Annotated in this window: 134 protein-coding genes and 2 tRNA genes (1 of these 136 cut by a window edge); 71 read left to right on the forward strand and 65 right to left on the reverse strand. The window is 67.3% G+C overall.

Annotation, left to right across the window (positions count from 1 at the left end; all coding sequences use genetic code 11):
* Positions 1–119, reverse strand: partial view of a hypothetical protein gene (locus PIB44_RS03455; protein WP_167309529.1) — the 5' portion only. The gene continues 49 nt to the left of window position 1, outside the view; only the first 119 of its 168 coding nucleotides appear in the window; the start codon lies at positions 117–119; its stop codon lies beyond the left edge, outside the window.
* 261 nt (positions 120–380) lie between these two features.
* Here PIB44_RS03455 and folP point away from each other — a divergent pair, with 261 nt between their 5' ends.
* Positions 381–1211 carry a dihydropteroate synthase gene (gene folP, locus PIB44_RS03460; protein ID WP_278070420.1) on the forward strand — a complete coding sequence of 277 codons (831 nt, stop codon included), beginning with the start codon at positions 381–383 and terminating at the stop codon, positions 1209–1211.
* 3 nt (positions 1212–1214) lie between these two features.
* Here the strand turns inward: folP and PIB44_RS03465 are convergent, their stop codons facing one another.
* Entirely contained in the window at positions 1215–1661 is a 447-nt protein-coding gene (locus PIB44_RS03465) for an SRPBCC domain-containing protein (RefSeq protein ID WP_051582139.1), read from the reverse strand.
* Between the two features lie 283 nt (positions 1662–1944).
* Between PIB44_RS03465 and PIB44_RS03470 the strand changes: the two genes are divergently transcribed.
* From PIB44_RS03470 to PIB44_RS03480, 3 genes are read left to right on the forward strand one after another with little or no spacing between them, the layout of a single operon-like run.
* Positions 1945–2286: a DMT family transporter gene (locus PIB44_RS03470; protein WP_278070421.1), complete on the forward strand. Its 342-nt coding sequence runs from the start codon at positions 1945–1947 to the stop codon at positions 2284–2286.
* Positions 2286–3104, forward strand: a complete 819-nt coding sequence (thiD, locus tag PIB44_RS03475) for a bifunctional hydroxymethylpyrimidine kinase/phosphomethylpyrimidine kinase (protein ID WP_029972727.1) — start codon at positions 2286–2288, stop codon at positions 3102–3104. Before PIB44_RS03470 ends, thiD begins: the two co-directional genes overlap by 1 nt.
* A complete protein-coding gene (locus tag PIB44_RS03480; protein WP_278070422.1) occupies positions 3101–3700 on the forward strand; it encodes a nucleotidyltransferase family protein in 600 nt (199 codons plus the stop codon). Before thiD ends, PIB44_RS03480 begins: the two co-directional genes overlap by 4 nt.
* An 80-nt stretch (positions 3701–3780) precedes the next feature.
* Here the strand turns inward: PIB44_RS03480 and PIB44_RS03485 are convergent, their stop codons facing one another.
* A complete protein-coding gene (locus tag PIB44_RS03485; protein ID WP_134582369.1) occupies positions 3781–4155 on the reverse strand; it encodes a hypothetical protein in 375 nt (124 codons plus the stop codon).
* 266 nt (positions 4156–4421) lie between these two features.
* Between PIB44_RS03485 and PIB44_RS03490 the strand changes: the two genes are divergently transcribed.
* Genes PIB44_RS03490 through PIB44_RS03500 form a run of 3 tightly spaced genes read left to right on the forward strand, consistent with a single transcriptional unit; the run spans position 4422 to position 6936 of the window.
* A complete protein-coding gene (locus tag PIB44_RS03490; RefSeq protein ID WP_025978533.1) occupies positions 4422–4772 on the forward strand; it encodes a hypothetical protein in 351 nt (116 codons plus the stop codon).
* A complete protein-coding gene (locus tag PIB44_RS03495) occupies positions 4773–5453 on the forward strand; it encodes a response regulator transcription factor (protein ID WP_278070423.1) in 681 nt (226 codons plus the stop codon).
* A 10-nt stretch (positions 5454–5463) separates the two neighbouring features.
* Complete coding sequence (locus PIB44_RS03500) at positions 5464–6936, forward strand: sensor histidine kinase (RefSeq protein WP_278070424.1); 1473 nt, start codon at positions 5464–5466, stop codon at positions 6934–6936.
* A gap of 113 nt (positions 6937–7049) precedes the next feature.
* Here PIB44_RS03500 and PIB44_RS03505 read toward each other — a convergent pair whose 3' ends face one another.
* Positions 7050–7502 (reverse strand): GNAT family N-acetyltransferase, encoded by a 453-nt coding sequence (locus PIB44_RS03505; RefSeq protein ID WP_278070425.1) that lies wholly within the window; start codon positions 7500–7502, stop codon positions 7050–7052.
* 318 nt (positions 7503–7820) lie between these two features.
* Here PIB44_RS03505 and PIB44_RS03510 point away from each other — a divergent pair, with 318 nt between their 5' ends.
* The 14 genes from PIB44_RS03510 to PIB44_RS03575 all read left to right on the forward strand — a co-directional run bounded on the left by PIB44_RS03510 (position 7821) and on the right by PIB44_RS03575 (position 22609).
* Positions 7821–9164: a hypothetical protein gene (locus PIB44_RS03510; RefSeq protein WP_278070426.1), complete on the forward strand. Its 1344-nt coding sequence runs from the start codon at positions 7821–7823 to the stop codon at positions 9162–9164.
* Between the two features lie 18 nt (positions 9165–9182).
* Positions 9183–10001 carry a c-type cytochrome biogenesis protein CcmI gene (gene ccmI, locus PIB44_RS03515; protein ID WP_278070427.1) on the forward strand — a complete coding sequence of 273 codons (819 nt, stop codon included), beginning with the start codon at positions 9183–9185 and terminating at the stop codon, positions 9999–10001.
* Between the two features lie 67 nt (positions 10002–10068).
* Positions 10069–10560, forward strand: coding sequence for a cytochrome c maturation protein CcmE (gene ccmE / locus PIB44_RS03520; RefSeq protein WP_278070428.1), 492 nt, complete (start codon positions 10069–10071; stop codon positions 10558–10560).
* Between the two features lie 3 nt (positions 10561–10563).
* The gene (locus PIB44_RS03525) at positions 10564–12573 is read left to right on the forward strand and encodes a heme lyase CcmF/NrfE family subunit (protein ID WP_278070429.1); all 2010 of its coding nucleotides are present in this window, start codon (positions 10564–10566) and stop codon (positions 12571–12573) included.
* Complete coding sequence (locus PIB44_RS03530; RefSeq protein ID WP_278070430.1) at positions 12570–13046, forward strand: cytochrome c-type biogenesis protein; 477 nt, start codon at positions 12570–12572, stop codon at positions 13044–13046. The genes PIB44_RS03525 and PIB44_RS03530 overlap by 4 nt, the downstream gene beginning before the upstream one ends.
* Before the next feature lie 172 nt (positions 13047–13218).
* On the forward strand, positions 13219–14769 hold the full coding sequence (locus tag PIB44_RS03535) for a Do family serine endopeptidase (RefSeq protein WP_278070431.1): 1551 nt from the start codon (positions 13219–13221) through the stop codon (positions 14767–14769).
* Positions 14770–14834: 65 nt separating this feature from the next.
* Positions 14835–15506: a response regulator transcription factor gene (locus PIB44_RS03540; protein WP_025978525.1), complete on the forward strand. Its 672-nt coding sequence runs from the start codon at positions 14835–14837 to the stop codon at positions 15504–15506.
* 77 nt (positions 15507–15583) lie between these two features.
* A complete protein-coding gene (locus PIB44_RS03545; RefSeq protein WP_278070432.1) occupies positions 15584–15982 on the forward strand; it encodes an endonuclease domain-containing protein in 399 nt (132 codons plus the stop codon).
* A complete protein-coding gene (locus PIB44_RS03550) occupies positions 15979–17394 on the forward strand; it encodes a sensor histidine kinase (protein ID WP_278070433.1) in 1416 nt (471 codons plus the stop codon). The genes PIB44_RS03545 and PIB44_RS03550 overlap by 4 nt, the downstream gene beginning before the upstream one ends.
* Complete coding sequence (locus PIB44_RS03555; protein WP_278070434.1) at positions 17391–20276, forward strand: bifunctional [glutamine synthetase] adenylyltransferase/[glutamine synthetase]-adenylyl-L-tyrosine phosphorylase; 2886 nt, start codon at positions 17391–17393, stop codon at positions 20274–20276. Before PIB44_RS03550 ends, PIB44_RS03555 begins: the two co-directional genes overlap by 4 nt.
* 67 nt (positions 20277–20343) lie before the next feature.
* Positions 20344–20985: an EF-hand domain-containing protein gene (locus PIB44_RS03560; RefSeq protein WP_278070435.1), complete on the forward strand. Its 642-nt coding sequence runs from the start codon at positions 20344–20346 to the stop codon at positions 20983–20985.
* 62 nt (positions 20986–21047) lie between these two features.
* Entirely contained in the window at positions 21048–21623 is a 576-nt protein-coding gene (locus PIB44_RS03565; RefSeq protein ID WP_278070436.1) for an RNA polymerase sigma factor, read from the forward strand.
* Positions 21624–21632: 9 nt separating this feature from the next.
* Positions 21633–22073, forward strand: coding sequence for a hypothetical protein (locus PIB44_RS03570; protein WP_278070437.1), 441 nt, complete (start codon positions 21633–21635; stop codon positions 22071–22073).
* Between the two features lie 2 nt (positions 22074–22075).
* The gene (locus tag PIB44_RS03575; RefSeq protein WP_278070438.1) at positions 22076–22609 is read left to right on the forward strand and encodes a periplasmic heavy metal sensor; all 534 of its coding nucleotides are present in this window, start codon (positions 22076–22078) and stop codon (positions 22607–22609) included.
* Here PIB44_RS03575 and PIB44_RS03580 read toward each other — a convergent pair.
* The 3 genes from PIB44_RS03580 to PIB44_RS03590 all read right to left on the reverse strand — a co-directional run bounded on the left by PIB44_RS03580 (position 22594) and on the right by PIB44_RS03590 (position 26177).
* Entirely contained in the window at positions 22594–24981 is a 2388-nt protein-coding gene (locus PIB44_RS03580; RefSeq protein ID WP_278070439.1) for an ATP-binding protein, read from the reverse strand. The two genes, PIB44_RS03575 and PIB44_RS03580, sit on opposite strands and share 16 nt — an antisense overlap.
* A 102-nt stretch (positions 24982–25083) precedes the next feature.
* The gene (locus PIB44_RS03585) at positions 25084–25674 is read right to left on the reverse strand and encodes a hypothetical protein (protein ID WP_278070440.1); all 591 of its coding nucleotides are present in this window, start codon (positions 25672–25674) and stop codon (positions 25084–25086) included.
* 89 nt (positions 25675–25763) lie between these two features.
* The gene (locus PIB44_RS03590) at positions 25764–26177 is read right to left on the reverse strand and encodes a CBS domain-containing protein (protein WP_134582385.1); all 414 of its coding nucleotides are present in this window, start codon (positions 26175–26177) and stop codon (positions 25764–25766) included.
* Positions 26178–26419: 242 nt separating this feature from the next.
* On the opposite strand from PIB44_RS03590, the gene PIB44_RS03595 reads away from it, so the two are divergent.
* Together PIB44_RS03595 and PIB44_RS03600 are read left to right on the forward strand one after the other, a co-directional pair.
* Entirely contained in the window at positions 26420–27730 is a 1311-nt protein-coding gene (locus PIB44_RS03595) for a nicotinate phosphoribosyltransferase (protein ID WP_253119812.1), read from the forward strand.
* A gap of 77 nt (positions 27731–27807) precedes the next feature.
* Positions 27808–28380 carry an NADPH-dependent FMN reductase gene (locus tag PIB44_RS03600; RefSeq protein ID WP_025978513.1) on the forward strand — a complete coding sequence of 191 codons (573 nt, stop codon included), beginning with the start codon at positions 27808–27810 and terminating at the stop codon, positions 28378–28380.
* Between the two features lie 7 nt (positions 28381–28387).
* Here the strand turns inward: PIB44_RS03600 and PIB44_RS03605 are convergent, their stop codons facing one another.
* On the reverse strand, positions 28388–29053 hold the full coding sequence (locus tag PIB44_RS03605; RefSeq protein WP_278070441.1) for a class I SAM-dependent methyltransferase: 666 nt from the start codon (positions 29051–29053) through the stop codon (positions 28388–28390).
* The gene (locus tag PIB44_RS03610; RefSeq protein WP_134582389.1) at positions 29040–29612 is read right to left on the reverse strand and encodes a hypothetical protein; all 573 of its coding nucleotides are present in this window, start codon (positions 29610–29612) and stop codon (positions 29040–29042) included. Before PIB44_RS03610 ends, PIB44_RS03605 begins: the two co-directional genes overlap by 14 nt.
* 124 nt (positions 29613–29736) lie before the next feature.
* Here PIB44_RS03610 and PIB44_RS03615 point away from each other — a divergent pair, with 124 nt between their 5' ends.
* Both PIB44_RS03615 and PIB44_RS03620 read left to right on the forward strand, forming a co-directional pair.
* Entirely contained in the window at positions 29737–30144 is a 408-nt protein-coding gene (locus PIB44_RS03615) for a hypothetical protein (RefSeq protein ID WP_278070442.1), read from the forward strand.
* Entirely contained in the window at positions 30144–30341 is a 198-nt protein-coding gene (locus tag PIB44_RS03620; RefSeq protein ID WP_025978509.1) for a helix-turn-helix transcriptional regulator, read from the forward strand. The genes PIB44_RS03615 and PIB44_RS03620 overlap by 1 nt, the downstream gene beginning before the upstream one ends.
* A 159-nt stretch (positions 30342–30500) precedes the next feature.
* Here PIB44_RS03620 and PIB44_RS03625 read toward each other — a convergent pair whose 3' ends face one another.
* Together PIB44_RS03625 and PIB44_RS03630 are read right to left on the reverse strand one after the other, a co-directional pair.
* Entirely contained in the window at positions 30501–31343 is an 843-nt protein-coding gene (locus PIB44_RS03625; protein WP_278070443.1) for a DUF3298 domain-containing protein, read from the reverse strand.
* A 25-nt stretch (positions 31344–31368) separates the two neighbouring features.
* Positions 31369–32388, reverse strand: a complete 1020-nt coding sequence (locus PIB44_RS03630; RefSeq protein ID WP_278070444.1) for a UbiA family prenyltransferase — start codon at positions 32386–32388, stop codon at positions 31369–31371.
* Positions 32389–32562: 174 nt separating this feature from the next.
* Between PIB44_RS03630 and PIB44_RS03635 the strand changes: the two genes are divergently transcribed.
* Positions 32563–33201 carry a DUF2238 domain-containing protein gene (locus tag PIB44_RS03635; RefSeq protein ID WP_051582138.1) on the forward strand — a complete coding sequence of 213 codons (639 nt, stop codon included), beginning with the start codon at positions 32563–32565 and terminating at the stop codon, positions 33199–33201.
* A gap of 6 nt (positions 33202–33207) precedes the next feature.
* On the opposite strand, the gene ppk2 is transcribed toward PIB44_RS03635, so the two are convergent.
* Positions 33208–33951, reverse strand: coding sequence for a polyphosphate kinase 2 (ppk2, locus tag PIB44_RS03640; protein ID WP_278070445.1), 744 nt, complete (start codon positions 33949–33951; stop codon positions 33208–33210).
* A gap of 92 nt (positions 33952–34043) precedes the next feature.
* Between ppk2 and PIB44_RS03645 the strand changes: the two genes are divergently transcribed.
* Positions 34044–34841: an extensin family protein gene (locus PIB44_RS03645; protein ID WP_064108288.1), complete on the forward strand. Its 798-nt coding sequence runs from the start codon at positions 34044–34046 to the stop codon at positions 34839–34841.
* 198 nt (positions 34842–35039) lie between these two features.
* Positions 35040–35243, forward strand: coding sequence for a cold-shock protein (locus PIB44_RS03650; protein ID WP_003170380.1), 204 nt, complete (start codon positions 35040–35042; stop codon positions 35241–35243).
* 80 nt (positions 35244–35323) lie between these two features.
* Here PIB44_RS03650 and gluQRS read toward each other — a convergent pair whose 3' ends face one another.
* Complete coding sequence (gene gluQRS / locus PIB44_RS03655) at positions 35324–36172, reverse strand: tRNA glutamyl-Q(34) synthetase GluQRS (RefSeq protein ID WP_278070446.1); 849 nt, start codon at positions 36170–36172, stop codon at positions 35324–35326.
* 17 nt (positions 36173–36189) lie between these two features.
* Positions 36190–37323 (reverse strand): JmjC domain-containing protein, encoded by a 1134-nt coding sequence (locus PIB44_RS03660; RefSeq protein ID WP_278070447.1) that lies wholly within the window; start codon positions 37321–37323, stop codon positions 36190–36192.
* A 44-nt stretch (positions 37324–37367) separates the two neighbouring features.
* Here PIB44_RS03660 and PIB44_RS03665 point away from each other — a divergent pair, with 44 nt between their 5' ends.
* From PIB44_RS03665 to PIB44_RS03680, 4 genes are all read left to right on the forward strand, one after another.
* Complete coding sequence (locus tag PIB44_RS03665) at positions 37368–38021, forward strand: DNA-3-methyladenine glycosylase family protein (protein WP_025978501.1); 654 nt, start codon at positions 37368–37370, stop codon at positions 38019–38021.
* Positions 38022–38081: 60 nt separating this feature from the next.
* The gene (locus PIB44_RS03670; protein WP_278070448.1) at positions 38082–38744 is read left to right on the forward strand and encodes a trimeric intracellular cation channel family protein; all 663 of its coding nucleotides are present in this window, start codon (positions 38082–38084) and stop codon (positions 38742–38744) included.
* A 21-nt stretch (positions 38745–38765) separates the two neighbouring features.
* Entirely contained in the window at positions 38766–39164 is a 399-nt protein-coding gene (locus PIB44_RS03675) for an ASCH domain-containing protein (RefSeq protein ID WP_278070449.1), read from the forward strand.
* 137 nt (positions 39165–39301) lie between these two features.
* Positions 39302–39874 (forward strand): HNH endonuclease, encoded by a 573-nt coding sequence (locus tag PIB44_RS03680; RefSeq protein ID WP_201105680.1) that lies wholly within the window; start codon positions 39302–39304, stop codon positions 39872–39874.
* A gap of 107 nt (positions 39875–39981) precedes the next feature.
* Here PIB44_RS03680 and PIB44_RS03685 read toward each other — a convergent pair whose 3' ends face one another.
* The 3 genes from PIB44_RS03685 to rpmB form a co-directional block, all read right to left on the reverse strand.
* On the reverse strand, positions 39982–42861 hold the full coding sequence (locus PIB44_RS03685; RefSeq protein WP_278070450.1) for a TonB-dependent receptor domain-containing protein: 2880 nt from the start codon (positions 42859–42861) through the stop codon (positions 39982–39984).
* Positions 42862–43368: 507 nt separating this feature from the next.
* Positions 43369–45066: a M1 family metallopeptidase gene (locus tag PIB44_RS03690; RefSeq protein WP_278070451.1), complete on the reverse strand. Its 1698-nt coding sequence runs from the start codon at positions 45064–45066 to the stop codon at positions 43369–43371.
* 105 nt (positions 45067–45171) lie between these two features.
* Positions 45172–45468, reverse strand: a complete 297-nt coding sequence (gene rpmB / locus PIB44_RS03695) for a 50S ribosomal protein L28 (protein WP_003170390.1) — start codon at positions 45466–45468, stop codon at positions 45172–45174.
* Between the two features lie 229 nt (positions 45469–45697).
* On the opposite strand from rpmB, the gene PIB44_RS03700 reads away from it, so the two are divergent.
* Positions 45698–46183, forward strand: coding sequence for a DUF3617 domain-containing protein (locus PIB44_RS03700; protein WP_235599143.1), 486 nt, complete (start codon positions 45698–45700; stop codon positions 46181–46183).
* Positions 46184–46258: 75 nt separating this feature from the next.
* On the opposite strand, the gene PIB44_RS03705 is transcribed toward PIB44_RS03700, so the two are convergent.
* The gene (locus PIB44_RS03705) at positions 46259–46801 is read right to left on the reverse strand and encodes a CarD family transcriptional regulator (RefSeq protein ID WP_025978494.1); all 543 of its coding nucleotides are present in this window, start codon (positions 46799–46801) and stop codon (positions 46259–46261) included.
* Positions 46802–47109: 308 nt separating this feature from the next.
* Entirely contained in the window at positions 47110–47451 is a 342-nt protein-coding gene (fdxA, locus tag PIB44_RS03710; protein WP_003166185.1) for a ferredoxin FdxA, read from the reverse strand.
* Positions 47452–47619: 168 nt separating this feature from the next.
* Here fdxA and PIB44_RS03715 point away from each other — a divergent pair, with 168 nt between their 5' ends.
* Positions 47620–48270: a YceI family protein gene (locus PIB44_RS03715; protein ID WP_278070452.1), complete on the forward strand. Its 651-nt coding sequence runs from the start codon at positions 47620–47622 to the stop codon at positions 48268–48270.
* Between the two features lie 131 nt (positions 48271–48401).
* Here PIB44_RS03715 and PIB44_RS03720 read toward each other — a convergent pair whose 3' ends face one another.
* Both PIB44_RS03720 and PIB44_RS03725 read right to left on the reverse strand, forming a co-directional pair.
* Positions 48402–48677, reverse strand: a complete 276-nt coding sequence (locus tag PIB44_RS03720) for an RNA-binding S4 domain-containing protein (RefSeq protein ID WP_025978492.1) — start codon at positions 48675–48677, stop codon at positions 48402–48404.
* Entirely contained in the window at positions 48674–51199 is a 2526-nt protein-coding gene (locus PIB44_RS03725; RefSeq protein WP_278070453.1) for a helicase-related protein, read from the reverse strand. Before PIB44_RS03725 ends, PIB44_RS03720 begins: the two co-directional genes overlap by 4 nt.
* Positions 51200–51483: 284 nt before the next feature.
* Here PIB44_RS03725 and PIB44_RS03730 point away from each other — a divergent pair.
* A tRNA-Arg gene (locus tag PIB44_RS03730) sits at positions 51484–51560 on the forward strand.
* A 430-nt stretch (positions 51561–51990) separates the two neighbouring features.
* Here PIB44_RS03730 and PIB44_RS03735 read toward each other — a convergent pair.
* A complete protein-coding gene (locus PIB44_RS03735) occupies positions 51991–52374 on the reverse strand; it encodes a hypothetical protein (protein ID WP_278070454.1) in 384 nt (127 codons plus the stop codon).
* Entirely contained in the window at positions 52362–52967 is a 606-nt protein-coding gene (locus PIB44_RS03740) for a peptidoglycan-binding domain-containing protein (RefSeq protein ID WP_278070455.1), read from the reverse strand. The genes PIB44_RS03735 and PIB44_RS03740 overlap by 13 nt, the downstream gene beginning before the upstream one ends.
* A gap of 119 nt (positions 52968–53086) precedes the next feature.
* On the opposite strand from PIB44_RS03740, the gene PIB44_RS03745 reads away from it, so the two are divergent.
* Positions 53087–53290: a hypothetical protein gene (locus PIB44_RS03745; RefSeq protein ID WP_278070456.1), complete on the forward strand. Its 204-nt coding sequence runs from the start codon at positions 53087–53089 to the stop codon at positions 53288–53290.
* Here the strand turns inward: PIB44_RS03745 and PIB44_RS03750 are convergent.
* The 8 genes from PIB44_RS03750 to PIB44_RS03785 are packed head-to-tail and all read right to left on the reverse strand — an operon-like array spanning position 53287 to position 62924.
* Positions 53287–53574, reverse strand: coding sequence for a hypothetical protein (locus tag PIB44_RS03750; RefSeq protein ID WP_278070457.1), 288 nt, complete (start codon positions 53572–53574; stop codon positions 53287–53289). The genes PIB44_RS03745 and PIB44_RS03750 overlap by 4 nt on opposite strands.
* Entirely contained in the window at positions 53571–53948 is a 378-nt protein-coding gene (locus PIB44_RS03755) for a hypothetical protein (RefSeq protein WP_003170423.1), read from the reverse strand. The genes PIB44_RS03750 and PIB44_RS03755 overlap by 4 nt, the downstream gene beginning before the upstream one ends.
* A 46-nt stretch (positions 53949–53994) precedes the next feature.
* Positions 53995–54330: a hypothetical protein gene (locus PIB44_RS03760; RefSeq protein WP_278070458.1), complete on the reverse strand. Its 336-nt coding sequence runs from the start codon at positions 54328–54330 to the stop codon at positions 53995–53997.
* Between the two features lie 15 nt (positions 54331–54345).
* A complete protein-coding gene (locus tag PIB44_RS03765) occupies positions 54346–58470 on the reverse strand; it encodes a coiled-coil domain-containing protein (RefSeq protein ID WP_278070459.1) in 4125 nt (1374 codons plus the stop codon).
* On the reverse strand, positions 58470–58865 hold the full coding sequence (locus PIB44_RS03770; RefSeq protein WP_278070460.1) for a DUF6950 family protein: 396 nt from the start codon (positions 58863–58865) through the stop codon (positions 58470–58472). Before PIB44_RS03770 ends, PIB44_RS03765 begins: the two co-directional genes overlap by 1 nt.
* Positions 58866–58882: 17 nt before the next feature.
* On the reverse strand, positions 58883–59545 hold the full coding sequence (locus PIB44_RS03775) for a hypothetical protein (RefSeq protein ID WP_278070461.1): 663 nt from the start codon (positions 59543–59545) through the stop codon (positions 58883–58885).
* Positions 59545–60138, reverse strand: coding sequence for a hypothetical protein (locus PIB44_RS03780; RefSeq protein ID WP_278070462.1), 594 nt, complete (start codon positions 60136–60138; stop codon positions 59545–59547). Before PIB44_RS03780 ends, PIB44_RS03775 begins: the two co-directional genes overlap by 1 nt.
* Positions 60135–62924, reverse strand: a complete 2790-nt coding sequence (locus PIB44_RS03785) for a tape measure protein (protein WP_278070463.1) — start codon at positions 62922–62924, stop codon at positions 60135–60137. Before PIB44_RS03785 ends, PIB44_RS03780 begins: the two co-directional genes overlap by 4 nt.
* Before the next feature lie 54 nt (positions 62925–62978).
* Between PIB44_RS03785 and PIB44_RS03790 the strand changes: the two genes are divergently transcribed.
* Positions 62979–63278, forward strand: a complete 300-nt coding sequence (locus PIB44_RS03790) for a hypothetical protein (RefSeq protein WP_278070464.1) — start codon at positions 62979–62981, stop codon at positions 63276–63278.
* Between the two features lie 110 nt (positions 63279–63388).
* Here PIB44_RS03790 and PIB44_RS03795 read toward each other — a convergent pair whose 3' ends face one another.
* The 24 genes from PIB44_RS03795 to PIB44_RS03910 form a co-directional block, all read right to left on the reverse strand.
* A complete protein-coding gene (locus tag PIB44_RS03795; protein WP_278070465.1) occupies positions 63389–63841 on the reverse strand; it encodes a gene transfer agent family protein in 453 nt (150 codons plus the stop codon).
* Positions 63841–64278, reverse strand: coding sequence for a phage tail tube protein (locus tag PIB44_RS03800; RefSeq protein WP_278070466.1), 438 nt, complete (start codon positions 64276–64278; stop codon positions 63841–63843). Before PIB44_RS03800 ends, PIB44_RS03795 begins: the two co-directional genes overlap by 1 nt.
* A 62-nt stretch (positions 64279–64340) precedes the next feature.
* Positions 64341–64745 carry a DUF3168 domain-containing protein gene (locus PIB44_RS03805; RefSeq protein ID WP_278070467.1) on the reverse strand — a complete coding sequence of 135 codons (405 nt, stop codon included), beginning with the start codon at positions 64743–64745 and terminating at the stop codon, positions 64341–64343.
* Complete coding sequence (locus PIB44_RS03810) at positions 64742–65161, reverse strand: HK97 gp10 family phage protein (protein ID WP_128719377.1); 420 nt, start codon at positions 65159–65161, stop codon at positions 64742–64744. Before PIB44_RS03810 ends, PIB44_RS03805 begins: the two co-directional genes overlap by 4 nt.
* Positions 65154–65513, reverse strand: a complete 360-nt coding sequence (locus tag PIB44_RS03815; protein WP_278070468.1) for a head-tail adaptor protein — start codon at positions 65511–65513, stop codon at positions 65154–65156. Before PIB44_RS03815 ends, PIB44_RS03810 begins: the two co-directional genes overlap by 8 nt.
* Positions 65500–65745, reverse strand: a complete 246-nt coding sequence (locus tag PIB44_RS03820) for a hypothetical protein (protein WP_227157672.1) — start codon at positions 65743–65745, stop codon at positions 65500–65502. The genes PIB44_RS03815 and PIB44_RS03820 overlap by 14 nt, the downstream gene beginning before the upstream one ends.
* A gap of 11 nt (positions 65746–65756) precedes the next feature.
* A complete protein-coding gene (locus PIB44_RS03825) occupies positions 65757–66068 on the reverse strand; it encodes a head-tail connector protein (protein WP_278070469.1) in 312 nt (103 codons plus the stop codon).
* Complete coding sequence (locus PIB44_RS03830) at positions 66068–66304, reverse strand: hypothetical protein (protein ID WP_278070470.1); 237 nt, start codon at positions 66302–66304, stop codon at positions 66068–66070. The genes PIB44_RS03825 and PIB44_RS03830 overlap by 1 nt, the downstream gene beginning before the upstream one ends.
* A gap of 78 nt (positions 66305–66382) precedes the next feature.
* Positions 66383–67603 carry a phage major capsid protein gene (locus PIB44_RS03835; RefSeq protein ID WP_278070471.1) on the reverse strand — a complete coding sequence of 407 codons (1221 nt, stop codon included), beginning with the start codon at positions 67601–67603 and terminating at the stop codon, positions 66383–66385.
* A gap of 11 nt (positions 67604–67614) precedes the next feature.
* On the reverse strand, positions 67615–68304 hold the full coding sequence (locus PIB44_RS03840) for an HK97 family phage prohead protease (protein WP_278070472.1): 690 nt from the start codon (positions 68302–68304) through the stop codon (positions 67615–67617).
* Between the two features lie 13 nt (positions 68305–68317).
* Positions 68318–69550, reverse strand: a complete 1233-nt coding sequence (locus PIB44_RS03845; protein WP_278070473.1) for a phage portal protein — start codon at positions 69548–69550, stop codon at positions 68318–68320.
* On the reverse strand, positions 69550–71370 hold the full coding sequence (locus PIB44_RS03850) for a terminase large subunit (RefSeq protein WP_278070474.1): 1821 nt from the start codon (positions 71368–71370) through the stop codon (positions 69550–69552). The genes PIB44_RS03845 and PIB44_RS03850 overlap by 1 nt, the downstream gene beginning before the upstream one ends.
* Positions 71336–71767 carry a P27 family phage terminase small subunit gene (locus tag PIB44_RS03855; protein WP_278070475.1) on the reverse strand — a complete coding sequence of 144 codons (432 nt, stop codon included), beginning with the start codon at positions 71765–71767 and terminating at the stop codon, positions 71336–71338. The genes PIB44_RS03850 and PIB44_RS03855 overlap by 35 nt, the downstream gene beginning before the upstream one ends.
* A gap of 138 nt (positions 71768–71905) precedes the next feature.
* On the reverse strand, positions 71906–72238 hold the full coding sequence (locus PIB44_RS03860; RefSeq protein WP_278070476.1) for an HNH endonuclease signature motif containing protein: 333 nt from the start codon (positions 72236–72238) through the stop codon (positions 71906–71908).
* Positions 72239–72462: 224 nt separating this feature from the next.
* A tRNA-Met gene (locus tag PIB44_RS03865) sits at positions 72463–72539 on the reverse strand.
* Between the two features lie 616 nt (positions 72540–73155).
* Positions 73156–73737 carry a hypothetical protein gene (locus PIB44_RS03870; protein ID WP_278070477.1) on the reverse strand — a complete coding sequence of 194 codons (582 nt, stop codon included), beginning with the start codon at positions 73735–73737 and terminating at the stop codon, positions 73156–73158.
* A complete protein-coding gene (locus PIB44_RS03875) occupies positions 73730–73936 on the reverse strand; it encodes a hypothetical protein (RefSeq protein WP_278070478.1) in 207 nt (68 codons plus the stop codon). The genes PIB44_RS03870 and PIB44_RS03875 overlap by 8 nt, the downstream gene beginning before the upstream one ends.
* Positions 73933–74385 (reverse strand): hypothetical protein, encoded by a 453-nt coding sequence (locus PIB44_RS03880; RefSeq protein ID WP_278070479.1) that lies wholly within the window; start codon positions 74383–74385, stop codon positions 73933–73935. Before PIB44_RS03880 ends, PIB44_RS03875 begins: the two co-directional genes overlap by 4 nt.
* Before the next feature lie 31 nt (positions 74386–74416).
* Positions 74417–75199, reverse strand: a complete 783-nt coding sequence (locus tag PIB44_RS03885; RefSeq protein WP_278070480.1) for a helix-turn-helix domain-containing protein — start codon at positions 75197–75199, stop codon at positions 74417–74419.
* Between the two features lies 1 nt (position 75200).
* Positions 75201–76232: a GcrA family cell cycle regulator gene (locus PIB44_RS03890; protein WP_278070481.1), complete on the reverse strand. Its 1032-nt coding sequence runs from the start codon at positions 76230–76232 to the stop codon at positions 75201–75203.
* A 16-nt stretch (positions 76233–76248) separates the two neighbouring features.
* A complete protein-coding gene (locus PIB44_RS03895; RefSeq protein WP_278070482.1) occupies positions 76249–76626 on the reverse strand; it encodes a winged helix-turn-helix domain-containing protein in 378 nt (125 codons plus the stop codon).
* Entirely contained in the window at positions 76623–76829 is a 207-nt protein-coding gene (locus PIB44_RS03900; RefSeq protein WP_278070483.1) for a hypothetical protein, read from the reverse strand. The genes PIB44_RS03895 and PIB44_RS03900 overlap by 4 nt, the downstream gene beginning before the upstream one ends.
* A gap of 61 nt (positions 76830–76890) precedes the next feature.
* Positions 76891–77046, reverse strand: coding sequence for a hypothetical protein (locus tag PIB44_RS03905; RefSeq protein ID WP_278070484.1), 156 nt, complete (start codon positions 77044–77046; stop codon positions 76891–76893).
* Positions 77046–77462: a hypothetical protein gene (locus PIB44_RS03910; protein ID WP_278070485.1), complete on the reverse strand. Its 417-nt coding sequence runs from the start codon at positions 77460–77462 to the stop codon at positions 77046–77048. The genes PIB44_RS03905 and PIB44_RS03910 overlap by 1 nt, the downstream gene beginning before the upstream one ends.
* A gap of 71 nt (positions 77463–77533) precedes the next feature.
* On the opposite strand from PIB44_RS03910, the gene PIB44_RS03915 reads away from it, so the two are divergent.
* Entirely contained in the window at positions 77534–77755 is a 222-nt protein-coding gene (locus tag PIB44_RS03915; RefSeq protein ID WP_278070486.1) for a hypothetical protein, read from the forward strand.
* Positions 77756–78282: 527 nt separating this feature from the next.
* On the opposite strand, the gene PIB44_RS03920 is transcribed toward PIB44_RS03915, so the two are convergent.
* Both PIB44_RS03920 and PIB44_RS03925 read right to left on the reverse strand, forming a co-directional pair.
* On the reverse strand, positions 78283–78603 hold the full coding sequence (locus tag PIB44_RS03920; protein WP_278070487.1) for a hypothetical protein: 321 nt from the start codon (positions 78601–78603) through the stop codon (positions 78283–78285).
* A gap of 4 nt (positions 78604–78607) precedes the next feature.
* Positions 78608–78823: a helix-turn-helix domain-containing protein gene (locus tag PIB44_RS03925; RefSeq protein WP_128719361.1), complete on the reverse strand. Its 216-nt coding sequence runs from the start codon at positions 78821–78823 to the stop codon at positions 78608–78610.
* Positions 78824–78916: 93 nt separating this feature from the next.
* Here PIB44_RS03925 and PIB44_RS03930 point away from each other — a divergent pair, with 93 nt between their 5' ends.
* A complete protein-coding gene (locus tag PIB44_RS03930; protein WP_278070488.1) occupies positions 78917–79306 on the forward strand; it encodes a helix-turn-helix domain-containing protein in 390 nt (129 codons plus the stop codon).
* 98 nt (positions 79307–79404) lie between these two features.
* On the opposite strand, the gene PIB44_RS03935 is transcribed toward PIB44_RS03930, so the two are convergent.
* Together PIB44_RS03935 and PIB44_RS03940 are read right to left on the reverse strand one after the other, a co-directional pair.
* On the reverse strand, positions 79405–79794 hold the full coding sequence (locus PIB44_RS03935; protein ID WP_278070489.1) for a hypothetical protein: 390 nt from the start codon (positions 79792–79794) through the stop codon (positions 79405–79407).
* A 95-nt stretch (positions 79795–79889) separates the two neighbouring features.
* The gene (locus PIB44_RS03940) at positions 79890–80039 is read right to left on the reverse strand and encodes a hypothetical protein (RefSeq protein WP_278070490.1); all 150 of its coding nucleotides are present in this window, start codon (positions 80037–80039) and stop codon (positions 79890–79892) included.
* A 233-nt stretch (positions 80040–80272) separates the two neighbouring features.
* Between PIB44_RS03940 and PIB44_RS03945 the strand changes: the two genes are divergently transcribed.
* The 24 genes from PIB44_RS03945 to PIB44_RS04060 all read left to right on the forward strand — a co-directional run bounded on the left by PIB44_RS03945 (position 80273) and on the right by PIB44_RS04060 (position 90086).
* The gene (locus tag PIB44_RS03945; protein WP_278070491.1) at positions 80273–80527 is read left to right on the forward strand and encodes a hypothetical protein; all 255 of its coding nucleotides are present in this window, start codon (positions 80273–80275) and stop codon (positions 80525–80527) included.
* Complete coding sequence (locus PIB44_RS03950; protein WP_278070492.1) at positions 80527–80754, forward strand: hypothetical protein; 228 nt, start codon at positions 80527–80529, stop codon at positions 80752–80754. Before PIB44_RS03945 ends, PIB44_RS03950 begins: the two co-directional genes overlap by 1 nt.
* The gene (locus PIB44_RS03955) at positions 80754–80972 is read left to right on the forward strand and encodes a hypothetical protein (RefSeq protein ID WP_278070493.1); all 219 of its coding nucleotides are present in this window, start codon (positions 80754–80756) and stop codon (positions 80970–80972) included. Before PIB44_RS03950 ends, PIB44_RS03955 begins: the two co-directional genes overlap by 1 nt.
* Positions 80969–81166 (forward strand): hypothetical protein, encoded by a 198-nt coding sequence (locus tag PIB44_RS03960; protein WP_278070494.1) that lies wholly within the window; start codon positions 80969–80971, stop codon positions 81164–81166. Before PIB44_RS03955 ends, PIB44_RS03960 begins: the two co-directional genes overlap by 4 nt.
* Positions 81163–81420, forward strand: coding sequence for a hypothetical protein (locus tag PIB44_RS03965; protein WP_278070495.1), 258 nt, complete (start codon positions 81163–81165; stop codon positions 81418–81420). Before PIB44_RS03960 ends, PIB44_RS03965 begins: the two co-directional genes overlap by 4 nt.
* Positions 81417–82070 carry a Rad52/Rad22 family DNA repair protein gene (locus PIB44_RS03970; protein ID WP_278070496.1) on the forward strand — a complete coding sequence of 218 codons (654 nt, stop codon included), beginning with the start codon at positions 81417–81419 and terminating at the stop codon, positions 82068–82070. Before PIB44_RS03965 ends, PIB44_RS03970 begins: the two co-directional genes overlap by 4 nt.
* Positions 82071–82084: 14 nt before the next feature.
* Positions 82085–82492, forward strand: a complete 408-nt coding sequence (locus PIB44_RS03975) for a single-stranded DNA-binding protein (protein ID WP_278070497.1) — start codon at positions 82085–82087, stop codon at positions 82490–82492.
* 3 nt (positions 82493–82495) lie between these two features.
* On the forward strand, positions 82496–83011 hold the full coding sequence (locus PIB44_RS03980; RefSeq protein ID WP_278070498.1) for a siphovirus Gp157 family protein: 516 nt from the start codon (positions 82496–82498) through the stop codon (positions 83009–83011).
* Complete coding sequence (locus PIB44_RS03985; RefSeq protein WP_278070499.1) at positions 83008–83517, forward strand: hypothetical protein; 510 nt, start codon at positions 83008–83010, stop codon at positions 83515–83517. Before PIB44_RS03980 ends, PIB44_RS03985 begins: the two co-directional genes overlap by 4 nt.
* The gene (locus tag PIB44_RS03990) at positions 83514–83921 is read left to right on the forward strand and encodes a hypothetical protein (RefSeq protein WP_278070500.1); all 408 of its coding nucleotides are present in this window, start codon (positions 83514–83516) and stop codon (positions 83919–83921) included. The genes PIB44_RS03985 and PIB44_RS03990 overlap by 4 nt, the downstream gene beginning before the upstream one ends.
* Positions 83914–84252: a DUF6197 family protein gene (locus PIB44_RS03995; RefSeq protein WP_278070501.1), complete on the forward strand. Its 339-nt coding sequence runs from the start codon at positions 83914–83916 to the stop codon at positions 84250–84252. The genes PIB44_RS03990 and PIB44_RS03995 overlap by 8 nt, the downstream gene beginning before the upstream one ends.
* Positions 84249–84482: a Lar family restriction alleviation protein gene (locus tag PIB44_RS04000; RefSeq protein WP_278070502.1), complete on the forward strand. Its 234-nt coding sequence runs from the start codon at positions 84249–84251 to the stop codon at positions 84480–84482. Before PIB44_RS03995 ends, PIB44_RS04000 begins: the two co-directional genes overlap by 4 nt.
* A gap of 22 nt (positions 84483–84504) precedes the next feature.
* Positions 84505–84816, forward strand: coding sequence for a hypothetical protein (locus tag PIB44_RS04005; protein WP_278070503.1), 312 nt, complete (start codon positions 84505–84507; stop codon positions 84814–84816).
* Positions 84813–84992, forward strand: coding sequence for a hypothetical protein (locus PIB44_RS04010; protein ID WP_278070504.1), 180 nt, complete (start codon positions 84813–84815; stop codon positions 84990–84992). Before PIB44_RS04005 ends, PIB44_RS04010 begins: the two co-directional genes overlap by 4 nt.
* Complete coding sequence (locus tag PIB44_RS04015) at positions 84989–85171, forward strand: hypothetical protein (RefSeq protein ID WP_278070505.1); 183 nt, start codon at positions 84989–84991, stop codon at positions 85169–85171. The genes PIB44_RS04010 and PIB44_RS04015 overlap by 4 nt, the downstream gene beginning before the upstream one ends.
* The gene (locus PIB44_RS04020; protein ID WP_278070506.1) at positions 85158–85841 is read left to right on the forward strand and encodes a DNA cytosine methyltransferase; all 684 of its coding nucleotides are present in this window, start codon (positions 85158–85160) and stop codon (positions 85839–85841) included. The genes PIB44_RS04015 and PIB44_RS04020 overlap by 14 nt, the downstream gene beginning before the upstream one ends.
* Positions 85838–86908 carry a hypothetical protein gene (locus PIB44_RS04025; protein ID WP_278070507.1) on the forward strand — a complete coding sequence of 357 codons (1071 nt, stop codon included), beginning with the start codon at positions 85838–85840 and terminating at the stop codon, positions 86906–86908. The genes PIB44_RS04020 and PIB44_RS04025 overlap by 4 nt, the downstream gene beginning before the upstream one ends.
* Entirely contained in the window at positions 86908–87090 is a 183-nt protein-coding gene (locus PIB44_RS04030) for a hypothetical protein (protein ID WP_278070508.1), read from the forward strand. Before PIB44_RS04025 ends, PIB44_RS04030 begins: the two co-directional genes overlap by 1 nt.
* 381 nt (positions 87091–87471) lie before the next feature.
* A complete protein-coding gene (locus tag PIB44_RS04035) occupies positions 87472–88071 on the forward strand; it encodes a hypothetical protein (RefSeq protein ID WP_278070509.1) in 600 nt (199 codons plus the stop codon).
* A gap of 554 nt (positions 88072–88625) precedes the next feature.
* Positions 88626–88847 carry a hypothetical protein gene (locus tag PIB44_RS04040; RefSeq protein ID WP_278070510.1) on the forward strand — a complete coding sequence of 74 codons (222 nt, stop codon included), beginning with the start codon at positions 88626–88628 and terminating at the stop codon, positions 88845–88847.
* Positions 88844–89239, forward strand: a complete 396-nt coding sequence (locus tag PIB44_RS04045; protein WP_278070511.1) for a hypothetical protein — start codon at positions 88844–88846, stop codon at positions 89237–89239. Before PIB44_RS04040 ends, PIB44_RS04045 begins: the two co-directional genes overlap by 4 nt.
* Positions 89236–89535 carry a hypothetical protein gene (locus PIB44_RS04050; RefSeq protein WP_278070512.1) on the forward strand — a complete coding sequence of 100 codons (300 nt, stop codon included), beginning with the start codon at positions 89236–89238 and terminating at the stop codon, positions 89533–89535. Before PIB44_RS04045 ends, PIB44_RS04050 begins: the two co-directional genes overlap by 4 nt.
* Complete coding sequence (locus PIB44_RS04055; RefSeq protein WP_278070513.1) at positions 89513–89827, forward strand: Y16D family protein; 315 nt, start codon at positions 89513–89515, stop codon at positions 89825–89827. Before PIB44_RS04050 ends, PIB44_RS04055 begins: the two co-directional genes overlap by 23 nt.
* Before the next feature lie 64 nt (positions 89828–89891).
* The gene (locus PIB44_RS04060) at positions 89892–90086 is read left to right on the forward strand and encodes a helix-turn-helix domain-containing protein (RefSeq protein WP_278070514.1); all 195 of its coding nucleotides are present in this window, start codon (positions 89892–89894) and stop codon (positions 90084–90086) included.
* On the opposite strand, the gene PIB44_RS04065 is transcribed toward PIB44_RS04060, so the two are convergent.
* On the reverse strand, positions 90037–91227 hold the full coding sequence (locus PIB44_RS04065; protein WP_278070515.1) for a tyrosine-type recombinase/integrase: 1191 nt from the start codon (positions 91225–91227) through the stop codon (positions 90037–90039). The genes PIB44_RS04060 and PIB44_RS04065 overlap by 50 nt on opposite strands.
* 360 nt (positions 91228–91587) lie before the next feature.
* On the opposite strand from PIB44_RS04065, the gene PIB44_RS04070 reads away from it, so the two are divergent.
* A complete protein-coding gene (locus PIB44_RS04070) occupies positions 91588–94080 on the forward strand; it encodes a heavy metal translocating P-type ATPase (RefSeq protein ID WP_278070516.1) in 2493 nt (830 codons plus the stop codon).
* Positions 94077–94493, forward strand: a complete 417-nt coding sequence (gene cueR, locus PIB44_RS04075; protein WP_278070517.1) for a Cu(I)-responsive transcriptional regulator — start codon at positions 94077–94079, stop codon at positions 94491–94493. Before PIB44_RS04070 ends, cueR begins: the two co-directional genes overlap by 4 nt.
* Positions 94494–94703: 210 nt before the next feature.
* On the opposite strand, the gene PIB44_RS04080 is transcribed toward cueR, so the two are convergent.
* Complete coding sequence (locus tag PIB44_RS04080; protein ID WP_278070955.1) at positions 94704–95264, reverse strand: OmpA family protein; 561 nt, start codon at positions 95262–95264, stop codon at positions 94704–94706.
* A 293-nt stretch (positions 95265–95557) separates the two neighbouring features.
* Here PIB44_RS04080 and PIB44_RS04085 point away from each other — a divergent pair, with 293 nt between their 5' ends.
* Positions 95558–96439 (forward strand): hypothetical protein, encoded by an 882-nt coding sequence (locus tag PIB44_RS04085; protein ID WP_278070518.1) that lies wholly within the window; start codon positions 95558–95560, stop codon positions 96437–96439.
* Here the strand turns inward: PIB44_RS04085 and PIB44_RS04090 are convergent.
* Positions 96436–97218: a prepilin peptidase gene (locus PIB44_RS04090; RefSeq protein WP_278070519.1), complete on the reverse strand. Its 783-nt coding sequence runs from the start codon at positions 97216–97218 to the stop codon at positions 96436–96438. The genes PIB44_RS04085 and PIB44_RS04090 overlap by 4 nt on opposite strands.
* A gap of 180 nt (positions 97219–97398) precedes the next feature.
* On the opposite strand from PIB44_RS04090, the gene PIB44_RS04095 reads away from it, so the two are divergent.
* The 4 genes from PIB44_RS04095 to PIB44_RS04110 all read left to right on the forward strand — a co-directional run bounded on the left by PIB44_RS04095 (position 97399) and on the right by PIB44_RS04110 (position 101206).
* A complete protein-coding gene (locus PIB44_RS04095) occupies positions 97399–97875 on the forward strand; it encodes a helix-turn-helix domain-containing protein (protein ID WP_227157804.1) in 477 nt (158 codons plus the stop codon).
* A gap of 78 nt (positions 97876–97953) precedes the next feature.
* Entirely contained in the window at positions 97954–98442 is a 489-nt protein-coding gene (locus PIB44_RS04100) for a hypothetical protein (RefSeq protein WP_253119775.1), read from the forward strand.
* A gap of 37 nt (positions 98443–98479) precedes the next feature.
* Positions 98480–98713, forward strand: a complete 234-nt coding sequence (locus tag PIB44_RS04105; protein ID WP_025978483.1) for a hypothetical protein — start codon at positions 98480–98482, stop codon at positions 98711–98713.
* A 117-nt stretch (positions 98714–98830) separates the two neighbouring features.
* Positions 98831–101206: a TonB-dependent receptor gene (locus PIB44_RS04110; protein ID WP_376787727.1), complete on the forward strand. Its 2376-nt coding sequence runs from the start codon at positions 98831–98833 to the stop codon at positions 101204–101206.
* A gap of 56 nt (positions 101207–101262) precedes the next feature.
* On the opposite strand, the gene PIB44_RS04115 is transcribed toward PIB44_RS04110, so the two are convergent.
* A complete protein-coding gene (locus PIB44_RS04115; protein ID WP_025978481.1) occupies positions 101263–101715 on the reverse strand; it encodes a DUF983 domain-containing protein in 453 nt (150 codons plus the stop codon).
* 147 nt (positions 101716–101862) lie between these two features.
* Here PIB44_RS04115 and PIB44_RS04120 point away from each other — a divergent pair, with 147 nt between their 5' ends.
* Positions 101863–104691: a tetratricopeptide repeat protein gene (locus PIB44_RS04120; RefSeq protein ID WP_278070521.1), complete on the forward strand. Its 2829-nt coding sequence runs from the start codon at positions 101863–101865 to the stop codon at positions 104689–104691.
* Between the two features lie 74 nt (positions 104692–104765).
* Here the strand turns inward: PIB44_RS04120 and PIB44_RS04125 are convergent, their stop codons facing one another.
* Both PIB44_RS04125 and fliP read right to left on the reverse strand, forming a co-directional pair.
* The gene (locus tag PIB44_RS04125; protein WP_003170475.1) at positions 104766–105044 is read right to left on the reverse strand and encodes an HU family DNA-binding protein; all 279 of its coding nucleotides are present in this window, start codon (positions 105042–105044) and stop codon (positions 104766–104768) included.
* Between the two features lie 122 nt (positions 105045–105166).
* Positions 105167–105967 carry a flagellar type III secretion system pore protein FliP gene (fliP, locus tag PIB44_RS04130; RefSeq protein WP_278070956.1) on the reverse strand — a complete coding sequence of 267 codons (801 nt, stop codon included), beginning with the start codon at positions 105965–105967 and terminating at the stop codon, positions 105167–105169.
* Positions 105968–106011: the final 44 nt, after the last annotated feature.

Raw genomic sequence — 106011 nt, forward strand, 5'->3', positions numbered from 1 at the left:
GGCGCGAGCGGCGGCCCGCTGTCGGGCGCGCTAGGGCGCCGGAAAGGAATAATCTCGGCCCCGCCGGCGTCGGGCTGAGGTGCAGCCGGCAGGCTGTGGTTATGAATTTCGGTGGTCATGGCGCAAAGTCTCTTGGTCCGGTCGCCGACCGGCCTGTTTCTGCGATGATAAAAAAAGGGAACCGAAAGCGTGCAACGGGGTCCCGTAGCGGGCGCCCGGCGCGGGCGCGCGCGTGGCAGACCGCTACGGGTTAAGAGCCTTCGACGCGGCGTCCCGCGTGGGTGAGGCGTCGAGCCTGGCTGACGAAGCGTTTCATTGCCGTTAGAGGCTGAACCCCAGCGCAGCGAAAGTCAAACCGGCGCTCGCGGAGTCATCGTCGCATGAGCCTTCAATCCCCCGTGAAACGGCCCCTGGTCATGGGCATCGTCAACGTCACGCCCGACAGTTTTTCCGACGGGGGGCGGCTGACGACGCTGGAGGCCGCGCTTGAGCACGCCCTGCGATTGATCGCGCAGGGCGCTGACGTGCTCGACATCGGCGGCGAAAGCACTCGGCCGGGCTCTGATCCGGTCGGCGAGGACGAAGAGGCGGCCCGCACCCTGCCTTTGATCGCCGCCCTGCGCGCGCGCTGGGACGGGCCGATCAGCATCGACACCATGAAGCCGGCCGTGGCCCGCGCCGCCGTCGCCGCCGGGGCGACGATGTGGAACGACGTCTCGGCGCTCGGCCATGCGCCCGACAGTCTGTCCGTCGCCGCCGAACTGGGCTGCCAGGTGGTGCTGATGCATATGAAGGGCGCGCCCAAGACCATGCAGGACGACCCTCGCTATGACGATGTGGTCGCCGAGGTCACGGCCCATCTGGCCGCTCGCGCCGCAGCGGCGGTGGCGGCGGGCGTGGCGCGCGACAGGATCTGGCTGGACCCCGGCCTCGGCTTCGCCAAGACGACGGCGCACAATCTGACGCTGACGGCGCGATTGGAGGCTTTGGTCGCGCTGGGCTTTCCGATCCTTTACGCGGCCAGCCGCAAACGGATGATCCAGGGAGTGGACGCGACGGCGCTGGATGCGGCGGATCGGCTGGGCGGTTCGCTGGCGCTGGCGTTGGAGGCGGCGCGGCGCGGCGCACGTATGGTGCGCGTCCACGACGTGGGCGAGACGGTTCAGGCCTTGCAGCTTCAGGCGGCGGTCGAGGGCGCGGCTGGAAACTAGGGCTTAGAGTTTAGGCTTCCAGCTCGGCAGGACCTGATCAGGGAACCGGTCCAGGATAAAGGTCGGCTCGATGGCGCGCTCCAGCCAGATCTTGGCGCCCGCCAGCGCCAGGGTGAAGCCTTCCATCGCTTCCAGCGCCGCCTTTACCCCTGCGTCGGAGGCGGGAAAGCCGCGGTTTGAAACCTCGACCCAGGTCGCCGGGCCGCGCTCTTCGAACGTCCATTCCACTTCGGTCGGATCGTCGTCCAGATTCCAGTCGATCAGGATGCGGCGATTGGGCTCCAGCGCCTTCACCAGAACGCGCGTGGCGACGCCGTACATGCCCCAGGTCCAGGTCAACTGGGCGCCGGGCGACATCCGTCGATCTGCGTGGGTGAACCAGAACCACGAAGTCACGCCCGGCTCGGTAAAGGCCTGGTAGACTTCGTCGGCAGGCCGACGGATCAACATCCCAGTCTTCACCACAGGAGCTTCCATAAAGCCCTCTCTATCATAATTCCGGCATGGCAACGCTTATACGGCTGCAGTTGTTGCGGAAATTTTACCAGATTTTGCCAAAAACCCCACAGAACGTTGCAATAACTTTGTGCGCTCACTTGCTTTCTCGGTAGCATCGTTCATTTGGGCGTTGTTTTAGCACAACCTTTCCATCCTGGCCGCCTGAGCTGAAAGTGCGGCGCCTTTCGATGCGTGATCCCTTGTCTGACGCTTCGCCATCAGCCATGCAGCCGTCATGTCCTGGTTGCTGTCCTTGAATCCCTGGTTGGTCCTCGTCGTGGCGGGGCTTTTCGAGGTGGGATGGGCGTCCGGCGTCAAATACGTCGGCCTTCAGCGACCGTTGGTTTCGCTGGGCGTGGCGCTTGCCCTGGCGGCGAGCATGATCGGCCTGTGGGCGGCGACCCAGAAGCTGCCGGTAGGCACGGCCTATGCGGTCTGGACCGGCATCGGCGCGGTCGGGGCGGCGGCGCTGGGGATCGCCGTCTATGGCGAGCCGGCGACGGCTTTGCGGGCCGTCTGCATCCTGCTGATCGTGGCGGGCATTGTCGGGTTGAAGCTGTTTTCGGGGGCCCACTGATGACCTCTCTCGTCGAAGCGGCGACGAAGCCGCTGGGCCGGGTGCTGATCCTGGCGGGATCGGACTCCGGCGGCGGCGCGGGCATACAGGCGGATATCAAGGCCGTGACCATGCTGGGCGGGTTCGCCGCCACGGCGATCACCGCCATCACCGTTCAGAACACCCTGGGCGTTCACGGCGTGCATCCTGTGCCGCTGGACGTGATCGAGGCGCAGGCCAGGGCGGTCCTGGACGATATCGGCGCGGACGCCCTGAAGACCGGCATGCTGGGCTCGGTTGAGGTGGTCGAAACGGTCGCCGGTCTGATCGACTATGCGGGCGGCGTGCCAGCCGTGGTCGATCCGGTGATGATCGCCAAGGGCGGCTCGCCTCTGCTGGCCGAGGCGGCGGTCGAGGCGGTGCGGCGCCTGATGGTGCCGCGCGCGGCCCTGCTGACCCCCAATGCGCCCGAGGCCGAGGCCCTGACCGGGATCGCGGTCCTCGATCTGGACGGTCAGCGCCGCGCCGGCGAAGCCTTGCTGGCGATGGGCGCTCGCGCGGTGTTGATGAAGGGCGGCCATGTGCCCGGCGAGACGGTGACCGACCTGCTGCTGACCGCCGACGGCGAGACGGTGTTGGAAAGCGAGCGGGTGCAGACCCGCCATACCCACGGCACCGGCTGCACCCTGGCCAGCGCCTGCGCGGCGGGCATCGCCAAGGGCCTGCCCCTGACGACGGCGGTGGCTGAAGCCTGGGCCTATGTCGCCGAAGCCATCCGCCGCGCGCCGGGACTGGGGCAGGGTCATGGCCCGCTGGATCACGGATGGCCCCTGCGATGAGCGTAGAGGGGGTGACGACGGCTGCGGAGCTAGAGACCCGCCTGACCGAGATCGTCCGAGCCAATGCGGGCTTGATGCATGTGCTGGGCGTGATGCGCGACCTGGACCTGCCGGACTGGCGGCTGTTTTCGGGGGCGGTCTACCAGTCGGTGTGGAATGAGCGGACCGGCCGGGCGCCGGGCTATGGCGTCAAGGATTACGACATCGGCTATTTCGACCGCGACACCTCCTGGGACGCCGAGGACGTGATCATCAAGCGGGTCGCAGCGGCGTTCGCGCCGGAGTTTCGCGACATCGTCGAGGTCCGCAACCAGGCGCGAGTCCATCTGTGGTTCGAGGGCAAGTTCGGCGAAACCTATGAGCCGCTGACCTGCACCGACGAGGCCCCGGCCCGCTTTGTCGCCCCGGCCTTCGCCCTGGGGGTGCGGCTGGAGAAGGACGATGCGATCAGCGTCGTCGCCCCCTTCGGCCTGCAGGACGTGTTCGACATGGCGATCCGGCCCAATCCCACGCGAGGCCTGGCCAAGGGCTGGGACCGGGTGATCGCCAATGCGCGCGGGCGCTGGCCCGAAATCACGGTGATCGAACCGGTATAGAATAAGGGCGCGACCCTTTCGGATCGCGCCCTCGGCAGAGCCCCTGACAGGGAGGGATGAGGCCCTGATGCTGAACCGTCTCAGTAGCGACGGTTGTTGTGGTCGCGGCGCTCCAGCCGGATCTTGGCCGACAGGCGGTCATAGCGACGATCCAGGTCCTGGCGCTCCCAGCGGGTCAGGCCGCCACGGGTATAGTTGCGCTCAAGACGGACCAGGCCGTCCAACTCATCCTTGAGGCGCGAGGCTTCGCGTGAGCTCAGCTGGCGGGTGCGGACGCCCTGGTCGATGCGGCGGTCCAGGTTGTATTTGCGCTGGCTGACCGACTGCCAGCCGCCATAGTTCTGCTCATAGGCGGGACCGCGCGAGGGGCCGTGACGATCATAGGATTGCGCCGCGGCGGGCAGGGCGGTCGCGGCGACCGTGGCGGCCAGGACGGGGATCAGCAGGGTCTTCATGATCGAACTCCTTCGGGTCTTCGCAACCGATCGGGCTGCGTTGACCTCACAAGACCACGCTGAGCCTGATCCCCGCCTGAACGGCGCGTTTCAGCCGGCGTTCATCAGCATGAGAACTTTGTCATCTCCTCGGGCGGGAGGCGGTTCCGATCAGGCGCGAGGGCGACAGCGACGGAGATTCCTCGGGCGCGCGTTCCTTGTTCAGAGGAACAGCGATAGACTGCACGTTCAGCCGCCGTTCAGAGGCCCCTGTCTAGAAGACGAGCATGATGCGTATTCGAGCCCTCCTTCTGGCCGGTCTGATCGCCATCGTCCCCCTGACGGACGCGGCGGCCCAGTCGCGCGGCCGTGATCGGGACCGCGACGAAAGCCGTTCTCAGGATCGTCGCGAGGCGCCCCGCAACTATCCGGGTCAGGGGCTGCGTGATGAGCCCCGGTCGAGCCCGCGCGCCAACCCGGGCGACGTCGCCCGTCGCGTCCAGTCGGGCCGCCCCGGCCGCATGCTGGGCGTGCAGGAGCGCGGCGGCGACTATGTGGTGCGCTGGGAGTATCCCGGCGGACGCGTGTCGGACATACAGGTTGACGGCCGATCCGGCCGGGTTCGCGGAGACGACTGAATGCGGGTGCTGCTTGTCGAAGACGACGTCGATCTGTCGCGCCAGTTGAAGACCGCCCTGACCGACGCCGGCTACGCCGTCGACCACGCGCCGGACGGCGAGGAAGCCTGGTTTCTGGGCGACACCGAACCCTATGACGTGGTGGTGCTGGACCTAGGCCTGCCCAAGATCGACGGCGTTTCGGTGCTGGAGCGCTGGCGCCGCGAAGGCAAGGCGACGCCGGTGCTGATCCTGACCGCGCGCGGCGCCTGGTCGGACAAGGTGGCGGGCTTCGACGCCGGGGCTGACGATTATCTGACCAAGCCCTTCCACACCGAGGAGCTTCTGGCCCGCCTGCGCGCCCTGCTGCGCCGCTCGGCCGGTCATGCGGCGGCGACCCTGACCTGCGGGGGGCTGAGGCTGGACCCGCGCGCAGCGCGCGCCACGGTCAACGGGGAACCGCTGCGGTTGACCTCGCTGGAATACCGGCTGCTGCACTATGTGATGATGCATCAGGGCCGGGTCATCAGCCGCACCGAACTGGTCGAACACCTGTACGATCAGGACTTCGACCGCGACTCCAACACCATTGAGGTCTTCGTCGGCCGCCTGAGAAAGAAGATCGGCGCGGACCGCATCGAGACCGTGCGCGGGCTGGGCTATCGCCTGTCGCCGCTGGCGGGCGAGAGCGACGCGGCCTGATCGCTCGCTGATGACCGAGCCGATCACCGAGGCCGAGATCAAGTCTGGGGCCGATGGCGCCGAGCGTTCGTCGGCCCGGCGCGAATGGGGTCGGTGGTTCGGGCGGCCCGGCCGTTCGCTGACGCGGCGTCTGATCTGGCTGGCCGCCGCATGGATCCTGGTCGGCTTGGCGGCGGCGGCGGTGGTGCTGACGGCCGTGTTCCAGGAATCGGCCCTGCGCCGCCTCGGCAACACCCTGAGCGACACCATCGACGAGACCGTCGTCGCCTCCGTCATCACGCCCGAGCGCGAGGTGTTCGTGGGCGAAATACGGGACGCCCGCACCCAGCGCCTGCTGTCGGGAAAATACTGGATGGTCGCCGAGCCGGGGCCTCAAGGCGCGCTGCATGTGCTGGCGCGCTCTGCGTCGCTGGCCAATGCCGACTTGGAGTACGCCCCCGATCTGTCTGACCGCCTGCGCAGCGCTTTCGGTCAGACTATCAGCTACAACGCTGAAGACGGCCCCAAGGGCGAGCCGCTGCGCATCGCCGCCAGCATGAAACAACTGCCCGGCCGCCAGCAGCCGGTCGTCTTCTTCGCCGGGATCGACCGGTCCGACGTCGACGCCGACACGCGCCAGTTCGCCACCGTGACCTGGATCGCCATGTTGCTCTTGGGCGCCGGCCTCGTCGCGGCGGTGTTCATTCAGGTGCGGGTGGGCCTGCGCCCGCTGTTCGATCTGGGCGACGAGATTTCCAATGTGCGCCAGGGCCGCTCGCACCGGGTCGAGGGCGACTATCCGCTCGAGATCCAGCCCCTGGCTGAACAGGTCAACCGCCTGCTGGCGCACAACCAGGAGACGGTCGAGCGCCAGCGCACCCACGTCGGCAACCTGGCCCATGCGCTGAAGACGCCGCTGGCCGTCATGCTGGCCGAGGCGGGGACGCAGGAGGGGGTGCTGCCCGACATGGTGCGCAAGCAGACCAAGGTGATGCAGGATCAGGTCGACCACCACCTGCGCCGCGCCCGCGCCGCCGCCCGCGCCGCCCACGGCCTGGGCGAACGCACCGACGTCAGCGAGGTGCTGGACGAGATGGCGGTCATGCTGGAGCGGGTGTTCGAACAGAAGGGCGTCGAGATCGACTGGCGCGCTCCCGACGACCTGGCCTTCCTGGGCGAGCGTCAGGACCTGCAGGAAATCTTCGGCAACCTGCTGGAGAACGCCGCCAAATGGTGCCGCCGCCGGGTGCGGGTCTCGGCCGGTCCCTCCATGCCAGGCCAGCTGATCGCCGTGGTCGAGGACGACGGCCCCGGCCTGCCCGCCGACCAGCGCGACACCGCCCTGAAACGCGGCACCCGCATGGACGAGGACACGCCCGGCACGGGCCTGGGCCTGTCGATCGTCGACGAACTGACCCGCGCCTACGGCGGCCGCGTCACCTTGGGCGACAGCAGCCTGGGGGGGCTGAAGGTGGTGCTGGAGCTGCCCGCCGCCGAGGGGTGAGGGACAAGCGGCTGTTGCGCAGGTCTGGGACGGGTGGTTTCCAGACAGGCCGCTTGGGTATTCTAAAGTCCAGAATGATCGTCGGGCGACAGTGCTTGCCGCCCGACTCACTCTTATCCGATTAGGCGCAGACGAGCATTTTCAAAAGCATGGCCATCATCATCACAAGCACGGCGTGACAACTCCTGAAAGCCGATGCTGGCGTAGAAATTCATGGCCTGCTGATTGTCGGTGTAAACCTCAAGCTCGAGCTCACCAGCAAGGTTCAGAGCATGTGTTATGAGATGACGGCCTATACCACGCCCTTGCTGGGCGGGCGAAACGAATATTCCCCCGATGAAAGTATCGAGCAGGCTTATAAAGCCGCTAGGCTCATCGTCAACGCACGCTACCCACGTCTCGGCATTAGGCAGATACTCGTTTTCGATCAGAGTTTGTTGATCACGCAAGCGCTGTTCGCCGATAAAAGGATGAGCCAATAGGGAAGCATCAAGCCAAATGCGCGAAAGCTTTTTAAGATCGTCTTCTGGCACATATGGCCGGATCACGACGTCATCGTTCTTCATGAGAACTCCGAAGAATAGATATGCAAAGAGGCACGGCGACCATCCTTTGGCGCCGACGCGAGACCGCTATTTGCGGTCAGGATTGTAAGCCCCTGCGCATAAATCTCCTTCTGATATATATTGGGTTCTAAGGTTGCTGCGCGCACTTGGTCAATGGCGGCAATGGGTCGATTACAGTCCCCGACCTAGGCTCCGAGGGCCGATTTCGGCTCGCAGATCGGACGCGTTCGCCATTCATCCTCAAAAGCCCTTGTTAACCCGCGTCGGGCCACCCTTGGGGTCTTGGCCGGTATTTGAGTGGGGCCGGAGGATGCGTGGATGGCGGACCTGTCGGTCGCCCAGCGGGCCGCTCTGGCTCATTTGATCGAACGGTGTCCGGACCGGGCCCTGCCTCAGTTGCTGGGGCTGGCGGGCACGATGGCGGGGGATCGGGCGGCCGCCCTGCGCGAACTGGTCGAGGTCGAGCAGCTGGATCGCCGCCGCCGCGAGGTCGCCTTCGGTCCGCTGGCGCCGCTGTTCCGGGCGCGCGCCGATGCGCTGGAGGGGCTGAGCTTTCCTGCCGGCCTGCCCGCACGGCTGTGGCGCGTGGCGACGCGAGGCGAGCCGGAGCTGTTGCCGCAACTGGACCGTGACGACGACCTGTCGCGCATGGTCGCCGACCGCCTGTGCCACAGCGCCGCCGTGGTGCTGCGCGATGCGCCCGAGGCCGTGTGGCCCGGCGCCGCGCCCGACCGCATCGAGGCGTTGGCGGCGTGTCTGGACCTGGCGCCGGTGGCGCGGCGGGCGTTGCCGCATCTGTCGGCCTGGAACGGGCGGCCCAGCGGCGCCGAACTGGCGGAGCTGAAGCTGGCCCTGCGGCAGGCCTCCTCGGCCGGGCCGGGCGGGGTCGAGCGGCTGCTGGAGATCCTTTTCGCCCATATGGCCGAAGCGCGGATGATGCTGCGGGTGCTGGCCCTGATCGGAGCGTCGGGGCGCGAGGCGACGCCGGGCCGCGACGAGGCTGATCTGCTGATCGACCGCATCATATCGGCGCTGGCCCATCGCGCGGCCGACATCGCCGCCCAGAGCCTTGAGGACGACGTACAGGGCAGGCGGCTGACGGCGGCCCTGACCTGGTGCGCCGAAATCCTGACGGAAATCGACGCCGTCCTGCCGCTGCGGCCCGACAGCGCTTGGGCCAAGGCCGTGCGTCAGGCGCGCCTGAGGATTGCGCTTCGTCTATCTGAGCATTTCGATGCGGCCGAGAAGGCGCTGGATGCGGTCCTGCCGGTCCAGCGCACGCCTCTGGTTGGACGGATGACGCGGCCGACGCCTTTGTTGGCCGAGGCGCCCGATCCTCAAGCGGCGGCGCGCGCGCGGGTTCTTCTGACGCTGACGGGTCAGGTGCGGCCCATGGCGGCCGTCTTCGGCTGCGAGGCCGAGCGCCGTCAGACCGCCGAGGCCCTGACGGGACGGCTGGCGACCTGGGCTGATGAGGCGATCGAGCAGTTGAACGACGGTCAGGCGCCGGATGAAGGCGTGGCCCGCAAACGGATCGGCCTGACCGCCGAAATGCTGGGCCTGCTGGGCGCTAAAGACGCGTCGCGCACCGTGCGGAGGCGGCTGGCTATCGCCAGATCAAACACGGGTGCGTCGTCGCGCGCCTCGCCTCCGGCCGCCTGATCCGCTACAGCGGCGGCCATGACGATCTTCTGGATCATGACGGCGCTTGTGACCGCCCTGGCGGGGCTGGCCGTGCTGTCCGCCGCCCGGCGCGGGGCGCAGGCTGAGAGCGTGGCCGACCGCGATGCGGGCGCGCTGGAGCTGGCCGAGCTGGACCGGCTGAAGGCGCGCGGCCTGCTGGACGAGGCGGGCTGGACCGCTGCGCGGGCCGAGGCGGGGCGCCGCCTGCTGGCCGCCCGTCGCGCGGATCGCCGCCCGGTCGCCGGGCCGCGCGACCGTTATTGGGTGCTGGGCGGCATCGCGGCGACGGCCGCGGCGACGCTGGGCCTCTACGCCGTCTTCGGCGCGCCGGGCATGAAGGATCAGGCCTACGAAACGCGGGTGCGCGCGTGGGCCTCGGCGCCTGAGGCGCTGGAGCCCGCTCAGGTCGCGGCGGTGCTGGGGCAGGTGGTCAAGGACCGGCCCGACGACCGTCTGGCCCTGACCATGCTGGGCGCCGCCCGTTTCGAGGCCGGCGACCCCATCGGCGCGGCCTCCGCCTTCCGCCGCGCCCTCGCCATCCAACCGGAGGACGCCCAGAGCTGGGCGCGGCTGGGCGAGAGCTTGGTGCGCGCCAACGGCGGCGCGGCCGACGGCGACGCCGAGGCGGCCTTCCGTCAGGCGGTCAAGCTGGACCCGGATCAGTTGGGCGCGCGCTTCTATCTGGGCGACGCGGCCCTGGCGCGCGGCGACCGGGCCGAGGCCGAGGCCATGTGGAGCCCGCTGATCGCCGTGCTGGCTCCGTCCGACCCGCGCCGGAGCGAGCTGCAGACCCGTCTGGCCGAGGCCGCGCGATGACGCTTTGGCCCATCCTGAACCTAGGCCCTATATGCGACGGCGTTTTCGCCGTCCCCGGATCGTTGACATGAGCTGGTTGCCCAAATCCCCCAAGGCGCGCCGTCGCCTGTGGGTCGTCATCGCCGCGGCGCCCGTGCTGGCGCTGGCCGTCGGCCTGTCGCTGTGGGCGATGAAGGACAATGTGACCTTCTTCTACTCTCCTTCGGAAGTGACGCCGCAGAAGGTGCCCGCCGGGCAGATGATCCGTCTGGGCGGTCTGGTCGAGGCGGGCAGCGTGACCAAGGCCGCAGACGGCTCGGTCGTCTTCGTCGTCACCGACAAGGGGGCGACGGCGCAGGTGATCTATCACGGCGACCTGCCCGACCTGTTCCGCGAGGGGCAGGGCATCGTGGCGCAAGGGTCGTTCCGCCCCGACCGCGTGTTCGAGGCCAGCCAGGTGCTGGCCAAACACGACGAGACCTACATGCCGCGCGAAGTCGCCGACCGGCTGAAGGAAAAGGGCGAGTGGCGGCCTGACGAGGCGGGGGCGCCCGCCGTCGCCGCGCAGCAGGGGACTTAAGCCTTGATCGTCGAACTGGGCGCCTTCGCCCTGATCCTGGCGCTGGCGCTGTCGGTCCTCAGCCTGGCGCTGACCACGGCGGGGCGGCTGCGGCTCAGCCCCGTGCTGGCGGGCGCCGGCGGCGGCGCCATGCTGGCCTCGGCCGGGGCGATACTGTTGGCCTTCGGCGCCCTGATCTACGCCTTTGTCGTCTCGGATTTCTCGGTGTCGAACGTGGCCATGAACAGCCACACCGACAAGCCGGTCTTCTACAAGGTCGCCGCCGCATGGGGCAGCCATGAGGGCTCGCTGCTGCTGTGGTGTCTGGTGATGACGGTCTTCGGCGGGGCGCTGGCCCTGGCGCGCGGCCTGCCGTTCGGGCTGAAGACCTCGGCCGTGGCCGTGCAGGCGGCCCTGTCGAGCCTGTTCCTGGCCTTCGCCGCCTTCACCTCCAACCCCTTCTTCCGGCTGGACCCGGCCCCGGTGCAGGGCGCGTCGCTGAACCCCCTGCTGCAGGACCCAGCCTTGGCCGTGCATCCGCCGCTGCTGTACGGCGGCTATGTCGGCTTTTCCGTCTGCTTCTCGCTGGCGGTCGCCGCCCTGATCGAGAAGCGGGTCGATCCGGCCTGGGGGCGCTGGGTGCGGCCGTGGGCGCTGGCGTCGTGGGCGCTGCTGACGGTCGGCATCGCGCTCGGCTCCTTCTGGGCCTATTACGAGCTGGGCTGGGGCGGCTGGTGGTTCTGGGATCCGGTCGAGAACGCCAGCTTCATGCCGTGGCTGGCGGGCGCGGCCCTGTTGCACTCGGCCATCGTGACCGAGCGGCGAGGCGCGCTGGCGGGTTGGACGGTGTTCCTGGCGATCCTGGCCTTCACCTTCTCCATGCTGGGCGCGTTTCTGGTGCGCTCGGGCGTGCTGACCTCCGTCCACGCCTTCGCCGTCGATCCCCAGCGGGGGATGGTGCTGCTGGCCATTCTGGGCGTGGCGGCGGGCGCGGCCTTCATCCTGTTCGCCCTTCGCGCCCCGGCCATCCGCTCGGGCGCGGCCTTTGCGCCGATCAGCCGCGAAGGCGCGCTGGTGCTGAACAACCTGTTCCTGACGGCGGCGGCGGCGACGGTGCTCTTGGGCACCCTTTATCCCCTGATCCTAGAGGCTGCGACCGGCGCGACCATTTCGGTCGGCCCGCCCTATTTCAACGCCGTCTTCAACCCGCTGATGATCGTCGCCTGTCTGATCCTGCCTGCCGGGCCGCTGCTGGCGTGGAAGCGAGGCGATCTGAAGGGCGCCCTGCAGCGCCTTTGGCTGGCCGCTGGCTTGGCCTTGGCCGCCGCCGTCGCCGCCTTCTTCCTGTTCGAGCCCAAGAAGGCGCTGGCCGCCGCAGGGCTGGGCGTCGGGGCGTGGCTGATCCTCGGCGCGCTGGCCGAACTGGGCGTGCGGACCAAGGCCCTGGGCGCGCCCTTGAGCGAGACTCTGCGCCGCGCCAAGGGCCTGCCGCTGGGCGCCTGGGGCATGGCGTTGGCCCACGCGGGTCTGGGCGTTTTCATCCTGGGCGCCGTCGTCGAGACCAGCTTCAAGGCCGAGGCCGCCGCCGCCCTGCCGCTGGGCGGGGAAGTCGCCGCCGGGCCGTGGAAGGCGCGGCTGGACGCGGTGCAGGTCATAGAGGGGCCGAACTATCTGGCTGAGCAAGGCCGCCTGACCATCATGTCCGTCGACGGCCGCGCGCCTGAGCGCGTCATCACCGCCGAGCGTCGCTTCTTCCCGGCGGGCGGCCAGACGACGACCGAGGTCGGCCTCGACTTCCGCGGTCTGGACGACGTCTACGCGGTCATGGGCGACCGGGCGGCGACCGACGACGGCGAGCGCGCCTGGATCGTGCGCATCTATTACAACCCGTGGGCGCGGTTGATCTTCCTGGGGCCGGCGCTGATGGCGCTGGGCGGTCTGATCTCGCTGCTGGACCGTCGCCTGCGCGTCGGGGCGGGTTCGCGCGCGAAGAAGGCCGCCAAGCCGGTCGAGCCCGTCGAGGCTCAGGCATGAGGCGCGCCGTCGCCCTGTTCGCCGCCGCCCTGCTGGCGAGCGCCGCGCCCGCTCTGGCCGAGCCGCCGCCCGCGCCCGACCGGCCGCTGACGGACCCGGCGCAGGAGGCCCGCGCCCGGGTCCTGTTCGGCGACATCCGCTGCGTCGTCTGTCAGCATGAATCGATCGCCGACAGCCCGGCAGGCATCGCCGCCGACCTGCGCGGATTGGTGCGCGAACAGATCGCGGCGGGAAAGACCGACGCCCAGATCAAGGACGACCTGATCCGTCGCTATGGCGACTATGTGCTGTTCCAGCCGCCGGTGCGGATCGGCACCTGGTTGTTGTGGTTCGGCCCGTTCGCCCTGGCGGCGGGGGCGGGGATTGTGCTGGTCCTGCGCGCACGCCGTCGCGGGCCGGGCGACGCCGCCCCTCTCACGGCGGAAGAAGAACGCGCCCTGGCCGAGTTTACGGCTGACGACGAAAACGCCTGAAGCTTTCCATTCGGCAAGCCTTTCGCCGCCTTCCTGACGCAGACGCGCCATACGCCGAACGATGATCGGGAACAATCATCGCGACGGCGTGCATTGGCTTGAGCCGTAACGCCCTATATCCATGTGCGAACGGAGCTTTCCGTATCCGCCAGTAAAGACTGCAAGGACGACGATGCTGAAACGCAAGGAGTTCATTCTGGGGGCCGCTGTCGGCCTGACCTTCGCCGCCGCTGCGACGGCGGGCGGGGTCATCACCTGGCCGGGCGCCGAAGCCGCGCCTGCCGCCAAGGTCGGGCAGCTGGTTCCCTCCGCGGGGGCCGGAGCCTTGGCGTTCGCCCCCCCGCAGGGCGCGCCGCTCAGCTTCGCCGACATCTTCCAGCAGGTCGCCCCCGCCGTGGTGCAGATCGATGTGAAGACCCGCGTCCAGCGCCCACGCGGCGGCGTGTTCCAGATTCCGGGCTTTGGCTCCATTCCCATCCCCGGCGCGCCAGGCGGCTCGGCGGAAGGCGAGGAAGACAACACCCAACTAGCCGCCGGCGCCGGTTCGGGCTTTTTCATCTCGGCCGACGGCTTCATCGTCACCAACAACCACGTCGTCGAGAACGCCGAGGAGATCTCGGTCAAGCTCAGCGACGGCCGCGAACTCAAGGCCAAGCTGATCGGCCGCGACGAAGGCACCGATCTGGCCGTCATCAAGGTCGAAGGTTCGGCCTTCCCCTTCGTCAGCTTTGAAGAAGCCGCCGAGCCGCGCGTCGGCGACTGGGTCATCGCCGTGGGTAACCCCTTCGGCCTGGGCGGCACGGCGACGGCGGGCATCGTCTCAGCCAAGTCGCGCGACATCGATCCAATCGGCTACAACGAATATCTGCAGATCGACGCGGCCATCAACCGCGGCAACTCCGGCGGTCCGACCTTCGACATCTACGGCCGCGTCATCGGCGTGAACACGGCGATCTTTTCGCCGTCGGGCGGCTCGGTCGGCATCGGCTTCGCCATTCCCGCGACCACGGCCAAGGCCGTCACCGACAAGCTGATGCGCGGCGAGACGGTCCAGCGCGGCTATCTGGGCGTGCAGATCCAGACCCTGTCCAAGGAGGCGGCCGCCGCCCTGGGCCTGAACGAAGACGTCAAGGGCGCCTATGTCGCCGAGGTCACGGCCGGCGCGCCGGGCGAGCGCGGCGGGATGCAGATCGGCGACGTGGTCGTCAGCGTCAACGGCGAGGCGGTCGATAGCTCGACCGAGCTGACTCGTCGCGTCGCCCGCGCCAAGCCTGGCGATACGCTGCGGCTTGAAGTCCTGCGCGATGGTCGACGCCAGACCCTCAACATCCGCGCGGGCACCCGTCCGTCGGAAGCCGAGCTGAACGGCGATCAGGGTTCAAGCGCCCAGCAACCCGGCGAAGACGGCGCGGCTGTCGGCCAGTCGATCGAAGGCATGACCGTAACGCCGATCACCTCGGCTCTGCGTCAGCGCTACTCCATCCCCGACGACATGCAGGGCGTGGTGGTCACCGCCGTCGCTCCGCGTTCGGAAGCGGGCAAGATGCGGATGCCGGTCGGCACGGTCATCCAGCGCGCCAACAACCGCGTCGTCCGTTCAGAGGCGGACCTGAAGGCGGCGGTGGATGAGGCGCGCTCGGCGGGACGGCCGGGAGTCTTCCTGCTCATCCGGGTGCAGGGAACCAACTCCTCGGTGGTACTGCCCTTCGCCAAGTCTGAATAAGGCGTAACTCACGGGATCGGCGGCGATGCGCTAACATCGCCGCCGAATCTTTTTTGGGAGGCTGCATGCGTATTCTGGTGGTTGAGGACGATGCTGAAGCCGCGACCGCCATGGTGCGCGGCCTGAGCGAGGCCGGGCACGAGGTCACCCACGCCGTGGACGGCGCCTTCGGCCTGCTGGAATCGCAGAAGGGCGGCTACGACGTCTATGTCGTGGACCGCATGATGCCGCGCCTGGACGGCGTCGGCATGGTCGAAACCATCCGCAAGGGCGGCGACCAGACGCCGGTGCTGTTCCTGTCCGCCCTGGGCGAGGTCGAGGACCGCGTGACGGGCCTGAAGGCCGGCGGCGACGACTATCTGGTCAAACCCTACGCCCTGGCCGAACTGGTCGCCCGGGTCGAGGCCCTGTCGCGCCGACGCGAGACCGGCGGGGTCCAGACCGTGCTCAAGGTCGGCGACCTGGAGATGAACCTGATCGCCCGCACCGTCCACCGCGACGGCCAGGAGATCGACCTGCAGCCGCGCGAGTTCCAGCTGCTGGAGTTCCTGATGCGCCACGCGGGCCAGTCGGTGACGCGCACCATGCTGCTGGAGAAGGTCTGGGAATACCACTTCGACCCTCAGACCAACGTCATCGACGTGCACATCAGCCGCCTGCGCTCCAAGATCGACAAGGGTTTCGACAGGGCCATGCTGCAGACCGTGCGCGGCGCGGGGTACCGGCTGGAGGCGTAAGGCTCACAGTGCTTCTCCCTCCCCTTCATGGGGAGGGTGGCCGGCGCAGCCGGTCGGGTGGGGAGGGCTTGCAGATCATGGCGATCATCGCCCGAGCTCGCGCCATGCGAAAGGCGCTGACGCCCCCAGAGGCGCGCTTGTGGGTGCAGTTGAAGTTGTTGCGCGCTCAAGGGTTTCATTTTCGGCGGCAGGCGCCGTTTCGCGGCTATTATCTCGACTTCGTCTGTTTCGACCGGCGCTTGGTCATAGAGGTCGACGGCGTCACCCATACGGTCGAGGCGCGGGCGAACAGGGACAAGATGAGGGACGCCGTGCTGGCAGGCGAAGGGTTCACGACGCTGAGGTTCGACAACGCCGCCGTTCGCGATGATCTGGACGGCGTGATGGGGGGCATAATGGGCGCGCTTGAAGCCCTCCCCACCCGGTCGCTGCGCGACCACCCTCCCCATGAAGGGGAGGGAGATAAGCCAAAGTGAAACTGCCCTCCCTTTTCCGCCGCACGCCCTTTCGGCTGACGCTGCTGTTTCTGGCGCTGTTCGTGGCGACGGCCAGCGCGGTGCTGGCCTATGTCTATTTCGCCTCGGCGTCAGAGGCGCGGATGCGGGCGGAGGCCAGCGTTCAGGGCGAGATCGACAGCCTGACCGCCATCTATCGCACACGCGGCCGAGACGCCCTCAATCAGGCGCTGGTCGAACGGGCGATCCGCAACGGGCCGTATCTCTACGTCTTCAAGGACGCCGAGGGCCGCATCATCACCGCCAACATCACCGACGTGCCCGACGGGGTGAAGCCGGGGCAGTGGGACAGTTTCCGCCTGACCGACACGGATGAAGACGGTCGCGTTCGGCGCCGCCAATCGATCGGCATCGACACCCCGCTGTCGGGCGGCGAACACCTGTTCGTGGGCGAGGACATCGGCGACATCGAAGCCTATCTGGCGCGGCTGACCCAAGCCCTGTGGGGGGCGATGGTCATGGTGCTGTTGCTGGGCGTGGGCGGCGGACTGTGGATCAGCCGCAGGGTCGAGCGGGTCATGGCCGGGCTGAACCGCGTGGTCACGGCGGTGCAGGAGGGCGACCTGAAGGCGCGCGTGCCCATCCGGCATTCCGGCGACGAACTGGACGAACTGGCCGAGGGGCTGAACGGGATGCTGGACCGGCTGGAAGGCTCGATGGCCTCGATCCGACATGCCGGCGACGCCATCGCCCACGACCTGCGCACGCCGCTGAACCGGATGAAGGCCAAGATGGAGGTGGCCCTGATTGACGCCGAGGCGGGGCGGACCTCGGGCGTCGACGCCCTCAGCGTGGCGCTGGACGAGGCTGACGCCCTGCTCAAGACCTTCAACACCGTCCTGGCCATCGCCCGCCTTCAGTCGGGCGGTTCGCCCGAGCCGAGGGTGTTCGACGCCGCCGATCTGGCCGCCGACATGGCCGAGCTTTACGAACCGGCGGGCGAGGACAAGGGGCTGGAGTTCGCCGCCGAGATCGAGAAGGGGCTGTTGATCGAGGGCAACCAGCCCTTCCTGGCCCAGGCCCTGGCCAATCTGATCGACAACGCCATCAAATATACGCCCGAGGGCGGGGCTGTGATGTTCCGCGCGCGGCGGCGCTCGTCCGGCGATGTAGAGCTTTCGGTCACCGACAACGGGCCTGGCGTGCCGGACGAGGATCGCGAACGGGTGCTGCAACGCTTCGTGCGGCTGGACAACAGCCGCACCGAGCCGGGCTCGGGCCTGGGTCTGTCGCTGGTCACGGCGGTGGCCGAGGCGCACGGCGGCCGCATCCAGCTGGACGAAGGCCCGGGCGTCTATGACGGGCGCGGGCCAGGCCTGCGCGTGGCCCTGATCCTGCCCCCCGCGACGCACCCGCCCGAGGCCGAGGCGTGAGCCAAGGTCTGGCGGCGCGGTTGCAGCCCTGCGGCCCCGCGCGCGACGCACAGGCGGCGGCGCGCCTGCATGAACGACTGATCGAGGCGGCGGAGGCCGATGGCTGGCGCGCGACGCTGGATGCGGCGTGGGGGGCCTTGCTGCCGGTGTTCGCCGCCTCGCCCTATCTGGCCGGGCTGGCGCGGCGCTGGCCGGATCGGTTGCGGCGGACGCTGGACAGCGATCCCGAGGCGCGGCTGGCGGAGATTCTGGCGGCGACTGAAGCCGTGGCAGGCGCGCCGGACGAGGCCAAGGCGCCGCTGCGTCATCTGAAGGCGGAACTGCATCTGCTGACGGCCCTGTGCGATCTGGGCGGAGTCTGGGATCTGGATCAGGTGACGGGCGCCCTGTCGCGGTTCGCCGACGCGGCGGCGCGCGCGGCGCTCAGAATACTGGCCGACGACTGGCGCAGGCGCGGGCGGCTGATCTCGGCGCCCGACGACCCACGCGGGCCGGTTCCGGGCCTGTTCGTCCTGGCCATGGGCAAGGGCGGGGCGTTCGAGCTGAACTATTCCTCGGACATCGACCTGTCGCTCTTCTACGAGCCGGAGGTATTGGAGGCCGCCCTGTCCGAGGGCGTCGAAATGCAGGGCTTCGTCAACCGCCTGGCGCAGGGGCTGACGGCCCTGTTGGCCGAGCGGACGGCCGATGGATACGTGTTCCGCGTCGATCTGCGGCTGCGGCCCGACCCGTCCTCGACCCCGCCTGTGGTCGCGGCGCCGATGGCTCTGGCCTACTATGAATCCGTCGGCCAGAACTGGGAGCGTGCGGCCTTCATCAAGGCCCGCGTCTGCGCCGGCGACGCGGCCGAGGGCGCCGGTTTCCTGAAGGCGCTGGTCCCCTACATCTGGCGCCGCAGTCTGGACTATCAGGCGGTTCTCGACATCCAGTCGATCAAGAAGCAGATCCACGTCCACAAGACCGGCGAGGGGCTGGAGGCGGCGGGCGCCAACCTGAAGCTGGGTCGCGGCGGCATCCGCGAGATCGAGTTCTACGTCCAGACTCAGCAGCTGATCCTGGGAGGCCGCAACCGCGCCTTGCGCTCGCCGCGCACGCTGGAGGCGCTGGACGCCCTGACCAAGGCGGGCCACGTCAGCCCTGAGGCGCGCGACGAACTGCGCGCCGCCTATGTCGAGCTGCGCGCGCTGGAGCATCGGGCCCAGATGCTGGCGGACGAACAGACGCATATCCTGCCCGTCGATCCCGACCGCCGCGCCGATGTGGCGGCTCTGGCCGGACAGGGCGATCTGGCGGCCTTCGACGCCGGGATCGAGCGCCTGCTGGTGCGGGTCAACGCCCGCTATGGCGAACTGTTCGAAGGCGGCGAAGACCTGTCCTCGCCCTATGGCAGCCTCGTCTTCACCGGGGTGGAGAACGACCCCGGCACGCTGGAGACGTTGGCCCGCATGGGCTTTTCCGAGCCCGCCAGCGTGTCCGACACGATCCGCAGCTGGCACCACGGCCGCATTCAGGCGACGCGGACGGCGCGGGGGCGCGAACTGTTCACCCGGCTGGCGCCGCAACTGCTGACGGCGGTGGCCAAGACGGGGGCGCCGGATGCGGCCTTCCGCCGGTTCGCCGTCTTCTTCGCAGGGCTGAGTGCGGGTGTGCAGGTGCAGGCCCTGTTCCTGAACCAGCCCAAGCTGTTCGAACTGGTGGTGGAAGTGATGGCCTTTGCGCCACGGCTGGCCCGGATGCTGGGGCGGCGTCCGCAGGCGCTGGACGGGGTGCTGGACGCGCGCTTCCTGACGGATCTGGACACCGACTCGGGCGTCGTCGCCCAGCTTCTGGCCGAGGCCGCCGCCGCAAGCGATTTCGAGGAGGCGATGAACGTCGTGCGTCGCCAGCATCGCGAGCAGGTCTTCCGCATCGGCATGCACACCATCACCGGCCGCGCAGGACCGGAGGAGGCGGGACGCGCCAACACCGATCTGGCCGACGCCTGTATGCGGGCGCTGGCCCCGGCGGCCCTGAAGGAGGCCGAACGCCTCGGCGGGGCGCTGGCGGGCGCAGCAGCCGTCGTCGCCCTGGGCAAGGCGGGCTCGCGCGAGATGTCGGCGGGCTCAGACCTGGACCTGATGACCGTCTATGCGGCACCGCCCGAGGCCGCATCCGCCGGGCGCGGCTGGAGCGCCGAGACCTTCTACGGCCGCTTCACCCAGCGGTTTATCGCCGCCCTTTCCGCCCATACCGCCGAGGGCGGCCTGTATGAGGTCGACATGCGCCTGCGCCCTACGGGGTCTAAGGGGCCGGTGTCGGTGCGGCTGGAGACCCTGCGCGCCTATTACGCCGAAGAGGCCGACACCTGGGAGTTCATGGCCCTGACCCGCGCGCGCGTGGTCTGGGCCAGCGATGAGGCGTTCGGCGCCGAGGTCACGGCGGCGCTGGAGGAGGCCTTGCGGCGGCCCAGGGACGCGGCGCAAACCGCGCGCGAAGTGCGCGCCATGCGCGATCTGATGGAGCGCGAACGGGCGGCTAAGGGGTTCTGGGATCTGAAGCTGTCGGCGGGGGCTCAGGTGGACGCCGAGTTCGTCGGCCAGTACCGCCAGCTGATGGCGGGGGCGGCGGGCCGGCCCCTGACCGTCTCGACGCTGGAGGCGCTGAAGGACGACCCCGTGCTGGCCGACAGCTGGCGCATGCATCAGCAGCTGTCGCAACTGACCGCCTGCGCCTTTGAAGATAAAAACGACCCCGATGAGGAGCCGCCAGGCTTTCAGCAGCGTCTGGCCGCAGCGGTCGGGGCGCCGGATTTCGACACGCTGAAGGCGCAGCTGATCGACCTGCGGCTGCGCGCGCGGCGGGCCTTTGATTCGGTTCTGCCGCCGATCAGCGACGGAAACTGATCCGGTCGCCGTTCTATCTCTCGACAGGGATGCTTTCGGGGCGGCTTCGCCCCAGGAGACCATCGAGATGAAGACCATATTCGCCGCCGCCGCCGTATCCGCCCTCATGCTGACGCTGGGCGGCGCCGCTGCGGCGCAGACGACGCCGGAAACAGGACGCCAGGCGCGCATGGCCCAGTCTGCGGGTCAGCCGATCAGCCAGGCTGACTTCGTTCAGAGACGCGTCGAGCGGTTGCGCGCCGCCGACGCCAACGGAGACGGTCAGGTGACGGCCGAAGAAATGCGCGGCCATGCTCAGGCCCGCCGCGCCGAACGTCGCGCCGCCCAGTTCGATCGCCTGGACGCCGATAAGGACGGCTCCATCAGCCGCGCCGAGTTCGTGGCGCCGGGTCCGCAGGCGCGCGGTGAAGGCCGTATGGCGAGCCATGCACGAGGCGGCATGAAGCAGAGGCGCATAGGCGGGCGCGCCGCGCGCGGCGGCGCCGACCGCTTTCCCATCGTCATCGCCGAAGCGGAGCGCAAGGCGACGGAAAGCTTCGCCCGCATGGATGCGAACCGCGACGGGATGCTGAGCGTCGAAGAGCGCCGCGCCGCCATGCAGGCGGGCCGCGCCCAGATGCGTCAGAAGCGCGAGATGCGCCGGATGCAGCGTCCGTCGGCCGAGCGCCCGCAGGGGACGGCGTCGCCTTCGGCGCCCGTTTCGGAGTAAGGTGATGTCGGGGACGGCGGCTGGACCGCTCGCCCTTGTTGCAGCCAAGCAAAGAGGCGTGATTGGCGAAGGTCGCCGACCCCGACGAGGACCTGGTGAAGCGCGTGGGCGCGGGCGATCCTGCCGCCGTTCAGGCCATGGTCGCGCGCAAGCTGCCGCGCATGTTGTCGCTCGCTCAGCGGATGCTGGGCGACGCGGCGGAGGCTGAGGACGTGGCTCAGGAGGCGATGCTCAGAGCCTGGAAACAGGCGCCGCGCTGGACGCCCGGTCAGGCGCGCTTCGACACCTGGCTGCATCGCGTGGCCCTCAACCTCTGTTACGACCGCCTGCGCCGCCGCCGCGAGATCGCGAGGGACGTCATGCCTGACCATATCGACGACGGCCCGGCGCCGGACCGGGGCCTGCTGGCCGCGGAGACGGGCGCCCAGGTTCAGGCGGCCCTGTCGCGCCTGCCCCCGCGCCAGCGCGAGGCCATCGTCCTGTGCCACTATCAGGAGCTGGGCAATATCGAGGCCGCCGCCCTGATGGAGATCAGCGTGGAGGCGCTGGAAAGCCTGTTGTCACGCGGGCGGCGGGCCTTGCGGACGGCGCTGGCGGACATCGCGCCGCAGGGCGTCGTGAAGGCGACGGGGAGATAAGGGCTGAAGATGACGACGATGGACCTGGAACGTTTTGAGCATCTGGCCGACGCCTATGGCGCGGACCTGCGCCGCTGGCCCGAAGCGGAGCGCGAGGCCGCGCGCCGGTTGTTGGTCGCCGATCCGCGCGCAGGGCGGGTTCTGGGCGAGGCGGACTTGCTGGACGCTTTTCTGGATGCCGCGCCGCGTCCGGCGCCGTCGCACGCCCTGCGCGAGTGGGTCATCGCTGATGCGGCGGGCGCCCATCTTGGGCGGCGCCGAGGGCTGTTGGGGCCGTTCGCGTGGATGTCGGGCGCAGGCTGGGCCGCCGCCGCCTGTGCGGGCGTGGCCTTCGGCATGGTGCTGACCAGTCAGATGACTGCGGAAATCCGGGCCGACACCGTCTTGTATCAGGCCAGTCTGACGGCGCCGGACGACGCTGAGATCCTGGCCGCTGGCCTGGGGGGATAGGAATGAACAAGGGTCTGAAGATCGCCCTGGCGGCCTCGGTCGCGCTCAACATCTTCGCCGTTGTCGGCGGGGGCACCGCCTGGGTGCTGTCGCGCAAGGCGCAGGAGCAGGCGGCGGAAGGGCGCCGGCCGGGCCGCAGCGAGCCCGTCTGGGCCGTGGTCGAGGCCTTGCCGCCCGCCGTGCGCGATCAGGTCAAGGGCGAGCTGCGCGCCAGCGCCCTTGAGGCGCGGCCAGACTTCGAAGACGCCCGCGCCGCGCGGCGCGAGGCCATCGCCATGACGGCGTCAGACGGCTTTGACGCAGTGGCGGTCGCCGCCCTGCTGGAACGCTCGCGCGCCTCGGAGATGCGCGGGCGGGCGCGGCTGGAAGCCGGGGCCGTCGAGACTCTGGGGCGGCTGTCGGCGGCCGACAGAAAGGCCCTGGCGCCGATCCTGTCGCGTCATAAGTCGAAAGCGCGCGACAAGGGCGCGGCGTCCGACACGCAGCATCCGGCGCACAAGGCGGGCGATCCGGCGGGTGATCAGGCCGCGCGCTGAACCCGCTGAACCGGGCCGTCCACAGGCTTCATGGCGCCTTGCGGGGCTTTGACGGGCAGGTCGAACCAGACGGTGGTGCCGCGTCCCGGCTCGCTGTCGATCGTCATCCGGCCGCGATGCAGCTCGATCAGCGACTTGGTCAGGGCCAGGCCGAGACCCGTGCCCTGCGTCGATTTGGAATGCTGGCCTTCGACCTGTTCGAACGGCTGGGCCAGGCGCGCCAGGTCGTCCGCCGAGATGCCGATGCCGGTGTCGGCCACGGCGATGCGCACCGTCTCATCGTCTCTGGGAACCACGCTGACCCGCACCGCCCCGCCCTCGGGCGTGAACTTCACGGCGTTTGAGATCAGGTTCAGCAGGACCTGTTTCAGGCCGCGCTGATCGGCCTCGACGCGCAGGCCCTCCGGACAGGACAGGGCCAGCCGCAACTGGGACTCCAGGGCCTTGCCGCGCATCAGCCGCACCGCCTCGCCGCACAGCACGTCCAGCGCCACCGCCTCATAGTGCAGGGTCAGCTTGCCCGCCTCGATCTTGGCCATGTCGAGGATGTCGTTGATCAGGCTGAGCAGGTGCTGGCCCGAGGCGTGGATGTCGGCGGCGTAACCCTTGTAGCGGGGGTCGCCCAGCGGCCCGAACATCTCGCCCGCCATGATCTCCGAGAAGCCGTTGATGGCGTTCAGCGGCGTGCGCAGTTCATGGCTCATATTGGCCAGGAACTCGGACTTGGCGCGGTTGGCGTCTTCGGCGCGGGTCATGGCGACCTCATATTTGCGCGCGAGCAGGGACAGCTTGTCCTGGCTGGCCTCCAGCTCTTCAACCATGGCGCGCAGTTCATCGGCGGCGCGGCGGCGCTCGGCCTCCTGGCGGCGGACGACGGTGATGTCGGCGCAGATGACCACCGTGCCGCCGTCGCCAGTGAAGCGTTCGGCCATCTGCAGCCAGCGGCCATCCTTCAGCTCGACCTCGCGTACGCCTGCGCGGCCTTCGACGGAGGGACGCTCGGACTTGATGGCGTCGGCGGCGATGCGGTTCAGCTCGTCCTTCAGCGCGCCGCGCCGAACGACGCCGGGCGGAAAGGCGAAGGCGTCCTGAAAGCCCTGATTCCACAGGATCAGGCGGCCGCGTCGATCGAACAGGACGAAGGCGTCCGACACGCTCTCGATCGCGTCGCGCAGCCGACCCTCGGCGGCCTGGGCCTGCGCCTTGGTGCGGCGCGCGTCGGTCACGTCCAGCGCCACGCCCATCAGGCTGACGAAGGCGCCGTCGCGGCGCGGCTGGCGCGACTGGCCGCGCGCATCGATCCAGCGGACGCCGCCCGATTTCAGCGGAATCGGGAAGGCGGCCTCGAAGGCGCCGCTGACGGCGGCTTCGTCCAGGGCCTGATGCAGCACGTCGCGATAGGAGGGGTGGACGCGCTCGATCAGAGCCTGGGTCGTCAGCCGCGTGCCCTCCTCGACCTCCAGAAGGGCGGCCATATAGTCGGACAGGACCATCTCGCCGCGACTGATGTCCCACTCCCATATGCCGCAACGAGCGGCCTCGACCGCCACGCGGAAGCGCCGCTCGGTCTCGGCCCAGCGACGGCCGGCCCGCATCTGGCGGCTGTTCTGAACGGCGATGACGGCCAGCATCAGCACCACGAGCAGCAAGGGCCCGGCCAGCATCCAGGCGTCTTCCAGCCAGGCGGCCAGGCCGTGGGCCCGGGGCAGGGCGGCCACCACGGCCAGTCCGGTGTCGCCGATGGGCGCGACGGCGGCCGAGCGCGCCTGTCCGTCCGGTCCCTTGACCGCGCGGCCCGGCTCGGCCGGGGTCTGGCCCGCCGGCATGACCGACAGGGTCACGTCCCTCAGGCTGGGCTTGAGTTCAGGCAGGGGCGTGCGGGCCAGCAGGATCGCGCCGCCGCCCGCCGTGACGCTCTGGGTCATGCCGTCCTCGCCCAGCTGGACGGCGGAGATAGCGGCGGCGGGGGCGGACAGGCGCGCGCCGCTGGCGGCCAGAATCTGGCCCTGCGGGTCCACGATCATGAAGGCGGCTTCGGGCGCCAGACCGCGCGCATGATCAAGGGCGGCGGCGGGCTGAGCGGGCGTCTGGTTCAGGGCCCGCGCGCCCGCGCGCAGGGCCAGGGCGGCGCGGTTGGCCTGGGCCTCGACCTGCGAGGCGGCCAGGCGCGCTTCAAGGCTCAGCGCTTCGATGCGGGCGGCCTCGGCCTCGCGGCGGGGCCGGTCGGCTTCGCGCAGGACCAGCAGGGCGTAAGCCACAAGCGCAATGGCGACGGCGAGCGCAAGGATGCGCGCCCAGGGAGCGGATCGCGCGCCCTGTCGGTCCGTGGCCCTGCGGCCCGGCCCATAGCTGCGCCGCTCTATGCCCTGCAAAAGGCGACCTCCTGTGCCGATTCAGCGAAGAATCTAGGCTGTGTCGCCGACTCCTGTCGAGGGTCGGCGGCCGGGAGGGGGCCTCAAGGCTGCGCTTGGCCGCTAAGCCTCGGTTTCGAAAGGCGGGGCGGCCTCGCCGGGCCCGGGTTTCGAGGCTTCGGGCGGAGGGGCGAGCACGTCGGTGATCCGACGCAGCACCGTCTGGGCCCGGCGCGCCAGGCGCACGGTCTCGGGCGGGGCGTCTTCCGGGGCCTCGGCCACCGACGCCAGCAGCTCGCGCGCCAAATCCATCAGGTCAGGCGCGGCGGCGATCAGGCGGGACTGGAACTCGATGCGCTGAGGATCGCGGTCGTATTCGGCGCCGGGCACGCGCCAGCCGCCCCAGTCGGCCTTGTCGGTGACTACGACCGGATAGCTGCCGGGGAAGGGATGGTGGGCGCAATCGGCGGCGTCCTGCCACTTGTTGCGCGCGCGGAGGATGCGCCAGTCGCCTATGGCTGTGGCCGCGCGGTCCTCAGCGGGCAGTTGCAGCTCGGCGCCGGCGAATTCACGCCCCAGACCCACGTCGTAGGTGATGCGGACGGGCTCGTCGAAGCCCTTGGCCCAGACCGGGTTGACCTTCTCGACCTGGGCCCAGACGCCGACGCTTTCGACCCAGACCTTCTGGCCCTTCTGGAACTGGGCGCGCGCCATGCCGGTCTCTCCTGAAAATCAAAGAGGCAGCATGGCGCGTCAGCTGTTATCGCGGGGTTCCGCGACATGGTTAGCGGGCCTTAAAGCCGTCAGCCGGGGCGGGAAATCTCTTCCAGCGCCTCTCCGGCGTAGCGTTCCTTGACCCGCGTGGACAGGTCGCCCAGCGACACCACCCCGACCAGGCGGCCGTCCTTGTCCACCACCGGCAGGCGGCGGATCTGACGCGAGGACATCAGGTCCAGGGCGACCTTCAAATCATCGTCGGCCCGCACCACAAGGGCGTCGCGCGACAGCACGTCCAGCACCCGCGCGTCCGGCCCGGCCCCCGAGGCTACGCCGCGCACGACGATATCGCGGTCGGTCAGGGCGCCGATCAGCCGGTCGCCGTCGGCCACCGGGATAAAGCCGAAGTCGCCAGCCGCCATGCGTCCGGCGACGGCCTGCAGGGTGTCTTCGGGGCGGGCGACCTGCACGTCCTTGCTCATCACGTCGCGAATCTTCATGGCGTTCTCCCGGTGAAAGGGGCTCGTGGCGGCCCTGCGGGGAAACCCGCGCGCGAGGCGTGCAGTTCCACCGCAGGCGTGTTGGCGACGTTCGCCAGGACGCCCGCTATCGTGATCGATCGCGGCGCGCCCAATATGTTAGCGGAGGCGCAGCCTGGCGGCCGAGCTTGTGTGTGATAGGCAGGGGGGCGACGCGCCCTGCGTCAGGCGAACCGGTGAAATAAAAGGCGGACTGATCGGGCATGGCGAACATCGACCTGGCCAAGCGGGCTTATGACCACGGCTGGCGCCTGGACCCCATCGTCCGCAGCCTGCTGGACACCGACTTCTACAAGCTGCTGATGCTGCAGCTGATCTGGCGGCGGTTTCGCGACGTGCCGGTGACGTTCTCGGTCATCAACCGCACGACTTCGGTGCGCTTGGCCGAAGAGGTGGACGAGGCCGAACTGCGCGCCCAGCTGGACCACGCCCGCTCTTTGCGCTTCACCAACCGCGAGCTGATCTGGCTGGGCGGCAACACCTTTTATGGGGTGAAGTCGATCTTCAGCCCGGACTTTCTGGCGTGGCTGGCCGAATATCGTCTGCCGGAATACGACCTCTCGCGCAGCGCCGACGGCCAATACCGACTCGAGTTTTCGGGGAGCTGGGCCGATGTCACCCTGTGGGAAATCCCCGCCCTGTCGATCCTGAACGAGCTGCGCAGCCGCCGGGCCTTGCGCCGAATGGGCCGGTTCGAACTGGACATCCTCTATTCGCGCGCCAAGACCAAGCTGTGGAGCAAGATCGAGCGCCTGCGACAGCTGGAGCCGCTGTCCCTGTCCGACTTCGGAACGCGCCGCCGCCACGGCTTCCTGTGGCAGGGCTGGTGCGTCGAAGCGCTGAAGGAGGGGCTGGGAAGCGCCTTCATCGGCACCTCCAACGTCCTGTTGGCCATGAACAACGACCTTGAGGCCATCGGCACCAACGGCCACGAACTGCCGATGGTGCTGGCGGCGATGGCGGGCGAGGACGAGGCGGCTCTGCGCGCCGCGCCCTATCGGGTGCTGGAGGAATGGCGCGCCGCCTATGACGGCAATCTGCTGATCGCGCTGCCGGACGCTTTCGGCACGCAGGCGTTTCTGGACGACGCGCCCGACTGGCTGGCCGACTGGAAGGGCTTCCGCCCCGATTCCGCTCCGCCGATCGAGGGCGGCGAGATCATCATGAAGTGGTGGGCGTCCAAGGGCCGCGACCCGCGCGAACGACTGCTGGTCCTGGCCGATGGGCTGGACGTGGACGGCATCGAGGCGGCCCACGCCCACTTCAAGGGCCGGGTGCGCACCAGCTTCGGCTGGGGCACCAATCTGACCAACGACTTCCGCGACTGCGCGCCGGTCGAGGCGCCTGAACTTCTGCCCCTGTCGCTGGTGTGCAAGGTGACGCAGGCGGCGGGCCGCCCGGCCGTCAAGCTGTCGGACAATGTCGAAAAGGCCACCGGCGACCGCGCCGAGATCGAACGCTATCTGCGCGTCTTCGGCGAGGCGGGACGGGGGCGGCAGGCCGTGCGCGTCTGAACGGAACCGCCAAGCTTGGCTGGGCATTGACTCGCCAGCGGCCGTGGACGCGGCCCTTACCCAGCAGGACGCCTGTCATGACCACCTATAACGTCGGCTACATCATCGGCAGCCTGGCCAAGGGCTCGATCAACCGCAAACTGGCCAAGGCGCTGGTTCGATTGGCGCCGGACAAGCTGAACATGAGCGAGATCAGCTTCGCCGACCTGCCGCTCTATTCCTCTGACTACGACGCCGACTATCCGGCCGTCGCCAACGACTTCAAGGCGGCGATCAAGGGCTCCGACGCCATCCTGATCGTCACGCCGGAATACAACCGCTCCATCCCCGGCGGGCTGAAGAACGCGCTGGACTGGGCCAGCCGGCCCTATGGGACCAATGTCTTCAAGAACAAGCCGACGGCGGTCATCGGCGCCTCGCCCGGCGCCATCGGCACGGCGGTCGGTCAACAGGCCCTGCGCCCGATCCTGGGCTTCCTCCAGGCCCCGCAGATGAACGCGGTCGAGGCCTACATCCAGTTCAAGCCGGACCTGATCGACGATGACGGAAACGTCAGCGTCCCCGGCACCGAACAGTTCCTGCGCGACTATATGGAAGCCTTCCACCAGCATATGGCGCGGGTGCTGACCGTCCTGCCGCGCGGCGCCTGAGGGGGCGTCAGGCGTCCAGCGACCAGACCCGCGTGCGCTTGACCTCCTGGTCCTCCAGCTCGCGCGTCGTGGGCACCCGGTATTCCGCCAGCAGGCTGAGCCCTTCCTTAGGGAAATAGGTGCGGCCGGGGTCGCCGACCAACACGCTTGTTCCGGCTGAGCGCGCCTGCTTCAGCCATGCCAGCATCGCCTGCGCCATCGGCCCCTCATAGAAGACGTCCCCGGCGCAGATCAGGTCGAACGACGCAGGCGGCGCCTCCAGCAGATTGTCGGCGGTGAAGGCGATCTGGACGCCGTTGGCCTGCGCGTTCGCGGCCACGGCGGCGGCGCAGAAGGGGTCGATGTCGGCGGCCAGGACCGAGGCGGCGCCGGCCTTCATCGCCGCGATCCCGACGAGGCCCGATCCAGCGGCCAGGTCCAGCACCCGGCGCCCCGCTACAGCCTCCGGATGGTCCAGCAGCCAGCGCGCCAACGCCTGTCCGCCCGCCCAGGCGAAGGCCCAGAACGGAGGCGGCAGGCCCATCTCGCCCAGCTCTTCTTCCGTCAGGCGCCAGATGGGCGTGACCTCGTCTGCCAGCCACAGGGCGATTTCGGGCGTGTGCGAGACGGGCTGAAGACGGGTGTTGTCGCGAATGAAACGGGCAGGGTCGGCGATGCGCCTAGTCGAGCTCACGGGCGCCCTCGACGACGGCCTGATAGACCAGCGACCGGTCCGGCCCGCGCGTCATGTGCAGCAGCACCCAGGTCGAACCCTTGCGCGCCACGATCACTCTGACCTGATCGTTGAACACGCCGTCGGCGAACCCGGCCGGGGCCACGGTGTCGCTCAGAAGGATCAAGGCGCTCATGCCGGAACCGCAGCGGGCGATGCCGGTGCAGGCGAAGACGGTCTCATAACCGCCCTCGCGCAGGGCGTCTTCATAATGCCGCGCCATGTCGATCGGCGCGACGGCAGGGCGCACCACATAGTCCAGGTGGCTGATCTGGCCCTGCATGCGAAGGGCGCCTTCAGAAGCGGCGCCTTCGGCCACGGCGGCGGTCGGCAAGGTGATCTCGGCCACCGACAACTGCCGCCAGGCGCGAATGCGCGCCCCGTCGAGGCGCGGCAGGTCCCTGTAGTCGCGTGCGCCGCGCACGTCTTCCGCGTGAAATGGCGCGGGGGCGGAGGCGACCGCTGAAAGCGGCGCGGCTGTCGACAGGAAAGCGGCGACGAGGGCGAGGAGACTACGCATGAGGGCAAGCTAGGGGGCGCCGAAGCCTCTGGCAATAAAGTCAGCACAGGCTGATAAAAAGTCAGGTTGACATGACATAAGGCTGGTGTCAGGTTTTCGTGACATAAAGTCAGGAGCACCTGCTATGCCGGCCCTTTCTAAGCAACACGTTCCGGCGGGACGCCGCTACGTCCTGCGCACGTTAGGCTTTATGGCGGCCTATGTGGCGATCTGCGTGGCGATGATGACCACGGACATGTTCGATGGCGTCATCGGCAGGCCTGTCGGTTGGGCGCTCGCCGCTATGGTCGTCGCCCCCGTGGTGGGGCAAATCTGGGCCACCCTGGCCCTGATGCGCGACAGCGACGAGTTCGTGCGCATGGTCACGGCCAAGCAGTTCATCATCGCCTCGGGGCTGGCGATGGCGGCGGCGACCTTCTGGGGCTTCGGCGAGAGTTTCGCCGGGGCGCCGCATCTGCCGGCCTGGCTGATCTATCCGCTGTTCTGGGCTGCGTTCGGCCTGGTCTCGCCCTTCATCCGGTCATCGAACTGATGAAGAACAAGCTGAAACTGCTGCGCGCCGAGAGGAACTGGACCCAGGAGCAACTGGGTCAGGCGCTGGGCGTGTCGCGCCAGGCGGTCAATGCTTTGGAGACTGAAAAGCACGACCCTTCGCTGGACTTGGCCTATCGCATCGCCGCCCTGTTCGAACAGCCGGTCGAGGACATCTTCGAGAACCCGCATGCCTGACGCATCAAGTCAGGATAACCTTACTTCATAATCGCCCGCGTCACCGTCACCGGGGGAGACGTGGGCGCACGGCGACGGCGCCGGGCGTGACGCTGAAACGCGTCGACGACGCCCGGCGCTTCATCATGATCGACCAACGGGAACGATGGGGCGCCCTGATCAGGCGGCCGGCGCTTTCAGGCGCAAGTCCTCGGTCACGTCGCCTGCCTTGGTCGGGGCGCCTGCGAACTCGCCGGCATACTCTGGCGACAGGGCGCTCTGGAAAGCCGACAGCGGCAAGGTCAGGTAGTAGGCGCCCTCGACATAGGGACCGACCGCATAGGCGTCCAGCAGGAAGGTCAGGCCCCCCGCCTTGCCCGGCGCGGAGCCCGGAGCCAGCGTCACGGCCACGTCCTTCAGCTTGGGACAGGTCCACGTTCCGCTGGTGGTCGAGACGGGCGTGGCGCCGGGGCGTTTGGTCTTGGCGGTGTTCACCGCCTGGCACAGGGCGCGCTCCAGATTGGTCTTGTCGGCCTTGTCGGCGAACAGGTCGGCGGCGGCGATGCGGCGGCCCTCGCTCTTGTCCCACAGCAGGCCGGTGGCGACCGTGTTCGGGTGGGCGCCGCCCGAATAGTCGAAGTCGGTCCGCATCAGGCTGAACAGGCGGCCGGTCTCGATCGGGGCGCCGTAGACGATGGTCTTCTCATACGGGGGCATGCCTTCGGGCGAGCCGGCCTCGGTGCGGTCGGCCTGGGCGCCCTCGGCGTATTCCTTCAGCTTGGCCACCTCGTCGCGGTACAGCGGAGTGTACAGCGCCGGATAGGACAGCACGGCCTCCGGCAGGCTCAGGCTGACCTTGGCGTAGGGCGTGGCGCTGTCGTACTTCAGCGGCCCTTCGACGGCGTGGGCGGAGGCGGCCGGCGCGGCCGGGGCCTCCTTCTTCTCATTGCGCTGGCACGCGGCGAGCGAGGCCGCGACGGCGGCGGTGACGAGAAGGACGCGAAGGGGGCGCGAAGGGATCATGCCGGGCTCCTTTGGAACGGTTCGATCAGAAAGCTAGGCCGTTGAACGCTATGGCGGCCAGAAGGATCAACCCCGCATCGCGATTTGATTTGAAAAGACGCAGGGACAGCTTCGGATCGTCCGGCCGCAACCGCCGCACCTGCCAGACGAAATGCAGGGCGTAGAGCGCCAGACCGACATAGAAGACCGGCCCCAGGCCCGCGACGTAGCCCGCCGCCCCTGCCAGGGCCACCGCCAGGATGTAAAAGACGGCCACGCCTTCCTTCACTTTGCCGCCCAGCGCCCGCGCCGAGGACTTCACCCCGGCCATGACGTCGTCCTCGATGTCCTGCAGCGCGTAGATGGTGTCGTAACCCAGGGTCCAGAACAGCCCGCCCGCATAGAGCAGCCCCGCCGACAGGGCCAGGTTCCCCATGCGGTTCAGACCCTCGGCCATCCAGTAGTTGTCGCCGCTGACCTTCACGCTCAGGACATAGAGCCAGCCGAGCGCGAACAGCCCGCCCGTCGCCGCCGCGAAGCCCAGCAGGGCGCCCCAGTTGAAGGTCAGGCCCAGCCAGGCCTGCGGCCACCAGGTGATGCGCTTCATGAAGGGATAGGCCGCCACCAGCCCCAGCGACAGGGCGCCCAGCAGCACCGACATCAGGTTCATCGTCAGCAGGATGCACAGGCTGATGAGGCTGAGGCCGCCGACGAAGGCCCACGCCTGCTTGACGCTGATCTGGCCTGCCGGAATAGGCCGCAAAGCGGTGCGCGCGACCTGGGCGTCGAAGTCGCGGTCGACGATGTCGTTCACCGCACAGCCCGCCCCGCGCATCAGGGCGGCGCCGATGGCGAAGCCGACGACCAGCCACAGCTCATAGCCGCCGAACGGCCGGTCGTACTGGTTCAGCGCCAGCATGATCCCCTGCCATCCAGGCAGCAGCAGCAGCCACGTCCCGATCGGCCGGTCGAAGCGGCCCAGCTTCAGCCAGGGCTTCAGACGCTCGGGCGCATGCCGATCGACCCAGTTCTGGCCAGCGGCGTCGGGAAGCGGGGCTGTGTTCATGCCTCTGGTCTTAGCCCCCAAGGCGGCGCGGGGTGAAGAGGCTGCATCAGATCGCCGTTGCATAAGGTCTTTCACCGGCCAGACAGGCGAGGGGATCGGAGAGGCCGGGCTTGCGCGCCCGAGCCGTCCAGATCAGGGTCGTGATCGGGAACAGCAGCCGGGCGGACAGGACGGATGACGACGCGCACAAGAGCTCCTTTACCGTGGCTGCTGCTTTTGACCTGGATGGTGCTGCTGGGGGCGGCCGTCGGGGGCTTTCTGACGGGGGAGTTCAGCGTCACCTTCGTCGGCGTCGGGACCTTTCTGCTGACCCTGGTTCCCTTCTGGCTGGCGCCGCGCGTGGGGCTGAATCTGCCGATCGGCTTCGTCACCGCCATCGCCGTCTTCCTGTGCGCCACCCTGTTCCTGGGCGAACTGGGCGATTTCTACGAGCGCTACTGGTGGTGGGACGTGGTGCTGCACGGCGGTTCGGCCGTGGCCTTCGGCCTGGTCGGCGCCCTGCTGATGCTGATGCTGGTGCAGGGAAGCCAGCTGAAGGCGGCGTCCCTGACGGTGGCCTTCTTCGCCTTCTGCTTCGCCGTGACCATCGGCGCCCTGTGGGAGATCTGGGAGTTCATGCTGGACCAAGTGTTCGGCCTCAACACCCAGAAGTCCGGCCTGGTCGACACCATGTGGGACCTGATCGTCGACGCCATCGGCGCCCTGATCGGGGCGGGCGCCGGCTGGGCCTATCTGAAAGGGCGCGAAGGCGGGCCGCTGGTGCGGGCCATGCGCGCCTTCGTCGACAGGAACCGGCGTCTGTTCGGCGGCTGACGACGCCTATTGCGCCAGTCGCCCCTGCGCCGCATCGGCGGAAAAGACGACCGCAGGGTCCGGTTCGCGGCATTCCAGACCGGGCCGGTCCAGACGGCGCAGGACGTGGCGCATGATGTTCAGCCGCGCTGTCTTCTTCTTGTCAGTCGCCACTACGGTCCAGGGGGCATAGTCGACATGGGTGCGATTCAGCATTTCATCGCGGGCGGCGGAATAGGCGCTCCAGCGGGCCTGAGCCTCGGCGTCCAGGGCTGAGACCTTGAAGCGTTTCAGCGGATGGTTGACGCGCTCCTCCAGACGGCGGGCTTGTTCGTCGCGGCTGATGTCCAGCCACAGCTTGATCAGCAGGGTCCCCGACTGGGTCAGCATCCGCTCGAAGTGCGGAGCGTCGTGCAAAAAGCGCTCGTGCTGCGCGGGCGTGCAGAAACCCATGACCGGCTCGACCCCGGCCCGGTTGTACCAGGAGCGGTTGAAGATCACGATTTCCCCCGCCGCCGGCAGATGGGCGGCGTAGCGCTGGAAATACCATTGGGTCGTCTCGCGCTCGGTCGGCTTGGGCAGGGCGACCACCCGCGTCTGGCGCGGCGCCATATACTCGGTCATCCGCTTGATCGCCCCGTCCTTGCCGGCGGCGTCGCGCCCTTCGAAGACGATGACGACCTTCAACCCCTGTTCGATGGCCCAGGCCTGGGTCTCGACCATCTGGATCTGCAGGGCTTCGAGGATGTCGGGATAGTCGTCCTTGGCCATCGGCGTGTCCCCGTGTCGTGATGTATCGACCTTGCGGCTATTTCGCCGGACGCGCCAGAGCCGGCCGGCTTGAAGGATCAACGCGCGGTTCGATGCATTGGCCCCCTATGGCGACGCGTGCGACCCCTGTTGCGGATCTGTGGAGCGGACTATGGGCGGCGATCCTGGCCGCCTGCGGCTTGTTCGCGCTCGTGGACGCCTTCGCGCCGGCTCAGGACCTCCCCTGGAAGCCTCTGGACCTGCGTCAGCCGATCGGCGCGGCGACCGCCGCCAAGCTCGCGGCGTTGGAGGTGTCCGACGCGGACACGGCGCAACGCGCCGATCAACTGACGGCTCAATGCCTGACCCTGCTGCGGCAAGCCGGCGTGACCGCGTCGCGGGTCCCGGATCAGGATGACGGCGGCTTCTGCGTGGTGCGCGGCGCGATCAGGATTTCCGGCGGCGAGCAGACGCCGCTCAATCCGGCGGGGGTGGTCATGCGCTGCCCCATGGCCGCGCGTCTGTTTCTGTGGGATCGCGAGATAGTGCAGCCGGCGTCGCGCGACATCCTTGGGTCGCAGGCGACGCGGATCGACAACCTGGGGACCTTCGCCTGCCGCCGAGTCTATGGCTCGCGCGATGCGGCCGCGCGGCCCAGCCAGCATGCGCGCGCCAACGCCCTGGACGTCAGCGGGGTAAGGCTTTCGGATGGCCGCCGGGTGTCGGTGGCGGAGGATTGGGACGGTTTGGGGCCGACAGGACGCGAAGGCGCAATCTTTCTTCGGCGTCTGCGCGACGGCGGGTGCAAGTTGTTCAAAAATGTCCTGACGCCGGACTATAATGCTGCGCATCGGGACCACTTTCATCTAGACGCCGCCGCCACAGGCGTGTGCGCAAGGACCCGAGATTAACTGTAAAGGCGGTCGTTCCAGATTCGCTTTACAGTTGACCGCTGTGGATAGTCGGGTGACAACATCGGCGCAGTCCGGATTTCACGTGGGGTCCAAACCCGCGTCTTGCTCCTTCGCCTGAACGAGCTTGTCCAGATGGGCTGACGGGCGATCCTGCAAGGACGTCCGCCTGGAAAAGCGCGTTTACGGAGACGCAATATGGCGACCGGCACGGTCAAGTGGTTCAACCCCACCAAGGGCTTCGGCTTCATTCAACCCGACACCGGCGGCTCGGACGTTTTCGTCCACATCACCGCCGTTCAGAAGGCTGGTCTGGTGGGCCTCGATGAAAACGCCAAGGTCGAATACGAGCTGGAAACCCAGCGCGGCAAGACCTCGGCTGTGGACCTCAAGGTTCTCTAAGGCCAAGAATCCTAAAGGATTCTACGAAGAGACGCGGAGGGCGACCTCCGCGTCTTTTTTGTTGGGCGCTTGCCGTGAACTCATGGCGTCAGCTCCGCCCGCAGGCGATCCGGCGTCAGGCCGCTCGCCCGCAACTCGGCCAGGGTGACGGAGCGGTCGCGCTTGGCGTAGCGGCGGCCGTCCGACCCGGCCAGCAGGCGGTGGTGTCGATAGACGGGCGCAGGCCAGCCCATCAGGGCCTGGATCAACCGCTGGATATGGGTCGCTTCGAACAGGTCCTGGCCGCGAATGACATGGCTGACCTTCTGCAGGGCGTCGTCGTGGGTCACCGCCAGATGATAGGCCGTCCCGGCGTCCTTGCGCGCCAGCACCACGTCGCCCGCCGTCTCCGGCCGCGCCTTGATGCGGCCGGTTTCGCCGTCGGGGCCTAAGCCTTCCTCGATGAACTTCAAGCCGTCCCAGGCGGCGCCGCCCAGCGCCTCCCTGGCGCGATCCAGCGACAGCCGCCAGGCGAAGGGGCGTCCTTCCGCCAGCAGACGCGCTTCCTCTTCGGCTGGGTGCGGGCCAGGCCGGGCGGCCTCTGCCGGGCCGTGGGGCGCATCGCCGATGGCGTCCAATATCTCCTTGCGGGTGCGGAAACAGCGGTAGAGCAGGCCGCGCCGGTCCAGCGCCTCGACCACGGCGGCGTAGTCGGCCAGGTGATCGGACTGGCGCCGCACCGGCGTCTCCCAGTCCAGCCCCAGCCAGGCCAGGTCCTCGTAGATCCCGGCTTCGAACTCGGGCCGACATCGCGTCGGGTCGATGTCCTCGATCCGCAGCAGGAAGCGCCCGCCCGCATCCTTCGCCGCCCGCCAGGCCGTCAGGGCCGAGAAGGCATGGCCCTTGTGCAGGCGGCCGGTGGGTGAAGGCGCGAAACGGGTGACGAACATGGCGTCGGCGAAACGGGTCAGACCCGCTTCAACGCTCCTGCCTTCTCCGCCTGATCTACGGCGGCGCGGATGTCGGCCTCGGACACGAAGTCGAACTGGGCGATCAGATCTTCAAGGCTGAAGACGTGCTGCGACAGCGCCCAGTGCATGGCGTGGGCCACAGGCCCGGCGTAGGCGGGGGCCGTCATGGCGGTGCGGCTGTAGCGGGTCAGCGCTTCGCGATGGGGCAGGGTGAAGCGGTGGGCGCGCGGCGTCAGCCGTTCCTGCGCCATGGCGATCTCATCGCGGAAGGCGGATGAGGCGGCCAGTTGCGCCAGCCTCTGCCCCAGGCCCGCCAGGTGCTGCTGCAGGGCGCGCCCGCCGTCCTGACCGGATGGCGGCAGATAAGCCCGGAAGGCGGGGTCCTGCATGGCGGCCTGTTCCAGCAGGTTGAAAAGGATGCGGCCATGCAAGGCGGCGATGGAAAAGGTGACGTGCAGCGAGGCCGCGTCCTGGGCCAGGGCGTCGTGGTAGCAGCCGCGCGGCAAGTAGAGCACGTCGCCCGGCCGCATCATCACCTCGGCCAGCAGGCGGCCCTTGGTCTGGTCGAACCAGCGGCGCATGTCGCCGACGTCGGACGGCATCTCGACCGGGGCGTCAGCGCGGTTCTCATAGATGCGCCACAGTTTCTCGCCCTCGGTCTGGACGGCGAAGACATCGGTCAGGTCGAAATGGGCGCCGAAGGCCTGCACCCCCTTGAACGAGCAATAGATGTTGGCGCCCGCGCTGGCGGCGAAGGTGCGGCTGAGGATCGAGGACAGTTCGGCGATCGGCTGGGTCAGATCCTGCACGTCGCCGGCGATCAGGCTGGCCCCCTCGGCGACGAACAGCGCCACCTTGGCCGGATCGGGGCGGAAGGCCGGCCCGGATTGGGTCTGGACGGTGCGGCAATAGCGTTCGGGCGGCACGGGCTGGGTGTTCTGCACCAGTTTCAGGCTCTGGGCCGTCCAGATCGAGGGCTGGTTCAGCAGGCCGTTGAACGTCGACCAGTCCAGCAGGGCCCGCTTGGCGGCGCCTGCTTCCGCGGGGATATGCAGCGGTTTTCGGCCGTGGAATTCGGCGAAGAAACGATCAGGCGTGATCGGGTGGAGAAGATCGTCCAAGGTACGCATGGCGCGATGCTAAAGCGGCGCCGTTTTTCTGTCGATACGATCCCATGGCCCTTGCTCCGTCTCCCGCCTCCGTCGCCGCCGCACGCGAGGCTCTGGCCGCCGCCGATCCAGCCCTGGCGCGCGCCCACGCCTCGACGCCCGTGTTTGAATGGCGGTTGAGGCCCGGCGGCTATGAGGGCCTGTTCCGCATGATCGTCGAGCAGCAGGTCTCGGTGGCGGCCGCCGCCTCGATCTGGAGACGGGTGGTCGAAGGGCTGGACGGGCAGGTGACGCCCGAGGCGGTTCTGGCGCGCGATGTCGAGACGCTGCGGAGCTTCGGCCTGTCCGGCCAGAAGGCGAAGTACGGCCATGAGATCGCCCGCGCCCAGACCGAGGGTCATATCGACTTCGACCATCTGGAGCGGTTGGACGACGCCGAGGCCATCGCCGCCCTTGTGGCCATCAAGGGGGTGGGGCGGTGGACGGCCGAGACCTTCCTGATGTTCTGCGAGGGGCGACAGGACGTCTTCCCCGGCGGCGACGTGGCCCTGCAGGAGGCCATGCGCTGGGCGGACCGCGCCGAGGACCGTCCAAATGAGAAACAGGCCTACGCCCGGGCCGAGATCTGGCGGCCGCATCGCGCGGTGGCGGCGCATTTGCTCTGGGGGTGGTATGGTGGCGTTCGGCGCGGCGAAATCGCGCTGGACGAGGGCGCCTGATCCTCGTCTTCATGAAGGCTGGGGGCGACCCCGAAGACGGCGCCGGGCGGCGCCCTGGGGATGATGACGATGTTGGAGCCGATCGCGGGCGCAGACCTGGTTCGTCCGGCTGCGGTGCTGCCGCTGCTGGATTTCGCGGGCGTGGCCGTGTTCGCCGCGACCGGCGCCCTGGCCGCGTCTCGGGCCAAGCACGATGTTCTGACCTTCGCCTTCTTCGCCGCCGTCACCGGCATGGGCGGAGGCACCCTGCGCGACCTGTTGATCGGGGCGCCGGTCTTCTGGGTGCATGACTGGGTCTATGTGGCGGTTTGTCTGGCGGTGGCGGTCGGCTTCTGGCTGCTGGGCGCGCGCTCGTGGCGGTTCCGGGCCTTGCTGTGGCTGGATGCGGTCGGGCTGGCGGCCTATGGCGTCATGGGGGCGGCCAAGGCGGCGTCCTATGGCGTGACGCCGTTGATCTGCATCGTCATGGGCGTGCTGACAGCCTGTTTCGGCGGCATTGTGCGCGACGTGCTGGCGCACCAGCCCTCCATCCTGCTGCGGCGCGAGCTGAACATCACCGCCGCCCTGGTCTCGGCGGCCCTGTTCGTCGGGCTGAAGGCCGTGAGCCTTCCCACATGGCCCGCTGTGGCGGTGGCTGTCGTGGCCGGGTTCGGCGTGCGGGCCGGCGCTCTGAAATGGGGCTGGAGCCTGCCCGCCTTCCCAACCGCCGCTTCGCGATATTGAACCCAACTGACGAGAACGCAGATGAAAGACCTTCCTGCCGCCTATGCAGCCGCGCCCCGTTGGCCCTTTGGCGACAGCCCTGAACTGGCTGATGAATTGCTGACCCTGGTGCTGGCCGGCGGCAAGCGCGCGACCTGTTCGTCGCTGGCGTCGTGCGAGGCCGACATCATGCCGACCGTGGGCGAGGTCAGCGTCATTCTGGACGGCGCCGGCGTTCCTCGCTGCGCGATCCGTACGACCGAGGTCGAGATCATGCCCTTCGAGCAGGTTAGCGAGGACTTCGCCCGGGCCGAGGGGGAGGGCGACCTGAGCTACGAATGGTGGCGCGACGCCCATGAGGCCTATTTCCGCCGCGAAGGCACCTGGACGCCGGGCATGAAGGTGGTCTGCGAACGCTTTGAACTGGTCGAGGAGTTCTGACCCCCGCGTCACGAAAACGCGCCGTATCTGTCATGGCGATGCGGGAGAATCAGGCGTAGGGTTTCGCCATCAGACCAAGGAAGGAGACGTGTCTTCAGTCCTGTCGCGTCGATAACCCCCCGTAGCTGCGGGAGGGCCTGATGCAGGTCCTGACCCGTCCGCCGTCCGGCTTTCCAGCCCTGGTGCTGAACGCCGATTTCAGGCCCTTGTCCTACTTCCCTTTGTCGCTTTGGCCCTGGGAAGAGGTGGTCAAGGCCGTGTGGCAGGATCGCGTCGACGTGGTCGCCACCTATGACAAGGTCGTCCGCAGCCCGTCGCTGGAGATGCAGCTCCCCAGCGTGGTCTGCCTGAAGTCCTATGTGGACCAGGACCGCAAGCCGGCCTTCACCCGTTTCAACGTCTTCCTGCGCGACGGTTTCGCCTGTCAGTACTGCGGCGAGCCGGGCACGTCCCAGGACCTGACCTTCGATCACGTCATCCCGCGCTCGCGCGGCGGGCGCACGACGTGGCAGAACATCGTCGCCGCCTGCGGACCCTGCAACCTGAAGAAGGGCGGCCGCACGCCCGGCCAGGCGCAGATGCCCCTGCGCCGCACCGCCCACCAGCCCAGCGCCTGGCAGCTGCAACAGGCGGGACGTCGTTTCCCGCCGCATTTCCTGCACCAGAGCTGGCTCGACTATCTCTACTGGGACATCGAGCTGGAACCCTAGGCCGGGCGGCATGAAAAAAGGCCCGCCGAGGCGAGCCTTGAAGTTTTCAGCTCCAGAAGCGACGGAAAGCGAATGCTTCCCGTCGCCCTGTTTGACCTTCGTTCTGATTAGAACTTCAGACGCAGGCCGAAGGTGTAGTAGCGGCCAATCGCATCATAGGTCTGCGGGAAGGTGTTCCCGTTGTTGGACGCCGTGGTGCCGATGTTGGAGCCGACCTCGGGGGGCGCCTCGTTCAGCAGGTTGTTGACCGTCGCCGTGAAGCGCACGGTTTCGGTGAGGTCCCAACGCGCGGTCAGATCGAAGTAGTTGTAGGCGTCGATCTTGGCGTAGGGGGCGTACCAGTTGCCGGTGCCCGGCTCGACCACGGCGCCGTCCAGGTGACGCCACTGCAGCGAGGCGGCGTAGTCGCCCAGCGACCAGGTCGCACGGCTGGTCCAACGCTGCTTCAGGCGCGGCTCGCCGCACGAGGTCGAGTAGAAGCCGACGCAGTCGCGCAGGATCGACGACGGGGTGGCCTGGCTCTCGTTCTTGGTGACGATGTTGCCGTTGACGCTCAGGTCGATCCGGCCGACGTCGCCGAAGCCGTAGTCCGACAGTTCGACGCGATAGTTGGCCGCCAGGTCGAAGCCCGACACCCGCTCATTGCCCAGGTTGGACAGCAGCAGGGCCACGCCCGGGGATTCAACGCCGTTCAGCGTGCCGTTGGCCGTGTTGCGGCCGATCAGCTGACAGAACTCGTTGAACGTCAGGCTCGGGTTCAAAGCCGTGCTGTAGCAGCCCTGGATGACGTCATTGACGCTGTTGCTGCTGACGGTCTTGTCGATCTTGATGTCGTAGTAGTCCAGGCTCAGACGCAGGCTCGGCACGAAGGCCGGTTGCCAGACGGCGCCGATGGTCCAGGTGTCGGCTTCTTCCGGACCCAGGTTCGGGTTGCCGCCGGTGAGCACGTTGACCTGGCCCGAGTTCGGCGGCGCGACGAAGCCGACGGCTGCGGTCGGAACGCCCGTCAGACGGCACAGGTTGCTGAGCGTGCCGGCCGAGGTGGCTTGGCCTGCGTTGATGCTGGCGCCTTGGCAGGGGTCGACGGCCAGGTTGCTCAGGCCGGTGACCTGCGGGTTGAACAGCTCGCCGATGTTCGGGGCGCGGGTGGCGCGCTGGAACATGGCGCGGACGCGGACGTCCTCGATCGGCGACCAGTCGCCGCCGATCTTGTAGCTGCCGTAGTCGGTCTTGGCGCCCGAGGCTTCGAACTCGGTGTAGCGGTAGCCCGCTTCCAGGTTCAGGCTCTGGACGAAGGGCAGGTTCTCGACCAGCGGGATCGACAGTTCGGCGAATGCTTCGCGCATTTCGAACTGGCCTTCACGATCCGGAACCGGCGCCCCGGTGCCCAGGACTTCGCCGTTGATCTGGGACGGAGCATCGGCGCGCGTGGCGGCGCCGGAACGACGCCATTCCAGGCCGAAGGCCGTCGCGATCGGGCGGGCGGCCCACGGGCTGCTCAGCTGCTCAGGCAGGACGCCCGAGATCGAGCCCGAGATCACATCCTGGTCGATCGAGGTCTTATTGATCGAGGCCAGGTTGATGTAGTCGATCATCGCTTGGGTGATCGAGCCTTCGGCGCCGAAGACGTTGATCGGCACGCAGCCGGCCACCGGGGTGGTGGTGCCTGGAGCGATACACTGGGTGGCCGAGGTCGTGTTCAGCGCATTGCGCAGCTTGGACAGCGAGCCCCAGTCACGACGCGTCACCAGCTGCTCGGTCTCGCCGTGCGAGGCGTAGACGTCGTAGTTCCAGCTGGCGCCGATGTCGCCGCGGATGCCGGCCAGCAGTTGAACCGTCTTGTTCTCATAGTCCACCGGGCGGCTGCCCATCTCGGTGAAGCGGCGGTTGATGGTCAGCGGAACGATGGTGGAACCGGCGGCGCCGGGGACGCAGCTGGCGGCCGGGATGCCGCGCGCCGCGCAGAGCTGCTGGCGCATCGGTTCAGGGATGAGCGGGTTGCCGATCGGCACGCTGTAGGTGTTGCCGAACGTCCCGGTCGGAGCGTTGTCCAGGGACACGTCGCTCTGGACGTAGGTCAGGTGGCTGTAGACCTCGGCCGCGGGGCTGATCTTGTAGGATCCCAGGGCGTTGATCTGATAACGGCTCAGCGGCGTCTGATACAGGTTGAACGGGTTGTAGTTATAACCCGCCGAGTTGTAGCCGGGTGAGCCCGCGCCGATCAGGGCGCCAGTGGCCGGATTGATTTCGGCGCCGGACGGCAGCGGTGTCCCGCCAGCGACGGGCGTCACGCCAAAGCGGCCGGGGACCGAGGTGCCCGAACCGAGCGGAGCGCCAGTGTTCGACGAGCGCGCGACCAGGCCCCACGGACGCTGATCCTGATACAGCGGGTCGGTCTTGGTGTAGCCGAAGCTGACGACGGCGTTGCCGCGGTCGTCGGCGAAGTTGCCGCCGATGGTCAGATCGACTTTACGACGGATGGCGTCGTTTTCTTCGGACATGCCGTAGGATGAAGCAAACTCCACCCCTTCGAAGTTGTCCTTGAGGATGAAGTTGACGACGCCGGCGACGGCGTCAGCGCCGTACACGGCCGAGGCGCCGCCCGAGACGACGTCGATGCGCTCGACCAGCGCCACCGGGATGGTGTTGGTGTCGACGACGCCGGCCAGGTTGAACGGCACCACGCGGCGGCCGTTGATCAGCACCAGCGTACGGTTGGTGCCCAGGCCGCGCAGGTTGATGGTCGCGCCGCCGCCCGAGCCGTTGTTGGTGGCCGAACCGACAGCCGGAACGGCGGCCGGCAGGTCCTTGACCAGTTCTTCGACCGCGACCGGTTGCTCCAGGGCGATCTCTTCGGCCCCTACCGATGAGATCGGGCTGGCCGCCTCATAGCCCGGCTGGCGGATGCGCGAGCCGGTCACGACGATCGCGCTGACCTCGGACACTTCCTCGCTGACCGATTGCGCCATGACAGGCGTGGCCGCCATGAAGCCCAGCGCAGCTCCCCCGATTATTGTCGTTGCGAGCAACTGCTCGCGCATAAATCTCTTTTTCAAAAGAGGCCCCCATTGAAGAACGCGCGCCCATTATTGCTGAAGGTTCTTCCCCAGCCTGGGCCGCTACCGTACGTCACAATCGTCGACGTGAGCTTAGCTATAGCCATATGGCAGCGCCCGGAAAAAGCCATGTTTAGGTCCAGAAGTCGAGTCTTGCCTTTTTTGCGCTTTATTTTCGTCGCTTTGACACATTTGCCACATTCTGGCGGCCCGCGCGGGTGGCGGCCCGTGCGGCGGCGCAAGAAGGACGGATCGCTCTAGCCCCGGTAAACTGCCTGGAGGCGACAGGCGTGCGTCGAGCCTGTCGTGGGATTGGGGACGATGGGAACTCACATCCGCCGTCTTTCGACAAAGCGGCGCAGCTAGCCTGGCGCGCTTGGAGGTCCTGCTCAAGGCAGGACAACGGGCGCCCTGGCCGGTGCGAGTGTCGCGCAGGCGCTAGTTCGTCTTCGCCTGCGAGACTTTCCACGCCTCCAGATATTCTAACCGTCTCAGTAATTTCGAGCCGGGGTCCAGCAGGATGTGCGCGCTTTCGGGGGCGGTGAAGGTCGCGCGGCCGTCGGTCATGGGCAAGGCGAGCGGCTCGCCGTCCACCTCGACCTCGACCGGCAGGGGGAAGGGGCGGCCGTTTCCGGTCTTCCACTCCAGAGTGACCTGATCGTCCTGCCGCGACATGACAAGGTCGGGCAGGGCGGCCTGGTAGAGGTAGGCGTCGAAGAACCAGCCCAGGTCGCGGCCGGTCACCTCATTGACGATGGCCATGTACTCGCGGGTCGTGGCGTAGCGCGGCTGGAAGTTCCCCGGCTTGGGATCGGCGCGGCCATAGACCAGGCGGCGCAGGCTCTCATAGAAGGCGTCGTCGCCGATGTAGAGGCGCAGGGTGTGGGCGATCAGCGCGCCCTTATAGTAGAGATCCAGCGCCGGGCCGGTCTTGTCGTCATAGACGGTCGCCGCGTCCTGCGACTGGCCGGACACGACCGGGAAGCGGTTCGCCAGGGTCAGCCGCATGGTCTGAAGTTCGGCCTGCATGGCCCGCTCGCCGTTCAGCCAGCGGGCGTAGAGGGGCTGCATATAGGTGCCGAACCCTTCGTGCAGCCACATGTCGTCCCAGTCGGCGTTGGTCAGCTGATTGCCGAACCATTCGTGCGCCAGTTCGTGCTGCAGCAGCCAGTCGTAGCCCTTGCCGTCCAGCTTATAGCCGTTGCCATAGGCGTTGATGGTCTGGTGCTCCATGCCCAGGTGCGGGGTCTCGACCACCCCCATCTTCTCGTTGCCGAAGGGGAAGGGGCCGATCGTCGCCTCATAGAAGTCGAGCATCTGCGGGAACTCGTCGAACAGGCGCTGCGCCTTGGCCGGATCAGCGGATGCCAGGCGCCAGAAGCGCAAGGGAATCACATTGCCGAACCGGCTTTGATAGTCGGCGGCCATCTCCACATAGGGGCCGACGTTCAGGCTGATGGCGTAGGTGTCGGGCTGGCGCGTCGTCCAGTTCCAGGTGGTCGTGCCGTCGCCGTTGTCGCTCTTGCCCAGAAAGCGGCCGTTGGCGGGGGCGCTGAGGCTTGAGGGGACGGTGATGTGCAGGTCGACCCGCTCCGGCTCGCCCTGCGGATGGTCGATGCACGGCCAGAACAGATCGCAGCCCTCGCCTTGGACCGCGCTGGCGATCCACGGCTGGCCGTCGGGCGTGGTCGTCCAGACGAAGCCGCCGTCCCAGGGCGCGCGCTTGGCCTGATGCGGGCGGCCGGCATAGGCGATGCGGACGCTGGCAGTCTCCCCGGTCTTAAGAGGGCGGGGCAGGGGGATGGTCAGCCGCCCCTCGGGGTTGGACCAGTCGGCGACCGCCTGACCGTCCACGGTGACGGCGGCGATGGCGAAGACGGCGTCCAACTCGACCACGACCGCCGCTGTCGACGCTGTGGCGGTGAAGTCTAGAACGGCGACGCCTTCCAGCGACTGCGTCTCGGGCAGCAGTTTGAAGGACAGGTCCGCATTGTCAAAACGCAGGGCCAGTTGTTCAGGCGTGCGCGGCGTGCCGCTGGACAGGGTGAAGGCCGAGGTTTCGCGCGCGGCCTCCTGCGCGACAGCGGGCCACGACAGCAGGGCCGAGGTCAGGATAAGGGCGGCGAAAGGGCGCAAGGCTGAGGCTCCGGCAGGACGAGCCGTGAGGGTAGCGGGAGCGCGCGCAAAAGAAAAAGGCCGGTGTTTCCACCGGCCTCTTCAAAATCCGTCAGCTGACGCCAATCAGGCGGCGGCTTGCTCGGCCAGCTTGGCGCGGACCTGACGCTTGATGCGCAGGGCGGCGATCGACAGCTGCTCGTCGCGCGCCTTGACGATGAAGGCGTCCAGGCCGCCCTTGAAGTCCAGGGTGCGGAGCGCGGCGTTCGAGATACGCAGCGAGAAGGTCTGGCCCAGAGCGTCCGACTGAACCTTGACCGTCTTCAACGACGGCAGGAAACGACGCTTGGTCTTGATGTTGGAGTGGCTCACGTGATTGCCGACCATGGGGCCGATACCGGTGAGTTCGCAGCGACGCGACATCTGAAGATCCTCAAGGTCACATCCGCAATACCGGCGCGGACGCATGAAACAGGGGCGCGGCAAGCCAAGGAGGCCTGCGCGAGAGGGGGCCGTATAGAGGAATGAATCGTCGGGCGTCAAGGCCGGAGTCGTGGCGCAGTACGCGTCGAGTCATTGTGAAGGCGAGGGATCACCTTCGTTCAGCAGCCGTTCAAGCCCTGACTATATAGAGAACCCCATGATGAGTCCCATGAACGGCAAATCCATGAAGACCCTGCCCAACCTGGCCAAGCTGATGGCCGTCGCCGCCCCCATGGTCGCGGGCGCTGTTATGCTGGCCGCGCCCGCGTCGGCGCCCCAGGCCCAGTCGGCCGCCCAATCCGAGGTCCTGCCCGGTTATTGGGAATACACTACGAGCGTGATGGGCGCTCGCGACACCGAGCAGAAATGCGTTCGTCCCAGCGAGATCAACCGCTTCTTCGGCGGCCTGTCGACGCGTAAATGGCGCTGCACCTACCCCACGCGCGAGGTCGGCGACGGCAAGGCCCGCTTTGAAGGCAGCTGTCAGGATCGCAAGGGCCGGCGCATCAACGTGCGTCTGAACGGGACCTATGAGGAGCAGGCCTTCCGCTTCAACGGTGGCGCCCAGCTGGCGCGCGGGACGCCCTACATCCCCGCCAGCATCACAGCGCGGCGGCTGGCCGCCCAATGCCCGGCCGGTGCGGAGTATTTCTAAACTCAGCGGTTCGACCCAAAACAAAAGGCCCGGCGTCGCAGCCGGGCCTTTTTCATTATCGGCGGGCGCCTTGGATCAGGCGGCTTCAGCCTCTTCGGCCGCAGGAGCCACCGGCTTCTTGGCGCTGAGCGACTTGCCCAGCAGAGCCATGGCGGCGTCCTTGTCGATCTTGTTCGCAGCGGCGACTTCACGGGCCATGCGGTCCAGAGCCGATTCATAGAGCTGACGCTCCGAATAGGACTGTTCCGGCTGGGTGTCGGCGCGGTGCAGATCGCGGACCACCTCGGCGATCGAGATCAGGTCGCCCGAGTTGATCTTGGCTTCATATTCCTGAGCGCGACGCGACCACATGGTGCGCTTGACGCGGGCGCGGCCCTTCAGGGTCGTCAGGGCCTTGGACACGGTGTCGTCGGCGGCCAGGGTGCGTAGACCGGCGGTCTTGGCCTTTTTGGTCGGGACGCGCAGGGTCATTTTTTCGTGCTCGAAGGTCACGACGTAGACCTCGAGCGCCATGCCGGCGACTTCCTGAGTCTCGATCGCGGCGACCTTGCCGACGCCGTGCGCGGGATAGACCACCGCATCGCCAACCTTGAATTCCAGACCGGTCTTGCTCGTCATGTCATTCCTTTCCCGAACCGAAGGGCGAGATCTCCGCCGTGTCTTTCAAAGCAAAATCCGCCCGTCCGCCGGGCAACGAGCCGGGCGGTTGAGCGGAGGTGGTATTGTCAGACGCGAAAAAGGATCACCGAACCTCTGGCCGACCCCGTCCTCGCGGCGAGGTTCTGTCGTAAATGCGGGCGGCGCGCAGACTTGCGGTACCGCCCGTTTCGAATAGGGAGGAACCTATCATAAAATTAGGAAATCTCAAAACATCCACAGGGCCGTCGGCGACGACTGGCACATTGTGACTGCAATGTGGCGCGTTCTTAGGAGCCTTTGCCCGGCTTGGGGCTGAAATACTTCTCGAACTTGCCCGTTTCGCGCTCGTACTGCTCGCGGTCCGCTGGGGGGACGCCCTTGACCGTGATGTTGGGCCAGACCTTGGCGTATTCGGCGTTGACCTGCAGCCACTTGCCGTCCGGTTCGTCCTCAGTGTCGGGGACGATGGCGTCGACGGGGCACTCGGGCTCGCACACGCCGCAGTCGATGCACTCGTCAGGGGCGATGACCAGGAAGTTCTCGCCCTCATAGAAGCAGTCCACCGGACACACCTCGACGCAGTCCATGAACTTACATTTCACGCAGGCGTCGGTGACGATGTAGGTCATGGCGTTTCGGGCGGGCCTGTGGCAGCGAGGAGGTCGAGGGCGGGCACATGGCCCCGACGGAACCAACTGTCAACCGACGGCGCTGTTGCAACGCTGTTCAGGCCCGACGGCGCCGGGCCGCGCTTCCTTTCGCCAACGCCGAATCATCATCTTCCTGGAGGCAGCCCTATGACTTTCAATCAAGGTTTCATCCCTCGCTCGGCTCTCGGCCGCCTCGGCGCCGCCGGCGTGGCGCTTAGCCTGCTGACAGGCGGCGCGGTCGTCGCCCAGGCCGCCATGACCAAGGTCCCGGCCGAAGTGCAGGCTGGCGACTACAAGCTGGATTCCGCGCACGGCAAGATCACCTGGTCGGTCGATCATCTGGGCTTCTCGACCTATGTCGGTCAGTTCGTGAACGTGCAGGCCGAGCTGAAGTTGGATCCTGCTAATCCGTCCGCCAGCACCCTGACCGCCAACATTCCGCTGACGGACGTGGCGTCCAACTCCGACGGCCTGAACAAACACCTGCAGACGGCGGATTTCTTCGACACCGCCAACCATCCGGTCGCCACCTTCCGATCGACGCGGATCATGATCGACGCCGACGAGCCCGGCGAGGCGACGGTTCACGGCGATCTGACGTTGCGCGGCGTGACCCGCCCGGTCGTGATGGAGGTCGAGTTCAATCAGGCTGGTCCGACGCGCGGCGGCTACAAGGCCGGGTTCGACGGCGAGGCGACGATCAAACGGTCCGACTTCGGCATCAACTTCGGCCTGCCCGCGCTGGGCGACGAGGTGAAGCTGCACATCGAAGGCGAGTTCGTGAAGCCGCAGGGCTGAGTTCTCCTACCCATGGAATGGGGAGGGGGACCGCGTAGCGGTGGAGGGGCTTCTGCGCTTTAGGAGGCGGCCCCCCCGTCTCGTCGGCTGCGCCGCCGATCCACCTCCCCATGGAAGGGGGAGGAGAGGGGTTAGTCCAGCGCCTCATACAGGGCGCGCGCTTCCTCTGGCGGGCCGCGCCTTTCGCCCGTCTGCACCACGCGCACGGCGACCAGCCGCCCGCCCTGGGCGAACAGCACCTCGTCGCCGGGGTGAACGCTGCGGCTCGGCTTGTCGAGGCGCGTCTGGACGCCGTTGTGCGTCAGCCGGATCGCGCCCTTCTCGACCATAGAGGCGGCCAGGCTGCGGGTCTTGGCGAAGCGCGCCCGCCACAGCCAGAGGTCGATGCGACAGCTCTCCACGCTCATTCGGCGGTCTTGCCGGCCGCCGCTCTGCGGGGGCGTCGCCGGGGTCTGCGCGCCGTCTTGGGCGTGGCTGAGGGGGCCGGGCGCGCCAGCTGGGTCAGCTGGGCGAGGGCGGCGAAGGGCGAATCCTTGGGCGGCGGCGTGGGCGTGCCGGGGCGCGGCGCCCGCTCGGCGCGCGGCGTACGCAGGGCGGCCTGGATCGCCTTGGCCTGATCCGCCGTCCAGCCGAGCGCATCCAGCGCTTCTGCTGACAGCGGCTCCTTGCCCGCCGCCCGCGCCGCGTCAGCGAGAGCTTCCAGCGCCTCGACCGGCGCTGTCCAGCGGTCGACCGCGCGTCGGCCGAAGGCGGACAGAGCGCGCGCCGAGGGCGCCGGCTCCGGCAGGGGCAGCAGGCCCTCGCCTGCCAGGCCGTTGGCCGCCTCGCGGGGCAGAAAGGCCTGGGCCAGCGCCGCGCCGCGCGGCTTCGTCACGCCCGGCAGCCAGACCGAATGGGCGCCGACGCGGATGGCGAAGGTCTTCAGCGTGCGCCGCTCATGCTGGCTCAGCGCCGCCAGGTCGCGCTCGACCTCGCGTCGGGGGATCAGGCCGCCCGCCTCGATCAGGCGGAAGGCCAGGCCGCGCGGCAGGCCGGTCAGGGCGCCGCTCTCGATCGCATGGCGCAGCCGTTTCAGCGGCTTCAGCGCGCGTCCGGCCTCGCCCGCCAGCCAGGCCTCCATGCGCCGCTCGGCCCGCTCGCGCGCCGGCGCCGGCCCCAGCTCGCCCAGCAGCCGCACGCGTGGCGAGAAGGGGTCTTCGTTGACGATGCGGCCGGTCAGGGCCCCGGTCCACAGAACTCCGCCGTCGGGCGTGACGCCGAAGGCCGCGTCCTCGTCCGCCGCCAGTCGTCCCAGCCGCCGCGCCACCTCGGGCCCGACGGCGCGCGTCGCGGCCTGTCGCAGCGCCCGGTCGGCCAGGGCCGAGCCGCCCGCGTCGACGGTGAAGCGCACCCCGTCCAGATGGCCGACCACCTCGCCCTCGACCGTCACCTCGCCGTCGTCGGCCACGCCCGCCAGCACGTCCGAGCGCACATGCAGCGCTCGCATCAGGGCCGCCGTGCGCCGGTCGACGAAGCGCGCCGTCAGCCGCTCGTGCAGCACGTCGCTGAGCCGCTCCTCCAGCGCCTTGGTCTTGTCGCGCCACTCCTGCGCGCCCGCCATCCAGTCGGGCCGGTTGGCGATGTAGCTCAGCGTCCGCACCCCCGACAGCCGCGCCGAAAGCTGGTCGATCTGGCCGTCGTCGCGGTCCAGGTCGTTGAAACGCGGCGCCACCCAGTCCTCGGTCAGCCGCCCGCGTCGGCTGGTCAGGGCGGTGAAGATCTCCTTCGACAGGCGGGCATGCTCGTCCAGCGTCGTCTTCTGGAAGTCCGGCAGCTGGCATGCCTCCCACAGCCGCATCAGGGCGCCGCGCGAGCGGGCGATCTTCCTGACGTCCTCATCGACCGCAAAGCGCCGCAGCAGGGTTTCGTCCAACGCCTGGGCCGTCAACCGCAGTCCATGACGGTCCGGCGTCAGCGTCAGCGAGCGCAGCAGGTCGGGCAGGGTGTCGAAGTCCAGCCGCCCGCTGCGCCATTCGGCCGCCTCGACCGGATCGAAGCGATGCTCGACCACCTGTTCGACCAGATCCTCGTCCAGCTCTTCGGCCTCGCCCGTGACGCCGAAGGTCCCGTCGCGCAGGTGCCGCCCGGCCCGCCCGGCGATCTGGCCGATCTCGGCGGCGTGCAGCCAGCGCGTGCGCCGCCCGTCGAACTTCCGCAGGCCCGCAAAGGCCACATGGTCCACGTCCATGTTCAGCCCCATGCCGATGGCGTCGGTGGCGACCAGGAAGTCCACCTCGCCCGACTGGAACAGCTCGACCTGGGCGTTGCGGGTGCGGGGGGAAAGCGAGCCCATGACTACGGCCGCCCCGCCCCTCTGTCGGCGCAGCAGCTCGGCGATGGCGTAGACCTGCTCGGTCGAAAAGGCGACGACGGCGCTGCGGCGGGGCAGGCGGGTCAGCTTCTTCGACCCGGCGTAAGACAGCGTCGACAGACGCTCGCGGGTCACGATCTCCGCATCCGGAACCAGCGACCGCATCAGCGGCGCCATCGTCCCGGCGCCCAGGAACATGGTCTCGAACCGCCCGCGCGCGTGCAGCAGCCTTTGCGTGAAGACGTGGCCCCGCTCGGGGTCGGCGACCAGCTGGATCTCGTCCACCGCCAGGAAATCGACCGAGCGCTCCAGCGGCATGGCTTCGACGGTGCAGACGAAGAAGGCGGGGCGCGGCGGGACGATCTTCTCCTCGCCCGTGATCAGGGCGACGCAGGCCGCCCCGCGCCGCTTGACGATCCGCTCATAGATCTCGCGCGCCAGCAGCCGCAGCGGCAGGCCGATCATGCCCGAGCCATGGCCCAGCATTCGCTCCACCGCCAGGTGGGTCTTGCCAGTGTTGGTGGGGCCCAGGATCGCCGTGACGCGCGATGGAGCCATGCCTGCGGACCGATCGCTCATGACCCGCCCAAGGTGGCGAACCCCGCCCGCTTGCACAAGCGGGACCGACAGGAAGAAAGCGGAAGCGAGGAATGGTAAGCGGAACCTTACCGCGCCCTGGAACACGGGCGAAACGAATCATGACCGAATCGGCGACGTTCACCGATTCAGGCTTTGTTCCCTACTAGGGATAGTAGCTTAACGCGCCTTAACCACAACGCCGAACCCTCGCGCGATCGTCGCCGAGCGCTCCGTTTTCGCAGGGGCTTCCCTGACGCCTCAACCTCCTTTAGGCAGACGCGCGTGGCCCCGTAGCTCAGCTGCATAGAGCAAGGCTTTCCTAAAGCCGAGGTCGGAGGTTGGAGTCCTCCCGGGGTCGCCATTGTTTTGGAATAAGATGTTGTTTTCGGGGTGAAATCCTGACGGCCGTTCAGGTCTGCCCCACAATTTACCCGCGTGTCGGCACTTCTGGTTAGCGGTTCACGCCGCCGTCCTGAAACGAAGAAAGCCCCGCCACCCGGTAGGGCGACGGGGCGTAGCGGAGCCTGAGGCTCGACGCTGGGCGCTTCCGAGATGGGATATCCCATAACGGAACAACTTCAATGGTTTACCCCGGCCTCAAGCGAGCCCACCACGGCCGTCCTATTCGCTCGACGGCCTGGGCGTCCCTCGCTTCACACGCCCGCACAATCCCGATCGCGTCCGCCGTTCGGCCGTTGGCTGTCCGCAGGGCGCCGGTCTGCGCCACCCCGAACGCCATCCAATCCCGCTCGTCGGAGGGCTCCGGCGGAAGGGCGGCGGACGGGACAGGCTCAGTCCACCCGACCGGGATCAGTGCGGAACACGGCGCACTGTGCATCACGGTAATCGGAGAGCTGGCACACCCTGCGGCGAGCAGCATCAGCGGCAGCATTGCGATCAGGCGCATGGCGGATTTCCTTTTCAGCCTGGGTGACGATGGAGGCGGTGGATTGGTCGCGGACGTCGGCCCGGTCGCGAATGGCGCTGGCGTCCTGCGCGGCGGCCGTCCGGCCCTCGGCCAGGGTCTTGCCTGCGTCTGACTGCCGAGCCCTGTCAGCGGCCTTCTGGCGGTCATCGGCGACGCACGTGGTCAGAAGGATCAGAGCGAGCGCTAGGCAAGCGACGGCGAGCCAGCCGGTGGCGGTGATGTCGCGCAGGCGGATCATCGCGCCCATTCCCCGGTCTTCTTGTGCAGCCAGGTCAGGAACTGGCCGACGGTCTTGCCCTGCAGGATCGAGGGGTTGGCTTTGGTCGCCTCCGGCCCGGCAATCAGGTCAGCGCGAGCGTTGACGTCCGACCCGATCACCTTGGCGGCCATGCCTGCGCCGAAGAAATGCGCGGCGTAGAGCGAAGCCTTGTTGATGGGGATGCCCTTCGCCTTCAGCACCGCCGCGTTCTTGGCGGTGAAGGTCTTGGCGCGGGCAAGCTGCTCCTCTGGCGATGGCTTCAGGCCGCCGAAGGCCGGGCGCAGCGTGGGCCCCCATTTCCCTCCCTCGCCAATCCACGTCGACCGGATGAACTGATACAGGCCGGACGCGCTGGACGATGCCGCTTGCACATAGGGGCGGTCGGCGCTCTCGATCTTGGACAGCATTGGCCAGTAATCGGCTGGGATCTCGCTGGCTGGCACGGACGGCAATGTGGCGCCGGCCAAGGCCGCCAACTCACGCAGCTTGGCCTCCGTGTCCCTCCCGGCCCAGCCGTCTTCTGTCAGCCCGAACGTCCGCTGAAACAGGCGCACGAAGTCGTCGTCGCTCATGATGCTCATGGCGAGGTCTCCAGTTCAGATTGTGGGGGTTGGGCGGCGGCGACTGGGCACCGGAACAGGGGGTGTGCAACGCTCTTCGAGAGCGGGGTAATCTTGCGGTCAGTCCAAAGGAGACCGCCATGAGCGACGCCGAAGCCCAACGCCAAGCGCATAATCAGATCGCCACCCTGGCAATCGAGCGGGAGCGAGCCGGGGGCGTTACAACGCGCGCCTGGAGGTCAGAGGCAGCCTATGCGGTCGCGCTGGCGCGAAAGGCGGGCGTAGATAAGGAAGTGATTGCAAACTTCGTGGAGGACCGGTCGATCCTGGTTGTTCCGGTCTAGCTGGCCTCTGTCTTCGCCCTGGCGATCTCGACATCGGCCGACTGCTTGCCGGTCTTCGCCACCTCCCACGCCTTGCCGATGTAGAGCGCGCCGACGCCTGCGAAGACGCCGCCGATGAAGATGGCGCCGTCGTTCCCGTTCTCGACCCGATAAGCGATGACGATGGTGGCCCAGGACGCGGCGAACGACGTGGCGATGATGGCGAACGGCCTGGCCAGATCGCCGATGAAGCTCTTGATGCGCTCAAGCCGGGTGGCGGGCGGCTGGATAGGGGTGTCAGTCATGCTCCAGCTCCGTTCTTAATGCTGATGCCCGCGACGAAGGCGGCGATGCCAGCCAGAAGCCACGGCGCGGTCTGACGCAGCCAATCGACCAGGGCCTTGGCGCCCTTCTGCTGATCCCGCGTCCCCTCCAGGTCGTCGATGCGCTTGAAGGCGGCCGACAGGCGGTCGTTCAGGGCCTCGATCTGGCGCTCATATTCGCGCGCCTCCAGCTTGATGACCCGCTCGCGCACGTCATCGACCTTGGCGTTCATCCGCTCGACCTGACGGCCAAGAGCTGACACCGCGTCGGTCAGACCGCGCATGGCATGAATTTCGGCCATGCTGACGGCCTCCGGCTTGGTCACCGGAGTGATGATCTCGTCGCCAGCGGACATGCGGGCTCCTACGCGATGGGTTGTGGGTAGGGACGAACCGGGTTCGTCAGTCTTCGTGGGCAGCCTCAGGTGCGGGCGTCGGCTGCAACGCCTGGACACGCGCCTGAGCGGCGGACAGGCCGCTTTCCATCGACGTCACGATGCGCTGGAGCATTTGCTTCGTGCCTTCTGCGCCGGGCGTGCCGAGAGGGCGAGGGAGGTCGTCTACGCTGGCGGCGATGGCGGCCTTCAGGTCAGACAGAAAGGCGGTCCCGGCCTTTCCTTCCAGCAAGGCCACGGCAGCGCTGGCGGATGGCAGGCGCGCGGCCTTGGCCGCTTCGGCGGCTGCGGACATGGCGGCCTCGGCGGCGGCCAGCTTTTCGGCGTCGGTCAGTTCGGTCATTGGTTGTTCCTTTGGTTACAGGGGGCGCAGTGCGGTGATGTCGATCTGGCCCGCCGCGTTGCTGACGTTCACGGTGCCGGGGGAGTCGGCTCGCCAGTCGACCCCGTAGGTCACGGCTCCGCTCTTCGTAGCCGCGCCCAGCAGTGGCTTGGCGTCGAACGTGCCGGATTCCGAACTGGCGAAGAAGGGCACGGCGGGGCCGATGTTCGATCGCCCGGCGGCATCCTGCTCCCATAGCTGGAGGAAGCCGCCAGCCGTGGTCGATCCTGCGGGCGAGATCATGAACAGTGATGGCGAGACAACGGCCTGAACGATGTTGCCCGCCGCAGCGCTCGAAACCGCCCCAGACGCGAGGAGCGTGTAAGACGTTCCCGATGTCGCCCGACCTGAGAAGTCGATGATCTTGCGGCCAGACGATTCGCCGCCCAGGATTTTCGATCCTCGGTAGACCTCGCCGTCCGTCCCAAACGAAAAATATCCGTTCGTGCGCGTCGCGGATGCCGCGTTGATAGTGTCAGGGCCGAACCAGAGCACCCATCCGTTGCCCGGACCCACGATAAGGCGGCGACCACCTAGGTCCACGTAGACGGGACGGGGGAAGAACACTTCTCCCCCAATGGCCTGCATAGCGACCAGCGGGTCGCCGCCGGGGATGCTATTCAGCAGCGCCACGACCGGGGCTGCGAGCGCTGCGTACCCACCCGCCGTGGATGACACAAGCCGGAGGAAGGCAGGCAGGCCACCGGACGCGTTGGCAAGCAGTTCATAGGACGCCAGCGCCTTCTGGTTCTCCAGGTCGATGATGGCGAGGGACTGCTCGGTGACCGTCGCGGCCAGCACTGTGGCGGAGTAGTCATCCGAGAAGTCCGTCGCGACGGAACCGAAGTTGACCTTTATGGCCCACACCGGAAGTACGCCGCCCGGAGGCGGCACGACAACCACGCGGAATCCCGTGGCGCCTGCCGGGGCCGTTGAGGGCGTCGTAGAGCGGCGACGGACATCATAGCCGCCCGCGCCCGAAGGAACTGGCGCCGCATCCACGAACCCGCCCGGCGTCACATACTGCAGGCGGACGTGACCGCCATCGCCCAAAGGGGAGGACACGAAACCGAGGCTGTGTTGATCGCCTGGCGAAGCAGGATAGACCTGCGAGACCATATAGCCGTAGACGACGAAAATCCGGCCTGCCAGACGGTCGTCATCTACATAGGACGCCGGGCTGCCCTCCTTGATCCAGCCTCTAAACGCGCCGGCCCCGCTCGGATTATCGATGAGGTTGGGCTTATGTGTCGACCGGGCCGTAAGCTGGCCGACAGCCTCCGCCCGCGCCGTCGTCTCATTGGCCAGGGCGTTTTCAAGGTCAATGATGTCGGCCTCGGTGTGCGCCGTCCGTGCGGCCAAGGCATCGACGGAGGCGACGCTGGCCTTGTTGTTCTGCAGGTCTAGATCGACAGACTTCAGGCTTTGAATCTGACCAAGCAGAGACGGCGCGCCCTCGCGAGCGGCCAGAACCTCCCCCTTGAGGGTGCTGTATTCGCTGAGTGCGACCTTGCCGTTCTCAAGGTCTACCAGCGCCAGCGCTTGAGCCGCGTTGACAGCTTCGACATCGTTGATGCGCAGTCGCTGTGCGTTCAGGGCTTCCGAGGTGGCCTTTCTGGCCTCAAGATCGGCGGTGACCTGTTGCAGGCCCGTGATATCGGCCTCAAGGCTCTCCGTTCGCACCCCAAGCGCCGAGACGGCCTGTACGCTGGCCTTATTTTGCTGGAGGTCGAGATCGACGGCCTTAAGGCTCTGGATTTTACCCAGAAGCGAAGGCGATCCGTCACGCGCTGATGCCACCTCCCCCTTCAAGGTGTCGTATTCGCTGAGTGAGACCTTGCCGTTCTCGAGGTCCACCAGTGCGAGAGCCTGCGTCGCGTTGACAGCCTCGACATCGTTGATGCGGACGATCTGTGCGTTCAGGGATGCGACCGACGCCTTATTGGTCTCCAGGCTCTGTGTCTGCGTCTCCAGAACGCCAGCCCGATTATCTAGGACCACTATGTTGCCGTAGAGGGATGCGTCCGCCGCCTCCAGATCAGCGCGCGTCTGCCCGAGCGTACTGGATAGTTGCGCGTCCGCCGCCTCCAGATCAGCGCGCGTCTGCCCGACCAGCTCCGACACGTTGAAGATGTCGCCGAAGGCCGCCTCGATGTCGCTGCGGATGCTGACGATGGTCGGGGCGGTCGGGGTGATGTCGCCCGCGATCAGGTCGCCCGCCACGAACCCGCATTTGATAGACGGGTCGCTCTTGGCGCCGTTCTTCGCGACGTACTGGAGCGAAACGCAATAGGTCTGACCCGGCGTCAGCCCGGCGACCTCATACCGCCCATCAGCCCGCGGCGAGCCCTCATAGCCATCGGTCCAGGGACCCGAGGCGGTGGGGCCGTGCTTGATGATGACAGCCACGATGTCCGTCGTCTCGACCGGCGCCTCAATGACGAAAATCGGCTGCGACACGCCGCCGTCGCCCGGCGGCTTCGGCAGGACGGTCCAGTCTTCCGCAGCGGGCGGCGGGACGTACTTGGGATCGACAGCCGACAGGCTGGGCGACGGTGCCGGTTGCGCAGCCTGACCCAGCGCCCACGCGTGCTTGCCGTCGCTCTCGGAGCGCAGTTCGAGCGTCACGCTCGCGGCCTGATGGTTCGTCGTGGCGCGGCGGACGATGAACTTCTGACCAGCCAGCGCAAGTTCAGGCACGTCCACCGTGATGCATGCGCCCGGATGGACGTGCATCAGGTGGACCTTGGACGGCAGGGTCGCCGTCAGACCCTCGCGCAGGTTGGCCAGGTCATAGGCGGCCAGCTGCCCCGCCTGCTTGGCGTTGCGGACGTGGGTGTACTCGATCTCCAGCGAGCGCGGCTCGCCCCGATCCTCGTCGCGATAGATGGAAGACGTGACCTCGCCGGCCGGGACGTACTGCCAGCCGTTCGCCTCCGACTTGTAGCGCGGGATGATGGTGTTCTTGCGCTCGCGGCGCGGCGTCAGCGGCCGGATTTCGGCCTGACCGATCAGGTCGTCGCGGGTGTAGGTGTAGGTCGCGACGCGCGGGGCGTTGACCAGCACGCTGATCTGCGCGCCGCGGCTGATCGGCTCGCCGCCGCCCGCCTGAAGCATGGCCAGCAGGGTCTGGAACTTGCCGTCGCCCGTCGACCACTCGCCCGAGATCGTCCAGCCGTTCGCGTCGGCGATGTTGGCGCCTTCCACGAAGGCCGGAATGTCGATGGCGCTGTCCGGCGCTCCGATGCCTGCGATCCGCTTCGTGCGGTCGATGGAGCCGTCCAGGTTGAGCTTGAAGTGACCGCGGCACCAGGCCAGGGCGTGTACATAGGGGCTTTCGCTCCACTCCCACGTCCGCCAGTCATCGCGGCGCTGCGGGCCATTGCCGCCCGGATAGGTCGAGTCCTTGCGCGGGTCCCACAGCTTCATCCAGCGGCCGATCCAACGCGGATCAGGCACGCCGTTGGTGAAGACATCCCGGTCCTCCGGGTTCTTCGCCAGCACCATCGTCCAGAAGGAGAAAGCGGTCTGCGGCGCGGCGTGCTGCGTGCCCCAGCCGGTCAGGCCGGGATTGCCGTACTTCAGTCCCGTCGGCGGGAGCAGCGCCGCATCGCCGGGGAAGCCCAGCGTCGTCCGCTGCCACATGTCGGCGGCGTAGAAGCCGGTCGCCTCGTTCTGCGGGCCGCTGAAAGTGACGGTCGCCCCGTCCGCCTCGAAGCGCGGAACCTGATCGATCGGTCCCAGCGACAGGGCAACGCCCAGCGACAGCGCGACGTTCTTGTAGCCCCAGGTCGCTTGGAAGACCTTGTTGCCGCCCAGCGCGGTGTAGCCCATGGCGCCCCGGACCGGGGCCTTGGGGTCGGGCTTGAAGTCGAGCGTGGTGCCGCTGGACGGCGTGTTGGGACGCAGCAGCGCCGCTGAGGCTGCGGATAAGCCCAGCATCACGCCGCCCTTCACGATGGCGCCGGCCAGCGCGTATGTGCCGCCCATGCCGAGCGCACCCACGGATCCGACGGCGCCGAGCGCCGTAGCCGTGACCGTGACCGCCGAAGTCCAAGCGGTAGCAGCCCAGGCGGCGGCGGCGGGGAGAAGCTGCGGCATTACACCACCCTCCAAGCCGCCACGTAGTCGTGGATCACAACCTCGCCGCAGACCCCGTCAAGGAAACCGAGAGCGTTATTCCGGTGAAGGCGGATCGCCATGGCGTCCCCCATTCCCCCCGCACCGGGACCGCATAGAATGTCGCCTGTGCGAGCCTCAGCCGGAGCGTCCCAGCGCGGGAAGTGCTGATCCATAATCTCGGCTAGCGAGGAGACGCCTAGCTTCTTCAAAGCGCGACGCGCGCCGACCGGCGTGGAATAGGCGCCTGCCTTCAATAGGGACGGCTTGAAGCCGAGGCCTTTCAGGTGGAACGCCAGCATCCGGGCGCAGTCGGTCGATCCCAGGACCAACGGCCGGCCGTTGAACCGGGCGAAGGTGGCGTTCGTGGCAGCCACCCGCATCTCCAGCTCTGTCATTTGATGGCCTGCTCGAAACCAGAGCCGGGGCCGCCGCCGATGGAACCGTTGCCGCCCCCATATGACCCGCCCGAGCCCGAAGACGGGCCGTTGTAGCCCCAGAACAGCTTCTTGCCGGCGTTGGTGACGTGCTGGAACGCGCGGGCGTTGGAGCCGTAGAGGTAGGTCCAGAAGGCGTCGTTCCAGCGGTGGCCCTCGTTATCGTCGAACAGGCGCTCCCAGATCGTCGCCAGCTCCAGTTCCAGCAAGGACGAGTTCTGCGCGTGGTTGAAACCGGCGTCGTCCAACTCACCGACGAAGCGCACGTCCGGCTCGCCGATGACCTGGCCCGTCTGCCGATCGATGGCGGCGGCGTAGATGGTGACGGGCGAGCCTTGGGCGCTGGGCGCGGTCAGGGCCGCGATGGCGGCATTGCCGGTCGGAAGCAGTTGCACGGTCTGCCGGGGCGCCTCCGTCCCCTCGGCCTCGGTGAACTCGCCAAAGCCGGCGATCCTGCCGAAGTCGGCGTCCTCGGCCGTGAACACCTTATCGCCCCATCTCGCGAAGCCGGAGCCGTCCAGCAGCCGGATCGTTCGGCCGGGCAGTTCAATTTCGAGGAAATGGGCCAGCAGGGGATTGCGGGCCTGGAGCGCGGCCAGCATGGCCGGAGACATGGACATCAGGCGCGCTCCTTGATGGTGAAGCGGAACGGCAGGTACTTGGACCGGCTCGTGTTCCAGGCTTGCTCGTTGCCTTGGACGAACCCCTCGATCTTGGGCTCGAAATCCAGGACGGTTCCGGCCGGTGGCTGGCGCCGCAGCATCGGCTCGATCTGCAAGGTCGCCGTGCCGCCGCCGCCGACGGTCACGTCCGCAACGGCGACCTGGTAGAGGTAGGACTGCCCTCCGATGACGAGGCTGAAGAACTTGCCCTCCTTGATCACGTCGCCGGGGATCAGGCCGCTGACAGGCAGCGACGTACCCGCCGATCCAGCCGAGGCGACAACCGGCGCCCCATATGACCGGGGCTTCACGCCCGGCTCAGGGAAGGCCAGCCGCACCGTCTCCTTCAGGCCGCGCACCAGCCGAGACAGGTACTTCATCCCATGCTCGGCGTACTCGGCCGGATAGGTCTCCACGTCGATGGCCCAGCGGTCGCCCATGCGCAGCACCTTCGACTGCGGGCCGCCCAGGATCGGGTCCTGGTCGACGCCGAAGCTGACGTAGCGAGGAACCGCCTCCTTGATCGGAGGGCAGGCAGGAAGTTCGATCATCCGACAAGGCTCTGTCTGCGGCGCATATTGGCGGTGCGCTGTTGGTCCTGGACGGTGGCGACGCCTTGCACGGTCGTCTGGACGCTGATCGGTCCAGACACTTCGGCGACGCGGGCGGAGAACATCGCACCCTCGTCCACCACCAGTTTCACGACGGCAGGCTGGGTCGCCGGCATCGCGCGCAACTGCGCCTGGCCGGTCAGCGCCCCCATCGCGCGGACGGCGTGCGCCGGAATGACCGATGTGCCTTTCGGCAGGTTGGCCAGCACTTCGCCCTTGTGGACGTAGGACAGGCCGCCGGGCGCGCTGCGCGTACCCGCCGAGAAGCCGGGGATCAGGTTCCTGAGAGCGGAACCGATCATCGACCCGATCGAGTTTCCGCCGCCCTGGCCGCCGGTGATACCGGAGAACAGGGTGGCCAGCAGGTCTTCAAGGTTGTCGAAGGCGGCGTCGCGGAACTTCCTACCTGCCGCCTCCGCCCAGTTGTCGGACGCCAGCACGTCCACGAAGTCCCGCGCCATGTTGCGGGCCTGATAGTTGCGCTCGCCGTCGCGGGCGGCGACGTCCAATCCACCGCGGTCTTGCTCAGCAATCCCGCGCGCTGCATCGCGGGTGAGGCCTGGACGGAGAGACAGAAGTGCGTTGATCCGCTCTTCAATCCAAAGCTCACGTTCTTTGGCCTGAACGGCGACGGGATCGCCCCGAAGACGGGCTAATTCGGCCTCATAGCCGAGGCGATCGAGGAGTTGATCGTTCGAGCGCTGGTTAGCAGCCTCAAGGTCGTCCAGGGCCTTCTGGTTGCCTTCCCAAAGGATTGCCAGGCCCCTCGCCGCGTCCTCTGCGGCTGCAACCGCTCCGACGTGCGCCTTTGCAGCCTCCTGGGCATTCGAGACGCCGGCATCCGTCAGTTGTTTCGTGAGGTTGAGAACATCGAGTTCGCGTTGTTTGGCACGCGCGGCGTCATCGTTCCCCTGCGCTCGAAGCAATTCGATCTGGCGCTGAAGCGATAGCAGCTCCCGTTGGCGGGCAAGCTCTTCAGGCGAAGGGCCCGATGCCTTTGAGCCCTTCTTCCCCTTGCCGTCAGAAACGCCTCCACCCCCGCCAGCGGGCGAAAATTGCTCCAAGGGCGTGTTGAGCATCCTGTTCAGGTTTTCAGTCAACGCGCGCACGGTCGCCGTCTGGCCGGTCAGGTTTCTGAACTCATCAGAACTCACTGTCCGTTGGGCGGCCGTGAGAGATGCTTCGCCCGTGGGGCGGCCATAAGCGTCGACATAGGCGCTAGCAGGGGCGGCGGCCCGGCCCTGATCGTTGCGCTGGCGCCGGGTGTAAGCCTCCTGCGTTTTGCTGAGGGTCTTATTGGCCTCCTCCAAACGCAGGCGGGCAGTTTCAATAGCCTGAGCTTTCGCGCCAGCCGCGGCACGGAAGTGGGCGTCTGCCAGCTTGTGAACCTCTCCGGTAAGACTGGCGGCCCATGATTGTGTTGCCGTTATCTCGCCCTTGAGGCTTGCCGTCTGTTCTGCAGCCAGTCCCGCTTCCCGTGCTTGGCGAGCAACCTCGTCCGCCAACTCCTTCGCTTCGCGGGCGGCCCGGCCTGAGTTGACAGCAAGCAGAGCGACGCCTGCAGCTAGACCGGTGATAGCCAAGCCAATGGGGCCGCCGAAAAAGGCCATCGCGGCGGAAAGCCCCCGCATCGAGGCGGATCCGGCAGCGCCAGCGACCGAGAGCCGCGTGATGCCGCCAGCCGCCACGCCAGATTGCAGCGCCGTCGCCATCAACTGGACGTTCGTCAAGGCAATCTGCGCTCGCAAAGCTGTAAAGCTGACGATCCCGGCTCCGATGGCCCGTGACGCGAGCGTTGTGCCAATGACTGTCGCGGCGACAGTCACGGCGTCCCGCACCGTGTCCAGATTGCGGGCGAGGACGAGGATCGCCTGCGCCATTCGCTCGGTGATCGAAAGACTGGCGTCAGTCTGTCCTACGAACCGGCCAAGCTCGTTGTTCAGGGTCTGCAGAGCAGAGCTGACCGTGACCGTGGCGGATCCCGCCTGGGTCTCCACCGCTCTCAGGCCGATCAGCGCTGCATTGAAGAACTCGCGCGAGCTAACCTTCCCGTCCTTCACGGCTTTGGTCAGGTTGTTGATTGACCCGCCGAAGCGATCAGAACCGTTCGCCACCGCCTGAAGCAGTACGGGCATCTGATCGATCAAGGAGTTGTATTCCTGGGCCTGGACATTGGTGCCGCCCAGAAGCTGGCCTAGCTGCAGCAGAGCGCCGCTCGCTTCGGTGGCCGACGTTCCCTGGACCTTCAGGGCCGCGGAGGTGCCGGATACTAGGTCGAGAAGCTGCTGCTCGCTGGCGCCCAGATTGTCCCTCGCCATAGTAGCGCGCTGATACAGCTCTGCGGTCGCCGCCACGGCGATGCCGTTGCGGTTGGCCGTCTCGTACAGGCTATCCTCGACCCGCTTAAGCGCCTCGCCTGCGAGGCCTGTGGCTTTCAGGCGGTTCTGGAGCGAGGTGTAGGCGTCGGCATACTTGATGACCTGCTGGGTAGTGAAGGCCGCAGCCAAACCAGAAGCAAGCCCCGCCATCTCGCGCTTGAAGCTGTCGCCGATGGGTTTGAACATCTGCGGCGCGGCGGCTGCCGTTTCGCTTTTGATCTTTTTCAGCGCCTGCTGAGTCGCGTACTGCGAACCGTACAGCGCCTTGTTGATCTTCTTCATCTGCGCTTCGAACTGAGCCGCATTGGCTTCAACTCGGACAAGCAGGCGGTCAATTTCTTCGGCCACTGGCGCCTCCGATAAACGCTGCTACTTTGCGCGGCCTTGGCAGGAGGATGCGCTGTGGAATTTATTTGGATCGGGATCGGGGCGGTTGTGCTTGCAGGAGTGATCGGCGCGATGGTCGCTGGGTCCCAGATCGGAAGCCTTCAGCAAAAGTTCGCGGCGCTGGGCGATCTTTCCGGACGGTCCCGTGCTGAAATCATCAGCTCCGTGGGCGCGCCTCAATCGGTCAGCGCTGTAGGGGACGGAAAAACGCTACTGCAATGGCAGATGGTCAACCAGGCGGGCGGTTATCACATCGCTCTCCTGTTTGACGAAAATGACCGGTGCGAGGGCGTCACACATGAGTCTGCCCAGTAGCGCCACGGCCTATACCCCAGCCTTTACCGCAGCCTCGAACTCAGCGTCAGACGGTGCAGCACCTTTGTCATCGCTGCCGTTGGCCTTCCGCCAGCCGCGATAGGCGGCCATCAGCTGCCAGATGGAGCAGCGGCCGACTTCCTGCGGCGTGAAGCCGAGGGCGCCCCCGATTTCGTAGAAGTTTGCGAACCGGAGCTTTCGTCGGGGGAGCGGTCGCTCTCCCCCTCCGTCTCCCCCGACGCATCGTCCTCGTCCGGCGCACCGAGCATAGCCGCCGCCAGGATCGCGGAGACCAGCGTCTTGTGTGAGGCCAGCGCACCGGCGGCGGCATAGCGATCAATCATCGCGCGAGCGCGCAAAGGCTCCATACCGCCGCCCTTCAGGCCAAGTCGGAGCGTCTCGCGGATATCGGCCACCCGCCACCGGCCCTCGGTGACGCGCAGAAAGACCTCTTCCGGACCGGCGTCGGTCAGTTCCTGCAGCTCTTCCAGCTCCGCGATATTGAGTTGGAAGTCATGTTTGCCGTCGCCGAAGGCGCCGGTGAAGCGGGCGGCCCGGCTCATTACGGAACGTCCGCGCTGATGGTCGGGGCATCGGCCTGAACCAGCGTCACCGAGGCCGTGGCGTATTCACGCGCCTGGCCGGTGATGTTGAATTCGGTCAGGATGTACTCGCCCGCAACCCTCCAGACACCCGCCTGACGCACGCGGATATTCAGCACCGTCCCGATACGGTTCAGCCAGGTCAGCGTGGACGACGAATGCAGCTTGCCCTCGCCTGAAATGGTGCTGTCGGTGTTGTCGACGCGACGAACCGTTTTGTCCGGCTTCGACGGATCCGTGCAGTTCGGCACGGTCTGTTCCGTCACGTTCGCCGTCATGTTCAGAGCGCGCGATCCATTGATCAGGCAGTCATGGGCGAAGACTTCGGGATCGGCGCCATCGCCGATCTGCACGAGGATCGACTCGCCGGAGACGACCTCGACGTAGTTGTCCGGCATGGCGGACCCTCCTTGTCGTGAAGCCCGCTAGGGGCGGTTGGCCGGCGGATGCCGGGTTTGTGTCAGGCCGTGGCCTGAAGGTCGTAGCGCAGGCGAATGATCGCCCGGCTGGTCAGCCCGTCTGCTTCGCGCTGATAGATCACGCGCTCGACGCGGCGCATGACGATGCGGAAGCCTGTGACGGTAAGGTCGGCGTCCAGCGCCTTCGCAGCCGCAGCGCCTAGTCGCTTCACCTCGGGATAGCCGACGGCCACAGACCAGCAGTCTACGTCCATGAAGCAGGTGACGAGGCTGTGGCAGGCGTCGCTATCGTCGACAGACTGCGAGGCGCCCAGAGTGATGTAGCTTGGCCCCGGTTCCGCCGGTGCGCGATCAAAGACTCGACCGGCGATGATGGCCGAAACAGAGGGATCAGATTTCAGGACGGCCACGGTCGCGGCCTGGAGGGGAAGCTGGGCGTCGATCATAGGCCCGCCTCCTTCTTGATCGCACGGCGCATCGCTGCGGTGATCCGGCGCTTCACTCGTTTCTGGCTGGACCGAACGACAGGATAGAATGAAGGCGAGGGCTCGACATGGCGACCGTTGCTGGCCTTGTGCCCAAGTTCGACGCGGGCCGCTTTTGGGCGCCCTTTGGCATCCTTGGCGTCGCTGATCACGACATAGCTGACATCCCCGAGGCGGCCTTCTTCCACGTGGATATGATCGCGCACCTTCTCGCCGTCGTTCGGTTCATCCGCCCGCGGGGCGATCGATCTCATCTGCGCGGCCATCTCTTCGGCCTGCATGAATACTTCCTGCCCTGCCGCCTTGCGAACGGCCGGCGTCATGCGGGCCAGCTTGCGAGCCAGACGCTCGACGCCTTCAAGGCCACCTTTAGCCATCGACCACCCCGGACTTCATCTGGATCAGAAGCCAGGCGCGGTCCCCGTCCATGTCGCCGATGAAGACGATATTGAAGGTCCGACCGGCATCACGTGTATCGACCGCGCGGTCGCCAGTTCGCAGAGAGCGCGTACCGCTGTCATTGCGGACCCAGCAATCCCATGAAGCCGTGCCGGAGACGCGCCCGGCCTGAACGGTTTCGCCGCCCCGTGTCGGGGTCAGGCTGCAGGCGCGCGAAATGTCCAGATCGACCCAGCCCTGAATCGGATTGCCGTACCCGTCATCCCCCTCAGAGCGCCGCTGGAACTTGACCCGATGGCGAAGGTCGCCGGCGCCCTTAGGCTTCGGCACTGGTCTTCTTCGCCTTCGGCAGCGATCCACCCTTGCGGCCGTCGCCGTCGTGGTCGAGCGGGTCCGGGGCGATCTCCACCGCCTTGCCCGCTTTCACAGCGGCCTCGCCGCATTCCCGGCGGACGGTATAGGCGCCGTCCTTCTCGGCCCCGCCAGTCGGGGAGAAAGCGATCAGCACGCGGGGCTCTTCGCTCGGGGTGTAGTCGTAGGGTTCGGTGAAGCGAACGCGCATGGCGGGTCTCCTCAGACGCGAATGATGCGGTAGGGGCGCAGCAGGTTCTCGACCGCCGGGTTCAGGGCCACGATCGCGCCGATGATGATGGACTCCCGCGAGTTGTAGAGCCCGGCCATGGTCAGCAACGCCGCCGCCTTGAAGGCGGGCTCCGCGCCCTGCGGCACCAGCTTGCGGTCGCAGAAGTCCAGACAGGACAGAACGGCGGCGTCGGCGTAGCTCTCGATAAGGCTATCGTCGTCGCTGTGATCAATCCGCAGGTGCTGCTTGGCCTCGGCCAGGTCGAAGAGCGGGCCGGCCGTCAGGACGACGACGTTCAACATCAGGCGGCCGCCTTGTTGGCCGGCTTCGGTTCGGCCTTGTTCGCCGGCGCCGGCTCAGCCTTGTTTTTCGGCGACGGCGCGGCTTTCTCGCCGGGCGCCTGTTTGCTGGCCAGGCCGCGGTCGATCAACTGCTCGGCCAGGGCCTCGTCGTCGACTTCGAACGCCTCGCCGGCCAACAGGGGATCGGGCGTCTTCACGGACGTGATCTGCACGGTATCGAGAGCATAGAGTTTCATCGGTGTTCTCCTTGCCGGAACGGTCGGTGATCGGCCGCTCGGGAAAAGAGGCCCCGGCCGAAGCCGGGGCGCTCAGCATCAGCCGCCGGTGGCGGTCGAAGCGGTGATGGCCGCAGCCAGGTCGCCCTTGATGAAGGCTTCCGGGCGGTAGACGGCCATGGCCAGACGTTCCTCGGCGCGGATCGTGACCAGGTTCTTGCGGAAGTTGTCGCTGTCCTCGGTCGAGATTTCGACGTTGGCTTCTTCGCGGTCGAAGATCTGCGCGCCCAGCTTGAAGGCGCCGGTCAGGAACTTGCCGACGGTCATGGCCGGGGTCTCGACCACTGGCAGGCGCCACAGGGTGGACGGACCGCCGTTGACCGGATTGCCGATGATGTGCCGGCCGGTCGAGTCCTTGACCAACTCGATCTCGGCCCAGTTGGTCGGGTGCAGGACGTGACCGGTCGGGGGAAGCTCGGCCAGGAACGCCTGCAGCATCGCCAGGCGCAGCACGTCGATGCTGGTCACCGGGCCGGGGAGGGTCGTCGGAGCGGAGTACGCCGTCGCCTGAGTGTAGATGCCGTTCAGGTCGGTGCCGGTGCCGCCGCCGTTCAGCATCTGGCCTTCTTCGACGTACTCCAGGCCGTAGCGCAGGCGCCCGTCGATGTAGGACCGCAGTTGCGGCACGTCGTCCAGGATCTGCTTCGTCGCCAGAACCCAGTGGGCGATGGTCGTGACGGGCGTGGTGACGATGTCGAACTTGATCTCCGACTGCGGCTTCGTCGAGCCGGAGGTTTCCGACACCGTCGCAGCGTTGTTCGTGAAGCCGGTTTCCTTCACGTATTGGATGGCGTTCGACGCGGTGTCGCCCGGCGTCAGCAGGTCGCGGATGGTCATGCGACGCTGGGCGGGCGTGATGATGCCGTCCACGCGCTGGGGCACGATCAGGTCGCCGGCCGAACCGTTGGCGTCGGTCGTCAGGGACGAGATGATCGCCTTGACTGCGATGCTGACCCGGCCCTTGCCGCCGCCGGCGATGAAGCTCTTCAGCTCATCGCTCTCAGCGACCATCTGACCGGCCGACTTCTGGCGTTCGTCGTCGCGGCCGGTCGGCTGGGTCATCTTCTGTTCGATGACCGACAGGCGCTCGCTGATCTCGTTGTGCTTGACCAGTGCCTCGTCGGCCTTCTGCTTGGTCTCGTCGGTCACCTTGCCCAGGTTCTTGACCTCGGTCTGGGTGGTCTCCGCGACCTTCTTCACGTCGTCGGCGGCCTGCTTCAGGTCCTTGACGAGGGTTTCCATTTCTTGAGCTTCGGACATTGGGGTCTCCATCAGGTCCGGGGGTTGAGGAAGCCGTCCAGCGCCGCCCGCAGGTCGGTCATGGCTGATTTGACGGCTGGATCGATGCCCCCGGACTCACTCCGGATGGCCTTGGCGTACCCGTGGGAGGCAATGCCTGCCCGCAGGGCTTTCGGGACCCCTAGATCACCCAGGATGTCCTCGAACTCTTTGGTGCTGGGCGGCTCGCCGTCGCGCAGTCGCCGCACGAAATCGGCGGCGCGCTCTGCCTTCACAGACGTGACCGTCGCCTTGTCGTTCGCCGGGAACGACACGATGCTGACCTCTCGCAGGTCCAGCTTCTTCAGGCGCCGGTTGTTGCCGTCAGGCTCGGCGGCCAGTTCGCGGTAGCCGATCGACAGGCCGCGAATGGCGCCTGCCTTCAGCATGATGTGGGCTTCGTCAGCTTGCTTCACGCCAAGGAGCAGACGCCCTTCGCACCGGAGGCCGCGCTGGTCTTCTTCCATCAGTGTCCAGACGCCGATGGGCTGCCAGGTGTCGTGCTGCCACAGCATCATCGGCATGGTCTTGGCCTTGGCGTGCGCGCGCAGGCTGGCGGTGAACGCGCCGGGCTCGACGATCTCGCCGTAGCTGTCAGCGTTGCCGAAGATCGAGCCGTATCCGGCGAACGTGCCGTCATCCCCGACCTCCTTGAGGTCGAGGTCGAAGTCCTTGGTCTGCATCTAGGGAGGCCTCCTACTCGGCCGTCAGCGCCGGCATGTCGCCAATCGGCTTGCCGGGCATCTGCATGGTGATGGGGACGTTCTGCATCTGCATGCGCGGGACATCGCCGCCTTCCACCGGAGGCAGCCCCTCGCGACGGCGCACCTCGTTGATGGTGGTCCAGCCGTTGCGCAGGCCAGACTCGTAGAAGGCGGCGCGACCCTCGCTATCGCCTCGGAGAAGGCCCTCTAGGTTGAACTCGACCACGATGCCGGCCGCGCGGTCCGCCGGGGTCAGCAACTGTTTCATGATGGCCTGCTCGATGCGCTTCAGGCGCTTGCGCAGGGCGAACTTCACGAAGCCTTCGGTCTGGTCCTTTAGGCCCGTCCCCCAAGAGGTAGATTTCTCGGTGTGGCCGACCATGTGCGGCGGCACGCCGAAGAAGCGACAGACCTCTTCAACGCCGAAGCCACGCGATGCCAGGAGCTGGGTGTCTTCGGGCGAGAAGCCGAGCGTCTGAACCGTCGTGCCGCCCTCCGCGATGAAGGGCCGCCCGTCGTTGATGGCGCCGGTGAACTTGTCTTCCAGCGCCTTCTCAAGCGGGTCGCGCTGTTCCTTCTTCAGCCACTCTTTGAAGGAGAGAATGATGCCGGGGCGGGCGCCGTTTCTGAAGGTCCGGGCCGCGCTCAGGTTCGCGGCTGAAGAGACGCCGAAGACCTGCCGGCCAAAGGCAATGGTTGATAGCCCACCGAGCGGAGATCCGCCGAAGCCCCGCACGTGCAGGATATTCTCGGCGGGCTCGTCGTAATGCTTGCCGTCCTCGCTCCAGGTGTAACGCAGGTCGCCCGATGATGTCCGCCGGACCGAGGGCCTGGCGATGGGGGATAGGCTGACGATCCGGTCGCCCAGCCTGCCGATCCGGGCATGCATGTTGCCCCGCAGTTCGAGAGCGGCGACCCCGCCCTCGAAGAAGTCCATGGCGGTCTGATCCAGGTTCGGACTGTCGTGAAGAACCCGATACAGCGGATGGTCCTTGGCCACGGTCCGGTCGCCCTTGGCGTCGGTGCGGTAGACCATCAACGGCAGCGAGGCGATCGTACCTGCCAGCAGGTTGACGCAGGCCCACGCCGCCGAGAGGTTCAGCACCGTCGTCTCGTTGACCGGCACGCCCGCGTCGATGTCGCCGACGCGGCTGCGTTGCTCGGTCAGCGACAACCTTTCACGCGTGTCGCCCTTGGCGCTGAACGGCCAGAGCGCCCGAAGCATCAAGCCGGCACCCCCAGGCTGGCGAGGTAGTCGTTCCATCCCGCCTCCTTCTTCTCGGCATACAGCGCGGCGCCGGTCGCCATCGCCAAGGTGACAAGGCCGTCGATCCGGCCCCGTGAGCGCTTCTTGTCGAAGGCCCGGTTGTTCTGCCCGTCGTGGTCCAGCGCCGCGTTCGCCGCGCACATGTAGGTCACAGGGGATGCGTCCACCGTGATGGCCTTGGTCAGGATCGCGTCCTCAAGCCGCTCGACCGAGCGAGGCATGCAGAGTTGTCGATCCCCGAACACGACCCGTTTGCCCTGGCCGTGCGCGATCAGCTTCAGGCCCTCGCCCTCCGGCTCGTCCGGCCCTTTCCAGCGCCACACCGGAAAGCCGATGTCGTCGCAGGCGTCGATGAAGTCGGCGATGCCGGCCGGGTCGAAGGCCAGGAACTGGACGTCGTGTTCGGCGACGAGCTGGGCGACTTCGGCGGCCGCGAAGGTCTTGTCGATCACCGCGCCCGGCACAGCTGTCAGGTGGCCAGCCTCAACCCACTCTTCGTAGGGCGCGCCGTCTTCCTTGGCCCGATCCGCCAGTCCGTCCCGCGTGGTCCAGTACCAGGTCTTGGCGTAGAGCTTCCCGTCCTTAAGCCAGATCGCCGTCAGGGCGGTCAGGTCGTTCTTCTTCGACAGGTCCAGCGACAGCCAGCAGGGGCAGCCCCTGAAGTCGTCCGGGTTCACCTCGCCCTGGACCGCCGCCCAGGCCGCCTCATCGATCCAGAAGTCGACGGCGCCGGTCGGGATGCCGAAGTAGAGGCGCCGCACCGACATGGCCGTCGAAAGCCGCACCTTCGCCGTGTTGACCTCGCCGCGGATGTTCTCGACCGGGAAGGTGATGCCGAGAGCGGGCAGCGACTTCACCCACGCCGCCTCGTTGTCGAAGATCGTCTCCCGATCCGCCTTGTCGACGCGAGCGATGAAGGCGAATGCCTCGTCATCCTTCACGTCGCCCTTGAGCACCTTCTGGAAGAAATCGCTGTAGGCCGTGCCCACAATCTGCGTCGTCGCCGGGGTGTTGGTCCCCAGCAGCATCATGGCGTCGCCCGGCATCTTCGCGATGGCGCGCTGCCAGGTCTCGATCGAAGCACCCGACTTGAACTCGTGGATCTCGTCGGCCAGCACCGCCGTCGGCCTGGGACCCGAGATCGCCTCGCCGTTCGCCAGTGACTGAAACTTTGATCCGGTCTCCGGGTGCTCGATCTTCCAGGCGTTGTCGCCTTCGCCTCGGATAATCGCCTCGCCCCTGCTGACGAGACTGTCGGTTTCGTCCTCCGGGGTGTCGGGGATGTTGGCCCGGCACATGGCCACGCCGTCCTTGAACAGCACGTTGGCCGTCGCCCGATCCTGCCCGATCGCATAGACCTCGGAGCGCTTCACCCCGTGCCAGCCCATCAGGTAGAGGCCGATGCCGGCCATCAGTGGCGACTTCGCCTGCCCCTTTCCCGTCTCGAGCCACGCCTGCCGGAACCGAAGCCGGCCGCTCTGCATCTTCCAGCCGAACAGCGACCCGACCGTGAACTGGTGCCAGGGCAGCAGCGTGAAGGGTTTGCCCTCCATCGCGCCGGCCGTGATCGACAGCACCGCGGGGAAGAACCCCAGGGCGCGCGCCGCCGCCGCCTCGTCGAAGTAAAGCCCACGCTTCGCCCCGTCCTTCAGGTCGCGAAGGTGACGCTCGGCGGCCTGTTGAGCCAGCTCCCCTGAAACGATCCGGCCGGCGACGACATCAGCAGCCCACCGGCTCGTCGGGTCACTTGGCGACTGTGAGATACGCGTCGGAGGCACGGGCGGTCCTCGCCTTCTTCTCGACCTTCGCGGCAGCGGCCCGGCGGCGCGGCGACAGGCCCAGCTCTGCTTCCAGACGCTCGGCGTCCGACCCGGCCTCCCGCATGGCTGTGAAGTGTGGGCTGATCCGCGCGATGGCCTTGGGGTTGCCCCGCTTCGGCTTCGACACAGCCCCATGCTCGGCGACTTCACGCGAGCAACGATCGAAGATCACGTAGGCCAGAACCAGCCGCTGGATCGCGTGGCCGTTCGACGGCGACAGGATGCCCCTCTCGCGCATCTCCGCGGTGATCCGGCGCCAGTGTTCACCAGCGGCCTCGACCTCCAGGTCATCCGTCAGGAGCATGCGCCAGTGCGGCTCCGGCACGATGTCGCCCGTCCCCGGCACTACGTTCATGCAGCATCACCCCTACGGGGTGCCTCCAACTTTTATGTTTGAAAATCCATTTCGGTGCGAACGGACCTTGGCCGCCGGTGTCCGAGCGACGGGCTCTGGACTTTCGACGCCCCCCCTCCCTCCTGCGAGCGGGTGGCATCAGGCGGGGGCGGGCCGGTTCCACGGATGGTTCGGGTCGAGTGGCCGGCCGTCCATGCCCACAGGGCTGACCTGGCGCTGGCCGAACTGCTCTCTAGTCCTGATGGTGTGGCAGTCCGCGCAGAGGCAGCGGATGTTGTCGTCGGTGTCTGGGCCGTTCTGGCTCAGTGGGATGATGTGGTCGGGCACCGTCGAGGCGGTAATGATCCCCTTGGCCATGCAGTCCCTGCACAGGGGCTCGGCGGCGAGGCGGCGCTTACGTTGCTCTACGCCTCTGCGGCCCCTTAGGCGCTGGGTGCCTTGGGAGGCGATGTGGTCAGGACGACGGGCCATCGCTCCGCCTCCAATCTCTTCGGACGTGACCGACCTTCCCCGCATTCACCGGCCCGGAGACCGCCGCGTCACGGGTGCTTTCTCAGCCTAAGGTCAGCCGTGGTTACGCTGCCCCGTCCGAACGAGGCCCAGCGGAGGAAGACGCGGTTGAAAGAGGGTTCGCCACTCGCTCTCCGGCTTTGCGCTAGATTAACGGTGCTGTGTGTCCGGTGCGGTGGCGAGGGTGGTGCCGTCGCGAGGAGTCGAACCCCGGACCTCCCGCTTATGGGGCGGGCGCTCTAACCGGCTGAGCTACGAAGGCGGAGAGTAACCCGCCCGGTGCGCATCGTTGAGAGGCGTGGCGGGTGTTGTTGTGGGTCTGCGAGGATGTGCAGATCGCATCTTTAGCGGTTTCGCGCCTGCCTCCAGCTCATGCTGGACCCTGTATCGCCGCCGCTCGCAGATTGGTGTCTGCAAGGCCAAGGTCTCGTCCCACGCCAATGGCGCTGTCCGTCTCGCCTCAGTCTCGCAGATTGGTGTTGCCCATCGGGCGAATAAGGTGGCCGGTGTTTCGGCAAGCCAACGGCATGCCTACTGTCCCGTTTCGTCTGCCGCCCAACCCCTCCGCGCTCTAAGCGATTTCTGGTCGCTCGCTACTTTGGGTTGGCTCCGCTCCGAGAATCTAAGACCAGCCAGCTTGTCGGAAGCGCCTGTGCTGGAATGACTACACCCGGCGATCAACCCGGGCGGCCCTCAGATACGCGAGGGTCTTAAGGCCAACCGGCTCCGCAGGGAGGGTTGGGACCTGAAACGGCAAAGGCCCCGCCGAAGCAGAGCCTTTCTGTGGGCGCGCGAAGCGACCTTGGCTTTTGTCCCATCGTTCGGATTAATCGTCAATCCCTTGCGTGAACAAAAATAGAAACGCCCTACATGCTGGGTCAGGCCGCCTTTCTGATCTCGGCGCGCGTCCTCATGAGGCCGGCGATATTCTCGCGCGTCCACAGCAGGCTTTCCGCCGCGCATACCACCCGTTCCCCCTGCCGCTGTTCGTTCCGAACGCCTGTCACGCGCCGCACGACCTCACGCCACCGGGACTGCAAGGCCTCATCGGGCCGCAGCAGTCCAAACAGCAGGCGCGCCTCCCAAGGTCGAAGGCTGGCCTCGACAACCTCCAGCACCTTGCTCGCCTCGATCATGCGCTGTGAGATGGCCTGTCCTGGCGCCCCCTCGCTGGACGCGCGGATGAAATCCGGGCGCCGCTCCTGAGCGTTCTCGCCGTAGGCGTCCCGCATCAGCTCCTCCAGCCAGTTCACCGCCTCGCGGGCCTGGGAATGATCCCTCAAGAGGGTCGAGAAGCAGTCTACGCGCCGGGCGGAAAGGAGCTTCTTCGTTCTCGGGTCCAGGTTGATCTCCACGTCGCCTTGGGCTTTCAGGCGCTCGATCTCCCTGCGGTTCTCTTCCCGCTCCAGGCGATGACGCGCCGCTGCTTGCGGATCGGTCGGCTTCTTGCGCTTAGCCATTGGTCTTCGCCCTCCCGTCTTCCACGCGGATCGTCCGCTTAAGCTCGTTTGTGACTGCCTCGACCGCTTGGGCCGTGGGCTTGCTGGCCATCTGTCCGGCCTTGGCTGGCGTCAGGTGGCCCGCCTTGTTCGCCCGGCCCGCTAGATCGCAGAGGATCGGGTAGAGGACGCGGGTCAGGTTGTGGTCGAGCGGGGTCATGCCCTCTGTCGCTCCATCAGTGCGCGGGCCTCGGCGCTGATGCCGGTCTCGTCCACCTTGGCCTGGGGCGGGCGGACGCGGCGGGCTCGGGTGCGCGCCAGCATGTCCATGCCGGCCAGCTTGCCGAGGGTGTCGTCCAGCAGGGCGCGGACCCTCTCGGCGGGCATCCGTTCGGCCTCCGGGATGGTTTTGGGCGCCTCCCAGGTCGCCGCCTTCTTTGCCCGGTGCGCCGCCATCCGCAGGGCCGTGGCGTGGGGCTCGGCCAACTCTCTCAGCTCAGCGGGCTTGGGGAAGAACTTGCCGACGCGCTGCCACTCGGCGACCGCCCGGTCGAAGGCCATCCGGGGCAGGTCGCACAGGGCGTCCTTGTAGGCCCGCCAGAACGATGCAGCCTTGGCTTGCTCGCCCAGCCCGAAGATGAGGACCAGCGTCCCCAGCGACCGTTCCACCTCAGCCTCTCCGACCGGCTCGGTCAGGATTTCAAGCTGCCGGTGGCAGGTAGCGGCCTGCGCTCTCAGCGCCGGGATCGAAGCGATCTCCTCGATCTGGCTCGACGGCCCCGTGGCGAGAAGCCGCCATAGCTCGGGCGATATCGTCAAGGTGGTCAAGCTTGGAGGGGCGATGGGCGTCAGGGCGGTCATGTCGGGGTTTGCTTTCGGCGGCTCGGCGGATCCAGTTTCGGAAGGTGGCGGACCAGTCGAGCTTTCGGCCCTTGGCTCCGGGCACGGCCCGCCAGTAGTCGTGGAACTTCTCGATCTCGATCACGGTGCGCTGCTCGCCGATCTGCTCAGCGGCCCTCAGCACGTCGTCGGGATCGGGCGTCCATTGCGGAGGGAGGCGCGTCGCGCGCTCCCTAGGTTCACCTGACGTATCCCCTGACGGTTCAAACGTAGTGAGCCCGGACACCATGGCCGGTTGGTTTGGACAGGATGGCCGGTTGGTTTGGACAGGATGGCCGGTTGGTTCGTCGCAGGCGGACACCATGTCCGGTTGCGCGAAAGCGGTCAGAAAGATGCTGTCGGAGGTGCGCGAACCATCGCGGCGTCGGCGTTCGATCCGCGTGATGATCCCTCGCTGCTCAAAGCTCTCGAGAATGCGTCGGACCGTGCGCTCGGAGCAGGCGGCCTGCTTGGCGATGTTCTCCTGGCCCGGAAAGCAAACGCCCGCGCCATCGGCATAGTTGGCGAGGACGAGAAGGACGGCCTTCTCGCTCGCGGTCTCCACGTCGAAGGACAGAGCCCATGTTATGGCCTGAACGCTCATGTCAGGCGGCCATCTGTCCGGCGTCGAAAACTGTAGACGCCGGGCGCTTACGGATGGCGCCGGTCACGCTGACAAAGCGATCCTTGACTGCGGTGCGGCCACCCCCGGCAATCAGGCGATGCTCTTTGCAGTAGGTGTCGCCTTCAGGGGTTTCGGCGCAGCAGGCATGGAAAGAGCCGCGCTCGCCCAGGGGCCAGGCGCACTCGCGCCCCATGCGCTCCATGAACGGTCGAGAGGTGTCCGTGTAGGCCCACAGAGACGCGGCGCGCTCTTCGCGGAGACGGCGAGCCGCCTCTCGCTGTTCGGCCGCCGCCGCCGCCGCTGCCTGAGCTGCACGGCGCAGGTGGGAGTAGTCCCTACCCTTGGCCTTGGCGCGCTGGGCGGGATAGCTCCTCACCGGCAGGCCCATGGTGCGGGCCTTCGATCCGATGCGGTTCTTCGTCCAGCCCGTGCGTCGGCTGATCTCGGCGGGACCGTGTCCCTCATCCCAAAGGCGGCGCAGGGTGGCCTCTTCCTCGGGGGTCCATGCGGGCATGAAGGCGCCCTTGGGCTTGATCGTCCCCAGGCGGCGACCCATCGCGGCCCATCGATCTGCCGTGTTGATGTGGACGCCCATTATTTCGGCGATCTTGCGGGTGCTGGTCCCAGCCTCCCAAAGAGCGATGAACTGAGGATCGTCGTGCCGACTGGTCGGGCGCCGCTCTTGCCTGATGCCCCAGACCCGCAAGCGTTCACTCATGGTCGAGATGCTGACGCCGTAGGACTTGGCGATGCTGGTGATGGTCTCGCCAGCCTGATAGCGTTGGATGATGTCGGCCCTCCGGTCTTCCTCCATCCGCGGCCGGTTGGCGTTGCGCTCCTCGTCGCTGCGTTTCAGTCGAAGCCTGTCGATGCGGCCGTTGATGGCGTTGTAACCGCGCCCGACCTCAAACTGCTCAGCCATTGCGGCGGCGATCTGGCGGATCGTTTTTCCAGCCTGCCACTGCTCCGTGACGAAGGCGTCTTCTTCGGCGGTCCAGGTCTTGAGTTTCATTCCGGTGATCTCGCTCTCAGGCGGCCAGAGGCGGCGAAAGCCGCTGCTCAATGGCCGCGATAGTTTCAGGGGTGATTTCGTGCCCCACGCCCCAGATCGACTTGATCGTGGGGTTCAGGCCGAGGGCGCGGAGCTTCTTGCGAAGCTTGCAGACGAACACGTCCACGATCTTCAGGCCGGGGCCGTCGCCGTTCAGTTGTTCGAACACAGCCGCGTAGGCTTGCAGCCGATCGACGCGGCGGCGCTGGACCAGCAGCGACAGCACGGCGGCTTCCTTGGCGGTCAGGCCTAATTCAGTCTGGTACTGGTTGACCGTTGCCGAGCTTTCCCATGCGGCCAGCTTGGCGCGGAGGGCTTCGTTTTCGATCTCAAGGGCTTCGATGCGATCACTCATGTCCGAGCCTCGTCATAGGCCCGCTCTGCACGGATCAGGCGCTTGTTGGCCTCGCCTGCTTCCAGTGCGGCGTGAAGGATGTCCCGCTGCCTTTGGCGGATGTTGCGGATCGGCTTGTGGTCCACGCGGGCGGCGGCGATCTCTTTGCGGATCGAAGCCTGAAAGCGGCGCCACGCCAGATAGGAGCGGAAGGTGTCCAGCATCACAGAACCCTCCGACCAGCGGTGATCAGGGTGTGCAGGAACGACAGGACGAAGCCCAACATCAGACGACCCTCCCGTCACGAACGCGCACGTCCGATCCGACCTTCACGGGATGGTCAGAGACAGCCTGACCGGGGCCAGCCTTGGACTTGAAGATGACGAGGTATTTCTCGTCCCGGCGAAGGGTGCAGGCGGTGACGTTGACGGTGCGGGTCATCACGCAGCCCCCACAGCTTTGATCACGTCAGCCGCCTGCGCCTGAACTTCCAGCGCCTTGCCGACGATCTGGCTGCGCTCCAGCGGGGTCACGACGCCATCGGCCTCGGCTTGACGCACAACCTTCTGAAGGTCCGCCGCCGCCTCGGTCGTTTCGCTGGCCTGGGTCGTGGCGCAGGCGGGGGCCCCGCCATCTTCCATCGTCATGCGGATCAGGTCGATCAGCGTCTGCTTCTCGGCGTCGTTCGCGCAGTCGAGGAAGCGGTGCAGAGGCAGCGTCGTGTCGGGGTGATTCTCGCTTTCGTAGAGGCTCCAGGCCCCCTTGTTCGACAGGCCAGCGGCCAGCGCCGCCATTTCCGTCGAGCCGATGCGCTTGCGGATGCGCTTCGTCAGCGCCTTGAGGACGGGAACACTCATCGCTTGTTCTCACAACGTTCGTGGTGGATTGTTTCGGTGACGCTTGCCTCGCCCTGGGCGACAAAGGCCCCATGGACAGACAGGCAGAGGCCGCGACGGGCGGCGTGGTGGTGTTCGTGGATTTCCGGGCGCGGGTGGCGAGCTACGCGCCGCTCGAACGCGAGAGCCGCATGGACTGGATGGCCCTCGCCCATGACGCCGAGGCGCGAGCGCAGACCGCTCGAACGAAGCGCCAGCGTGACCTGTTGATCCGCTGTGCCCTTGAATACCGAGCCAAGGCCCGGAGTGTCTGAGGTGGCGCACTCACGGCGAGCGGGCCGGGGGGTTGCCCGCTCGCCGTGGCGCCCTACGGTGGAGGTTCCACAACCCACCGGAGAACTGAAATGCGATCCTCGCAAGAAATCGACGTGCGAAAGCTCACCGAACTGCTTCAGGCCATGGAGGCGTTGCTTACTGACCTGCTCGCGGACCATCCTACGCCCCCTGCTGATCGGGGCGCTCGGATGGAGGCGGAGCTTCGGGTTCCGTACGGAGTTCGGCGGCACGCGAATACGCTTCTGGAAAACGCGCAACGGCTGCGGCAGCATCGCGCCCAGTCAGACAAGCCAGCGTGACGAGCGGGGGGCTCCCCCTTCTGACGCTCTCAGCCTGACGCCCTTCTTCCTGAGCAATCGCGTAGTCCAGCGCTGCGGCTGCGCGTCGCCTCAACTCGTCCTCAGCCTGCCGGACGGCCTCGATCTCTTCGCGCACGATGCGGCGCACGTCCGCCTCGGTAAGGGGGGCTTGGTGCTTCATGTCTGATGGTTCCCAGGTCATGGCGTCAGGCTCCGCGCTTCCGCAGGGCGGTATCAATCGCCCTGAGGGATTTGAGGCTGGGCTCCGTTCGGCCTGCGCTCCACCTCCACCAAGTGGTCTGCGAAAGTCCCGTCTCGTGGAGGATTTCACGAACTGGCACCGAGCCTTGTCGGGCGCGGACCATCAGTTCGTTGAACTCGGGCGCGGGCGCGCTCTTCGGCGTCTTCTCCAGGCGCTGGTCGGAGCCGCAATCTTGCTGCTGAAGAGCGAGCACCTCCTCCCGGACGATCCGGCGGATTTGCGTCTCGATCATCGCGGAGAGGTGGTGAATGTCTGAGCCGGTCATATCTTCAGGCCCTCTGTCCGGTCAGCAGCTCGGCGGCCTTCACCTTGCCGCGAGACAGCTTCTCGATGAGGAAGGCGCGTTCGGCCGAGGGCTTATTGATGCCCCGGCGGATGCGCGACACTTGGGACTGGGTGCAGGACAGCTTGTCGGCAAGCCATTGGTCTCGGACGCCCTGCTTAGACATCCAGTTCGCCAGCGGAGTGAGATTGGGTTCGCTCATTCCTCAAATATGCACCAGACGCATATTCTAGGTCAAGAGCTTCATGCATGTAAGGCGCTGAACGAGCGGGCCGCCAGCGCGCATAATATGCGTATGGCGCAGAAACCTCACCCGAAGCACTTTCTCCGCGAGTGGCGGAAGCATCACGGGCTTTCGATCGACGCGTTGATCGAGCGCATCAAGGCCAACGTCGAGGGCCGTGTCCTTGCCGAAGGCGAAGAAGGCGACATGAAGCGGCTGGGCCTCTCTCAGCCCAACATCAGCCGGATCGAGCGCGGGGACATTCCCTACAACCAGACGATCCTGGAGTTGATCGCCGAGGTCTACGGCGTCGACGCCGCCTCCCTCATCATCCGAGACCCAAGCGACCCGGACGGCCTATGGTCGATCTACGACCAGATCAAGCCGGAGGAGCGGACGACCGCTTTGCGCGTCGTGGAGGGGGCGCTCAAGGGTTTTAAGCGCACAGGCACGGACGGATAAAATATTCACTGCCGAATGTCGGGCGGCGAGGGTTTTGCAGGCGCAATTGGAAACGGCGGCCCCGCAAGGAGCCGCCGTTCTGCATTTACGGCTTGGCCTTATTCGCCGTAAGCGATGGGCGCCAGCAGGTGCGTCGGGACGCTCAACTTCACGCTGGCGTTGGCCGGGTTGTCGCATTGCTTCTCGTTGTAGATCGGCATGAGGTGCATGCGGCGCTGCTCTACGAGTTGCTGGGCGTCGCGGGCGTTCAGGTAGTTGCCGGCGGCGGCGGGCCAGAACAGCAGCACGGCAGCGACGTTTGCCGTATTCACGCCCTTGTCGCTGTCAGCGTCGCGCTTGATCGCGTCGAGCTTGGCAAACTCTTCCTTGAGCTGGGCGCAGGTCAACATACGGTCGCCCGGCTGCATGACGCTGACCTTTTCCGTCGTGGTGCAGGCGGTAAGGGCCAGGCCAGCGCAAAGGGCTGCGGCGATAGAAATGTTCTTCATAAGGGATGCCCCGAAAATATCGCGCCCAAACCCCCTGCCTGAGCGCATAACGCCGGGATATCACAATGCTAGGCAATGTCTATATATTGCCGCAATCAGGTATCTGGCGTCTCACCCGCACGCGCAATCATCACCGGGTCCGACCAGAAGTCGGCCTCTGGGCAGCCCGTCACCCTGAAGACGATCACCCCGTCCTCATGCGCCTTCATGGCCCGCGCGGCCCGGATCGCGGCGTCTCGGCTCAACAGCCGCCGCAGGTGTCCCTTCCTCAGCCCCTCCGCTGAACGACGATAGGGCTGAACGCAAAAAATCGTCCTCATCATGAGGCCCAAGATTCCCGCGTTATATGCAGGAGTCGAGGGTTTCGGCGTCGCCCTACGACCGTTCTCGACGCATCTTATATGCGTGGCATGCATTTTCTTGTTGACGGCTAATATGCGTCTAGTGCATATTCCCCTCATCAACGAGGGAGGCCGCCGTGGCCAACGCCATCAACCAGAAAGAAGCCAAGCGCATCGCCTACGTCTCCGCCGAGCGCGCTGAGCGCCTGGCCGAGTGCGAAGAGCGCGCCGCCCGCGAGAAGACCCGCGCCTATGCCGCCGAGTGGTCCGAGCCCGGCCCCGATCCGCTGTCGCCTGACAAGCGCGCTGCCCTGAACGCGGCCATGGCGCTGTGTGACCGGGCTTTCGGCAAGGGCGCTGTCGTCCCTGCCTCTCGGATGGAGGCGGCTTGATGGTTTCGAAGCTCCCTTCGGCCAGCGTCTATGCCGCCTCTGCCGCAGCTATGCAGCTCGCCTATGACGTAGCGGCCCTGTCCAGCAATCTGGCGCTGGCCCGCGACGACGACACCGGCACTTACGCCGATGAATGCCGTCGCTGCCTAGCCAAGATTAGCGCCTCGACGGCTCTCATCGAGAGGGCTGTTCAGGACATGCCGCGCCTCAAGTCGGAGGCCGCGTGATGGCTCACACCGACTTCACCGCCCGCAACGGCTCCGTCGTCGACACCTGGGGCGTGGCCTACACGCCTGCCGAGGCTGAGACCCGCGTCGCCGTCATGGCTTCGGTCGCACTCGACCCTGCCTACGACGACGAGTTCGCAGAGGCCGGTATCCGCCGCATCGCCGAGCTGATCCGCGCATCCCGCCAAGCCCAAACCCAACTGGAGGCCGTGTCTTGACCGACTTCTACACCGCTGGAACCCCTGTCTATCAGGCCGCCAAGAAGACCGACCAGTCGAACGGCTGGGGCAGCGACTTCCGCCCCTCCCGGCCTAGCCGTTCGGTTCAGTGGTGGATGGGCAACGTCGCCTCTGCCGCCGCCTGCACCCTGTTCGTGGCCTTTGTCGCGGCTCTGCTGTGGAGCGCGTCGTGACCCTTCAACCCCTTTCCTCCGCAGCCAGAGCCGGGGCGGGTTCGTCCGCCGCAAGGTCCGCCAACAACGGCGCCCCGGATGCGGAAGTCATCAACGGCGAGATCGTGATGTGGGTGGACGGCCGACGCCGCTCTGTCCGCCCCTACACCGCCTGGTCGGAATGGCTGTGGCTGCACGACAGCCCGGTCCCTGAAACCCGCGAGCGCGCCAAGACCATCCGCGCCGCCCTGGATCAGATCGGATACCTGCAATGATCGATTTTGCAGCCCTGACGGCTCCGTTCCCGGCTGACGCTGTGTCCTGGCGCGTTGGATCGACCAACCGCGAGAAGACCAAAGGCATGGCGCTGGCGTTCATCGACGCCCGCGACGTTATGGACCGCTTTGATGCGATCTGCGGCCCCGGAGGGTGGCAGTGCCGCTACCCCCACGCCAACGGCAAGACCGTCTGCGAGATCGGCCTCAAGCTGGGCGACGAATGGGTCTGGAAGGCGGACGGCGCCGGTGACACCGACGTGGAAGCCGAGAAGGGCGCTCTGTCTGACGCCTTCAAGCGGGCCGCTGTGCGCTGGGGCGTCGGCCGCTACCTCTATGCCCTGCCGTCGCCGTGGGTTGAGATTGAGGCTTACGGCCGCTCCTACAAGATCAAGGACAGCGAAGTCCGCAAGCTCACCGCTACGGCTGGTCGCGCCGTCACGGACGCACCCCCCGCACAGCCAAGCGCCGCCGTCACCGCCGCCAAGGCCGCTATCGACCTGTGCAAGTCGGAAGACGAGCTGAAGCGCTGGTTCAGCGACAACGAGAAGGCGCTCGCAAGCTTCTCGGCAGCCGACACCGCCGCCGTCCGCAAGGCCTACGGCGAACGCCTCGCCCAGGTCCGCCCCAACACCCCCTTTGACCAATAGAAAGCAGCCTGACCATGAAGGCCATCACCATTGCCGGTCGCCTGACCAAGGACGCCGATCTGCGCACCACAACCGGCGGCGATCAGGTCTGCGGCTTCTCCGTCGCCGTCGACGACCGCTCGGGCCGCGAGAAGACGACCATGTTCTTCGACTGCTCCCTGTGGGGCAAGCGCGGGGAGGCCTTGAGCCATCACCTGACCAAGGGAACCTCCGTCACCGTGTCGGGCGACCTCGGCAAGCGCGAGCATGACGGCAAGACCTACCTAACGGTGCGCGTGAACGACGTGACGTTGCAGGGCGGCAAGCCCCAGGGGGATGCGGGCCAGTCCCGCACCGGCGGCGGCGGGTCTTCGCCGCAGCAAGCCTATGATTTATCAGACGATATTCCTTTCATCCGCATGGCTGCCGACGGAGAGGCGTGACCGATGACTGCCGCCCATCAACTGCATGTCGAGTCCTCCAAGGCCAAGGTCCTTGCCGCAGCCCTGCGTGCCCAAGGCTTTCTGGACGACGAAGACCTGATCGCTGACACCATCGAAGGCGAGACCGATGCTCTTGAAGCGGTGTCGGCCGTCCTCCGCTGGAAGGCTGAGCAAGACGCGATGGCCCTGGCCCTCAAGACGCATGAGGGCGACCTGGTGGCCCGCCGTCGTCGTTTCGAGGAACGCAGCGCGGGCGCCCGTGTGGCTATCGCCGCCTTCATGGACCAGTGCGGCCTGACGAAGCTGGAGCGCCCGGAGGCGACCCTCTCCTTGCGCCAGGGCAACCCGGCCGTGGTCCGCTCGCCGGACTTCTCGGCAGACGTGCTGCCGGATGATCTGGTGCGCACGAAGCGCGAGCCCGACGCAGCCGCCATCAAGGCCGCGCTGGAGGCTGGTCGCGAGGTTCCTGGCGCCGTCCTGTCGAATGGCGCGCCTGTTCTGACGGTGAGGGTCCGATGAACCATCCCACCGCCTTCACCTGGGACGCCGAAGCCTGCGTCATGTCCCCCAAGTGGCCCCGTCTCGCCGCCTCTCGCTTTGAGGGTGGCCGGGACTACCTGCTGGCCGACGTAGAGCACCGCTCGGACGCTTCCCATCGCCACGAGTTCGCTTGGCTGCGCGAAGCCTGGAACAGCCTGCCGGAACATCTGGCCGACGAGTTCCCGACGACGGAGCACCTGCGCAAATGGGCGCTGATCCAGGCCGGGTTCTTCCACGAGACGATGATCGACGCCGGGTCGAGCGCGGCCGCCCTGCGTGTAGCCTCCTACGCCCGGTCAAAGGACGAGTTCGCCCATGTCGTCGTGCGTGGTCATTTCGTGGTCGAGCGGACGGCCAAGAGCCAGTCCATGCGCGCCATGGGCAAGGCTGACTTTCAGGCCTCGAAGACCGCCATCCTCGAAATCGTCGCCGGCCTGATTGGCGTCGAGCCCGCCACCCTCCAGCGCCAGCAGGAGGCCGCATGACCCCCGCCGCCCAGATCGAGAAGCGCCGCCCGCTCACCCGCGCCGAGTTCGGTCAGTTGATGATCGACCAGGAGGGCCGTTGCGCCTGTGGCTGCGGCGAGAAGCTCCAGCCCATGACCGAGGGCGTCATAGACGAGCACCTGCGCGCCCTCGCCCTGCTGGGCACCAATGCCCTCGAAAACCGCGCCCTCTACCGCAAGCCCTGCGCCCGGAAGAAGACGGACGAACAGGACACGCCCCGCATCGCCAAGGCCAAGGCCCAAGGCGGCGAGACCGGCCAATACGCCCGCCGCCAGAAGCGCGGCCACGGCTCCATTCAATCACGCGGCTTCGACAAGACCCGGACCAAGCGGTTCGACGGCTCTGTTGTCGCGCGCCCTCAGAAGGCCCACGACCATGCCTGAATCAACCAAGAGCCCGGCAGAGGTGCTGAAGGCGGCTGCTGACCTGCTGGAGAAGCCGGGTGCGTGGACGCAGGGTGCTTACGCGCGCGACAGTTCGGGCAAGTCGGTTGGGCCTGATAGCCAGCTTGCGGAGTGTTTCTGCGCCCTAGGGGCAATCAGGCGATCTGGGAACTACGCTGACGACGTGAATCCGGCGGCCATGGCTTTGGGAAGGTCTATCGGCTTTCGGGTTGGCGACTGGAACGACGCCCTTAAGCGCACCCAATCCGAGGTCGTCGCCGCCCTTCGCGAAGCTGCCCGCCAAGCCTCCATCCGTGGGGGTGAGGCATGAGCGGGGTGAAGCATACGCCGGTCGAACTGTGCCCGTGGTGCGGCGGGAACGCCAAGTGCAACGAACTGCGCCGGGGCAACTACCGCCGCGAGGGCGATAACTACCAGGTCGTCTGCAACAAGTGCCGCGCTCGCGGCCCGCTGGTTCAGGACAGCCGAGCCGAAGCCATCGCGGCATGGAACCAACCCGCCCGCGCCCGTGGTGAGCAGGACGGGGGTGGTCATGTCTGAGACCGGCGAAACCTCCGCGTCCATGAACCAACGCCTGGACGAGATGGCGTGGCCCAAGGTGCTTGGGCTGCTGCGAGCGGGGGCGGTCCTGTTCCGTCCAAGCGGGATGCGGGACTACTACACCTGGCCTGCTCACCCAGGCGCTGGATACGTCTACGCCGAATGTCTGACGGCGAGCGGTGTGAAGCGCCGGGCAGCTGACGGCACCCTGATCAGCAGCGGCGTCGATCGCTACAGCCTGAACCCCGAATGGGTCGAGCCGGAGCCCGCGCCTCCGGCCCCGGCACCGACAGTCCCCGACGAACAGCCCGACCTGTTTGGAGCCGCAGCATGACCTGCGCCGCTTGTGAAGCTGGACGCCTCAACGCCAAGGCGGCCGGTCACAGCGACTGGCGTGAGGGCGTCTGCTGGGACCACGCCGCGTTTGACCTGGATAGCCCGGAAGGCCGTGCCCTGATGGCCGATCTGCCGTCCGAACCGCAACCCGATCTCTTCGGAGGATCAGCATGAGCGCCCAGGCCCTCTGGAACCTGCACGACGCCCTCATGGCCGGCGAGTGCCCGAACGACTGCCCCGACTGCGGCGCTGACGAATGGTCGCCGTCTGCGGAGGCTTTTGAAACCACTGGCCGCCTGGTCTGCGAGCATTGCGCGGACGCGGCGATGGAGGCCGTCGATGCGGCTGCTTGATCTGTTCTGCAACGCAGGCGGGGCAGGTGCGGGCTATGCGCGGGTCGGCTTCGAGGTGGTGGGCGTCGATCTGCATCCGCAGAAGCGATACCCCTTCGCCTTCATCCAGCACGACGCGTTGATGCTGGATCCGCGCTTTCTGGCGGCGTTCGATGCGATCCACGCCTCGCCGCCCTGTCAGGGCTATACGGCGCTGCGCCACGCGCCGGGTGCTAAGGGCGCGCCGATGCTGATCGAACAGGTGCGGGTGATGCTGCGCGCGACCGGCCTGCCCTACGTCATCGAGAACGTGGAGGAAGCGTCCTGGGCGATGGAAAGCCCCATCACCCTGTGCGGCTCGATGTTTGGACTGGGCGCCCAAGGCTGCCAGCTCCGACGCCACAGGCTGTTTGAGAGCAACATCGCCATCAGTCCGCCGTCGCCCTGCAAGCACGACGATCGGCCCGTCATCGGCGTCTATGGCGGGCACGCCCGGCGCCGGGCGTTCTCTGCTGGCGGGCGCGGAACGCGCGACGTGTGGGAGGGCGGACACCGCGCTGCCATGTCCCAGGCCATGGGCATGACCTGGGCCACCTGCGCCGAGATGAGCGAGGCGATCCCGCCCGCCTACACCGAACACCTTGGGCGCCAACTGATGGCGCACCTGCAATCCCGGAGGATCGCAGCATGACCACCCCTCGCGTTACCGTGCCGGTTGAGCCGCTTTGGATGATGCACGTCATCGGGCCGGACGACATTTACCCGGCTCCAGACCATGCTACCGCTGTCGAATGGTGCGCCTATCTCAACAGCGAGATCGCTCCGAAAGTCCCCAGTGTCCTATGCGTCGCGGTTCCAGCGATCTGGACCGGGACCGCCGAAGAGCACGCCGAGGGCATGCCTGAGGCAATCAGGGGGTGGTCGCGACCTCCCGCAGCCCCCGCGCCGGAAGGCGGGGCGGTATCGAAGGCCTGCGTCGATTTTCAGGAGGCCATTGACGACTTCGAGGCCGACGTTGCCGACGTCATGGCAGAGGGCTCGGAGCGCGCTGACCTTTGGGATCGAGAGATCACGGTCAACATTGACGCGCTGAAGACCGTCATGAGCGCCGCCCTCGCCACCCGCGAGGAAGCCCCGGCAGAGGATGATGCGCGCCGTAAGCTGATCCAGTGCATCGAGCAGTGGGACGGCGAAACAGAATACGACGCCGACGACCTGACGTCTCTGGCAGACAGCATTCTTCACGCTTTCAACGGCCCTCCGGTCGTGCTTCGTGCCGATCCGGTCCAACTGTCAAGTAATCCTTGTCAGTTGGCGGTCGCGACGAGCAGCGAGGCGTCGCCGTGCCCGTTCTGTGGATGTGGGATGCGCGTGAACTACGACCCTGAGAGCGAAATGTATGGCCCGGATGGCGATCATTTGCCCGGTTGCATCATTGGCAACTGGGACTTGCACGAATACGCATTCCGACCAGACGCGCTTGCGGCGTGGAACTCGCGCGCCCTCCGCGCCCAGCCGCCAGCCCGCGAGGACGCGCAGCCGGTGGGGATTGTAGACGGACTTATCGGCCGTCTGAACACGGCAGAGCTGGACGACGGAACACCCCTCTACACCCACCCCGCCCCCGACGCGCTGCGGGTAGCCGTGGAGGCGTTGGAGGAGATAGCCGACACGGACCCTGACGACGGAACCTCATGGTTTCACGAGCGCGCCAACCAAGCCCTCGCCGCCCTGCAAGCCGAACAGGGGGCGAAGTGATGGTCGCTTGGTCTCACTACCAGAACGACTTCGACGCCATGTCGGACGCAGAGATCGAATACGAAACGCGCCGGTCTCAGGATCAGGTGGACGAAGCCGAGGACTGGCTTGAAGCCGTTGCGGCGTGGAAGGCGGCAGGCAAACCACGAACGAAACCGCAAGCCGAACAGGGGGCGAATTGATGGCTGACCTGAATGCAGACAAGGGGCTGGCCAACGGCTCATGCAATCGAACTGCTTGCCAAGCGCCGCTCTCGCACGAGCCAACGCACCAGTTCATGGATGGCATCTTCACCGGCGGCCCGCGTCTTCACTACTGCGCCACATGCGCCGCTGATTTTGACGCATGGGATCGTAGGTCCGGCGACATGGTCCGCATCTCGCGTGAACCCAAGTCTCGCGCCACCCCCTCGGATAAGGAGGGCGGGGAGTGATCTGCAATCTGTGTCGAGGAAGTGGCTCGCTCGTCTGCGCGTGGCCGCTCGAGTGGTGGACCTGCCCGAAGTGCAAGGGCCACGGAGCAACCCAGCAATTTGGGCCTGCCGTTATCGGAGAAAAGCCCCAATGACCCACCCCCTCACCCCGCGCGAGAAGGTGCGGAAGGCCATCATCGACGTGATGAAGCCCAAGGACGCGGACATCACGCTTGGCCGTGTCGACACCTGCACCGACGCCATCCTCACCGCCCTCGCCTCATCCGGCGATCATGCGGAACTAGCGCGGGCGATTGACCGCCTGTTGCCCATCACGATCCAGAACACGCCCGACTACGCGGAAGTGTCGTTCGGGGAGTGCCGCGCTCAAGCCATGACGATGGAACCCGAGACGTGGCTCGCCCTCAACCAACTGCCCGCCCTCATCGCAGAGGTCGCGGCGCGGCGGGGTGAGCGGGACGAAGCCGTCCAGGTCATTGAAGCCGAGCGCGAGGACAGAGAATTGGTCGAGAGCAGGTTAACCGCCCGAGCCACCGAAGCAGAGCGCAAGCTGGCTGAGGCGGTGGGGCTGTTGCGGGAGGCGCGCGACGAAATCCAGGCTCATGCCGACGGCGCGACGCCGGAGTGGCAGCGCCGCGTCTATGAATCGTCTCGCGCCGACTACGCGCAGGACATGGATATTCCAAACCGCATCGACGCATTCCTCAGCAAGGAGGCCGAACGTGGGTGAGTGTCCCTGCTACACCTGCATGAGGACCAAGACCGACCCTGAAACGGGTTGGCCTCTGACCGCCATGCGCTTCATCGTCTGCCCGGACTGCGGCAACAAACGCTGCCCGAAATCGACCCATCACGACAACGCCTGCACCGGATCAAATGAGCCTGGTCAAAAGGGGAGCCGATACCAATGACTGACCCTATGGAACTGGTGGGGCGGCTGACACAGAGGGCCGCTGACTACCGAACTGGCGGTCCGTCGTCAGAACACACCGCCATCATGCTTGACGAAGCCGCCGCCTGCATCCGCGAGATGGTGGAGTGGCGGCCTATTGAGACGGCTCCGAGGGACGGGACGCACATTCTGATAGCGCCTCATATGGACGTGGCATTGTGGGATCACGGCGCGGAGCGCTGGATCACAAACGTCATACCGCTCAATTCCGACCGGACCATTGCGGACGACTGGAGAGCCCGTCCCGTCATGATGTTTGAGCAGTATGCATCGAACTGGGGAATTGAACCCACCCACTGGCTCCCCCTCCCTCCAGCACCAGGAGCAGAAGCATGACCGCTGACTGGCAAGAGATAGCTACAGCCCCGGAGGATGGCCCGGCCTTTCTGGTCCGCACCGACCGACGCAACGTCTACGTCGTCTTCCGCCGTTCGGATGTCGGCTCGTCGTTCATGCACTTCGTTCCGGGCGTGACACGCGAGATGACTGAGCTTGCTCTCGGGTGGATGCCCTGCCCCGAGACGCCAGACGATCCGCGAGGTGTCGTTCAATGACCGCTGACCTCATCGCTAGGCTGGAGGCTGCCGAGGTGGGAAGCCGGGAGCTGGATGCGCTTATCTGGCTGCGCTTCAACCGACCTGAATATTCGGGCGGCGTGAAGGCGCTGGAAATGCGCGGCTGGTATGACGGGCGCGGCCACATGATCCTTGAAACGGACACGGGCGAGGAAGTGGCTGATGATCTCGGAATTGGCAACTACACCACCTCCCTCGACGCCGCCCTCGCGCTGGCGGAGAGGGTGTTGGGCGAGGACCAGGCGCTAGAGATTCTAGCCGATGAAGCCCGTGCGGCTCACGAGGACACCATCAACGGGTGCCTCAAGCGCGTGCCGATCGACGTCTGTATCAACGCCATCCTTCGCGCCAAACAGGGAGAGGGGGAATGACGAACGTCGTCCAGTTTCCGCAAAAGGTGAGCGAGGACGAGATCGTCACCGTGAAGCTTGAGGATCTCTTCGCGATCCTGACGAAGCGTAAGACCCTTGCCGACATCAAGTGGGAACAGGCCCACGAAGCCCGCATCAAGGAGTTGATGGACATGGGCGTCGAGCGCCTGCGCCACCTCTGGGACAACGTGAGCGACGACACGTCCTTCTACGAAGGAGAGTTTGGATCGCACGACTGTGCGGACATTCACACCGCGCTCAACCGGCTGGGGGATGGGTATTACTGTGCCGTCTGAACCTATTCGCGTCGTCGCTGCCGCGCACCGCATCCGCTTGACGCCGGAGGACACGGGCGATCCGCGCGCCGTCCCGGTGATCATCAGCGCCCCTCCGCCCGCTCGCCATCACAACCTGTTCGCTATCCAGCCTGACGGCCCGTATCCGACCGGCGGTGACAGTGGGTTCCTGCTGTCCGACGGGTCGTTTGCGACCCGAGAGGAAGCAGCGCGGATTGCCGTTGATGCTGGTCAGGTCCGTCCGAACGACATGCACGTTATCGGATCGCTCTATTCGGAGGACTTGTGGTGATGACCCCCATCGTCCTGATCTGCGCCACCAACAACGCCCGCCTCAGAGGAAAGGGGATTTGGCAATGAGCGTCGCGAACGACAACCTTTCCGACCGCCTGGCCTTCGGAGTGGAGGAGGCCGCCACCGTGATGAGCGTCGGCAAGTCCACTATCTGGCGCTGGATCCACGGCAAGAAGGTGCGCACCGTCAAGCTCGGCGGCCGGACCCTCATTCCCCGCGAGGAGCTTCTTCGCCTTCTGGAGCCGGAAGCGGCCTGATGAAGTCGGCCCAGTCCTGCATAAGCCGCCGACGCTTCGCCAGAGCGTCCCGGCGGCGATAGGCCCGCTCTGTGTCTGATCCAACCATATGCGCCAGGGCGGCTTCCGCCACTTCGCGCGCGTGGTCGGTCTCATCGCCAGCCCAGTCCCGGAAGGTCGATCGGAAGCCGTGCGGCGTCGCATCGATCTTCATCCGGGCCAGGAGGCTGTCCATCGTCTGATCTGACATGGGCCGCCCCTTTCTGGCGCCGGGGAAGATGAGTTGGTCGGGCTTCGGCTCGCCGACCCGCACCCTGTCCAGCACCGCCAGCGCCTGGGGTGTCAAAGGAACGCGAAAATCACCCTGGCCGACCTCCTTCATCTTGCCGGCCGGTATCACCCATACGTCGCCCTCAATCTCGCCCCACAAGGCGAAGCGCGTCATGCCCTCGCGCGCGGCCGTAAGGATCGTCCACTCCAACGCCCGGGCGGACATGGCGGACTGCGCGGCGAGCCGCTCCATCACTTCTGGGGCCTCGTCGTAAGGCACGGCCCGACGGTGCGCGACGCCGACCGGCTGCTTGGGCAATAGGCGCTCAAGGTGTCCTTTCAGTCGGGCCGGGTTCGCGCCCTCCCGCCACCCCTTGACGGTCGACGCGTCCAGGAGCGTTTCGATCCGCTGGCGCAGTTTTCGACCGCTCTCAGGGCGGGATCGCCACAGCGGCTTGACCACATCCATGACGTGTTCCGTCGTCACCAGATCGATCGGCACGTCCCCTATGTCCTTGGCGTAGACGAGGAGGCTGCGCTGCCAGTGCGCCTTGGTGTCTCTGCCGCGCCAGCCAGGGGCCAGCTCAGTTATGATCCGCTCGGCTGCTTCGGCGAAGCGGGGAGGGGGTTCCTTCGGCTTCTTCTGGTCCTCACCCCGGGCCACGGCCCGTTTGATCTTCTCGGCTTCCTCGCGCGCCTCCGCCAGCGAAAAGACGGACAAGCTCCCGATCCCGAGTTCCCGGCGCCGCCCACGAATGGTGATCAGCACAGCCCATCGCTTAGCGCCGCTCGGGTCCACGACGAGATAGAGCCCCCCGCCGTCGGCGTGACGGCCGGGCTTCGTTTCTGTCTGGACCTTTCGCGCGGTCAGCCTGTTGACGGCTCTGGCCACGATTTACCCCACAACCCGCCCCACAGGCAGACGCGGGATTGCGTGGCAGCGAGTGGGGTGACATGGGGCAACTAGCCCGGCCAGCGACCGCTCTACAAGGCTTCCAGCCGGGAAAAATGGGGCCGCGCGAGACTCTATGGGGCGAAACTTCCAGTCCTCCCGGGGTCGCCATTCCCTTATTCCGTGGGTCATGGGGCGCAGGCGCGTGGTGTCGGCAGGGCCTTGGTCTGCGCTAGGCTGTGAACCTCAATCCTCACCCGTGCGTCCTGCTGTTGGGCCGTGGTGTGTCGAGCGGTGTTGACCTTCCCTTGATGGGAAGGTTTAGCAGTGTCGTCGTCAAAGGTTTGCGAGGACGACGCCATGGCCGCCGAAGGCTTCAGAACACTGGATGTACCCGTGCTGGGCATGACCTGCGCCAGCTGCGTGGGTCGGGTCGAAAAGGCCATCCGCGCCGTGCCGGGCGTCACGCACGCGCAGGTCAATCTGGCCGCCGAGCGGGCGCAGGTGTCGCTGTCGCCTGACGGTTCCGCCGCCGCCGTGGCCGCCGCGATCAAGAGCGCAGGCTATGAGCCGATGCAGGAGGAGGTCGCCTATCCTGTGCGGGGCATGACGTGCGCGTCCTGTGTCGGCCGCGTGGAAAAGGCGCTGGCCGCCGTGCCGGGGGTGCTGTCGGCCAGCGTCAATCTGGCGACCGAGCGGGCGACCGTGCGCTTCCTGTCGGGGACGACGACGTTTCAGGATCTGGCCGCCGCCGTGGAACAGGCCGGCTATGTGCTGGACACGCCCGAGGACGCCGGGCCGGACGCCAGCGACCGCGAACAGGCCGCCCGCGACGCCGAGATCAGGAAGCTGGGCCGGGCGGTGCTGATCGCGGGCGCGGCGACCCTGCCGCTGTTCGTGCTGGAGATGGGCTCGCACTTCGTGCCGGGGATGCACCACTGGATCGGCGAGACGATCGGCGCCTTCAACTGGAAGGTCATCAGCTTCGTGCTGGCGACCTTCGTGCTGTTCGTGCCGGGGATCATCTTCTACCGCAAGGGCGTGCCCGCCCTGCTGCGCTGGGCGCCGGACATGAACTCCCTCGTCGTGCTGGGCGCGACGGCGGCGTGGACCTTCTCGACGGTGGCTACGTTTGCCCCGCAGTGGCTGCCTGCGGGCACGGCCAACATCTATTTCGAAGCGGCGGCGGTGATCGTCACCCTGATCCTGGTCGGGCGCTGGATCGAGGCGCGGGCCAAGGGCCGCACGGGCCAGGCGATCCGTCGGCTGATGTCGCTTCAGGCCAAGACCGCGCGTGTGGTGCGCGACGGCGTTGAGCAGGACGTGGCCGTCGATGCGGTCAAGGTTGGCGACGTGGTCGTGGTTCGCCCCGGCGAGCGGGTTCCGGTCGACGGCGTGGTCACGGACGGGGCCTCCTTCGTCGATGAATCCATGCTGACGGGCGAGCCGATCCCGGTCGAGAAGACCGCCGGCGCCGACGTCACGGGCGGCACGCTGAACACCACGGGCGCCTTCCGTTTCGAGGCGCGTCAGGTCGGCGCCCAGACTGTGCTGGCCCAGATCGTCCGCATGGTCGAGGCGGCGCAGGGCGCCAAGCTGCCCATTCAGGCGCTTGTCGACAGGGTGACGGGCTGGTTCGTGCCCGCCGTCATGGCCATCGCCGCCCTGACCTTCGCCGTGTGGTTCCTGTTCGGGCCGGATCCGGCGCTGGGCATGGCCCTGGTCGCGACCGTGGCCGTGCTGATCATCGCCTGTCCGTGCGCCATGGGGCTGGCGACGCCGACCTCCATCATGGTGGGCGTGGGCCGAGCGGCCGAGCTGGGCGTGCTGTTCCGCAAGGGCGAGGCGCTTCAGGCCCTGCAGGGCGTGGACGTCGTCGCCTTCGACAAGACCGGCACCCTGACCGAAGGCAAGCCGACGCTGACCGATCTGGTCACGGCCGAGGGCTTTGACGAGACGACGGTGCTGGCCCAGGTGGCGGCGCTGGAGATCCGTTCCGAGCACCCGGTGGCCCGCGCCCTGGTCGCCGCCGCCGAGGCCTGCGGCGTGACGGTGATCGAGCCGCAGGACTTCGCCTCCATCCCCGGCAAGGGGGTGACGGGTCTGGTCGAGGGCGCGCGCGTCGCCGTCGGCGCCGACCGCTACATGGCCGAGCTGGGCTGCGACGTGGCCGTGTTCGCCGAGGCGGCGGCCCGTCTGGGCGATGAGGGCAAGACGCCGCTCTACGCCGCCGTGGACGGTCGACTGGCCGCCATCATCGCCGTGGCCGATCCGGTGAAGGCGACGACGGCCGAGGCTATCGCCGCCCTGCACGAGCTGGGGCTGAAGGTGGCGGTCATCAGCGGCGACAACCGCCGCACCGCCGCCGCCGTGGCGCGTCGTCTGGGCATCGACGAAGTTCACGCCGAGGTCATGCCGGACGGCAAGGTGGCGGTGATCGAGGCGCTTAAAAAGGGCGGGCGCAAGGTCGCCTTCGTCGGCGACGGGGTGAACGACGCCCCGGCTCTGGCGGCGGCGGATGTCGGCCTGGCGGTCGGCGGCGGTTCGGACGTGGCGATCGAGAGCGCGGACGTGGTCCTGACGGGCGGCGACCTGCGCGGCGCGGTCAGCGCCATCGGCCTGTCGCGGGCGACGATGAACAACATCCGCCAGAACCTGGCCTGGGCCTTCGGCTACAACGTGCTGCTGATCCCGGTGGCGGCGGGGGTGCTGTATCCGGTCTTCGGCCTGATGCTGTCGCCCATGCTGGCGGCGGGGGCCATGGCCCTGTCCAGCGTCAGCGTGGTGCTGAACGCCCTGCGCCTGCGCGCCTTCAAACCCCATATCGGCAGCGCGAAGGGAGCCGCGCGATGAACATCGGCAAGGCCGCTGAGGCGACCGGCGTCTCTGCTAAGATGATCCGCTATTATGAGGCGCAAGGGCTGATCCGCCCTGCGGACCGCACCGAGGGGAATTACCGCGACTTTTCAGAGCGCGACCTGAACGACCTGCGCTTCATCCGCCGGGCGCGGGGGCTGGGCTTTTCAATTGAGGAGATCAGCCGCCTGCTGTCCCTGTGGCGCGACGAGGCCCGGTCCAGCCGCGAGGTCAAGGCGATGGCGCAGAAACATCTGGAGGATCTGGACGCCCGCATCCGTGAAATGCGCGAGATGGCCGACACCCTGCGCCACTTAGCCCAATGCTGCGTCGGGGACGAACGTCCGGACTGTCCCATCCTGTCGGATCTGGCGGGCGCATCGGCCGGTCAGAAACAGCGCGCGGACTGAAGCTGAACGTCAGGATGACAACGGCGGCGCCCCTCGCGGGACGCCGCCGTTTCTCGTTCCAGCCGGGGCAGGAGGCCGGAGCGAATGGCTAGACCCTTTGCGGGTCAGTCGGAATCGACCGCACCCAGAACAAGGGTCCAGATTTATCTGAAGCGAATATCTGAGTTGAGCTGGACATGCGTCCAACTCAACCGATTTCGCTCTCGGCTGTTAGGCCAGAACCATGATGGCGACGCGGCGGTTCTGGGCGCGGCCTTCACGGGTGTTGTTGGGGGCGACCGGCTTGGCGGGGCCGTAGGAGATGGTCGCCATGCGGTTCAGGGCGATGCCCTGATCGCTCAGGAAGCGACGCACCGCTTCGGCCCGTTCCTGGCCCAGACGCTCGTTGATCTGGTCGGTGCCGGTCGAGTCGGTGTGGCCCTGGATCTCCAGGTACACGTTGGCGTTCTCGGCGCGCAGGCGCTGGACCAGTTCGGCCAGGCGCTGCTCGGCTTCCGGCGACAGTTCGGTGTGGTTGACCGGGAATTTCACCGAGTCGTCCGACAGAACGACTTCGTACAGGAATTTGCCCTGGGCCAGTTTGTGCGCGGCGTTGGCGCGGGCCAGGGCTTCGCCCGCCGTGCCTTCGACCTGCGTCAGATGAGCGTCGACGCCGTCGACGCGCTCGTTCACGACCTGGACGTTGTCGCGGACGAACCGATGGCTGGCGCAGCCGCTGACGGCGATGCCGAGAACGGCGACGGCGCCGATGACAGCGGTCCTAGATGCCAAATTGATCAAATCAAGTCTCCTTCGTGCCCGGCCCAACTCCGGGGATGTTACGCGCCGCACCGATGTCGGTTGCAAAACGGCGGAGCAAAGACGCGCGAAGAAGTGAAAAGGTTCAGCTTGACTGTAAAAAAATATAAAGAACCGACGTTCTTGTTATTCTCCCTTCCTCGCCAGACGCCTTTTTCCTGACGTTCTCAGGTGATCAGTTTCTCGCGATCTGAACGGCGAGGAGCCTTGTTGCAAATGTCACCATCGGGCGTTCGCGGAACCTGCAGCGGAACAGGCGTCAGGTAGTGAGGCGGGCGTCGAGGCGTAAACGGTCCGGGGTCCTGCCGGTTGCGGCCAGCATCGCGGCGCATGGCCTGATCCTGGCGATGATGATGACGGCTCCGGTCAAGCCCGTCGTCGCGCCGCCGCCGCCGCCGCCGGTCGAGGTGATCCTGATCGAGCCGCCTCCGCCCGCGCCTTCAGAGCCGGCGCCGGGCGATGCGCCGGCGGGAGGCGCCGAGGCCGCGCCCGCGCCTCAGCCTGAACCGGCGCCTGCCGCCCCCGCGGTTGCGACGCCCGTTCCGGTTCCGGCGAAAACGCCCCAGAAGGCGCGGACCGCTGCCCCGACGCCGCCGACGCCTCGCCCCCCTCGTCCGACGCCTGTGGCGCCGCAGGTTGAGCCGCTGCCGATCTCGGCGCCGGAACCCAGCGTGTCCTTCGTGCTGTTGGGAGACGGCGCGCTCAGCGGCGCCTTGACCGCGGGGCAGGGGACGGGCGGAGGCGGCGGGACGGGCTCCGGGTCGGGCGGCTCGGGCGGCGGCTCCGGTTCAGGCGCAGGGGGCGGTTCGGGGCAGGGATGCGACATGGTCAAGCGCATCCAGAACGCTCTGCGCAATGATGCGCGGATCAACGCCGCGATCGGACAGGCCTATCGCACCTCCGGCGCCTCGGGCCGGGCGATACTGATGTGGAACGGCGACTGGCTGCAAAGCCCCGGCGAGGCAGGCAAGGGGCTGGCCGGGGTGCGACAGGCCATTGCCGTCACGGTCGGTTTCTCGCCGCGCGCCTGTAAGGCCGAGACCGTGAACGGCTATGTATTGCTGACGCTCAGCGACCAGCCGGGCGCGCCGCGCGTGGCGCTGGGCAGCGGCGGACGCTGGCGCTGGTCCGACCTGCTGTCCCTCTAGCTGGGCAGGCCGAGCGGGCCGTAAAGCCAGGTCAGCCAGGCGCCGATGGCCAGAAAGACGCCGAACGGCAGGCGGTCGGTCCCGGCGACGGGGCGGCGCAGGACGACCTTGGCTGCGACGACGCTCAGGCCGCTCAGGGACGCCCACAGCAGCACGCTGGGCAGGCCGATCCAGCCGACCCAGGCGCCGATCGCGCCCAACAGGAAAGGATCCCCCCCGCCCAGCCCGTCGCGACCGCGCAGGCGCTTATAGATAAAGGCCAGCAGCCATAGGCCGCCGAAGCCCGCCGCCGCCCCGATCAAGGGCGTCTTCAGCGGGCCGACCAGCGACCATTGCAGGCCGCTCTGCACATTGGCGGGGTCCAGCGCCACGGCCGCGAACAGGCCGCTGAGAAACAGCGGCAGAGTCAGGGCGTCCGGCAGCCAGAAATGCTCGGCGTCGATGATGGCGATCAGCAGCAGCTGCCAGCCCAACACCGCGCCCGCCAGCGCCCAGGCGGGATCGTCGAAGCGCAGCGCCGCCCAGACGCCGATGGCGGCGGCGGCCAGCTCGATCAGGGGATAGCGCACAGGAATGGCTGCGCCGCAGTCGCTGCACTTCCCGCGCGTCATCGCCCAACTGACGACCGGGATCAGCCGCCAGGGCTTCAGGGGGCGCCCGCATGACCCGCAACGGGAGCGCTGCACGACGACGTCCTGGCCATTAGGCAGACGCAGGCTGACCAGGCCCAGAAAGCTGCCCACGATCAGTCCCAGGCCGCCCATCAACGTCGCCAGCATGCGCTTCCCTCTGTCTTCTTATCCAGTCTCGGCCCCTAGTGCGGCGATCCCCCGACGACATGCAATGGAAATGCTGAAACGCAAAGGTTGTGTCGCATCGCGGCGACACCTAACGACCTATCCGTCGGGGGCCTCGCTGAAGACTGGACGCGCGACCTTTCAAATGGATATTCGGGTTTTGTGACCATAGTTTCGGCGATCGACAAATTGACGCCGCGCGAACGGGAAATTCTTCTGCTCGTAGCGGAACGTCTGGGCGACAAGGAGATCGCCCAGCAACTGAACCTGTCGCCCCGCACCGTTCAGAACCACCTGCATCGCGCCTATGAGAAGCTGGGCGTTTCCGACCGCCAGCAGGCGGCCCGCCTGCTGAGTAATTCCTACTCACGGCAATCGCCGCCCCTGTCGTCCGAGCCGTTTCTGGGCTCAGAACATGGCGTCCTTGCAGGTTCTGAACGTGTCGAGGACGGGAAGACACCCTGGCCGGTTCCCTTCTATGGGAGCTATGTGCGCCTGGGGCGCTGGCGTCGGCCACGCACGGTCGGCGGCTCTGTTCTGCTGTTGATCCTGGGCGGGGCGCTGGCGTGGATTCTGCTCGCAGCCGCTGCGATCAGTTTAATTCCTCCCGTCCTGGAGATGATCCATGGCCTGCGCTGACGCTTATGATGGGCGGAGATGCGCATGATCAAAGGGATTTAAGCGCCTGACGACTGATCGGGCCGAGCGGAGACGTCGATGACCCCTGTGCAGCTCGCACTGCAGTTCGCATTGCTGGCGTTCAGTCTGGCGGGCCTTTTCCTGCTGCTCTGGCGGGGACGGACCTTGGACCGTGCTGCCGCCGGCGTCGTCCTGATGGCTCTGACCTTGTCCTACGCGGTCGATGACGCGAGCCCGCAGGGGTTTGAGTTCGGCGTGGTCATCATCGATACGACGGCCTTCCTCGCCCTGTGGTTGATCGCCGAGCGGGCGGGGCGGTGGTGGATCGTGATGGCCGCTGCACTGCACCTGGTGTCGACCTTGGTCTACGTCGCGCCGTTCTTGACCTCGACCAGCCTGGCCTGGGCCGCGATGACGCTGATCTGGGTCCTCTGGTTCCTGACGTCACTGACATTTTTCTTCGGCGTCTGGGAAATCGAAGCCGCCCGACGCTTCGCCTTTGGGGGGCGACATGGCTCAACAGTGGACGATGGAGGCGGCCCGCGCGCTGCTCCGTCAATGGAATGACAAACGGCTTGAGGCCTCCGTTCGTGCGGGGGGGCTGATGGCTGAACTGGGGGCGCTTGAGGTCTGGCTGCTGGAGCAGCGGCCTGAGACCCTGGCCGAGGCGGAGCGCCTCTTGGACCTGATCACATCACACGAAAGCGGCGGCGGGCGCGGGCTGGAGCAGCTGTGCCGCATCGGCGGCGGCGTTCGTAACGACGTCGACGCCCATCGCAGCCGGGTGGAGCACAGCTTCGCTCCGCGCGCCTCGGGACCGCTGGCGGGGCGCGCCTAAAAGTCATCATTTGATGATGGTCGGCCAGGGTTTCGTCCCGCCGACCGGACTGTTACAGCCGTTGACAGTCCGCGACGAAGCCTTGCGCCGTCGCTCCGCAAAGCGGTTTTTCCTCCCATGAATTTCGCCGTTCGCGCCGCGTCTCTCGCGTCCGCCTCTCTGTCCGTGCTTGCTTTCGCCGCGCCTGTTATGGCCGAAGCGCCTATCGACACCGGCCCGACCCAGGTGTCCGAGATCGTGGTGACGGCCGAGCGCCGCGAGGCGCCGCTGGCGGCGACGCCGTTGTCGCTGACAGTGGTGAGCCAGCCCCTGCTGGACGGCGTCGGCGTGCGCGACATCAAGAATCTGCAGATCCTGGCGCCGGGCCTGATCGTGGCCTCGACCTCGAACCAGACCTTCACCACCGCCCGCATCCGCGGCGTCGGCACGGTGGGCGACAATCCGGGCGTCGAAAGCTCGGTCGGCGTCATGATCGACGGCGTTTACCGCCCGCGCAACGGGGCGGCGCTGGGCGATCTGGGCGAGGTGGAGCGCGTCGAGGTGCTCAAGGGCCCGCAGGCGACCCTGTTCGGCAAGAACACCTCGGCGGGCGTCATCAACGTCGTCACCGCCGCCCCGTCGTTCGACGCGCGCATGGCGGGCGAGGCGACCTTCGGCGACTATGGAACGCACGGCGGCTCCGTCTCCCTGACCGGCCCGATCGTGGACGAGGTTCTGGCCGGGCGGCTGTATGTCGCCGCGCGTCGCCGCGACGGCCTCTATGACGTGAAGACGGGGGATGGGCCGCGCACCTCGACCGACGATCAGACCGAACACTATGACACCGTGCGCGGGCAGCTGCTGTGGCGCGCCACGCCGGACCTGACCGCCCGCCTGACCGCCGACTGGACCGAGCGTGACGAGCGCTGCTGCGTGGGCGTTCAGCTGGTGACAGGCGCGACGGCGCCCCTGCTGGCGACCTTTGCGCCCGACGGCGGCGTGGCGGCGACGCCGAAGCCGTGGGATCGCGTGGCTTATTCGAACCGCGACACCAACACCCGCATCCGCGACAAGGGTCTGGCGCTGCACCTGAACGCCGATCTGGGCTGGGCGACGCTGGAGAGCACCTCGGCGGTGCGCGACTGGCGCGGCGTCATCAGTCAGGACTGGGACTTCACCTCGGCCGATCTGGCCTATCGCCCGGACGACGGCAGCTGGTCGAACCGCTTCCGCACCCTGACGCAGGAGTTCCGCCTGTCGGGCCAGCGCGGAAAGCTGGACTGGTCGGCGGGCGCCTTCTTCGCCGATGAGAAGCTGACCCGTCGCGACAGCCTGCTCTACGGCGCCGATTACGAGGGCTACGTCAGCCGCCTCCTGTCGCGCTCGGCGTCGAACCCGCTGGGCGACCCGAACTACGTCTCGACCCTGACCGGCCTGGCTGTGGGCCAAAGCTTCGTCGAGGGCGAGGGCCAACTGGATCGCTATTGGCAGGCGGCCCGCAGCGCCGCCCTGTTCGGCCAGGTCTCCTACGCCGTGACCGACCGCCTGACCCTGACCGGGGGCCTGCGCCGCACCCATGAGACCAAGGAGATGACGGCCGCCTATCACAACACCGACGGCGGGCGGGCCTGCGCGGCGGCGCTGGCCAATGGCGTCACCAACGCCACCTTGTGCCTGCCGTGGTCCAATCCGGCCTTCAACGGCTTGAGCCAGTCTGAGACGGTCAAGGACGAGGCCTGGACCGGCCTGGCCCGCGCCGAGGTCCAGGCGGCCGAGGGGACGCGCCTGTACGCCTCCTGGTCGCGGGGGCGCAAGAACGGCGGCTTCAACCTGGACCGCGGGCAGACCAATCTGGTCCCCGACGCCTCGCGCGCCTTCCCGGCCGAGAGCGCCGACGCCTTCGAGGCGGGCATCAAGAGCGTGATGCTGGACCGACGCCTGCTGGTCTCGGCCGCCGCCTTCCGCCAGACCTATGACGACTTCCAGCTGAACACCTTCCTGGGCACGACCTTCCTGGTTCGCTCCATCCCCGAGGTGCGGGCCAAGGGCGTCGAGGCGGACTTCATGTTCCTGCCGTTCGAGGGCCTGTCGCTGCAGGGCGGCCTGACCTACGCTCAGACGGAGTATGGCGACGACGCCGTGCCGGGCCTGCCGCTGCTGGCGGGCCAGCGGATGAACTTCGCCCCCCTGTGGAGCGGATCGCTGGCCGGAACCTATGAGCGGCCGGTGACGGCCGGCTTGACCGGACGGGTGACGTTGGCGGCCAAATATTCGTCGGAATACAACACCGGCTCGGACCTCGATCCGGCCAAGAGCCAGCCGGGCTTCTGGCTGGTGGACGGCCGCGTCGCCCTGGCGCGGGACGATGCGTGGAGCGTCGAGCTGTGGGGCCGCAATCTGTTCGATCAGGACTATCGCCAGGTGGCCTTCGGCGCCCCGTTCCAGACGGGCACCCTGGGCGCCTTCCTGGGCGCGCCGCGCACGGTGGGCGTGACCCTGCGGGTCATGCGCTGAGGCCATGAAAAAAGGACGCCGGCGATGCTGGCGTCCTTTTTAAATTCTCGGTCGGATCAGTCCTTGTCGCGGGCCGCAGCCTTGGCCGCGCGCTCGGCCTGGCCGCGCCAGCCATAGCCTTCGCCATGTTTGCCGACGCTGACGAAGGTCGCCTCCTCAGCCTTGTGGAAATACTGCTCGGACACCATCCAGCCCTTGAAGGGGCGCAGCACCGACAGGCACATGGCCGCCAGCACCGGGAAGGTCACCAGGAAGTGGACCCAGACCGGCGGATGAACGGTGAACTCGAAGATCATGAAGGCGATCATGCCGACGACGCCGACGGCGCACATGACGAAGAAGGCCGGGCCGTCCGCCGGATCGGCGAACTTGTAGTCCAGCCCGCATTCGGGGCAAGACTCGCGCAGGCTCAGATAGCCCTTGAACACGGGACCCTGGCCGCAGCGGGGGCAGCGGGCGCGAACGCCGGTCTTCACGGGGCTGATCGGAGGATAGACGGGATCGGACACTAAAGCTGTTCCTGCGGCGAACGATGTCCATGATGTCGGCCGTTCGTCACAGGGAAGCAAGCGGGTGTTTTGTCCTATGCGCGACAGGCCCTCGCGTCAGGCCCCGTTAACGACGATTAAAGCCCTTCGCGCGAGCATGCGCGCGATATGACCGGGGCCCCCGCCAAGAAGCGCGTTCTGCAGACGACCGTGGCGGCCGCCGCGGCGGGCGTCGTCGTCTTCGCGCCTCTGGCCCCGGCGCCGTCGCTGGCCCAGGCGGGCGCTCCTGTCGAGATACGCATCGGCGCCAATGCGGGCTTCACCAGGATCGAGTTCGCCGGGGTCGTCGGCGCGCGCGCACGAGTGCGTCAGGACGGCCGCACCGTCGTGGTCCGCATCGGCACGACCGCCGCCCCCGACGTCAGCCGCCTGCGCGTCGATCCGCCCAAGGGGCTGGAGAAGATCGAGACCCGCGCCGCCCAGGGCGCGACCGAACTGGTCCTGACCCTCGCCGAAGGGGCGGGCGCGACCAGCGGGTCCGCGGACGGCGCCGTCTGGCTGAACCTCTATGCGCCGGCCAAGGACGGCGACGGTCTGCGCCGCTCGCCGGTGCCGATCGGCGGGGCGGTGCCGGTGGCGGCCGAGGTCAAGGGCCAGCAGACGGTGATGCGTTTCGCCTGGAGCGGGCCGGTCGGCGCCGCCGTCTTCCGGCGCGGCGAGGCGGTCTGGGCCGTGTTCGACCACGCCGCCCGCATGCAGATGAAGGGCGAGGGCCTGAACGGCGCCCGCTGGGCCGCCGGGCCCGACTTCACCGCCGTGCGCATTCCGGTCGAGCCGGGTCAGGCGGTGGCCGCCCGCGCCGAGGGTTCGACCTGGGTGGTGACCATCGGCGGAACCGCCCCTGCGCCCAGCGGCGTGGATATCGAGCGCGACGACGCGGTCAAGGCGTCGCTGACCGCGCGCATGGCCGGGGCGACCCGCACCGTCTGGCTGACCGATCCGATGATCGGCGACCGCTTCGCCGCCGTCACCGCCCTGGCCCCCGGCAAGGGGTTGAAGACCGGACGGCGTACGGTGGACGCCGGCTTCCTGCCGACCGCCCACGGCTTGGCGGTCGAGACCCCGACCGACGATCTGAGCGTCACCGCCGACGGCGATCTGGTGACGGTGACGAGGCCGCGCGGCCTGACGCTGTCCTCGCCAACCGCTGGGTTGGAACGGGCGGCTGAAGGCGCCGACGCGCCGCGCGCCGCGTCTCGTCCGGCGCTGATCCCGGCCGACTGGTCCGCCGATGCGGGCGAAGGCGGCTTCATCGCCCGCCATCGCGCCCTGCAGGACGCCGCCGAACGCGAGAGCGGCCGCGCCGCCGAAGACCTGCGCGCCCCGATCGAGGCGCGGCTGGCCTATGCCCGCTTCCTGGTCGGGCATGGTCTGGGGTTCGAGGCGGTCGGGGTGCTGAACGCCCTGATCAAACAGACGCCCGCCATGCAGGGCGTGGCCGAGGTGCGCGGCCTGCGCGGCGCCGCCCGCGCCTCCATCGGCCGGTTTAACGAGGCGGAGGCCGACTTCTCGTCCGGCGCCCTGGCGGGCGATCCCTCGACCAAGGTGTGGCAGGGCTATATCGCGGCCCAGCAGGGCGACTGGGCCAACGCGCGGCGGCTGTTCGCGGCCGGCGCAGGCGTGGTCGACGGCTTCGCTCCCGAATGGCGCGCGCGCTTCGGCGCCGCCCATGCGATGGCGGCGGTCGAGACCGGCGACGCCGACGCCGCGCGCGAACTGCTGGCCTATGTCTTCAGCCAGCCGAACGTGTCGGCCCCCGATCAACTGACGGCCCGCCTGGTGCAGGCGCGCCTGTTCGAAATGGATGAGAAGCCCGACCGGGCTCTGGCGGTCTACAAGGCGGTGGCGCGCGCCCCGCTGGACGGCGTCGCCACGCCCGCGCGCCTGGGCGTCATCAAGCTGGAGATGGCCAAGGGGACGCTGAAGGCCGACGCCGCCGCCGCCCAGCTGGAGGCGCTGAAATGGCGCTGGCGCGGGGATGCGACCGAACTGGCGGTGATCCGCACCCTGGGCGAGCTTTATCTCTCCCAGGGGCGCTATCGCGAGGCCCTGACCACGCTGAAGACGGCGGGGCCGAAGATCGTCACCCTGCCGGGCGGCGACCGGCTTCAGGCCGATCTCGACAACGCCTTCCGCGCCTTGTTCCTCGAAGGCGCGGCGGACGGTCTGCAGCCGGTGCAGGCGCTGGCCCTGTTCTTCGACTTCCGAGAACTGACGCCCGTCGGCGCTGACGGCGACGAGATGGTGCGGCGGCTGGCGCGGCGCCTGATCGACGTCGACCTGCTGGATCAGGCGGCGGAGCTGCTGAAGTATCAGGCCGAGAACCGGCTGGACGGGGTGGCCAAGGCTCAGGTCTCGACCAATCTGGCCGCCGTCTATCTGATGAACCGCCAGCCGGAAGAGGCGCTGCAGGCCCTGTGGTCGTCGCGCACGACCCTGCTGCCGACCGCCATGAATATCGAGCGCCGCGCCCTGGAGGCCCGCGCCCTTATGGAACTGGGGCGCTATGACCACGCGCTGGAGGTGCTGGGCAAGGACGCCTCGCCCGCCGCGCGCGACGTGCGCGCCGACATCCTGTGGAAGCAGCAGCAGTGGGGGGCGGCCGCCGCCCTCTATGAGCAGCGCCTGGGCGACCGATGGAAGGAGACCGCCGCGCCGCTCAGCGAGGTCGAGGAGACGCGCCTGATCCGTGCGGGCGCGGGATATTCGCTGGCGCGGGACGCGGGGGCGCTCTCCCGTTTGTCCAAGAACTACGCCGCCTTCGCCGAGGGCGCGCGCTCGCCGGGCGCGATCCGGGTAGCGCTGGCGGGGCTGGACGGCGGCGACTCGGGCCGGCCGCAGGACTTCGCCGCCCTCAGCGCCGGGGCCGACGCCTATGCCGGCTGGATCGCACAGACCAAGGCCGAGTTCCGGGCGAAGACGGGCGCGGGCCAATAAAAAACCCCCCTCCCGGCGGGAGAGGGGTTTTTTTGCATCAATCCTGACGAGCAGGACGAACGCGCCGTAAAGGCTTAGCCGTTGACGGCGTCCTTGAGCGGCTTGGACACGCGGAAGCGCACGGCCTTCGAGGCCGGGATCTTGATCGTCGCGCCCGTGGCCGGGTTGCGGCCTTCGCGCTCGGCGCGCTCAGCCGTGTCGAACACGCCCAGGTTGGAGATACGGACGTCGTCGCCCGACTTCAGAGCCTTGTGGATGTTCTCGACAATGGCGGTCAGAACCTTGCCGGCGTCAGCTTGCGACACGCCCGCGTCTTTGGCGACAGCGGCGATCAGTTCAGCTTGAGTGGTCATGAGGGTATTTTCCCAATGGTGGTCGCCCGGAAGGAAGCGCCGGGCGAGGACCGGGGGATCAACGACGGTTTTTGTGAACTTGGCAAGCCCGCATCGCCCAGAAGGCCTTGCAGGCTGGGGATTTATCCTGCGCCGGAGGCTCTCTGGAAGCTCTCGACGAGGCTGCCCGCGACCAGTCTCCACCCGTCCACCAGCACGAAGAAGATCAGTTTGAAGGGCAGGCTGACCACCACCGGCGGCAGCATCATCATGCCCATCGACATCAGCACGCTGGCGACCACCAGATCGATCACAAGGAACGGAACAAAAAGAAGAAATCCGATGGTGAAGGCGGTCTTCAGCTCGCTGATCATGAAGGCCGGGGTGACCACTCTCAGGGGCAGGTCCTGCATGTTCGCGGTGGCCGTGACGCCCGACAGTCGAGTGAACAGGGCCAGGTCGTCCGGCTTCACCTGAGCCAGCATAAAGGTTTTTACCGGTTCGGACGCCGCATCGAAGGCCTGAGGCAGTTCCATCTGCTGATCCATCAGCGGACGGACCCCCGAATCATAGGCGTCCTGCCAGGTCGGAGCCATGACGATGGCGCTCAGGAACAGGGCCAGGGACACCAGGACGGCGTTCGGCGGCGACTGCTGCATCCCCAGCGCCGTACGCAGAAGCGACAGCACCACGACGATCCGCACGAAGCTGGTGGTCATGATGACGATGGACGGGGCCAGCGACAGCACCGTCATCAGCCCGACCAGTTGCACCACGCGCTGCGTCAGGCCGGCGCCCGTCCCCAGGTCGATGTTGATGGCCGATCCGCTCTGCGCCGCCTCCTGCGCCAGGGCGCCCAGCGGCCAGATCAGGCACAGGGCGGTGGTGATCAGCGACAACAGGGCCGCGCGTTTGAGTTCGGCGCGGGTGGGGACGCCGAAAATGCTCGCCTTTTCCCTCCCCGTCCCGGGGAGGGTGGCCGAGCCCG

The organism is Brevundimonas sanguinis (assembly GCF_029636725.1).
Classification (GTDB): Bacteria; Pseudomonadota; Alphaproteobacteria; order Caulobacterales; family Caulobacteraceae; genus Brevundimonas; species Brevundimonas sanguinis.

Coding starts and splice junctions, on each gene's coding strand:
- PIB44_RS03955 (WP_278070493.1), top strand. CDS start 80,754: ATGGCTCACACCGACTTCACCGCCCGCAACGGCTCCGTCGTCGACACC.
- PIB44_RS03840 (WP_278070472.1), bottom strand. CDS start 68,304: ATGCAGACCAAGGACTTCGACCTCGACCTCAAGGAGGTCGGGGATGAC.
- PIB44_RS04120 (WP_278070521.1), top strand. CDS start 101,863: ATGACCGGGGCCCCCGCCAAGAAGCGCGTTCTGCAGACGACCGTGGCG.
- PIB44_RS03895 (WP_278070482.1), bottom strand. CDS start 76,626: ATGAGTGATCGCATCGAAGCCCTTGAGATCGAAAACGAAGCCCTCCGC.
- folP (WP_278070420.1), top strand. CDS start 381: ATGAGCCTTCAATCCCCCGTGAAACGGCCCCTGGTCATGGGCATCGTC.
- PIB44_RS04010 (WP_278070504.1), top strand. CDS start 84,813: ATGACCTGCGCCGCTTGTGAAGCTGGACGCCTCAACGCCAAGGCGGCC.
- PIB44_RS03975 (WP_278070497.1), top strand. CDS start 82,085: ATGAAGGCCATCACCATTGCCGGTCGCCTGACCAAGGACGCCGATCTG.
- PIB44_RS03540 (WP_025978525.1), top strand. CDS start 14,835: ATGCGTATTCTGGTGGTTGAGGACGATGCTGAAGCCGCGACCGCCATG.
- PIB44_RS03480 (WP_278070422.1), top strand. CDS start 3,101: ATGAGCGTAGAGGGGGTGACGACGGCTGCGGAGCTAGAGACCCGCCTG.
- PIB44_RS03750 (WP_278070457.1), bottom strand. CDS start 53,574: ATGACTGACACCCCTATCCAGCCGCCCGCCACCCGGCTTGAGCGCATC.
- PIB44_RS03800 (WP_278070466.1), bottom strand. CDS start 64,278: ATGCCGGACAACTACGTCGAGGTCGTCTCCGGCGAGTCGATCCTCGTG.
- PIB44_RS03890 (WP_278070481.1), bottom strand. CDS start 76,232: ATGAAACTCAAGACCTGGACCGCCGAAGAAGACGCCTTCGTCACGGAG.
- PIB44_RS03705 (WP_025978494.1), bottom strand. CDS start 46,801: ATGACGAGCAAGACCGGTCTGGAATTCAAGGTTGGCGATGCGGTGGTC.
- PIB44_RS03570 (WP_278070437.1), top strand. CDS start 21,633: ATGACGACGATGGACCTGGAACGTTTTGAGCATCTGGCCGACGCCTAT.
- PIB44_RS03665 (WP_025978501.1), top strand. CDS start 37,368: ATGGCCCTTGCTCCGTCTCCCGCCTCCGTCGCCGCCGCACGCGAGGCT.
- PIB44_RS04105 (WP_025978483.1), top strand. CDS start 98,480: ATGGCTGAACTGGGGGCGCTTGAGGTCTGGCTGCTGGAGCAGCGGCCT.
- PIB44_RS03775 (WP_278070461.1), bottom strand. CDS start 59,545: ATGTCCATGTCTCCGGCCATGCTGGCCGCGCTCCAGGCCCGCAATCCC.
- PIB44_RS04030 (WP_278070508.1), top strand. CDS start 86,908: ATGGTCGCTTGGTCTCACTACCAGAACGACTTCGACGCCATGTCGGAC.
- PIB44_RS03720 (WP_025978492.1), bottom strand. CDS start 48,677: ATGAGCGTGGAGAGCTGTCGCATCGACCTCTGGCTGTGGCGGGCGCGC.
- ccmE (WP_278070428.1), top strand. CDS start 10,069: ATGAGCTGGTTGCCCAAATCCCCCAAGGCGCGCCGTCGCCTGTGGGTC.
- PIB44_RS03900 (WP_278070483.1), bottom strand. CDS start 76,829: ATGCTGGACACCTTCCGCTCCTATCTGGCGTGGCGCCGCTTTCAGGCT.
- PIB44_RS03610 (WP_134582389.1), bottom strand. CDS start 29,612: ATGCGTAGTCTCCTCGCCCTCGTCGCCGCTTTCCTGTCGACAGCCGCG.
- PIB44_RS03980 (WP_278070498.1), top strand. CDS start 82,496: ATGACTGCCGCCCATCAACTGCATGTCGAGTCCTCCAAGGCCAAGGTC.
- PIB44_RS03735 (WP_278070454.1), bottom strand. CDS start 52,374: ATGGGCGCGATGATCCGCCTGCGCGACATCACCGCCACCGGCTGGCTC.
- PIB44_RS03670 (WP_278070448.1), top strand. CDS start 38,082: ATGATGACGATGTTGGAGCCGATCGCGGGCGCAGACCTGGTTCGTCCG.
- ccmI (WP_278070427.1), top strand. CDS start 9,183: ATGACGATCTTCTGGATCATGACGGCGCTTGTGACCGCCCTGGCGGGG.
- PIB44_RS04000 (WP_278070502.1), top strand. CDS start 84,249: ATGAGCGGGGTGAAGCATACGCCGGTCGAACTGTGCCCGTGGTGCGGC.
- PIB44_RS03835 (WP_278070471.1), bottom strand. CDS start 67,603: ATGTCCGAAGCTCAAGAAATGGAAACCCTCGTCAAGGACCTGAAGCAG.
- PIB44_RS03830 (WP_278070470.1), bottom strand. CDS start 66,304: ATGAAACTCTATGCTCTCGATACCGTGCAGATCACGTCCGTGAAGACG.
- PIB44_RS04100 (WP_253119775.1), top strand. CDS start 97,954: ATGACCCCTGTGCAGCTCGCACTGCAGTTCGCATTGCTGGCGTTCAGT.
- PIB44_RS03910 (WP_278070485.1), bottom strand. CDS start 77,462: ATGAGTGTTCCCGTCCTCAAGGCGCTGACGAAGCGCATCCGCAAGCGC.
- PIB44_RS03885 (WP_278070480.1), bottom strand. CDS start 75,199: ATGAGCGTTCAGGCCATAACATGGGCTCTGTCCTTCGACGTGGAGACC.
- PIB44_RS03780 (WP_278070462.1), bottom strand. CDS start 60,138: ATGATCGAACTTCCTGCCTGCCCTCCGATCAAGGAGGCGGTTCCTCGC.
- PIB44_RS03530 (WP_278070430.1), top strand. CDS start 12,570: ATGAGGCGCGCCGTCGCCCTGTTCGCCGCCGCCCTGCTGGCGAGCGCC.
- PIB44_RS03755 (WP_003170423.1), bottom strand. CDS start 53,948: ATGTCCGCTGGCGACGAGATCATCACTCCGGTGACCAAGCCGGAGGCC.
- PIB44_RS04025 (WP_278070507.1), top strand. CDS start 85,838: ATGACCACCCCTCGCGTTACCGTGCCGGTTGAGCCGCTTTGGATGATG.
- PIB44_RS04125 (WP_003170475.1), bottom strand. CDS start 105,044: ATGACCACTCAAGCTGAACTGATCGCCGCTGTCGCCAAAGACGCGGGC.
- PIB44_RS03725 (WP_278070453.1), bottom strand. CDS start 51,199: ATGAGCGATCGGTCCGCAGGCATGGCTCCATCGCGCGTCACGGCGATC.
- PIB44_RS03700 (WP_235599143.1), top strand. CDS start 45,698: ATGAACGGCAAATCCATGAAGACCCTGCCCAACCTGGCCAAGCTGATG.
- PIB44_RS03935 (WP_278070489.1), bottom strand. CDS start 79,794: ATGAAGAACATTTCTATCGCCGCAGCCCTTTGCGCTGGCCTGGCCCTT.
- ppk2 (WP_278070445.1), bottom strand. CDS start 33,951: ATGGCCAAGGACGACTATCCCGACATCCTCGAAGCCCTGCAGATCCAG.
- PIB44_RS03510 (WP_278070426.1), top strand. CDS start 7,821: ATGGCGGACCTGTCGGTCGCCCAGCGGGCCGCTCTGGCTCATTTGATC.
- PIB44_RS03990 (WP_278070500.1), top strand. CDS start 83,514: ATGACCCCCGCCGCCCAGATCGAGAAGCGCCGCCCGCTCACCCGCGCC.
- PIB44_RS03985 (WP_278070499.1), top strand. CDS start 83,008: ATGAACCATCCCACCGCCTTCACCTGGGACGCCGAAGCCTGCGTCATG.
- PIB44_RS03795 (WP_278070465.1), bottom strand. CDS start 63,841: ATGAGCCGGGCCGCCCGCTTCACCGGCGCCTTCGGCGACGGCAAACAT.
- PIB44_RS03645 (WP_064108288.1), top strand. CDS start 34,044: ATGCATTGGCCCCCTATGGCGACGCGTGCGACCCCTGTTGCGGATCTG.
- PIB44_RS03660 (WP_278070447.1), bottom strand. CDS start 37,323: ATGCGTACCTTGGACGATCTTCTCCACCCGATCACGCCTGATCGTTTC.
- PIB44_RS03970 (WP_278070496.1), top strand. CDS start 81,417: ATGATCGATTTTGCAGCCCTGACGGCTCCGTTCCCGGCTGACGCTGTG.
- PIB44_RS03590 (WP_134582385.1), bottom strand. CDS start 26,177: ATGAAGATTCGCGACGTGATGAGCAAGGACGTGCAGGTCGCCCGCCCC.
- PIB44_RS03855 (WP_278070475.1), bottom strand. CDS start 71,767: ATGAACGTAGTGCCGGGGACGGGCGACATCGTGCCGGAGCCGCACTGG.
- PIB44_RS03500 (WP_278070424.1), top strand. CDS start 5,464: ATGACCGAGCCGATCACCGAGGCCGAGATCAAGTCTGGGGCCGATGGC.
- PIB44_RS04050 (WP_278070512.1), top strand. CDS start 89,236: ATGACGAACGTCGTCCAGTTTCCGCAAAAGGTGAGCGAGGACGAGATC.
- PIB44_RS03715 (WP_278070452.1), top strand. CDS start 47,620: ATGACTTTCAATCAAGGTTTCATCCCTCGCTCGGCTCTCGGCCGCCTC.
- PIB44_RS03615 (WP_278070442.1), top strand. CDS start 29,737: ATGCCGGCCCTTTCTAAGCAACACGTTCCGGCGGGACGCCGCTACGTC.
- PIB44_RS03920 (WP_278070487.1), bottom strand. CDS start 78,603: ATGACCGGCTCAGACATTCACCACCTCTCCGCGATGATCGAGACGCAA.
- PIB44_RS03485 (WP_134582369.1), bottom strand. CDS start 4,155: ATGAAGACCCTGCTGATCCCCGTCCTGGCCGCCACGGTCGCCGCGACC.
- PIB44_RS04035 (WP_278070509.1), top strand. CDS start 87,472: ATGACCCACCCCCTCACCCCGCGCGAGAAGGTGCGGAAGGCCATCATC.
- PIB44_RS03685 (WP_278070450.1), bottom strand. CDS start 42,861: ATGGCGGCCACGCCTGTCATGGCGCAATCGGTCAGCGAGGAAGTGTCC.
- PIB44_RS04040 (WP_278070510.1), top strand. CDS start 88,626: ATGACCGCTGACTGGCAAGAGATAGCTACAGCCCCGGAGGATGGCCCG.
- PIB44_RS04015 (WP_278070505.1), top strand. CDS start 84,989: ATGAGCGCCCAGGCCCTCTGGAACCTGCACGACGCCCTCATGGCCGGC.
- PIB44_RS04005 (WP_278070503.1), top strand. CDS start 84,505: ATGAACCAACGCCTGGACGAGATGGCGTGGCCCAAGGTGCTTGGGCTG.
- PIB44_RS03505 (WP_278070425.1), bottom strand. CDS start 7,502: ATGAAGAACGATGACGTCGTGATCCGGCCATATGTGCCAGAAGACGAT.
- PIB44_RS03470 (WP_278070421.1), top strand. CDS start 1,945: ATGTCCTGGTTGCTGTCCTTGAATCCCTGGTTGGTCCTCGTCGTGGCG.
- PIB44_RS03875 (WP_278070478.1), bottom strand. CDS start 73,936: ATGACCCCGCTCGACCACAACCTGACCCGCGTCCTCTACCCGATCCTC.
- PIB44_RS03635 (WP_051582138.1), top strand. CDS start 32,563: ATGACGACGCGCACAAGAGCTCCTTTACCGTGGCTGCTGCTTTTGACC.
- PIB44_RS03765 (WP_278070459.1), bottom strand. CDS start 58,470: ATGCCGCAGCTTCTCCCCGCCGCCGCCGCCTGGGCTGCTACCGCTTGG.
- PIB44_RS03740 (WP_278070455.1), bottom strand. CDS start 52,967: ATGAGCATCATGAGCGACGACGACTTCGTGCGCCTGTTTCAGCGGACG.
- PIB44_RS03495 (WP_278070423.1), top strand. CDS start 4,773: ATGCGGGTGCTGCTTGTCGAAGACGACGTCGATCTGTCGCGCCAGTTG.
- PIB44_RS04055 (WP_278070513.1), top strand. CDS start 89,513: ATGGGTATTACTGTGCCGTCTGAACCTATTCGCGTCGTCGCTGCCGCG.
- PIB44_RS03625 (WP_278070443.1), bottom strand. CDS start 31,343: ATGATCCCTTCGCGCCCCCTTCGCGTCCTTCTCGTCACCGCCGCCGTC.
- PIB44_RS03560 (WP_278070435.1), top strand. CDS start 20,344: ATGAAGACCATATTCGCCGCCGCCGCCGTATCCGCCCTCATGCTGACG.
- PIB44_RS03650 (WP_003170380.1), top strand. CDS start 35,040: ATGGCGACCGGCACGGTCAAGTGGTTCAACCCCACCAAGGGCTTCGGC.
- PIB44_RS03630 (WP_278070444.1), bottom strand. CDS start 32,388: ATGAACACAGCCCCGCTTCCCGACGCCGCTGGCCAGAACTGGGTCGAT.
- gluQRS (WP_278070446.1), bottom strand. CDS start 36,172: ATGTTCGTCACCCGTTTCGCGCCTTCACCCACCGGCCGCCTGCACAAG.
- PIB44_RS04070 (WP_278070516.1), top strand. CDS start 91,588: ATGGCCGCCGAAGGCTTCAGAACACTGGATGTACCCGTGCTGGGCATG.
- PIB44_RS04090 (WP_278070519.1), bottom strand. CDS start 97,218: ATGCTGGCGACGTTGATGGGCGGCCTGGGACTGATCGTGGGCAGCTTT.
- PIB44_RS03675 (WP_278070449.1), top strand. CDS start 38,766: ATGAAAGACCTTCCTGCCGCCTATGCAGCCGCGCCCCGTTGGCCCTTT.
- PIB44_RS03585 (WP_278070440.1), bottom strand. CDS start 25,674: ATGGCGCGCGCCCAGTTCCAGAAGGGCCAGAAGGTCTGGGTCGAAAGC.
- PIB44_RS03745 (WP_278070456.1), top strand. CDS start 53,087: ATGAGCGACGCCGAAGCCCAACGCCAAGCGCATAATCAGATCGCCACC.
- PIB44_RS03845 (WP_278070473.1), bottom strand. CDS start 69,550: ATGCTTCGGGCGCTCTGGCCGTTCAGCGCCAAGGGCGACACGCGTGAA.
- PIB44_RS03810 (WP_128719377.1), bottom strand. CDS start 65,161: ATGGCTAAAGGTGGCCTTGAAGGCGTCGAGCGTCTGGCTCGCAAGCTG.
- PIB44_RS03535 (WP_278070431.1), top strand. CDS start 13,219: ATGCTGAAACGCAAGGAGTTCATTCTGGGGGCCGCTGTCGGCCTGACC.
- PIB44_RS03490 (WP_025978533.1), top strand. CDS start 4,422: ATGATGCGTATTCGAGCCCTCCTTCTGGCCGGTCTGATCGCCATCGTC.
- PIB44_RS03820 (WP_227157672.1), bottom strand. CDS start 65,745: ATGCGCGTTCGCTTCACCGAACCCTACGACTACACCCCGAGCGAAGAG.
- PIB44_RS03860 (WP_278070476.1), bottom strand. CDS start 72,238: ATGGCCCGTCGTCCTGACCACATCGCCTCCCAAGGCACCCAGCGCCTA.
- PIB44_RS03760 (WP_278070458.1), bottom strand. CDS start 54,330: ATGACCGAACTGACCGACGCCGAAAAGCTGGCCGCCGCCGAGGCCGCC.
- PIB44_RS03905 (WP_278070484.1), bottom strand. CDS start 77,046: ATGACCCGCACCGTCAACGTCACCGCCTGCACCCTTCGCCGGGACGAG.
- cueR (WP_278070517.1), top strand. CDS start 94,077: ATGAACATCGGCAAGGCCGCTGAGGCGACCGGCGTCTCTGCTAAGATG.
- PIB44_RS03925 (WP_128719361.1), bottom strand. CDS start 78,823: ATGAGCGAACCCAATCTCACTCCGCTGGCGAACTGGATGTCTAAGCAG.
- fdxA (WP_003166185.1), bottom strand. CDS start 47,451: ATGACCTACATCGTCACCGACGCCTGCGTGAAATGTAAGTTCATGGAC.
- PIB44_RS03930 (WP_278070488.1), top strand. CDS start 78,917: ATGGCGCAGAAACCTCACCCGAAGCACTTTCTCCGCGAGTGGCGGAAG.
- PIB44_RS03805 (WP_278070467.1), bottom strand. CDS start 64,745: ATGATCGACGCCCAGCTTCCCCTCCAGGCCGCGACCGTGGCCGTCCTG.
- PIB44_RS03545 (WP_278070432.1), top strand. CDS start 15,584: ATGGCGATCATCGCCCGAGCTCGCGCCATGCGAAAGGCGCTGACGCCC.
- PIB44_RS04060 (WP_278070514.1), top strand. CDS start 89,892: ATGAGCGTCGCGAACGACAACCTTTCCGACCGCCTGGCCTTCGGAGTG.
- PIB44_RS03575 (WP_278070438.1), top strand. CDS start 22,076: ATGAACAAGGGTCTGAAGATCGCCCTGGCGGCCTCGGTCGCGCTCAAC.
- PIB44_RS04110 (WP_376787727.1), top strand. CDS start 98,831: ATGAATTTCGCCGTTCGCGCCGCGTCTCTCGCGTCCGCCTCTCTGTCC.
- PIB44_RS03600 (WP_025978513.1), top strand. CDS start 27,808: ATGACCACCTATAACGTCGGCTACATCATCGGCAGCCTGGCCAAGGGC.
- PIB44_RS04045 (WP_278070511.1), top strand. CDS start 88,844: ATGACCGCTGACCTCATCGCTAGGCTGGAGGCTGCCGAGGTGGGAAGC.
- PIB44_RS03915 (WP_278070486.1), top strand. CDS start 77,534: ATGGACAGACAGGCAGAGGCCGCGACGGGCGGCGTGGTGGTGTTCGTG.
- PIB44_RS03465 (WP_051582139.1), bottom strand. CDS start 1,661: ATGTTGATCCGTCGGCCTGCCGACGAAGTCTACCAGGCCTTTACCGAG.
- PIB44_RS03595 (WP_253119812.1), top strand. CDS start 26,420: ATGGCGAACATCGACCTGGCCAAGCGGGCTTATGACCACGGCTGGCGC.
- PIB44_RS03825 (WP_278070469.1), bottom strand. CDS start 66,068: ATGTTGAACGTCGTCGTCCTGACGGCCGGCCCGCTCTTCGACCTGGCC.
- thiD (WP_029972727.1), top strand. CDS start 2,286: ATGACCTCTCTCGTCGAAGCGGCGACGAAGCCGCTGGGCCGGGTGCTG.
- PIB44_RS03620 (WP_025978509.1), top strand. CDS start 30,144: ATGAAGAACAAGCTGAAACTGCTGCGCGCCGAGAGGAACTGGACCCAG.
- PIB44_RS04020 (WP_278070506.1), top strand. CDS start 85,158: ATGCGGCTGCTTGATCTGTTCTGCAACGCAGGCGGGGCAGGTGCGGGC.
- PIB44_RS03870 (WP_278070477.1), bottom strand. CDS start 73,737: ATGGCTAAGCGCAAGAAGCCGACCGATCCGCAAGCAGCGGCGCGTCAT.
- PIB44_RS03950 (WP_278070492.1), top strand. CDS start 80,527: ATGGTTTCGAAGCTCCCTTCGGCCAGCGTCTATGCCGCCTCTGCCGCA.
- rpmB (WP_003170390.1), bottom strand. CDS start 45,468: ATGTCGCGTCGCTGCGAACTCACCGGTATCGGCCCCATGGTCGGCAAT.
- PIB44_RS03995 (WP_278070501.1), top strand. CDS start 83,914: ATGCCTGAATCAACCAAGAGCCCGGCAGAGGTGCTGAAGGCGGCTGCT.